This window comes from Caldisericum insulae, assembly GCF_047785965.1.
Classification (GTDB): domain Bacteria; phylum Caldisericota; class Caldisericia; order Caldisericales; family Caldisericaceae; genus Caldisericum; species Caldisericum exile_A.
This window is the reverse complement of record NZ_JBLOBF010000001.1, coordinates 115,344-230,686: the sequence shown is the minus strand read 5'-3', so window position 1 is coordinate 230,686 and position 115,343 is coordinate 115,344. Positions and strand designations below refer to the sequence as shown.

Genomic DNA, 115,343 nt, shown 5'->3' with positions numbered 1-115,343 from the left:
ATAGATTTTATTGACGACAAAGAAATCCGAGAAGTAAGGTCAAAATTCGAAAGGATTTCGGAAATTCCATTTACCTCTGAGAGCAAAAGAATGACTACTATACATAAATTTGGAAACGAATATCTTGTTGTTTCAAAAGGTGCTTCTGAGGTCATTTTAGAACTTTCGAAATTTGCAAAAATAGATTCTAAAATTGTAGAACTTTCGATTGAGAAGAAACAAGAGCTTCTAAAAATAGTTGAAGAAAATGCTGCCAAAGGTCTCAGAATCCTTGCATTTGCAGATAAAATAATTCCAAACCTACATGAAGCAACTGAAGAGAACCTTGTTTTTCTTGGCTTTGTAATGATGAAAGACCCGTTAAGAATGGAAGTAAAAGATGCAATAGATAAATGCAGGAGCGCTGGTATAAGACCGGTAATGATAACTGGTGATCATCCAATAACTGCATATGCAATTGCAAAAGAACTAGACTTTCCAGAAGGAGAAGTTTTGACAAGTTCCGATCTTGAAAATATTTCAGATGATGAGTTAACAAAAATTGTTGAAAACGTAAGTATTTTTGCAAGAATAAATCCACTCGATAAGTTGAGAATAGTTGAGGCCCTTCAAAAAAAGAACGAAGTAGTTGCAATGACAGGAGATGGAGTCAATGATGCCCCGGCGCTGAAAAAAGCAGACATTGGGGTTTCAATGGGACTAACAGGAACTGAAGTTGCAAAAGAGGCATCTGATATGGTTCTTCTTGACGACAATTTCGCAACGCTTGTTTCTGCTGTATTCCAAGGACGTACAATATTTGAAAATATAAGAAAGTTTATTGTATATTTGCTTTCCTGCAATATTGCCGAAGTTATGATTATGTTTTTTGCGCTTCTTTTAGGATACCCACCACCACTACTTCCATTACATCTTCTCTGGCTAAACCTTGTAACTGATAGTTTTCCTGCTCTTGCATTAGGAATGGAAAAAGGAGAAGAAGACTTGATGAAAAAACCTCCTCGTAGGAAAAAAGAACCCATTCTTACACGTTATCACTATGGAATCATAATCACTCAGAGTATTGCAATTACATTGTCAACTCTTCTAGGTTTTATCCTTAGCTACAAAAGAACCGGAAACCTTGATGAAGCAAGAACAATAGCATATATGGTCCTTGTTATTTCAGAACTTTTGAGAGCGTATTCAGGTCGTTCTTTCGAAGGATATCTCTTTAAAATTGGCGTATTCTCAAATATGTTTATGAACTTTTCGTTTGTATTCGGAATTATACTATTGTTAGCAACAATTTATGTACCACAGTTAAGATTTATTTTTAAAAATACGCTTCCCACAGTCTTAGAGAGTTTAGACATACTCCTTCTCGCTTTTATTCCATTTGTAATATCTGAAGTTTCTAAGATAATAAGGAAAGATGAATATGGTAGATAGGAGGTAGGTATGGAAAGAATTATTAAAGCACCGAGAGGAACAACATTAACATGTAAGAGTTGGCAAACAGAAGCACCGTTGCGTATGCTTATGAACAATCTTGATCCAGATGTTGCAAAGGATCCGGCAAATCTTATCGTGTATGGTGGCACAGGCAAGGCAGCAAGAAATTGGGAGTGCTTCGATGCCATTATTGAGACCCTCAAAGAATTAGAAAATGATGAGACACTACTTGTTCAATCTGGAAAACCTGTTGCTGTATTCAAAACAAATGAATGGGCGCCAAGAGTATTGATTTCAAATGCAATGCTTGTGCCAAAATGGGCAACCTGGGAGTATTTCAGAGAACTTGAAGAACGTGGTCTAACAATGTATGGACAGATGACTGCTGGAAGTTGGATTTACATAGGAACTCAGGGAATCCTTCAAGGAACTTATGAGACATTTTATGCAGTTGCAAAAAAATATTTTGGAAATACCTTAAGAGGCAAAATTGTTGTAACCGCAGGATTAGGGGAAATGGGAGGAGCTCAACCACTTGCAGTTACACTTAATGATGGAATAATTATTGCAGTTGAAGTTGATAAGAAAATGATCGATAGACGATTAAAGACCGGTTACCTAGATACCTGGACTGAAAGTTATGAGGAAGCAATTAAAATTGCTTTAGAACACAAGAAAAAAAACGAGCCAATTTCAATAGCTTTACGCGGCAATATTGTTGATGTCTTACCGCGGATGCTAAAGGAGGGATTCATTCCAGATATTTTAACTGATCAAACCGCAGCACACGATCCACTGAATGGTTATGTTCCAAAGGGATTAACTGTTGAAGAAGCAAGTACTATGCGGAAAGAAAAACCAAGCGAATATCTTGAAAGAGTTTATGATTCAATGGTTGAACATGTAAGCACGATGGTTGAAATGCAAAGACATGGCTCAAAGGTGTTTGAATATGGAAATAATTTAAGAAGAAATGCTTTTGACCATGGAGCAAAAGATGCCTTTGAAATTGTTGGTTATGTTCCTGAATATATAAGACCATTGTTTTCTGAAGGAAAAGGACCTTTTAGGTGGGTTGCTCTTTCCGGAGATCCTGAAGATATATATCTAACAGATGAAATTGTTCTAAAGCTTTTCCCTTACGATGAACATCTTAAAAAATGGATTGATCTTGCACATAAGAAAGTTCATTTCCAAGGATTACCAGCAAGAATTTGTTGGTTAGGACAAGGTGAAAGAGAAGCATTTGGCATTGAAATAAATAAATTAGTTAAAAATGGTAAATTAAAGGCACCAATTGTAATAGGAAGAGATCACCACGATACTGGATCTGTTGCATCGCCATATAGAGAAACTGAAAAAATGCTTGATGGATCTGATGCAATTGCGGATTGGCCAATTCTAAATGCGTTACTTAATGCTTCATCTGGTGCAACTTGGGTATCAGTACATCATGGTGGTGGAGTTGGTATTGGATACTCAATACACGCTGGTTTTGTTATAGTTGCAGATGGAACAGACTTAGCTCACGAAAAACTTTCAAGAGTTCTACATAATGATCCAGCAAGTGGTGTTGTAAGACATGCAGATGCCGGGTATGAAATTGCAATAGAAACCGCAAAGAAACACAACATAAAGATGCCAATGCTCAAGAAATAATAATGGCGCGCCCAGCAGGAGTCGAACCCGCAACCGACGGTTCCGTAGACCGTTGCTCTATCCAGTTGAGCTATGGGCGCGTCCTTTCTAATTATATAATCTATCAATAATTTTTGCAATATTCAAAAAATCATTTTGAAAAATAAGTATTTTAATATAAAATACCCTTTGGAAATCAATTTTTTCGGAGGTTTTAAATGGAAAAGATTGCAGTAATAGGACTGGGGTTTGTAGGCTTACCATTATCTCTAACATATTCGCTTCATGGAATAAAGGTTATTGGAATTGATATAAACAAAGATTACATTAACCAACTTAAAAATGGCAAAACACATGTATTTGAAGAATACAATGGAAAACATATCGAACAAATTCTAAAGGAAAGCTTAGAAAACGGACTTTTCGAACCAACAGACTCATACGAGTTGGGCTTAAAAGATGTTCGTAATATTATTGTAACTGTTGGAATTCCAATAGAAAATGGGGTTGTTAATTTAAATGTTTTTGAAAACGCAATGAAATCTATAGGAAAAAATTTAAAAAAGGATGCCCTTGTTCTAATAAGATCAACTGTTCCTCCCCTTACCACAAAAAATATTGCAAAACCATTAATTGAGGAAGTAAGCGGATTAAAAGAAGGTAAAGATTTTTATCTTGCCTATTCATCTGAAAGAATTGCTGAAGGAAAGGCATTTGAGGAATTTCAAACAATGCCTGTTGCAGTCTCTGGTTTAAGTGAGGAAGGAACAAAACGAGCAAAAAAACTTCTCGAACTAATAAATCCAAACATAATCGAGGCAAGTTCACCTGAAGTTGTAGAAATTTCAAAACTTATAGAGAATGCGTCAAGAGACGTTAATATTGCAATTGTAAATGAACTTGCAAATCTAACAAATGCATTAAGTATTGATACAATGGAAGTTATACGAGTTGCAAATACACACAAAAGAGTAAAACTTTTAACTCCAGGGATAGGTGTAGGCGGTCATTGCATTCCTTTTGCTTCAAAATACATTTTCTATCTAACTGATAAGATTGGACTCGAAATGCCGCTCTTACATGCAGCACGCAGTGTCAATGACAGAAGACCTAAAGATATTGCAGATATTATAGAGAAAGCGTTAACAAATCTAGGTAAAAGCCTTGATAATGCAAAGATTGGCTTTCTTGGAATTGCAATGAAAGATAATTCATCTGATGTATCGGAAAGCCCTGCAATAATGCTAAAAGAAATATTAAAAGGAAAAGGAGCAGAGGTAACATTTTTTGACCCTAAGATTAAAGGAAATTTTCCTGAAGCCGAAAAAGACTTTGAAACATTACTTAGAGGAAAAGATGTTATAATTATACCAATCATCCATAACGAGGTAAATTACGATATAAACACGTGGAAAAATTTCCTCAAAAAAGATGCAGTCATTTTCGATGCAAAGGGAATAATAGACAAAATAAAGGCAACTAACTTGGGGTTCCATTATTATACTATATGAGAATTGAGATCTTTGATATACCAGTTGATAATCTTACCAAAAAAGAAGCAGTTCAATACATAGAAAGAATGCTTAATGAAAAATGTCCTCATTTTGCTGTAGCAATCAATCCTGAAAAGGCACTAAAAGCATACCAAGACGAAGATTTACTTAATATCATTAAAAATTCAGACCTAAACTTTATAGACGGAGTTGGAATTATATTTGCTGCCAAAGTATTTAAAGGTATAAAAATAAAAGAGCGTGTTACAGGCATCGATCTTTTCACTGAATTACTGAAAGTGGCTGAAGAAAAAAGTTATAAAGTTTACTTTCTTGGAACAAAAGAAGAAAGCTTAAAAAAGGCAATTGAAAATATCAAAAAGGCTTTTCCAAGCTTACAAATTGCAGGTTTTCATAATGGTTTTTTTAATGAGGAAGATAAGATTATTGAAGATATCGCGAAAAGCAATGCTGATATTCTCTTTGTTGGGATGGGATCTCCAAAACAAGAAAAATTTATCTATAAAAATCTTGAAAAACTGAATGTAAAATTCGCTATGGGAGTTGGTGGAACATTTAATGTCTACGCAAACGAATTTAGAAGGGCACCAAATATAATCCAAAAATTAGGCTTAGAATGGCTATACAGATTTATACTTGATCCAAAAAGACTTCCACGTATTTTGACACTGCCTGTATTTCTTAAAGAAGCCTATAAAAGGAGATTTACTCCCAAAAAAGAAGTTGAATTTTTAGGCATAAAAGTTTCTAATAGATCTTTAATCGAGAACCTTGACATAGTTCAAGGGTTTATAAACAAAAAAGAATTTCACCTTATAGTAACCATAAATGGCGAAATGCTTTCAAGAGCAATAAGCGACAAGGAGTTTTTAAACATACTTAAAGAGGCAGACCTTGTTATTCCAGATGGCATTGGAGTTGTACTTGGTGCAAGAAGATTTGGCGAAAGAATAACACAAAGAATTCCAGGAATTGAATTTGCATGGGAATTATTACGTCTTGCTGAAAAAAAAGGATATAGAGTATTCTTTTTGGGTGCAAAAGAAGAAATACTCCAATCTGCTATAAAAAAGATAAGAGAAAAATTTCCTAATTTAGAAATTGTCGGTTATCATAATGGCTATTTTAAAGATGATAATGAAATAAGAAAGGAAATTATAAATTCGAAGCCAGATATTCTTCTTGTTGGAATGGGCGGAATAAAGCAGGAAAAATGGATTATCAAAAACAAAGATTTAAATGTACCAGCCAATATTGGGGTAGGCGGCTCTTTCGATGTTTGGAGCGGAAAAGTAAAAAGGGCTCCCGCTTGGGTAAGAAAACTTGGAGTAGAATGGCTCTACAGAACAGTTACTCAGCCCGAAAGAATATGGAGACTAAAAAATTTAGTTGTTCTTTCTTTTAAGTTAATTGTAGGGAGGATTGACGATTGAAAGCGGTTATTTCCGGATATTTTGGTTTTGGTAATTTGGGAGACGAATCAATAAAAGCTGTCCTTGAAAGAGAGCTACCGAAGATAAACATTAAACCTGTTTTTCTAACAAAGAGTAAGTCAAAGGAAAATGAAATTATTAGAACAAATATTTTTCAAATAATTAATGAAATAAAAAATTCTGACATACTTATTTCAGGCGGAGGTGGACTTCTCCAAGATAAGACAAGCTCAAGAAGTCTCTATTACTATCTATCACTTCTTAAACTACCTAAAATATTTCGGAAATACAGCACTGTTTTTGCTCAAGGCGTTGGCCCAATTACAAAAAATGTTGACAGGAAAATATTAAAAAGTATTCTCGATACTGTAGATCTAATAACAGTAAGAGACAATGAATCTAAAGAACTCCTCAAAAGCATTGGGGTAAGAAAAGAAATTTTTGTAACGCAGGATCTTGCATTCTTGTATGAGCCAGCAACACAAAAAGAATTTAATTTTGATGAACCATACAACATTCTTCAGATAAAGGGTAACGAAAAAATAGATCTCGAAGAAGTTGCAGATATTGCTCGCTTTATGCACTATAGAACAGAATATGAGACAATTTTAGTGCCATTTTACAAAAATATTGACCTTGATGTTGCAAAACGAATCGAGGAAAAGACGAAATTCAAGGTTGTAGTTCCAGAAGATATTGATGAAGTATTTGCAATATTTAGAGGGGCAAAATTTATTGTGGGAATGCGTTATCACTCTGTTGTGTTCTCTTTACTACTTAAAAAACCAATTTTGCCCATTTTTTACGATGATAAGGTAAGAAACATATCACATTTATTTGAGATAGAAGGCATAGATATAAAAGACCTAAAATTATCATATTTCTCAAGAGCCTTTATTAACTTATTGCAAAAGAATGATTTTGAGACAAAAATTGAGGATAAATTAACGACTGCAAAAAAAGATGCAAAAAGAAATTTTGAACTACTTTTACAACTACTACGTTAAAGAATTTTTTCTAGAGATAGTTTCTCCAGCACATTGTGTTGTTTGCGGAAAAAAATTGTTTGATAGTAATTTCATTTGCGAAAGTTGCAAAAACAAAATCATTTTTAATGAATACCCTCTCATTTCAAGAGAAGAAGTGGTATACTATTATGGAATGACACGTTATACTGGGGTAATGGAAGAACTTATAAAAAAATTTAAGTTTAATGGCTATAAGGCTTTGTCAAAATTTCTCTCTTCTATTATCATTAATTTTATTAAAACAAATAATATAGAATTTGACTTTATAGGCTTTGTTCCAATGTCAAAAATGGAATTTAAAGAACGAGGATATAATCAAACATATCTCCTTGCAAAAGATGTATCGTTTGCTACCCAAAAACCTATTATTAGAAGTATCTATAAGATTAAAGAAACAAAAAAACAAACTAACCTATCTAAAAATGAAAGAATTCAAAATTTAAAAGATGCATTTGTCATTAAAGAAGCAATCATGGGAAATATTTTGATAATTGATGATGTTTATACAACAGGAACCACTGCAAAAGAAATTACGCATGCTTTCAAAAAAGTTTTAAAAAATGGCAACATCTATTTTATTGCATTGTCCCAAACATTTAATTAAGGAGGTAAAAAATGAGGATTAAGGATGCAGACTTTGAATTAGCGCAAGCAATGCAAAATGAGCTTGAACGACAAAGGACAAAACTTGAACTCATTGCATCAGAAAACTACGTAATGGAACCAGTTCTCGAAGCACAAGGTTCTGTATTAACCAACAAATATGCAGAAGGATATCCAAATAGAAGATACTATGGTGGGTGTGAGTTTATTGACATAGTGGAAAGTTTAGCCATAGAAAGAGCAAAAAAACTATTTAAAGCAGAAGGTGCAAATGTTCAACCCCATTCAGGAACACAGGCAAATTTTGCAGTGTATTTTGCAACAATGAATCCAGGAGACACACTTCTTGGTATGGACCTTTCTGCAGGGGGACACTTAAGTCATGGAAGCCCCGTGAGCATAACTGGCAAGTACTTTAACGCAGTCCATTATGGTGTCGAAAAAGAAACAGAACTTATTGATTATAATCAGGTAGAAGATCTTGCAAAGAAGTATAAACCTAAGATTATCATTGCTGGTGCAAGTGCATATCCAAGATTTATTGACTTCGAAAAGTTTGCAATAATTGCTAAAAGTGTTGGAGCGTACCTCATGGTTGATATGGCTCATATTGCAGGTTTAGTAGCTGCGGAAATCCATCCAAGCCCAGTTCCTTACGCTGATTTTGTGACGACAACTACTCACAAAACACTAAGAGGACCAAGAGGTGGAATGATCCTATTCAAAAAAGAACATGAAAAAATAATTAACAAATCAGTTTTCCCTGGAATTCAAGGAGGACCGCTTGAACACGTAATTGCAGCAAAGGCTGTTGCATTAAAATTAGCGGAGACTAATGAGTTTAAGGAATACCAAAAACAAGTAGTAGCAAATGCAAAGGCTCTTGCAAATGCACTAATTAAACGAGGTTTTAGATTAATTACAAACGGTACAGATAACCACCTTATTTCTATTGATTTGAGATCCAAAAATATAACCGGAAAAGAGGCTGAGAAACTTTTAGACTCAGTAAATATCACCACCAATAAAGAGTCAATCCCCTTTGATCCTCTTCCACCAACAGAAACAAGTGGCTTAAGATTAGGAACTCCAGCACTTACTACACGAGGAATGAAAGAAGCCGAAATGGAACTTATAGCAGATCTTATCGACCGAGCAATTAGCTCAAGATATGATGAAAAGAAATTAGAATTAATTAGAAACGAAGTGTTAGAGTTAACTAAGCAATTTCCTATTTACAATAACATATCATACATTTAAAGGAGGGGAAATGGAGAATGTAAACTTAATAAAGCATCCACTTATACAGCACAAACTAACTTATCTAAGAAAAAAAGAAACTAACCCAAAAGAGTTTAGAGAGTTAGTAAAGGAACTCTCTGCCCTTATGGTCTACGAAATATTTAGAGACACAAAACTTAAAGAAGTAGAAATAGAGACCCCCATTGAAAAAACAAAAAGTTATATAATTGACGAAGATATTGCAATAGTTCCAATACTCCGTGCAGGAATTGTAATGGCAGAAGGTATTCTTGATCTCATCCCTCAGGCTCGCGTTGGCTACATTGGTATTTATAGAAATCCACAAACGCTTGAACCTGTTGAATACTACAGCAAACTTCCAATAAATATTGAAAACTCTTCAGTTTTTATTGTTGACCCAATGCTTGCAACAGGTGGATCTGCTTCAAAGGCAATTTCAATTGTTAAGGAAGCAAAAGCAAAAAAAATATATTTTGTATGCCTCATCTCTGCTCCTGAAGGAATCATGAAAATAGAACAAGACCACCCCGACGTAAAGATATACACTATAGCAGTTGACGAAAGGTTGAATTCACACGGATATATAGTGCCCGGATTGGGAGATGCAGGAGACAGGCTTTTTGGAACGAAATGAAAGAAATTATCGCCTTTATTGATGAAAACTTCTTCAATATTTCCTACTATTTTCTTATAGGGTTTTTCCTCTCTTCCTTCTCAACACCTCTTGCTATCTTTCTTGGAGACAAATTTGCAATAATAGATTTACCCAAAACGAATGATAGAAAAAAAATACACAAAGAGCCAGTACCACGTTCAGGAGGAATTTCAATTTATATAACAATTTTAATCCTCTTTTTCATCCTTCAAAAATTCAACAGACAATTTTTAGGAATAATTTTAGGTGCAACTGTTTTATTCTTTGGACTTTTGTTTGATGATAAATATGGACTAACGGTTAGACAAAAGTTTTTAATTCAATTTTTGGGAGCATTTATTGCAATTTGTACAGGAACTCAATTCACACAGATAACAATTCCCTTTACCGATACAGTAATCAAGTTGGGCATTCTTGGTAGTATTTTAACAGTGCTTTGGATTGTTGGTCTAATTAATGCAATAAACATAATAGACGGACTCGATGGGCTTGCTGCTGGAGTTTCTGCTATAGCTTCGTTCTTCCTTGCAATAACTGCCATGTATAAAGGGCACTTAGACCTTGCCTTAATTCTAATTGGCCTTTGTGGAAGCCTTGTTGCATTTCTCATTTATAATTTTCACCCAGCTAGAATCTTTTTAGGTGACTCAGGTGCAGGACTTTTAGGATATATGCTTTCAATAATCTCTATTGTTGGTGCATATAAAACAACAACATTAATTTCAGTTGCTCTCCCGATATTTGTTCTTGGTATACCAATTTTGGAAGTATCAACTTCAATCATAAGAAGAATAATGCAAGGAGGATCTCCATTCAGGTATGATACAGAACACATACATTACAGGCTTTTAAAAAAAGGCTTTTCTCAAAAGAAAATTGCTTTAATATACTATACAATTACTTTAATACTTTCTTTAGCTGGAGTCTTACTTGTATTTGGGGTGAAATAATGAAAAAGAAAGTTTTTCTGATTTTTGGAACAAGACCTGAAGCAATCAAGATGTATCCTGTCTATAAAGCCCTAAATAATTTCAAAGAATTTGAAACAAAAGTAGTTATTACAAGCCAACATCAAGAAATGCTAAGACAAGTAATTGAACTTTTTAATATTAAGGTTGACTATGACCTCAAAGTAATGGAAGAGAAACAAACACTGACAAAGATAACTAACAAGGTCCTAACAGGCTTAAAGGACATATTTGATACTGATCGCCCAGATATTCTTCTTGTGCATGGAGACACAACAACAACTTTTGCCTCAGCCCTTGCTGCATTTTATGAGAAAATTCCTATAGGACACGTTGAAGCTGGTCTTAGAACGCATAATAAATATTCTCCTTTTCCTGAAGAGATGAATCGAAAATTAACCGATACCTTAACTGATTTATACTTTGCACCAACTGAAAAAGCAAAGGAAAATCTACTCAAGGAAGGTGTAGAAGAAAGATCAATCTATGTAACAGGAAATACTGTTGTAGATGCACTAATAGAAATCTTACAAAAAGATATAAAAACTAACTTACCAATTAATGAGGATGAAAAGTATATAGTGGCAACTGCGCATAGAAGAGAAAATTGGGGTAAACCAATGGAAGAAATTTGTTATGCAATTAAATCTATTGCTGAAGAATTCGGAAACCAATATAAAATTGTGTTTTCTGTACATAAAAATCCAATTGTTCGAGAAACAGTAAATAGAATTCTAAAAGACACTAAAAATATCATTCTTGTTGAGCCAATGGATTATCTTACTTTTATTAAACTATTATCAAAAGCTACATTGATCCTTACTGACTCTGGCGGTATTCAAGAAGAAGCACCAACACTTAGAAAACCTGTACTTCTTATGAGGAATACTACAGAAAGACCAGAAGCAATAGAAAGTGGAATTGTAAGACTTGTTGGAACAAACAGAGAAAAAATAATCAGAGAAGTCAAAAAAATTCTTACAAATAAAGAAGAATATGAAAAAATGATTTCAAATAAAAATCCATTTGGTGACGGTAAGGCTGGAATTAGAATAGCTAAAATAGTCTTTGATTTTCTTTCGAACGGAGGAAAAAATGGAATATCTTGAAGTTAACGGTGGAAAAATACTCAAAGGAGAAGTCTTAATCTCTGGTTCTAAAAACGCTGCTTTTCCGGTTCTATCAGCATGTTTGCTTATTGAAGGAAAGTGTCATATTAAAAATATCCCCAATATACTTGATGTGAAAAAATTTCTTTTTCAACTTAAAAAGATTGGAGTAAATGTTTTAGAAGGAGAACATGAAGTTGAAATAGATGCATCGTCTTCGTTTAAACCAGAAATTCCTCCAGAAGAAACGGAAAATATAAGAGGAACTCAGACGCTTTTAGGTGCATTTATTGCACGGCATATGAAAGCTTCTATTGCTGGCTTAGGTGGATGTAATATAGGAAAGCGCCCCATTGATCAACATATAAAAGGCCTCGAAAGCCTTGGAGTGGAGATTAGTTGGGATAAGGGTATCTTAAAGGCACATTCTCCCAAAGGACTTAAAGGAAACAAGATATTTTTAGATATGCCAAGTGTAGGGGCAACGGAAAATATAATCCTTGCTTCGGTATTTGCCGAAGGAGAAACAATAATCGAAAATGCAGCAAGAGAACCAGAAATAAAGGATCTAATAAATTTTCTCAACCTCGCAGGTGCAAATATAGAAGTTAACGGAACTGGAAGCACAATCGTGGTACACGGAGTAAAAAAATTAAAACCTGTCAAATATTCAATAATTCCCGATAGAATCGAGGCTGCTACATATCTTATCCTTGCAGGCTTAACTAAAGGTAAGATTAAGATTAAAAATACCTTACCTTACCATCTTGAGGCGGTCATAATGAAATTAAAAGAAATTGGTCTTGATGTATCAGTCAATGAGAATGAAATTACTGCAAGCTATAAAGGAAAACTGTTACCTACATCAGTAAAAACTCTTCCATACCCAGGCTTTCCAACTGATGTACAATCTCAAATCTTGACACTGCTTACTCTTGCTAATGGATCAAGTGTTGTCACTGAAACAGTTTTTGAAAACAGATTTAGGATTGTAGACGATCTTTTAAAAATGGGCGCAAACATAAGAGTTGAAGGAATTTCTGCATTTATTACAGGTGTTAAAGAATTAAAACCCTCTGTTGTAACTGCTAAAGATTTACGAGGAGGTATGTCACTTCTTTTAGCAACACTATCTGCAAAAGGAACAAGCAAAGTATTAGAACCTGTGCACATCGATAGAGGATATGAAAGTTATATAGAGAAAATAAAAGGGCTTGGTGGAGATGTCGAAAGGAAAAATTCTTAAATTCTATAAATTTGAAGGAGCACTTAATGATTTTATTGTAATTGATGGACGCTTTAATAAGTTAGAAAATCCTGAAGAGTATGCAAAACTTCTTCTTGATAGACATGCTTCAATTGGTGGAGACTCTCTTTTGTATCTCGAAGAAAGTGATGTTGCAGACATTAAAATGAGAGTACTTGAAAAAGATGGCAGTGAATCACAAATGTGTGGCAATGGTGCTCGTTGCATTGGACTTTATTTTGAAAGATTTTATGGAATTGGAAACATAACAATTGAAACTTTGGCAGGAGTTAAAAAGGTAAAAAAGGTTTCTGAGAATAGGTTTGTAGTTTCTATGGGACCAATGCAAAAACTTGGAAATTTTGTTAACGGTCCCAGAAATGAATATGAACTAATTCATGAACTATTTTCTTTTAAAATATTCGTTGTAAATTCTTCCGAACCCCATGCAGTAATTCCCTTAAAGAGCATCAAAAGAATACCAAAAGAAAAGGGTCTTAAAATTTCAAAGAATTTCAAACTATTTCCTTATGGTATTAATGTTGATTTTATTGAAATTTTAAACGAAGAAACTATAAAAATTAGGACTATAGAACGTGGCGTATATGAAGAGACTCTTGCTTGTGGAACTGGAGCCGTTGCATCTGCGTATGTTTTTAACAAATTTTTAGGTGGGAAAGATATTGTCCATGTAAAAGCATTAGGTGGAGAACTCAAGGTTGAACTCGGCAAAAAGGAAAACTACTTAGAAGGAGAAGCACATTATGTTTTTAAGGGAGATATAGAATTATGATTAGTTATGATATACTTGAGTTTCAAGGAAAAATTATAGGTAAATTTGAAAGCAAAGGAAAATTTTATGTTGAACTTGAAAAAACTAATTTTTACCCAGACGGAAAAGGAGGTCAACTTGGCGATAGGGGATTTATTGGAAATGCAAGAGTTCTTAGTGTAAAGGAAGACAATTCAAAAGTATTACACGAGGTTGAAACTTTAGATATTGAAGAAAATCCTACCTGTATTGTCGACAAAGAAAGAAGATTAGAAATTGCAAGAGAACATACGGCACAACACATTTTATCACAATCATTCCAAAAGCTTTACAATATAGAGACTTTAAGTTTCCATATGGGCGAAAATTATTCAACAATTGATTTAAATATAGAAAAACTGGGCGATGAAAAAATTGAAGAAGCTGAACTATTGGCCAACCGTATTGTTCTTGAAAATAGAGAGGTAAAAAAATATTACATTAATGAAGATGAACTCGAAAAGTTAAACTTGAGGAAAAAATTGGAAATCAAAGGTCCTATTAGAATAGTTGAAGTTGAAGGGTTTGACGTTTCAATGTGCGGTGGAACTCATGTTGGAAAAACTGGAGAAATAGGGATAATTAAAATTATAAAGGTAGAAAAAACCAAAAAGGATTTGACAAGAATCTACTTTACATCGGGATTAAGAACCTTAAGAACTTTCCAGGAAAAAACAAAGATAATTGACGAAATTTCAAGAATTTTAACAACAGGAGAATCAGAACTTAAAACAAAAATCAACAAATTGATAATTGAAAATAAGAAGCTTTTAGATCTCAATAAATATTTGGAAGAAAAATTTATAAACGAAGTTATAGTAAAATTATATAGCCAAAGCGAAATTAAGGAAGTTTTTGAAAATATTTCAAGAAAAAGTTTTGAGGTAATTGTTCATAAGACACAAAGTGCAGGTAAAAGTGGTTTCCTCGCATTAATAGACAAAGAAAGTCTTTTGGTTGCAATCATTAACGCTAATATCCACTTACCTTACAAAAGCTTTGATATAAATGGAATTACTTTTTACACTATTGAAATAGTTAAAAAAGATGAAGCATTAAAAAGGCTATTAGAATTAAAAGGAGGTAACTAATGAAAAAATTAAATTTTTTCATTGTCTTGATTCTTATAATACTTCTTGCAACAATTCTTTTAATTGCACAAAATTATAATGAAATAGTTATAAATTTTCTTCTACTTAAGTTTAACACAACAGTTGGTTTATTTGGAATTATAATGTTCTTCGCTGGAGCAGTTATTGTTTGGTTAGTTTCTCTAACTGTCCATTATTTAGAGATTTCAAATTTAAAGCGAAAACTATCAGAGTGTGAGTCAAAGCTAATAAAATCGGACAAATCCCAAGAAGAAACTGAAGTGAAAGAAAAACAAAACTAAAAATAACTACTGATTCATTTTATTTCTATTGTTATATAACTAAAATTTTATTATAATATTTTGTTATATACTTTGTTTTCGAAAGTTTGGATGTGAAACTATGCTAAGAAAAGTTTTCCTCAATAATAAGAATGCAAGATGCTATATTGTTGCAAGTTTTATAATTTCAATCGGAACAGGCATATTTTTCCTTGCTTTAAATCTTTACTTGATAAACTTTGGAATCAAAAAAGAAATTATTGGTTTGCTCAATGGTATATATTTTTTAGGTATTACAATTCTATCTCTATTTTCTGGGTTAATTTCAAACATAGCAGGACATAAAAAAAGTTTCATCGTAGGTGTAATGCTTCAGTTTGTGGGAGAACTCGGATTAATTCTGACTAAAAATATTTTTGCCTTAATTTCTTTTCTATTCCTAATAGGCTTTGGTTCGTCGCTTTTTCTTGTAAATGAAGCACCATTCCTATCAAGGAATAGCACCTCTTATGAACAAACTCATTTATTTGGACTAAGCTTTGGAAGTATCGTTCTTGGTAATTTTGTTGGAGAGATTTTGGGAAGCACTTTGCCAAAAATATTGAATGAAAATCACATGTTTGGTTTAAGAAATGCCTTAATAATTGCGTCAATTCTTACTTTAAGTGGATTTTTATTTATAAATAGAATTGATGAAGAGTGGATTGTAGAAGAAGGTGAAAGTATAATATCCAAAATCAGAGATCCGCTCATAAAAATTTTTAGAGACGGAAAAGGTGTCAAAATTATAAGTATTTTTGTAATAAGTGAATTTCTAATGGGAATTGGTGCAGGTACAATGATCCCTTTTTTCAATCTTTATTTTATTGAGTTTCAAGGCATTAGTTATGAAAAACTTGGAATTGTATTCGGTGCTCAAAGTATTCTTATTGCTATTGCCTCATTAATGGTGCCATTTATAACAAAAAACTCTAAAAAATTCTACACTATAATAGTTCTTCAAAGCCTTTCACTTCCTTTTATATTATTGCTTCTCTTTAAAAACCGAATTTTAGCAATTGTTTCATATCTTCTTAGAGGAATCTTCATCAATGCTTCAATTCCAATATATTCCTCCTATTACATGGAATTAATGGATGACGAGATAAAAGCAATTGCTTCAAGTGTAAAAGAAATATCTTGGAATTTTGCGTGGTTTTTAGGTGCCTCAATATTTGCGGTTCTAAAAGGAAATTATAAATACTCAATACTTTCCTTTTTTATGCACTTGGAACTCTTTCCTTTTATTTTCTGTCAAAGAAAAATGCAAAAATTATGATTCTTTAGAATCGCTCTCTAAAGATTTTAAAATTTGAGACACGTTTCCAAACTTAGGATTTCTTAATTCAACACGCTCAAGATATTCTTGCGCCTTTTTTCTATCACCTTTTTGTAAGTAAGAAATACCTAAGCCATAAACGACGGCAAGTTCATCTTCATTCATAGGAGCATAAGGTGGATCATACAAAGAAAGATACTCAATGGCTTTATCAAAATCTTTACTTTCATAGAATATCGAACCTAATAATCTTACCATCTTTATTGTTAGTTTCTCCTCTTCAATTTCTATAAGTAATCTTTTAGCCTTTTCAAGATCTCCTGCAATGTACTCAAGCATTGACCCAATGAACCTTAAATAAGGCGTATCATGTTTATTTATATTTTTATAAATAATGTTTGCGACTTTTTTAACAGTAACCTTATACTTTGTTTTATTGTAAAATAACTTGTAAAGCTCCTCTTCGTTCTCATAGAGTTTTGCGGATTTAAGGATTTCTTCGTAAGACTTCTCGGGAATATTCTTTTCAATGTACTTAGAGGCAAGCGCAAGATGTCTTGAAGACTGATACTCATTTGTAGTTATAAACACTATATGAAGAATTGCTGCAATTACAAAAGAAATCAAACCAAAAAGTCTTTTCGTTGGATCAAACAGTGAAAAAAACGCAAAAATATAACCAAGAATAATGAAGGAAATAAAAATCTTAGGAACCCTTTTAATCATTTATCCTCCTTAAATACTAACATTGAATAATTTTCTTGCAATATAACCCAAAAGAAATGTAATTATAATAACTCCTATAATGACCAAAAACATTTCTGAAAATGTTCTTTTGAAACTTGTATCCTGAATTACTGAAACATAGAAGGAAAATACAACTACTATTAAAAAGCCAAACACAATTGAAAAAATAAATCCAATTATAAAATTGTTTACAAAGAAAAACGGTAAGACAAGCCCTAACACAACGAGAAAATATGCAATAAAAGTATAAACTGCTGCTTTGAGTGGATTTCTATTTGATAGAACATCAGTCTTTTTCGAAATATATTCAGATGCAGCCATTGATAAAGAAGCAGCAACACCAGTGATAAGTGCAGCAACTCCAATCGTTCGAGAGTTTTGAAGTGCTGATGAAAGACCAGATATTGTGCCTGTAATTTCGACAAGAGCGTCATTCAGACCAAGAACAATAGAACTGACATAATGAACTCTTTCTTCTTCGATTAATTTTATCAACTCATCCTCATGCCTTTCTTCATCCTCTAAAACTGATAAAAACTCTTCATCATCTTTTGATATTTCTCTGTAAATTTCTACTGCATCATCTTCACTTCTTTCCATTAGTTTAATTACAAATATAACCCCAAAAATATAATAAAGAATTTTATAAAAAATAAATTGCAACAAATTTTCTTTAACATCAATATGATTGATTTTCTTCAAAAGAAGATAATGTTTAAACTCATCCTTTGAAATTTCCTTAAGTATCTCTTTGTTTTTTCCTTTTAGTTTTTCAGAAAGAAAATTATATATTTTAGCACCTGTTATTTCGCTTACTTGAGCTTCTACAAGTTTCTTATTCATACTTTAATTATATTTAAAAACTAACACAAGTCAAAAACTTGATTTTTAAACAAAATTTTGTAAAATTCACTATATAGGAGATGGAAATGGAAATTAAAACAGTAAAAGGTTTCAAAGACATATTAGGATTAGATGCGCTGTTGTTTAATGAAATCCAAAGAGTAGGATATGATATAGCAAATTCTTTTGGCTATAAACTTATAGTTCTTCCAACGGTTGAGTATGCAGAACTGTTTGATAGATCTGTTGGAAATACAACAGACATTGTTGAAAAAGAAATGTTCACTTTTGAAGACAAAGGTGGCAGGACATTATCATTGCGTCCCGAAATGACAGCATCTGTTGCGAGGAGTTTTATTGAACATCATATGGAAACAAACCCATTGCCTCTTAAATTTTTCTATTTTGGTCAATGCTTCAGATATGAAAATCCTCAAAAAGGCCGATATAGAGAGTTTTATCAACTTGGAGTCGAGGTTCTGGGTGATATCTCTCCACTGCTTGATATAGAAGTGATTCAAATTGCACTTAAGATAATTGAACAGTTCAATATAAAAAACCTCAAAGTTAAAATTAATAGTATTGGCTGTAGAGTCTGCAGACCAAAATACAAAGAAGCGCTTACCGAGGCTTTAAAACCTCATTATGATGAGCTTTGTCCAGATTGCAAAAGAAGGCTTTATACAAACCCTTTAAGAGTTCTTGATTGCAAAAAAGAAGAAGACTCCCTTAAAGAAATTCTTCCAAGAATAACCAATTACCTTTGCGATGAATGTAGGAAGCACTTTGAAGAAGTCCAGAGATTACTTACTGAACTTAAGATTCCATTTGAAGTAGATAATACACTTGTAAGAGGCCTTGATTACTATACCAAAACGGTTTTTGAAGTTATTTCAGAAGATCTTGGTGCACAAAACGCACTTCTTGGGGGGGGTAGATACGACTATCTCGTTGAGGATCTTGGCGGAAGAAAAACTCCTGGTGTCGGTTTTGCAATGGGTGTCGAAAGGTTTATTGAGATTCTTAAAGGAAATAAATTTAAAACACCTGAGAAGAAAAAATTATACATTACTTACGACAAAAAATTTGGTAGTAATGCATTTGAAATAAGAAATTCTTTAATCCCAGACTTTGTTGTTGAAATTGACCCGAAAGGAGACTCACTAAAAAAACAAATTGAAAGAGCAAGTAAAAGAGGATCAGATTTCATTCTAATTATGGGCGAGAACGAGGTCTTAGAAAATAGCATAAGTATTAAAGATTTAAAAAGTGGTAATCAAATAAAGATAAAAATTGACGAACTAAAAGAAGCGTTAAAGGAGTTGTTAAAAGATGCTTAAAAGAACAATAGGTGCAGGAAATGTAAACGAAAGTATAGTTGGAAACGTTGTTGTAGTAAATGGATGGTTGCACAGAAAAAGAAATCTTGGTGGAATATTGTTTTTAGATATAAGAGATCGATCAGGTATCGTTCAGGTGGTCGTTAATCCTAATGATATCTCAAAGGAAAAATTTGAAAGTATTGAATCTCTTAAGGTTGAGTCAGTTTTAGGTATCAAAGGAATTGTAAAGAAAAGAGAAGCGCCTAATCCCAAATTGAAAACTGGGATGGTTGAAATACAACTAAAAGATTTTGAAGTATTTTCAAAAGCAGAAGATCTCCCATTTAATCCATTTTCACCACAGGATGTTGATGAAATTGTTCGTTTAAAATACAGATATTTAGATTTAAGACGTGAAGAAATGAGAAAAATTTTTGAGCTTAGAGCGCAAATAACTCAGAGTGTAAGAAATTATCTTTCATCCAAAGGCTTTATTGAAGTTGAAACACCATACCTTACGAAAAGTACTCCTGAAGGTGCAAGAGACTTTTTGGTTCCTTCACGACTCAATAAAGGAAAATTTTACGCACTACCCCAGTCACCACAACTTTTTAAACAAATTCTTATGATAAGTGGTTTTGAAAAATATTTTCAAATTGCAAGATGCTTTAGAGATGAGGATCTAAGACTTGATAGACAACCAGAATTTACCCAAATTGACATGGAAATGTCGTTTGTTGAGCAAGATGATATAATTGAACTTGTAGAAGATATGTATAAAAATCTCTTTAAAGAAGTGTTGGGTATAGAAATCTCTACACCATTTCCAAGAATTGACTATAAGGACGCAATAAGATTTTATGGCTCAGACAAACCTGATACACGATTCGAAATGAAAATAATTAATTTTACAGACACTTTCAAAGATACCAAAATAAAAGTCTTTGAAAACAACGGTTCAAAACTAATTTTAGGTCTCACAATAGATGATGCTAATAATATATCAAGAAGCGAAGTTGATAGATTGAAAGATTCAGTTAAACAATTTGGTGTAAATGGTTTTGTAGATTTTAAAATCCAAGGAGGAGAGATTACCTCGCAATTTGCAAAATTTTTAAATGAAAATGAAAGGAAAGAAATTCTAAATTACGCAAAAGATAATTCACTTATTACCATTTTTGTTGTCGACAAAAAGGATGGTTTTGAAAAAGTTGGAAGAATTAGATTATTCTTTGGAGAAAAATTCAACAAAATAGATAAGGATAAATTCAATTTCCTCTGGGTTGTAAATTTTCCATTTTTCTCATATAGCGAAGAAGAGGGTAGATATGTTGCAGAACATCACCCATTCACAATGCCAAATCCTTTAGATCTTGATAAGTTAGAAACTGACAAAGAAAATGTTAGAGCAATTGCATATGACCTTGTCCTTAATGGAAATGAACTTGGAGGAGGAAGTATAAGAATCCATGATCCTGAGCTACAAAAAAGAGTATTTAAGGCAATTGGCTTAAGCGAGGAAGAAATTGAAACAAGATTTGGATTTTTAGTAAGGGCTTTTAGTTTAGGAGCACCGCCTCATGGTGGTATTGCCTTTGGCCTTGATAGACTTGTTTGGATCCTCAGTAAAGCAAATAGCCTTCGTGATGTAATAGCATTTCCTAAAACAACATCTGGTACATGTCCTTTAACAGATGCTCCAAGCGAAGTAGATATAAAACAACTCGATGAATTAGGTATAGACTTAAAAGATGGATAGAATGCCAAAAGAGTATAAGATTGCCGTATATATACTCTTCATAAGTCTTATTTATTTTATGTTTTTTTCTATAAATCTTTTCTTTAGGTTTAAGGTTGTAGAAAGCAGCTTGAGTAAAACTGTCATTATATTGTCTTTAACCGTGCTTTTAATTTATTTAATTCCTTCAATTCTTCTCCTATTAAGAAAAGAAATTTCAAGGAAAATATTGATAGTAATAACAACTTTAAACATGGCATTCGACATTTTCATAATTGAATTAATGCTTAATTTCAAATCTTTTGCCTTTTTTCTAACAAATAAATATAAAATCCGCGCCTTTACTCCTTATATTGTTCTTGGAATTGCAAGACTTACCCCAGAAAAAATAATCTCTATACTTTTAATTCAAATTCCATGGCTTATATATCTTAATTATCTTCTTCTGCATAAAGAAACTAAAGAATTTTTGATTTCAAAAGAATATCCACCTGTCAACACTCAAAGTTATACATTAGGTGTGATTACTTTGCTTTTTTTAAGCATTGCAATTGTGAGCATTATTTTTGGGCTATAAATTCATAGGGATGTTCTAAAAATTCATTTAAAACTACAGACATCGCTCCTATAAGTCCTGTATTTTCCTTTAATGCCGATGACACAACTTCAATGTTTTCCCCAAAACCATAAAACGAACGTTTCTTTAATGTGTCCTTAATCTGTGGAATAATATAATCAGAAATCTTTACAACAGGTCCAGCAATGATAATTCTTTGAGGTGCAAGAATATCTGCAACACTTACAAGTACATTCCCTAACATCCTGCTTCTTTCTTGTATTATGTTAAGCACAAGTTTATCTTTCTTTTTAAGGAGTTCATGGAGTTTTTCCAATGTAAGATTTTCTACTCTAATTTGTTTCTGGACTGCTTTTAGTATTGCGTTTACACTTGCATAAAGTTCAATACAGCCTTTATTCCCGCAATCACATTCAATTCCAAAATCCATATCAACTGATATATGGCCAATTTCTCCTGATACACCAAAATTTCCGTTATAAAGTTTTCTATTTAAAACGATTCCACCACCAATTCCAAAACCAATATGAACAAGTAAGAAGTCGTTAACATTACGCCCATATCCAAAAAACATTTCAGCAAGTGCTTCAGCGTTGGCATCATTCATAACGAAAACAGGCCTATCAATCACTCTTGCTATTTCACCGACTGAGAAATTTGAAAGATTTTTAAGATTTGGAATTCTGATTATTTTTCCTCCTTCTGGATCAACTCGTCCTGGTGCAGAAATTCCTATTGCAAAAATTTTACTTAACTTATCTTCAAATTCCTTAAAATGTTGGAGGATTAGAACGAAAAGTTCTTTATTTGAGATATCTGTGGATGTGTCAACAGTTTCAACATGGTAAATTTTCCCATCCAAATCGATCATTGCAAACTTAACTTGTGTATAGGACATTTCAACTGCAAAAACTTTAAATTTGTCCCCATTAAATTTAAGATAATATGGTTTTCTTCCAACTTTGTTTGATTCTCCAGGAGTTTCAGAAACCACACCTTGATTTAAAAGAAAACTTATGATTCTTGAAACAGTTGGCGGTGTTAGATCGGTTTTTCGTACAACAGATATTCTTGAAATACCTGGGTTGTCTTTAACTAATTTTAGAACTGTCGAGGTATTTTCCTCTTTTAGATCCCTCTGATTTTTACCTTTCAATATTTTGCCTCCTTTAAAAATTACAAGAGTGAAGGAGAACCTCCTTCACTCTAAATCTATGGGAGGTAGTAGAGATTTGCAGTTTTATTTACACTGTCTATATTATACTTAAATTTGAAAGCGTATGCAAGTGCTTTAACGGGGAATTTCAACTCTCCATTCTCTACATAACTCCTCACGTCTGGTTCTTCTGGAACTAATGGAATTGCATAACCATTAAGAAGAGACTTATTTTGGCCTATCCAGTGCTCGTATTTATTATCCATAAACACAAGGGTTAATTTTTTCCCATCAAAATTGTAACTAATGCCAAGAGAGTTGCAAAGGTCTTCTATTGAAGTGGTTACATCTTTTAATTTATCTATATACTCTGTTCTAATATTCCCGTTCTTAAATTGGAATTTTTCGCCATTTCTTAAAAGATAATTCATATTGAAAGGAAGTTCAATTTCTAATTTATATTTTGTGTAAAAGTAAAACTCAAATGTAGAAGTTGTGGAATTTTTGCCTATGGCATCTGCATCAAAACTCAAAATCTCCTTAAAATCTGCTTTATATGCATTTGGCACATTATTTGCCAAAACAAAAATTATCTTTATATTTTCAACACCACCTGACTTAATGCTACCATTAAACGTAATTTCCTTGTAATCTTTGCTACTCTTAAAGGAACTTGCGATGACTTTTTTAACTTGAACAAAATCGGGAATATATAATGAAAGTTCATTGCCTTCAAGATCTTTTTGATCCCCTTTTCCAACATTTTTGACTTCTATATCAAGTGAAAATTCAGAATTTGGAGGAGTAACGTTACCTATATTTAATTTATAAGAAGAAATAAGATTCGGAACTTCTTTGGCTTTTTCGAGTGGAAGCATTGGAATTATAGCAAGTTTTTTATTATTAATGTCATAAGAGGTAAGAAATTCTTTTTGAGTTTTATCTTTTGGTGTAAAAATATCAATTACCTTTGGAAGCACTCCTGCATTCAATGCATTAGGATCTGCCCCACCCAAGGTCCATTCGGTTGCCGTTAGAGTAATTGCTCTAAAATATCCTGCTCCATATCCATCCTGGCTTCCAGAAATAACACAAACATAAGGCTTATAATTAGGATTTATAGATAAATATTTTTTAGGCATAATAACAGTTATTGTGTTTTTTTCATTATCAACAGAAAGCCCAAGTTCGCCCTGTATCACTTCTCCTTTAGCATTTTGTATATAGTTGCCATAGGACCAACCTGCGATTCTAATTGCAACATCCCAAGGATGATTTTCGTCAATCATTACATTAGGACCATTCACATCTATAGGTTCGGTTCTACCCCCATCTTCCAAGTCAAAATACGTTTCAATAATTTGGAATGAAAAACCATTTGGACCATTCCATGGGTTATCTCCAATAGAACCCATTTCATAGACGAGAATATAGTTATCGTTTGCATCATACATCTTAAACGATATTAAATCAAATAAGTGCCCTTTATTTTGAAATACCTCATTAAGAGGATATGTATATGTTCCAGGTCCATTATCATCATTCGCTTGATCGTAAAGTTCGCCAATAAGAACTCCACCTATTTTTACTGGGAATTTTAATTTTATAGGAAGAGTCTCCGCTTTTACATTTCCATTTTTTATACTTACAACGACAACATACATTTTGCTTAAATTTAGGTCATTTAAGTCGATAGAATATAGCTTTTTTTCACCATATATTTCAAAATCAACAGGCATACCTATACTTGCATTTGTATAGGGAAAATTATTTATAAGAAAAGAGGTTGGTTTTATTTGTTCACTTAAAAATGCATTTAAGGACTTCCCATTGTATACAGCAACAATGTAGTTATTTGAGTTGAGCTCTAAGTTAAGGACATTATTTTTTTGATCGTAAATCATATTGCCTATTTTTACGTTTGCAAGGTTATTTATTGAAACTGGCTCAGTGTCTTTCAAAGATAATTCTGTAGATATATATGGCTCTCCATCTGGAAAATAATTTCCAAAAAGATAGTCTGGAATTGGATAGTTGAGTTTCTTATAGATTTCACCTAAGTACAATTTAAAAAGTCTATCAAACGCGGGGTCATTTCCTGAATTTTGATCGCTTCCATACCACCAGAACCAATCTGATCCTTCGGCAATCATTAAGTCTCTTTTAACTTGATTTCGTACATCAAAACTCAGGGAATTTTCTTTTTCCTTGAACTTTTTGTATGCATCGAGGAGCCACATCCATGCTATATTTTCTTGTGGTTCACCTATCCATGTATCCAGTGTCGGATTTATCCAACTTGACTCACCAAAATAACCATCATATTCTCTCTTAGGGAGATTAGAGTATGAGTTTACATTAGAGACGTCTTTATTTGCAAGGTCAAGTGACGTTACTTTGTGAAGAGAAATTTCATGTCCTTTAAATTTAGAAAGATATTCAGATGGAGTTACTACTTTTATAATCCCTTTATTCTCAAGTGCAGAAAGTTTAGAGTAAAAAGCTTTTAAAAAATCGTTTCCATCATTTTCGTAGTATTCCCAAGCATTTTCGCCATCAAGAGCAATCGTATAAACAAGATCGCCTGTAGAGTTAAGTTTTTGCAAATTTGTAAGCGTTGTTTCTACATCAGAGACCGCTTCTTCTACAGATTTTCCCGAATATCTAAAACCAATTCCATCTGATAAATATTTATCTCTGAAAAATACAGTTACTCCATTAATTGTATATGGAAGATGCGCTTTTACAGGATCATTTTTGTCTATACCAAGTTGGGGCAGGTTCTCAATGTCTGAAATAGTCCATTTTAAACCAACATTATTAAATATTCGCAAAACTTCGTCATTCAGAGCGCATTCTGAAGCCCATATACCAGATGGTGTTGATCCAAAGGTTTCTTTAAAAAGTTTATTAGAGGCACTCAACTGATCTTTAAGCTCGTTAGCTAAACCAAAATCCAAAAGAAGTGGTGAAATGGGGTGAGAAAATGGCGTAGTTACAAGCTCAATTAACTTTTCATCCATCAATTTTTTGTATTCAGGTAAAATCATTGACATTATTTCCATCTGTTTTTTCAAAACAAGATTTCTTTCATTAATAGTAAAGTTTTCTTTCTTAAAGGCTTTATCAAAAAGTTGCGAAAGTTCTGGATCATTCTTAATATAGTCTGTATCAAGCCAAAAGAGATTAAACAGAGTTTGAAGATTCAGATAATCTTGACTTGTAAAAGAATTAACTAATTTTTCTTTATCTTCTACTGAATATTTCCTAAAAATTTCCTGTCTTTTATTAAGCAAATCGGTGTAAAGCGGAACTTTTTTTACAATATGATCCCAATTGATATCAAAGAAACCACCGGGAATCGATAGCATAAAAAACTTTTGATCAACGGTAAGTTTGTTCGGATCAACCTGTGAAACAATTTGATATTTATCTACTTTACCATTTAGATAGTCTTTTATTTGGTCAATCAAGCTTCCTGATAAATCATAAGTTATATGGATATCCTTATATTGAGAGGAAAGGAAAGGCATCCTATAATAATCCTTTGCACCATGTAGTCTTACCCAAGGAAGGATATACGTATTTGATTCCGGATCTTTATAAAAAGGCTGGTGGTTGTGAAAAACGATAATAACGTTGAGCGGTTTTACTTTTGGGACACATCCTGCAAAAAAAGGAAGGATTATCGAAAATAATACTACAGTCACCAATATTTTTTTCATACCTAACTCCTTTATTATTTACAATTTATAATAAATTATACAGAAAATCCGGTAATTTCAAATTCAAATTAGACGCTCCTAAAGTTTCAATCTTTATACTTGCTTTTGAATTCTTGATAAAAATCTTTAAAATATCCTTCTTTTATTGATTTTCTAATTTCCTTTATTAACCAATTCATGAAATACAAATTATGAATAGTTGCAAGACGACCTGCAAGATGCTCCTTTGCTTTAAAAAGATGGTTTAAATATGCCTTTGTATAGTGCTTACATGTATAACATCCGCAACTTTCCTCAATAGGTGTAAAGTCTTCTTTGTAAATTGATTTCGTTATTTTTATTGTACCTGTTTTTGTAAAAAGGCTCCGATTCCTTGCAATTCTTGTAGGCAAAACGCAATCAAACATATCAACACCAAGTCGCACATACTCAAGAATGCTTATTGGATCTCCAACCCCCATAAAATATCTCGGCTTATCATTAGGTAAAAGAGAGACTGTATAGTCCACCATTTCCGCCGTAAGTTCTTTCTCTTCACCAATACTCAGACCACCGAGGGTAACCCCAGGAAAACCAAGATCCAAAATCCTTTCGACTGCTTCCTTTCTTAGGTCTTTATAAAATCCTCCCTGAATCACTCCAAAAAGAATCTGATCTTCTCTTTTGTGTACATTTAAACTTCTTTTTGCCCATTCAATTGTTATATCAAGTTCTCTTTTTGTTTCTGAGTGTGGACTTGGATAAGTTCCACATATATCAAGTGGAATTGCAATATCTGAACCAATCTTCTCCTGTGTTTCAATAACAAGTTCAGGTGTAAAAAAATGTTTAGATCCATCAATAAAAGATTTGAATTCTACACCTTCGGATGTAATTTTTCTTAAATCTTTTAACGATAGTACCTGAAATCCACCACTATCTGTAAGAACGGCGCCGTCCCAGTCCATGAATTTATGAATGCCTCCCGCTTTTTCAATTGTTGAGGCACCAGGCTGTAAATACAAATGGTATGTATTTGCAAGAATAATCTTAAAGCCAATTTCTCTAATCTCATCTGATGTAAGAGTCTTAACAGTTGCTTGAGTCCCAACAGGCATAAAAACGGGAGTTTCAATGATACCGTGCGGTGTTTCAAACTGAGTAATGCGAGCTCTTGACCAATTATCCTCTGATAAAATTCTAAATTGAATATCAAACATCTTCTACCTCACAAAATTAGCATTGCGTCTCCAAAACTGTAGAATCTATATCTTTCTTTCACTGCAATATTATAAGCCTTTAAAATTAACTCTGTTGAAGCAAAAGCACCAACCAAAGCAAGAAGCGTCGTCTTTGGAAAATGGAAATTTGTAACCAATGCATCTACTATCTTAAAAGGATAACCAGGTTTAATAAAAAGGCGAGTTGAACCTGAGTAAGGCTTTAAAATATGATTTCTCGTTGAAGCTGTTTCAAGCACTCTTACTACCGTTGTGCCTACAGCAACTATTCTTCCACCAATTGCTCTTGCATCATTAATAACTTTTGCAGCTTCTTCTGAGATAAAAAATTCCTCTTCATGCATTTTGTGCTTATTTAGATCATCTTCTTTTATTGGCTTAAATGTCCCAAGACCAACATGCAAAGTAATGTATGTAATACAAACTCCCATTTCTTCAATTTGTTTTAAGAGTTCTTTAGTAAAATGAAGTCCTGCTGTAGGAGATGCAACAGAACCTAAAAGACTTGCATAGACTGTTTGGTATTCCTCCAAGTTTACTTTTGCCTTTATGTAAGGAGGAAGAGGAACTTCACCATATTTTAAAATCTCCACCATTGGTAATGCACTTTCAAAATCAATTATGTTTTCACCAAATTCACCTTTAGAAATCACTTTAACAACAATTTCAGGATCCTTACTAACTATTATTTCATCTCCAACATGAACTCTATCGTTTGGTGATGTTAAAGCAAGCCATTGTTTATTAGAAAGATATTTAAGAAGGAAAATTTCTCTTTTGCCACCCGTTTTTCTATTTGTTCCCAAAAACCTTGCCTTCAAGACTTTACTATTGTTCAAAACAAGGCAGTCTCCTTTTTTTAAATATTCAACAATGTTATAAAATTTTCTATGTTCAATTTCACCTGTATCTCTGTGAACAACCATAAGGCGAGCATGATCCCTCGGATAAATTGGATGCTGTGCAATAAGCTCTTTGTCAAGATAGTAATCAAGAAAATCCAGATTTCCCATATCACTTAAAATTTGAAATTACGGACACTAAGTAATTCGAAAGAAATTGAAAGTAATGTTCTGAAATATAATAGGTTCTAGAACTTATAAGCATTTTAAAAAAATCATTATTCGAAACATTAAGATATAAAAATACAAATCCTAAAAGATGAATTAAAACAGCAATTATCGTAAATGATAGAGCAGTTCGTAAAACTCCACCAAGTATTACATCGATCCACTTCAAAAACGGACTAACTCTAAATACTTTTCTGACTATCAATGCAAATGCTTTTACAACTAAGATTACAACTATAAATATTACAACATAGGAGATTGCATTTAAAAGGAACTGGGCAAAGCGGAGAGTAATAAAGTCTTTTACCGTCCAAGAAGGATTAATACCATTTGTAATTATGAAATTTTCGAGCACTTTAGGAAGACGCATATCTACGATTGTTTTAGATACATTCTCAATAGTAGCACCAGCGTTCGAAAGACCATTAGGCACATTCACCAAAGGAGCAATTTTATCTGCAATAACTTTATCAAGATGAAAATTATTAGAAAGAAGAAAAGATAATTTAGGTGCAAGTGAATTTGACAAGATAAACGCCAAGGCAAATCCAATTATATCAAAAATCAAAAGAATTGCCCCTTTGTTTATCCCTATAAAAAACTCGGTTAACAAAAAAACAAATACAAAAAGATCTATATAATTTGTGTTCATACAAGGTAATTTTACCAATTTTTATATATTTTTCAAGGAGTCTTTTGAGGAACAATATATTTTTTAAATTTTGCTAAATTTGAATAGTAGCCTTCAACATATAAGATTATACTCTCTTCTGTATCTTTTCGAGATAGTATATTTGCTGAACTGTAAATTTCATCAAGCAGATGAACATCTTGATAAGGCAAAATAATTTTTACTTTAACAATTAGCTCTTTAAACATACTTACAATTTTTTCTTTTAGTTTATCAATGCCTAAACCTTCCTTTGCAGAAATAAAAATTGCATCCTTGTATATCGATTGAAGATAGTCAAGAGATTCTATATCGCTTTTATCGATCTTATTAAAAACGGTAATGATAGGAATATCTTCTACCCCTAATTCTTTAAGTGTTTTAAGGACGATTTCCATTTTTTCTCTAAAAAGCGGATCTGTTATATCTATAAGATGTATGATTATCCAGGAATCAAGAATTTCTTCCAAAGTTGAACGAAACGCATAAATTAACTGTGGTGGCAAATCCCTTATAAAACCAATGGTATCAACGAAGATGGCGGAAATATTTTGCTTTATTTCGCCTAGACGTGAAAGGCTGTCAAGAGTCGCAAAAAGTTTATCTTCAACATAGGCTTCGCTTTTTGTAAGTGCATTTAAAAGTGTCGATTTTCCAGCATTTGTATAACCAACTATCGAAATTATTGGAATATTACTTTTTGTTCTTCGCTTTCTCATCTCAAACCTATGTTTTTTTATTTCTTCAAGCTTTTTCTCAAGAATCTGGATTCTTTTTGCAATATAACGTCTTTTTAATTCAGTTCTTCTTTCACCAGGACCTTTCAAACCAATTTCAGAACCAGTTTGTTGGTCCATATCTACTTCTTCATGAACAATTTCAGGAAGACGCATTTTTAGTTGCGAAAGTTCAACTTGAAGTTTTGCTTCTGTGGTTCTTGCTCGCATAGAAAATATCATAAGAATAAGATGTGGTCGATCGATAACTGGTACTCTAATCTCTCTTGAAAGATTCCTCAACTGCAAAAATGTTAAAGTATTATCAATAAAAACGATTTTAGCTTCTGTAAGTTCTACAAGTTTTTTTATCTCCTCTATTTTTCCAGTGCCGAGGAAAGTAGAGTATCGAGGTTCTCGCAAAGAATATGTGGTTTCAGCAACTATCTCGTAGGAAAGCGTTTCTACAAGGAGTCTAAATTCCTCAAGATATTCTTCTCTTAGTTCTTTATTTTCCTTGTCTATGATATGTACAAGAATTGCGTTTCTTTCAGTTTTTTCCAAAAAGAACCCCTTTCAAAATCACTGAAATTACAGACAAAAGAAGAGAAGCAAAAACCGCATCCCAAAAAGAATAAACATGGAAACCTGGAACGATGAGAGATACAATTTTAAGCATTAGTCCATTTATAATAAAGGTAAAGAGACCTAAAGTAAGAAATATTAAAGGAAGCGATAAAAACATAAAGAATGGTCTTATAATAGAGTTTACGATACCGAAAATAAGACTTGCAGTAAGAATACTCAGAGTATTATCAAACCAAATACCAGGAATAATCAAACTTACAAGATAAAGTGCAACAGCGTTGACAATAAAGCTAACCAAAAATTTATTCTTCACTTTCTTCCTCCTTTATGCTTTTAGAATGCAATTCTTTAAAATATGCTCTTGCAAATCTGTGAGATTCATCTCTTATTTGCTGTAATAACTTTAAGACAGGAGAATCTCTATCAAGTTTTAACGGTTCGTTGCTTTTCTCGGTAAAGATTAACTCTTCTTTTTTTGCAAGCGATATAAAATCAACATCAAGATTGAGAATTTCTTTAACTTTTTTCCCAACTTCAAGCTGACCTAAGCCCCCGTCAATAAGAACAAGATTAGGAAAAGACTTTGAAAAATTAGGATTTACGTGAGTAAATCTTCTTAAGAGCACCTCATAAAGCATAGCATAGTCATTCGGTCCTTCTATAAATTTTATTTTAAATCTCCGATATTCGTCCTTATCTTTTTTTCCAGAAGTAAAAACAACCATTGATCCAACGGCAAATTTCCCTTGCACATTTGAAATATCATAACCTTCAATCCTTACAGGAATATGGCTCAAGCCAAGTGTTTCCTTCATTTGTAGCAAAATCGTTGGGGTATTATTTTCTCTTCTCTTGAGATAATTTTCAAGATGAAGCTTTGCATTATCCTTTGCAAGTTCTAAAACTTTCTTTGGCACAGTCCCCCGAACCCTTAAAATTTGGACTTTATGTCCCGTTTTTTCTGTTAAAAATTTTTCAAGTGAATGCCTACTTTCTATAGAACAATCAACGTAAATTTTATCAGATGTCGCATGCTGAGGGTAGGAAATTAAGAACTGTTCAATAAGGGTGGCCTTGTCTTCCAGAGATTCTAAAATGAATGGATAAAGGCTTACAACTCTTCCATTTCTTATTGTTACTTTTACCAAACAACTCTTATCCTTATCAATTTCACCTGTAATAAGATCAAAATTGATATTCTCCTCAGTTATAACACGCTGCGAGGAAAAAATTGCATTTAAACCATTAATGGCGTCACGATATATAATTGCTCGCTCAAACTGTAATTCCCTTTTCGCTTTTTCCATCTCATTTGCAAGGGTATTAATAATCGATCTATCCTCACTTCTCAAAAACTTTTTAAGATTTTCAACCGTTTTAAAATAGTCAGCTTTAGTTACAAGATGAGCACAGGGGGCAGAACAAAGACCAATTTGGTAAAGCATGCAGGGTTGATATTTCTTATCTTCACTAATTTTCAAATTACACGAACGAATTGGAAAGATCTTGCGCAAAGTCTTAATAGTAGTCTCCACTGCCTTCCCATGGGGAAATGGTCCAAAATAGCTTCCTTTTTCGCCTCTAACTCTATATACTTTTTGAATTTTTGGATATTCCTCATCTGTTATTTTAATGTAAGGATAATTCTCATCATCAACAAGTCTTACATTAAAAGGTGGCTTAAATTTCTTAATGAGATTATTTTCAAGAAGTAATGCCTCATCAGGATTATTAGTTACTATAAATTCAATTGTTTTTACCCTCGATAAAATTGCCTCACCTTTTATATCCTTTGGATTTTTATAAGAACTTAGCCTCTTTTTAAGAGATTTTGCTTTACCTACGTAAATTACTTTATTTGTTTGATCCTTTAAAATATAAACCCCGGATGAGTCTGGCAAGAATTCCAACTCCTCCGGGAATTTGAGACTATTTTGCATACTCTACATAGCGAATTTCTCTCACAACAGTTACCTTAATAATACCAGGATACACTAAAGACTCTTCAATTGTTCTTGCTACATCCTTTGCAATTTTTTGAGAAGTTTCTTCATCAACCTCTTCAGGGTTTACAAGTATTCTTACCTCACGTCCTGCCTGAACAACGAATGCCTTCTTAACACCATGAACAGAACTTGCAATTCTTTCTAACTCTTCCATCCTCTTTATATAATTTTCAAGATCCTCTCTCCTTGCACCTGGTCTTGTTGCTGAAAGTGTGTCAGCAACCTGAACTATAACATCAAGGGCAGTTTCTTGTTTTATATCTCCATGGTGTGATTGAACTGCATGGATAACTGCTTCATTCTCTCCAAACTTTCTTAAAAGTTCACCACCGGTAAGTGCATGAGGCCCTTCACACTCCTGCGAAATAACTTTTCCTATATCATGCAGAAATCCTGCTCTTTTTGCGAGTATAACATTCTCTCCAATTTCTTGTGCTATAATTCCTGCAATTGTTGCAACTTCAAGTGAATGCTTAAGAAGATTTTGACCATAACTTGTTCTATATTTCATTTCCCCTATAATCTTTTTCAATTCATTTGGAAAACCATAAAGTGAGATGCTCATTAAAGCATCTTCTGCATCCTTTATAAGACTCTCTTCGAATTGCACTTCTGCCTCACTCACAAACTCTTCAATTCTTGCAGGATGGATTCTTCCGTCTATTATTAATTTCTCAAGAGCTCTTCGGGCAATTTCTCTTCTGATAGGATCAAAACAAGACAGTGTTACTGCTTCCGGCGTATCATCAATTAGTAAATCAACACCTGTTAAAGTTTCAAAAGTCCTAATATTTCTCCCTTCACGGCCAATTATTCTTCCTTTTAATTCGTCAGAGGGGAGTGGTACTACAGATACAGTAGTTTCTGCAACATAATCAATTGCGCAACTTTCCATTGCCTGTGAAAGTATGACTTTTGCTTTTTCTTTTGCAGTTGCCCTTATTTCTTCTTCAGCCTCAGCAATTTTCCTTGCTATGTCCTTTTTTAAACCTTCTTCAACTTCTCTAAGTATTATCTGTCTTGCTTCTTCTCGTGTTAAAGAAGCAATTTTAAATAGTTCTGTCTCAAGACTTTTAGATTTTTCTTCAATTTGTTTATTTAAAGCTATAAGATCTTCTTCTTTCCTTAAAAGATCTTTTTCTTTCTTATCAAGAAATTGAGCACGTCTATCAACAATCTCTTCTTTCTTTAATAGCCTGTTTTCAATTTCCTGGAGTTCCTTCTGCCTTTCTTTGTACTTACTTTCCAACTCCTGTATTTTCTTTTCTAACTCTTCCTTAGATCTAATTTTTAATTCTCTTTCCTGAACTTCCAATTTTTTTTCATTTTCTTCTTGCTTCTTTTTTAAATATTCATCTACTGAACCTATTTTAGATTTATAAATGTATCCCTGAATCACCCATCCTACAAGTGCACCAATAGCAAACATAAGTATAGTAACAAGGACATATAAAAAGTACGGAACTGACATTAACCTCACCTCCTCTATTATTTTTCGGCGAGGACTTCTTGAACGATATGAGGCCTAAAACCCTTTTGAATTAAATATGCATATAATTTTTCTTTTGGCTTTTTATCTAAGAAATATCTCGCATTATCTCTTTCTAATTCGGCTGTGTATGCATTGGTCAAAATATCTTGAAAATTTTTTAATCCACGTTTTTCAAGTTCCATTTTTATTTTTAAAAAACCATACTTCTTTTTTATATACTTATCTATAAGCCTCAAAGCATATCGTTCATCTGAAAGAAGTCCTCTTTCCTTTAATTTATCTATAATTTCATCAACGCCGCTATCAAAATACATACTAAGTTTTTCTCTCAATTCATACTCTGAATAATCTTTCCTTGAAAGTAAATTTAATGCATAATTCAAAATACTATTGGGCTTCTTCTTTCTTTGTAAAAAGTTTTTCATCGAGTTCTTTTTTTATCTTGCTAAGTAATTCCTCATTCGACTGTAATACTTTTATTGCGTTGTCTCTTCCTTGCCCTAATTTAATATCACCATAGGAGAAGAAAGAGCCGCTTTTCTTGATAATTCCGTTATCCACAGCTACATCAAACAAGTCTCCAAGCCTTGAAATTCCTTCACCAAATATTAGATCTACAACTGCTTCTTTGTAAGGTGGTGCAACTTTATTTTTTACAACTTTTATTCTAATCCTATTGCCACGATCTGCTCCATCACCAGAAATCGATTCAACACGTCTTACATCAAGTCTAACGGAAGCATAAAATTTAAGTGCACGCCCTCCTGGAGTCACCTCTGGGTTACCAAAAACAACACCTATTTTCTCACGCAACTGGTTTATAAAAATCATGCATGTTTTTGATTTGTTAATTGTTCCTGCAAGTTTTCGTAAAGCTTGGGACATTAGCCTTGCTTGGACTCCCATAAAGGAGTCGCCCATGTCTCCTTCTAATTCTGCTTTAGGGACTAAGGCAGCAACTGAATCAAGCACCACAATATCTACAGCACCAGATCTTACAAATATATCAATAATATCGAGTGCTTGCTCTGCATAATCTGGTTGAGAAACTATAAGATCGTCAATATTTACGCCAAGACTTTTCGCATATTCTGGCGAAAAGGCATGCTCTACATCTACAAATAGAGCTTTTCCGCCCATACGCTGAGCATTTGCAATTGCCTCAAGCGCAAGGGTTGTTTTTCCGCTTCCCTCTGGTCCAAAAATTTCAATGATACGACCTCTTGGAAATCCTCCTACTCCTAAGGCAAGATCAAGCGAATAGATCCCAGTAGGAATTGCTTCTATAATTAAATTTGCCTTTTTATCGCCAAGCCGCATTACTGAACCTTTTCCATATTCCTTTTCAACTTGCATCATCGCAAGTTTAAGAGCTTGTTCCTTGTCGTTTTCATTATTTGCCATACGCGTCAACCTCTCTTTCTTATTTATTATACTGATTAATTGTGAAAATTAAAAGTTTCAATTTCCTTATAAATAGGCCCAGTATTCATCAGTATACTTTCATAAACTGTAAGTCCGAAAGCATTTACGATAAAACCAAAATCTCCAAACTTATATTCGTCCAGGTTTATATAGCTTGTCCTGCATCTTCCAAAGGTAATATGAGGGAGATAAGATTCTTCGCGCTTAAAATGATACCTCTCAAAATCCTTGTCAAGTCTTCTCATTATACTTTCAATATTCTTATCAACGTCAACTATGGAAAAAAATAAAACTCTTGCAAAGTCTCTTTTTGGAAAACCAGAGATACCCTTAATTTCAAACGAAAAAGGTTTGCTAAATTTTGAAGTTTCTTCAGTAATTTTAAATACTTCTTTTAGAAACGACTCTTCTATTTCTCCAAGAAACTTTGTTGTAACATGTAGGTTATTCTTTGAAACCCACTTTATATCACCTTTAATTTCCTTTTTGATATCTTCCAAAATTTTAAAAAGTCTCTCTTCATAGGATGTTGTTTTTAGAGCAATAAATACTCTCATTTTATTACCTCAACCAACCATTCATAAGGATTAACCTGTCTAACAATCCCCCTGTAAATTCCACCTTGTTTTAGTTTTCCCTTTACTATCACAACATTGTCAATATCGGGAGCATCATAAATAGAGCGCCCATAAGAATTTTTAGAAGTAGAATCATAATAATCAACGATAAAAGATATCTCTTTACCAATAAATGACTTACTTCTCTTAATAGCAAGTTTATCTTTCAGTTCATTTAATCTTTCAAATCTCTCTTGTTTAATTTCTTCCTCGACTTGTTTCATATTGTAACTTATTGTACCATATTCATTCGAGTATTTAAAAATGCCAATATGGTCAATCTCATATTTTTCAATAAATTTCTCAAGTTCCTTGAAATCATCTTCTGTTTCTGTTGGAAAACCTACAATCACAGAAGTTCTAAAAGCTATGTGAGATGATTTCATACTTTCAACAATTTGTTCAAGGTCTTTTTTAGAGTACATACGCAACATTGCTCTAAGCATCCTATCTGATGCATGCTGAATTGGCATATCAATGTATGGCACAACTTTTTTTGATCTTTTAATGTAGTCAATTACTTTATGCATATAAGGGGAAGGATATGTGTAAAGAAGTCTTATCCATGATACTCCATCTATTTTTTCTAATTCCTCCAAAAGATCAACCAATTTAACTTGTTTATACAAATCAATACCATATTGTGTTGTATCTTGTGCAATCAAAACAAGTTCCTTGACACCATTTTTAGAGAGGGCTTCTGCTTCATGAACAAGAAAATCTATATCAAAACTATGTGTATCACCCTTTATTTTTGGTATAAGGCAAAAGGCACAACGATGAGAACATCCATCAGCAATCTTTAGATAACTGTAATGCGATAAAGTAACCTGAAGTCGGGGCAAATCTGCGTATTCAGGGGTCTTATCAACATAAACTCCACCATTTTCTATCGCCAATAATACATCTTTGATATTATTCGTTCCAACAAAACCATCAACAAAAGGAAATTTCTTTTTAAGATTTCCAACATCTAATGATGGATAACAGCCAATAACAATCAATTTTTCAATTTTCCCTTTTTCCTTCTTTTCTATAAATTCCTTTATTACTTCTTCACTTTCTTCTCTTGATTCCTTAAGAAATGCGCATGTATTAATCAAAACGATATCTGCATTATCAGTACCAAATGTAATTGAATACTTGGAGGAAACTTCACCAAGTACCCTTTCAGAATCAACAAGATTTTTAGGACAGCCTAAACTAATTAAAGAAACTCTTTTCACGGAATTTTTATCTTTTCTACTCCATTTGGAGTGTATTTATATTCAACAACAGTTTCACTACTACTTACAATTCCAAGATCTTTGCCATTATAGATAACACTAACAACTTTTGCATTTCCAAACCGAATTTGTATATAATTGTTTGCATGCAGTTCCAAAGTCTCATTTGCATTTATAAATCTTTGCGTATATTTTCCATCCACAGTAATGCCAAGCCAACACCTTCCATTGCCTTTTAGTGTAATGCTCACAGGATAGACAAGGTTTTCTGTTTGAGAAGTGGTTGGTGTTGAAGGAGCTTTTTGTCCTGGAGAATTAGTTTGTGGAGGAGACTCAGTTTTTTGGGGTAAAGTTTCAGTTTGAGTGATATTTTCTTTCGGAGCAAATGAAGATCCACTGTTTTTACTTTTTTGCACAATAACCAGAACAATTCCAATAATAATTAACAAAACGATTACTAATACAATTAATCCAATATTCTTATTTTTTGTTTTATAAACGATTTCCTTTTTTTTAAAAAGCTCCTTGTACTCGCTTAAAAGAGGTTGAGAATCAATTCCTAAAAAGTCCGCATATTTCTTAATATACGAAAGAATAAAACCATCAAATTCAGAACCAAAGTCGTCATTTTCAATTTTTTCAAGATAATATTCTCTTATAAGGGTCTCCTTAGAGATGTCCTCAAGTGCTAAATTTCTTTTTTCACGTTCTTCTCTAAGTATCTTCCCTATGCTCATTTTCCAGTGCAATATTCAGTGCTTCCTCAACATTATCTATAAAGTAAAATTTTATGTTGGATCGAACTTTTTCGGGAATATCCTCAACATCAATTTCATTTGCTTTAGGCAAAATTATTGTTCTAATATTTGCTCTGTATGCCCCAAGTACTTTTTCCTTTATCCCGCCTACCGGCAACACTCTACCTCTAAGGGTAATTTCGCCAGTCATTGCAACATCTTTATTAACTGGGACTCCTTTCAAAACAGAAACAAGTGCAACAAACATTGTAATTCCCGCAGATGGGCCTTCTTTAGGCACAGCTCCTTCAGGTACGTGGATATGTATATCATACTTATCATAAAAATCTGGTTGAATACCAAGTTTTTCTGCATTAGCCCTAATGTAACTCAATGCGGCTTGGGCAGATTCTTTCATCACATCACCAAGTTGTCCTGTGAGTATTAAACTTCCCTTTCCTGACATTTTTGTTGCTTCAATATAAACGATATCGCCTCCTGCAAGTGTCACAACCATACCACAAGCAACACCCACAAGGCTTTTCTTTTCTTGTAACTCCCTTGAAAACTCTGGTTTACCAAGGTACTTACGCAAGTTTTCTTCCGTAATTCTTCTCCTGATTTTTCCTTTTTCAGCTTTTTCTTTTGCAACTTTTCTTATTATCTTTGTGATAGTTCTTTCCAAATTTCGCAGGCCTGCTTCCCTTGTATATTCATTTATAATTTTAAGAATTGCTTTCTCAGAAATTACTAAGTCCTGAGGTTCAAGACCATGTGCTTCAAGTTGCTTTGGGATAATAAACTTCTTTGCAATTTGAAGTTTTTCTTCATCAATATAGCCAGGCAAAGTTAAAACTTCCATTCTATCAAGAAGCGCTGGAGGTATAGTATCAACTACATTTGCAGTTGTTATAAAAAGCACCTCTGATAGATCAAATGGTAATTCAATATAGTGATCAGAAAAGGCATTATTTTGTTCTGGATCCAATGCCTCAAGAAGTGCTGCAGTTGGATCCCCTCTAAAATCAGCCCCAACTTTATCAATCTCGTCTAAAAGGAAAACTGGGTTTTTCACTCCTGCTTGCTTTATTCCTTGAATAATTCTTCCTGGTAATGCACCAACATAGGTTCTTCTATGTCCCCTTATCTCTGCTTCATCTCTGATACCACCAAGAGAAACTCTTACAAATTTTCTTCCAAGTGCTTCAGCAATAGATTTTCCAAGGGAGGTTTTTCCAACACCTGGTGGACCAACAAAACAGAGAATTGGGCCTTTTACATCGCTTTTTAGTTTCTTGACTGCAATTAATTCAAGAATTCTCTCTTTCACATCTTTTAAGTCATAGTGATTTTTATCAAGAATTTCCTGTGCCTTTTTTATGTCAATTGTATCCGTTGTCGCTTTATCCCATGGAAGTGCAAGAAGCCAATCTATATAATTTTGAATCACACCACTCTCAGGACTCATTGGTGGTATCTTTTTGAGCTTTTCAAGTTCTTCGTTAATCTTATCCACTACATATTTGGGAAGCTTTCTTCCCTTCATCTTATTCTTTATCTCGGATATAGTTCCTGCTCCTTCTCCTTCTTCGCCAAGTTCTCGTTCAATTTCCTTTAGTTTTTCCCTTAAAAAGTATTCTTTTTGGCTTTTTTCAATTCTATTTCGTACCTCTTCGTCAATTTTTCTTGATATTTCAAGAATTGTATTTTCCCTTTCAAGAACTTCATGTAGATAGTTTAACTGTTCCTTTACATCTGTCATTTCAAGGATTTTTTGCTTTTCTTCAACAGGTATAAAGAGGTTTGACACTACTACCATTATAAGCCTATCTGGAGAATCAACATTTGTCAAACTGAGAATTGCATCCTGAGGAACCTTTTTATTAAGTTCTGAATAAAGAGCGAATTTATCGGAAACAAGCCTCATCAAAGCTTCTGTTTCTGTAGACGATTCAAAAGTGCTTTTTAGGGGCTCAACATAGACATGCCAAACTGTTGGAGATAAATCGAATTGGGTTATCTTTACTCTTTCAATTCCTTCAACTATTATCCTGTATGTGCCATCAGGAAGTCTTAAGACCTGAATAATTTCACATCCAACACCAACATCGTATACATCCTTAGGTTCAGGTTCTTCAATAAGTCCATTTTTCTGTGTTGAGACAACAATTAACTTATCGGTTGCAAGTGCTTCTTCGATTGCATTTATTGATTTTGGACGGCCAACTATAAGTGGCACGACCATCCCTGGAAATATCACTATTCCTCTTAGTGGAAAATATGGTGCATAATTTTTTTTCCAATTTCTTTCATTCATAAGTTTACCTCCACTCTACGCTGCCTCTTTAAGAGCGACTCTTTCATTCTTTGCATTCAATAAAATTGGTTCAACATCATCTTCGAGAAAGGCTCTTGTTATAATACACTTTTTGATAGATTTATTTTGAGGTATCTTATACATAAGTTCTATCATTGATTGTTCCATAACTGAACGTAAACCTCGGGCACCAATATTAAGTTCTAATGCTTTATCTGCAATATAATCAAGAGCTTCCTTCTCAAATTCAAGGGAAACTCCATCAATCTCAAACATCTTCTGGTACTGTTTTACAAGTGCATTTTTTGGCTCAATTAAGATCCTAACAAGTTCTTCCTTTGTAAGTTTGTTGAGTTTTGCTATGACTGGGAACCTTCCTACAAATTCAGGAATCATTCCAAATTTTATCAAGTCCTGAGGCAAAATTCTTGAATTTTCGTTATCATCAGTTAAAATTTCTTGTGCAAAACCAATTCTTCTCTTTTTAATCCTTTCTTCAACAATTTTTTCAATACCTTCAAAAGTTCCGCCTCCAATAAAAAGAATATCTTTTGTATTTACCTTAATAAATTCTTGGAGTGGATGCTTTCTTCCTCCTTGTGGAGGAACATTTGCAATTGTACCCTCAAGGATTTTAAGCAAACCCTGTTGAACCCCTTCCCCTGACACATCTCTTGTAATAGAAGGGTTCTCGCCTTTTCTTGCAATTTTATCTATCTCATCAATGTATGCTATTCCTTTCTCTGCTTTTGAAACATTAAAATCAGATGCAATAAGAAGTCTCTGTATGATACTTTCTACATCTTCTCCAACATATCCAGCTTCTGTAATGCTAGTTGCATCAGATATTGCAAGTGGTACATCAAGAATTTTTGATAATACTTTCGCAATAAAAGTTTTTCCAGAACCAGTTGGACCAATTAACAAAATATTACTCTTTTCTATTTCAACTTCTCCTTCATTTTGGAAAATTCTTTTATAGTGATTGTATGCTGCAACGGAAATCACAAGTTTTGCTTCTTCTTGACCAATTATATACTCGTCAAGAAATGACTTTATTTCACTTGGAAGAGGTATATGTTTTTTTGACTGTTTCTTCTTTCCTTCATGCACAAGTAGATTGTATGCCTTTACAACACACTCATCGCAAATATATACACCATCAGGACCAGTGATTAGCTTATCAACCTCACTATAAGATTTTCCGCAAAAAGAACATCTTGGTTCTTCCATACCTTATCCTATGGCTCTCTTATAGATATAATTTGGTCTATAATCCCATACTCTTTAGCTTCTTCAGGAGACATAAAGTAGTCTCTTTCAGTATCTTTTTGGATTTTTTCAACCGGTTGTCCCGTATGTTTTGAAAGTATCTCATTTATCATGCGTTTTATCCTAATAAGTTCTTTTGCCTGTATTTCAATATCAGTAGCTTGACCTTGCGCACCACCCCAGGGTTGATGGATAAGTATTCTTGAATGTGGAAGAGCGTATCGCTTTCCTTTCCTTCCTGAAGCAAGAATAACCGCAGCAAGAGACGCAGCCTGCCCTAAACAAATTGTTGCAACAGGCGCCTTTATATACTGCATAGTATCATATATGGCCATTCCAGGAATGACTTCTCCACCAGGGCTGTTAATGTAAAGATATATATCCTGAGTTGAATCAAGAGATTCAAGATAGAGAAGTTCAGCAACAATTAAATCTGCATGAATTGTTTCAATCTCTCCTGTCAAGAAAACAATTCTATCTTTTAATAGCCTTGAGTAAATATCAAAGCTTACTTCACCTCTTCCTGTTGTTTCAACTACACTTGGAATAATTGGCAAATCACTCACCTCCAAACAATATTATAGTATTTTCCTTCAATATTGAAATAGCTTTGTTTTTTAAAATCTCATTCTTTATATATCTTACAATTTCATCATTCAGTTTTGCTGTACCTTTCTCAATATGTTCCTCCATAAGAATTCTTTCAAACTCCTCTTCAATTTCTTCCTTAGATACAGTGAGCCCTTTCTTTCTTATGATTTCCCTCAATATAAGAGTTTCCAATAATTCCTGAATAATATTTTTCTTAATTTCTTCCTTGAATTGAAGAACGGTTTTTCCTTCTTTTTCAAGGAGAGATTCGAGCTTCAAACCATGCTTCAGATACTCAGTTTCATACTCTTTATAACGAGATTCAACCTCTTCTTCAATGTACTTTTGGGGTAGCTCAACGTTTAACTCTAATGCAAGATCATGTAATGCTTCTCTTCCCCTATTCTCTTCTAATTGGAGTTTCTTATTCTCAAGAAGTTCAGATTTTATTTTCTCCTTTAGTGCATCTAAGGAATCTGAGCCAATTTCCTTAGCAAAATCATCGTTTATTTCGGGGATTTTCTTTGTTTTTATAGAAACAACTCTAAATTTTATGACCGTATTTTGTGTTTGAACTTCAAATTCATCATCCACAACTTTCCCTAAAACTAATTCATTAAAATTTCCAACTACCTTATCTTTTCCAACTTCGACTGTTATGGTTTGTTCCTCTTTGTCCCCAATTTTATATGCAACTTCAATTATATCTCCATTTTCTACAGGGGAATTCTTAGGTTCAAGTTCTGTAAAAGTTTCTTGAAGTTCCTTTAATTTTTCTTCAATTTCACTTTCACTAATTTCAATTGTTCTTTTTATCTCTATTTTTCTATCAGGATCAAATTCAATTTGTGGAAGAAATTCAACTGTAACCTCATAAACAATTCTATCGTTTGAAAATTCCTTTACATCGACAGAAGGCTTTGTAAAAGGATCAATATTTTCCTTTTCAAGAAATTCAGGTATAGATTTATCAAGGAGTAGTTCAAAAGCTTCTTCAAGCAAGCGCTCAGGGCCAATGTAAGCAGAGCCTACCTCATATGGAGCTTTTCCTAAACGAAAACCTGGAATTTTTATTTTTTTTGAAAGATTAAGATAAGCTTCTTTTTTTGCATTCTCAATTTCATCCTTACTGTGAGTAATTTCTCCAACAATTTTTGACTGAGTTTTTTCTTTTACTATGTAATCCATTTTTCACCTCTCCATAAAATAGTCCAACATATTTTAATAAAAACTGTAAAAATAAAAAATGGTGCGAAGGGCGGGAGTTGAACCCGCATGAGTTTCCTCACTGGATCCTAAGTCCAGCGCGTCTGCCAGTTCCGCCACCCTCGCACTCTTATTGTCCTTGAAATAAAAATGGTGGGTTCTGCGGGGCTCGAACCCGCAACCTACGGATTAAGAGTCCGTTGCTCTACCAGTTGAGCTAAGAACCCACATATATATAAAATGGCGCGCCTAGCAGGAGTCGAACCCGCAACCAACGGATCCGAAGTCCGTTGCTCTATCCAGTTGAGCTATAGGCGCACATGGTGCGCCCAACAGGATTCGAACCTGTGGCCTGCGGATTAGGAATCCACCGCTCTATCCTTCTGAGCTATGGGCGCCTTGGGGTGGGTGAGGAGACTCGAACTCCCAACGGCCGGATCCACAGTCCGGTACTCTAACCAGTTGAGCTACACCCACCATAAATGGCGCGCCCAGCCGGACTTGAACCAGCGACCGACGGATTAGAAATCCGTTGCTCTATCCTGCTGAGCTATGGGCGCACCTAATGGTCGGGGCGGAAGGATTTGAACCTTCGACCTTTTGGTCCCAAACCAAACGCTCTAGCCAAACTGAGCCACGCCCCGATCAGGCAAGTATATTGTATTTAGTTTATAAAAAAAATCAAGAGGTTTTGCATAATATTTCACCGCTCTCATAAAAAAGAGGGAAGACAGATTCGTCTTCCCTCAAACATAAGCCCTAAAGCACTATCTTACACCAATTCCTCTTTCTTTTTCCGTTCCTGGAATAATATTATCAAGAATTCCTGCGGTAATTCCACCGACAGCCATGCTTGTGTGCAATATTCCATTAAGTATATTTGCAAGCCATGTTGCACCCGGAATTGTTATTGGATGTTGAGATATGACAGGTGGTAGTCCAAGACCAAAAAGGAATGCAAACCCAAGGATCATAAGATTCCTTGTTGAAGTTACATCAGCACGTGCAAAAACCTGGACTCCAAGAGCACCAATAAGGCCAAAAAGTGAAAGGTATGCTGCTCCAATTATAGGAGTCGGCAAGGTACCGATTATAGTTCCTACTTTCCAAAGGAAACCAAAGACAATAAGAATAACCGCACCTGTTCTAATAACTCTTCTTGATGCAATTCCTGTAAGAGCAATAACTCCAATATTCTCCGTATAAGATGTCGTTCCAACACCACCAAGGATACCAGAGATAATGCATCCAAGGCCCTCGGAACCAATTCCTTTTGAAATCATTTCAGGCGTTGGATCTGGAAGACCTGATGCATAAGAAACACTATGATAGTCTCCAAACGATTCTATCATTGAAGAAGTATAGGCAGCAAGAATTGCAGCAAATCCAAATGAATCGAATTTAAAAACATTACCATACCTTAATGGTTTTGGCCACACAATCCAAGGAGCTTCTGCAATTGCTTTTAAATTCACAAACATAGGATGCCCTTCAGGAAATCGCTTTACTAAAGTACCAATAAGTGCATAAAGATAAAGGATCGCAACTGCAATAAATACAGGAAATGAATTAATTTTGCTATTCTTTACAATTAAAGCGAAGGTAAAAATTAAAATGACTCCGGCAATAGAGACTGGACAGAAGCTTGATGCTGTACTAACTGCAACTGATGCAAGACTAAAACCTATTAGCATAATTGTAGGTCCTATTACAACAGGAGTAATAACCTTCTTCAACAAACCAATTAAACCCGAATAACCAACAATTAACTCATAAATACCACCATAAACTAAAGCACTTCCAAGGGCTGTCATCATCTCATTTACACCACCGCCACCTTTTTTAACATTATCAAAAATTGCAGTAGCAGCAGGAATAAAGGAGAATGATGATCCCTGAACAATCGGAAGTCCAGATCCAATTCTTGAATCACACTGTAAAAGTGTTCCAATTCCTGTTACCATGTAAACAGTAGCAATAAAAATACCTAGTTGCTGAGGATTCATTCCCATCGCCTGACCAAAAAGAATGGGAACCAGTGTTGTTGCCCCAAAAAGTGTTAGAATGTGCTGCAAGCCAGCTACAATAGAAAATCCCCATGGCGGATAGGAATCCACTGGCCATGGTACAATTCTTGTTGCCTTGAATTGTTCTTCTGCCATTTTAAACCTCCTTTTTAAAATTTTTTTGTTTTTAGCTTTTTCAGAACTTCTAAATTTTAAGCATTTTTCGATATTTTCTTACCTCTATCACCTCCTCCTAACTTAAGTGGGTGCCTAACACGACACCCACATTTTTGACATTTATACTTCAAAACTAAGAGGATTTTTCATTAAGACCATTTATAATTTTCTCAGCAGTTATTGGTGGGTTCTTTATTCTTATATTTAGCGCATTTTCAACAGCGTTTGCAATAGCGGGCATTACAGGGATCATTGTATGTTCAGCAATCCCTCTTGCTCCAAATGGACCATCTGGTTGAGGCACTTCAACTATAATCGGATGCATTTCTCTCGGCACGTCAAGTGCAGTTGGAATCTTATAGTCTGTAAAGTTAGGATTGAGAATTCTTCCATCATCTGAAAACTTGACTTCTTCCCAGAGTGCAGTTCCTAAACCTTGCACAAAACCGCCTTCTATCTGTTGCTTCACAATATCTGGGTTTATTGCCTTTCCTGCATCAAAAGCCTCAGCCATTCTTAAAACCCTAATTCTTCCAGTCTCAGTATCAATCTCAATCTCGACGGCACCTGCACCAGTTGTATAGTGAACATTAGGATGACCACCCTGGCCTGTTTCAGGATTCACCTTCGCCGAGGTAAACTCTGGCATAAACGATCCTCTACCAAGAATTGGACCTCCACGATAAGTCCCATCATGCATCTGTACTCCATCAATTACAAAACTCTCAAATGGAACCTCGAAATCAGGTTTTGTATAACACTTAACCTTCCCGTCTTCAAGATAAAGATTTGCTTTTTCTATATGGTAAGCCCTCGAAATTACGTCAAGAATTTGCTCTTTTGCATCAATTGCCGCACGCCTTACAGCATTTCCACAAGACCAGGTCACATGTGAAGCAACAGTTTGCCACTCATATGGGTTTCTATCGGTATCTGGAAGTTCAACTCTAATTTTTTCGAGAGGAAGCGAAAGTTCTTCTGCTGCAATTTTGGCCATTGCAGTTAAGAACCCTTGCCCAAGCTCCATTCCTGACACAAGCACATTAATGCTCCCATCTTCAGAAAACTTAATAAAAGCAGCAGACGACTCATTTGCGGGCATTGCTGGTGCTTTCCAAACTGCCGCAAACCCTTTTGCCCTAACTTTGTGAGGTTCAGATGGTTTTTGAGATGGCTTATCCCACTCTATTGCCTTTGCAACCTCATCAATACACCGAAGTATTCCAGTTGGTCCCATTTCAACACCATAGGCAACCGTGTCACCTTCTTGTATTGCATTCTTCTTCCTAAATTCAACAGGATCCATACCAATAGCTTTTGCAACTCTATCCATGTGGCTTTCAAGTCCGAAGTGAAATTCTGAATATCCAAAGCCTCTATACGCTCCACAGGGAGGTCTATTGGTATAAATTGCAAATGAGTCTATCCAAACATTTGGAATTCTATAAGGTCCGATGGCTGAAAATCCTGTTGCATTGACTACGTTTGAACCATACTCAGCAGATGCTCCAACATCCCAATAGAGTTGATGCTTTAATGCAACAATTGTCCCATCTTTCTTCACACCCATCTTAATATACGCATGAAGTTCTTGACGCATCGAGGTATCATAGAACTCTTCTTTCCTTGTATACCTTATTTTCACAGGATGCCCAGGAACTTTCAATGCACAAGCTGCAGCAACAACTTCCATATTTACACCTGCTTTTCCTCCGAATCCACCACCAACATAAGGAGCGATAACTCTAATATCTTTATGCTTCATTTTAAACGAACGAGCAATTATATTTCGCTGGGTATGTGGTGATTGTGAAGAGTTCCACATTGTCAATCTGCCATCAGGAGTATATAATGCTGCAGATACATGCGTTTCAATAGGTGCATGAACTACATGGGGCACAACATACCAATCTTCCAAAATAAAATCTGCTTCTTTGAATGCTTCTTCAATATTACCTTTTCGAATTTTTCTTACGTGGGCTATATTAGTACCTGGTTGAGGATAAAGCCAGGGAACAACTTCGTAATTTCCAAGATCCGGATGAACTAAAGGTGCATCTTCCTTAATTGCAACAAGGGGATCCTGAATTACAGGAAGTGGTTCATATTCTATTTCTATAAGTTTAACTGCTTCATCTGCAATTTCTTGAGTTGCAGCAATTACCGCTGCAACATGTTGTCCAACGTAACGAACTCTATCAAGAGGAAAAACATAATTATCTTTAAGATAAAGACCGTACCTATATGGGAAATCTTTTCCTGTAACTACCGCATAAACGCCATCAAGTGCTTCAGCTTTAGATGTGTCAATTCTCTTAATTATAGCATGTGCATATGGACTTCTCAAAATTGAAACATAAAGGGTTGCAGGACCTAGGTCGATATCATCTACGTATTTGGCTGCTCCAGTAATTTTTTCGAGCCCATCAAGCCTGGTTGCTTCATGCCCGACGTATTTAAGCTCTAATTCTTTCATAACTCCCTCCTATCCCTTTTTTGCTACATCCAAAATTGCTTCAACAATAGAATTGTATCCTGTACATCTGCAGAGATTTCCTGCAATGTATTCTCTAATTTCTTCTTCATCTGGATGAGGGTTTTCATTTAAGAGTTCTGTTGCTTGAATTATCATGCCTGGCGCACAAAAACCACACTGAAAAGAATTATGTGAAAGAAATGATTTTTGGAGTGGCGTAAGACCATTTGCTTGAAGACCCTCAAGAGTTGTTATTTCATGACCATCAACTTCAATTGCATAAACTATGCATGACCTAATTGCTTTACCGTCAAGCAAAACGGAGCAAGCTCCACATTCACCTCTCCCACAACCGTATTTAGGGCTCTTAACTCCAAGTTTATCTCGTAAAACTTCAAGGAATTTTTCGTATGGTTTTACTTCAACCCACACCTTTTTACCATTTAATATAAAATTTATCTCTTTTTTCTGCATGTTACCCTCCTAAACTAAATTCGTCCCATAAATAGGACCATTTCCATGGAGCCTTTCATATGAAGCTTTTAGAGATCTCTTGAATAGAACACCACTTACATGCAATCTATATTCCTTGCTTGCTCTAACATCTGAAATTGGCGATATAGATTTAAGCGCAATGGGAATAGCCTCTTGTATAAGCGAATCACTTAATTCTTTTCCTTTTAAGAATTCTTCAACTTCAAAGGCTCTAACTGGTGTTGGAGCAACAGCGCCGAATGATACACGATATTCGAGATCCTCAGAGATAAATGTTGAAACGCCAACCTGTGCAAGATCTTCGCCATCATAACGACCAAGTTTGATATAGTTTGCACCATACTTTCTTGGTTCAAGAGGAATTCTAATTCCTGTAGCAATTTCGGTAACTTGAAGAACAGTCTTTCTTGGACCTGTAAAAAACTCTACTATAGGAATAAGTCTATCACTGTCTCCTTTAACCTCAACAAGGGTATTAAGAATAAGAAGTGTTGGCGCTGAATCAGCAGAGGGAACTGCAGAACAGATATTACCCAAAAGTGTTGCCCTATTTCTTACACCAACCGAGGCAACAGTTTTTGAAGCTTCAAAAAGCACTGGAAAGTACTTCTTAACCAAATCAGAGTGAATTATTTCAGAAAAAGTTGTTAGTGCTCCAATCCAAAGATAGTTATTCTCCCTAACTTCAATTCCTTTTAGGATATCAAGTCCTTTTAGATCAATGATATAATCTGGAGAAAGCATCCCATCATCAACCATAACTGCAACATCAGTACCACCCGCAAGCAGTTTTGCCTTTCCACCAAATTCCTTTAATAACCGCAGCGCTTCCCCAATTGTTCTCGGTTTAAAGTACTCAAAGATCTTCATATAAACCTCCTACTATGGAGCCCACGCAACTATACGTGTCCAGGCTGACTCCATTTCAATTCCCTTAACGTTAAAAGCTCCGACATAAACTCTTTTGTTGCTGAGTTTATCAATGTCTCCACCAAGATTTTCTGCATGAACTAATCCCCTTGGGAAGAGTTTGAGATGCATAATTTGGTAGAATTCTTCAGGTGGGAACATTTCATCCCAGGATTTACCATACTTTTCTTTTAATTTTTTCTCAGCTTCAAGGAACAATTTTGGATGCCAATTCCTTAGTATTGTATTCATTGGGTGATCTGCACTTCCACAGTCAACACCAATCCATTTGAATTGCATCTTCAATGCCCAATCAGGAAAATCAGGACTTGGTCCAGGGTGCTTTACCATATATCGCACTTCGTCTGCTTCTTTTTCATACCATGCATATCTATGGTACCCAGTATTAATAATAAGAATATCTCCTGGTCTTATATCAGCTTTCCTCATAAGCATTTCTGGAGTATATAGATCGTAATCCCCCACTTCATCAGAAATATCTACAACAACCCCAGCACCTACCCATTCTTCAAGTGGTACAGCACCAATGGCTCTACCTGCCCCATAAAAATGAATTTCTCCATCCATGTGAGTGCCAACATGATTGCTCGACGTGATAATCTGTCCGTTTGCACCTTGACCTCTATCGGCACCAGCAATACGTTTGAAATATTGAATCCCAAGTGGCATATAACTCGGCCAAGGTGGTGTGTGTACACTAAGAGGTTGAGTTAAATCATACATTTTGACTTCTTCAGTCATTAACTTAATAAATTCTTCTGTTGTCATGATATTTTGCCTCCCTTATTATGAATATTTTTTTACAAAAGCAATTAATGCCTTTTTAAATACTTCAATTGGTGCATCAACAAGCCCTGCGCCTACTTGTCCGATGCCCGGCATTTTATGAGCAATACCTGTGTCGATAAAAGGCGGAATTCCTTTTTCAACAACAGTCTTTATATCTATACCAGTCGGTGTACCTCTGAAATTCAAGTAAGGAATTTGATAAGTTGTATTTTCACCAATGGTTATCTCATACATCATTTTCGTCTTATTAACCGCTTCTTGAGGTGTGCCACCAGTGAATTGAACAATTGCAGGTGCAGCAGCAATTGCAAAGCCACCCCATCCTGCAGTTTCTGTTATTGAGCTATCACCAATATCTGGATTTGCATCTTCTTTGGTAAATCCGGGGAAGTAAAGTGCATTAGGAGGAACTTCTGCTGGTGCTGTAAACCATTCGTCACCTAAACCAGAAACCTGAATTCCAAAATCTGTTCCATTTCTTGCCATTACAACAACCATTGTAGAACCTTCAATATTTCTTGCAGCATCTAGACTTGCTTTTGCAGTTACCATTGAAAGATTAAGGAAGAAATGATCATTACCATCAATAAATTTAAGAACACGTTCTACAACATCTGGATCATTAGTGGTTTTTACAATCGCAGGAGCAAGTTGTCTAAACAAAAGGGATGTTGCAGCCCTGTTTCTGTTATGCCCTTCGTCTCCCATATGAAGAGCCTGTGCAAGAATGTTTTTGAGATCAATTCCACCAAGATATTCAATTGCCCTTGAAATAGTTGGGTAGAGAACCTTCTCCATCCACTTTAGTCTTTCAATTACCTCTTTTGAATATGCACCCATTCTAAGAACTTTTCCTAGTCCTTCGTTCATATTAGTGTAAGCCTTATTACCATATGTCTCATTAACAACCTCAAAAACTGGCATTGAAGGAGAGACAACACCTGCCATAGGTCCTACTGCCTGATGTTGGTGACACGGAGAGAATTCAATTTTTCCTGATTGTGCAAGTTTTTCGGCTTCTTCAAGAGTTTCAGCCCATCCTTCATAAATTATCGCACCAAGAACTGCCCCCTTCATTGGACCACACATTCTGTCCCAAGTCACTGGGGGACCAGCATGTAGCAGCATATTCTTCTTCATACCGGGTATAAGGTCGATTGCCTTTCCCATACGCACAAGTTTTGGTCTTGCAGAAACAAGTCTCTTAAAGGCCTCTTCATTAGCTTTTTCTACATCTACTTTCTTGGATACTACTATTTCATTAAATTTATCAAGTGCTTCCCTAACATCTTCTCCAAAAAGAGGCGGAGACCACTCTACATGAACAACTTTATAACCAGTCATCTGTAGGCTTTCAGCAAAAGCAGATAATCCAATATTAATAACATTTAACTCGCTTTTGAACAGCTCGTTTACCTTGCCCATTATTAACCTCCTATTTCCTTTATGACGTAGCCTGCTACCTTAGATGAATAAGCATTCCTCTCGTAAACATGTGCAGATGCATTCTTCAATGCAGAAATAAGTGCTCTTTTGTTCTGCGGGTCTTTGTCTGTTCCTGTAACATTAACAATAACAAGTGCATCGCTTATCTTTTTAACTTCCTCAATCACAGGCACAAGATCTTCAATAGGATGCATATTGGTTCCATATCCAATAACCACATCAAGATAAATTATTGCAACTTCTTTATCTTTTGTTTCTTCAAGAATTCTCTTGTTTCTTAACTGGAAATCAATTTGAGGATGAGGTCTACCAACTGTAAACTCATCTTCTCCAAGATCAACTATTGTGTGTTTTTCACTCTTCCAGGAATCCTTGAGTTTAAATTCCGGTTTAAGGGGAACATTCGAATATACTTCTCCTATCATATTCGTTAGTATTAATTCTGTTTCATAAGCAAGTGTACCACCCTGGAAAAGTCCTCTAAAATACTTCTGACCAGGTTTGAGTTGTTTTGCAAGTTCATACGCTTCTTTCTTAATCAGTTCTTCTCTTTCTTCTATCTCTTTTTTAAAAGTGTCGAAGGATGTTCCTTTCGAAAGACTCACCGCAAGAAGCGCTGCATCCTCAAGTGTTGAAACAGGATATACACCAAGACTTTCAACTAATTCTTTCGATGCACCAAGGAAACATCCTACTACAGGTTTCTTGTTATTTTTTAGAACTTCCTTAAGTTTCTGAAGAATACTTTCATGAGGAGGTTTCGAGATTAGAACAATTACTTTAGTCTCATCGTCCTCAATTAATGCCTTAAGACCGGTAAGAAATGATAATCCTCCATAATACTCTTTCATGTCTATTCCGCCTGTTCCAATTGCTTGCGATATTCCACCGTGAGCATTTGAAATAATTGAAGAGACTTCCTGAAGACCAGTCCCCGCCGCAGACACAATGCCTATATCACCTCTCTCGACAGCATTTGCAAAACCAAGAGGTGCACCATTTATTATTGCAGTTCCACAATCTGGTCCCATAACAAGAAGACCCTTTTCGTAACCGATCTTCTTTGCAAGCAATGCTTTTTCCTTAGGAACATTATCTGAGAAAATCATAACATGCAAATCTTTAGATAATGCTTTAATTGCTTCATCTCCCGCGTATTTACCTGCAACAGAAATAAGTACTAAGTTTGCATCTCTCATTAATTTTAAAGCACCATCCAAACTCTTTGGTACATAATCCTGAGACTCCTCAGATTTTGATCTGCTCTTTTTTAGTAGCTTTTCGATTTCCACTAAAGCTTTTGTTAAAGTTTCATCATCTTTACCTTTGACAACTATTAAAAGATCCGAATCGTTTGCATTTTTAAATTCGTCAATCAACATTCCTGAGTTATCGAGAATTGATTTATTTTGCAAAGTCCCCATAACAACAGCTGCATCTTCAACTCCTGGAATATTCAAGGCATCCTTTTGAACCAACATCAATGTAACCGAGTCATAGTATTCACCCTTTTTTAATATACCCTTTACTGCCATAATTGATTACCTCCTTCTAAAAGTTTTCCAAAACCCTTAATGAAACCTGTAAGAATATCAGAACCAGAAGTCTCACCAAAGGATAACATCTTTAAAACATGTATCTCCAAATTACGCCCAGTAAAAATTGATTCAAGTACGTTTTTAAATCTCTCATAGAAAAATCCTTGAGATGTAAAATTGAGGAATGTATTGGAAACTTCATTTTGAGTTTTTGCCAAAATACGAATGTAATTCCTAATTTGAGAAAGATCAATTTCGAATAATTTCTCATACACGTATAATGCGGCCAAAAACCCCTCAATTAAGTCATCACCCTGAGGAGTAAAACCATAGCCCAAACCCTTAAGTAACAAAATCGAATTAAAATCAAAATTTATCAAACGATTAAAATTCTCTTCTAATTCATTTGCAAGATTCAAATTGAATTTTCCCTCAAAAAATACCTTTCTTGACGGATTGATTATAAAAGCGGAACTTAAAGGATGCGAATGTTGTATTAAAAGATTTTTAACCTTTTCGACATTCCTAACTATTAAATCAACATCTTTGTGCGGCAATGAGAAAGATGAATCATATATAAAGGGTTTATCCTTAGACAGCGCTTCCCTTAATTCACCAAGAGAAAAATTCATAACCAAATCACTTTGTAAAACAATTGAATTAGGTCCTCCACCAACATCTTTTGAAACTAAAAATACAATTCCGCTATTAGTATATAGATTAACAGCTCGTGCAAATGAAGAATGGACACCCAAAATTTCAATTCTTAAATCTATCTTATCTCCCACCGAAATTACCTTCATTTCTACCTTTTTGTAAAAAGAAATAATTCCCCCAAGAATCCTCTTGGGGGAAACTGAATTAATATCTTATTCCTCTAAGGTTTCTGGAACTTCGAATTTTTCCGCAGCCCTGAGAAGATCTTCTGGAACTGGTGCCTTTAATTGTGCGCCAATCATATCTTCAAGATATTTCTTAACTGTTGTTTGCCAGTATTCCTTTGTAATGTAGTAAACTCTTGCTCCACCTAATTCATGCTGGACATCTGGCCAAGGATACGAAGGTTGCGCCATGCCAACACCCCATCTCTTCCATCCATTGTAACTTTCATATGTTGCCCAGAACTCTTTTTGCCCAAGAATTTCAAAAGTATAATATGCTTTTGCATAGTACATTACCGCACCAGCCTTCATTCCACGCATAAATGCCATTGTATGTAAACTTATATTAATATCTCTGTTCATTATTCTTCCGTTACAAAATGCTGCAAGTTTACCATCAACAATTCCAACCATCTGATAAGGATCTTTTAACCTATTTCTAAGCCATCCAAGTAGTTCAGCATAAACTCTTACACCAACAATGTCATAGAAGTCGTGATCAGTGTCAATTAACTTCTTCAAAAGTGGAAAAAGAAGTGGTGCTTCTTCTTTTCTCATTTCCCTTATAACCATTGTTTTTCCGTTAGGAAGTGTGACATACATAGGCTCCCAACGTGGAAGATCAATTGCAGGTCCGCTTAAAAGTGGTTCTAACTCTTCAACTTTAAAAACTACTTCATTTTGTGATACCTTTTCTGGTACCTCTTTTTTCATCTCACTACCTCCCTTTTGTAAAAATTTTTTAAAAAAAGATGTTCAATTTTAATACAAACACTTCCACTTGTCAAGAGGGTATAACATTATTTAAGAAAACAAAAGCAATCACTGAACGTTAAAAAAGTCACTATTTTAACAACTTTTCTTAAATTTGCCAAAATACACAAAATATTCTTGCAAATTTTTCTATGGAGATTAAAATGATAACGTGAAAAAAGATATAAAAAATTTGACTTTAAGGGAACTTGAAGGCTTCTTTGCCTCATTAAATGAGAAAAAATACAGGGCAAAAGAAGTATTTAATGCAATTTATAAAGAAAGAAAAGAAAGTTTCTTAACGATCACAACACTAAGTAAAGAACTTCGTGAAACTTTGGATAACATTTTTTATATTACGATATTCAAAGAAATATCTCGCAAAACATCAAAAGATGATGCCACAAAATTTGTTTTTGAATTATCTGATAAAAGACTTATAGAAAGCGTATTAATCAAAAACACAAATAAAATTGGACGAACTTGGTTTACAGCGTGTCTATCTACGCAAGTCGGATGCCCACTTGGTTGTCAATTCTGCGCCACAGGAAAGATGGGGATTATTCGAAATCTTGAAACCGGCGAAATTGTTGAACAATTTTTAAGACTGGAGAGAGAAAATCCAATATCAAATATCGTTTTTATGGGTTTGGGAGAACCACTTCTTAACTATGAAAACGTAAAAAAGGCAATCCAAATTTTAACCGACGAAAATGGAAGAAATCTTGGAAAACGACACATAACAATTTCAACTTCTGGTATAACACCAATGATTTATAAACTTGCAGATGAAATTCAGTCGGTTAAACTTGCAGTATCATTACATTCTGCAATTCAGATAAAAAGAGATAGCCTAATGCCTGGGCTCAAAAATTATCCCCTTAATAAATTAAAGGAAGCATTAGTATACTACAATAAAAAAACTGGAAATACTGTTACTTTGGAATATCTTCTTATAGACGGAATTAATGATTCAAGATCTGATGCAGAAGCACTAGTAAAATTTTCAAGAGATCTAAGATTTGTTAAAGTGAATCTCATTCACTATAACGAAATCCCAATAAATAATTTTAAACCTTCATCAAAGGAAATTGAGTTTCAAAAATTCCTTCTTACAAATGGGTTACGAGCAACGCTCAGGCTCTCGAAAGGGACGGATGTTTCTGCTGCTTGTGGACAGCTTGCAACAAACTCAAAAGAAAACATCCAGTTTAAGATTTAAATTATCCTTTCTTTTTTCTTTCTCCAAAAACAAGAGTCCCAATTCTAACTAGATTTGCGCCCTCTTCAATTGCAATTCTAAATGTGCTTGACATACCCATTGAAAGAATTGGTTCATCAACATCAAAAAGACCTTCATTTTTTAATTGCAGAAAAAGCTCATGTGTTAAGCGAAAATATGGTCTGAGATCCTCAGGGTTTGGAAGATTTGGACCCATAGTCATTAGACCAGCAAATTTAATGTTTTTAAATTTTTTAATTGCTTTCGCAACATCAACTACATCTTCTGGCATTACACCGCTTTTTTGGGGCTCCTTGCCAGAGTTTACCTCAATTAAAACAGACATCACTTTACCGTATTTTTTACAAAACTCGTCGACAATTTGTGCAATCTCAATTGAATCAACGCTCTCAATTACATCAAAGAGCTCAACAATATTCTTTATCTTTCTTCTTTGAATAGAGCCTATAAAGTGCCATTCTACTGAATGACCAATTTGTTCAATTTTCCCTTTTGCCTCTTGTAAGTAATTTTCTCCAAAAATTCTTGCACCAGCCTCAATTGCTTCTTGAATCTCTTGAACTGTTCTTTCTTTTGTTGCTAACAGCAATTTTGCCTTACCTTCAAGTTCATGAAGTAATGATCTAACTTTCTCATAAATCATTCCCATTTATCAACCTCCGTAAAGTCTGTAAATTCCTCTTGTACCCTTCAATGTCTCCAGGGATTTCAAGAATACCCGATAAATCTTTAATAAGTTTATTGTTTACAAGAAATCTAAATGCCTCAAGTCCAATTTTTCCAAGACCAATTTCTTCATGACGATCAACTCTTGCACCTAAATCCCTTTTTGAATCATTTAAATGGAATAATTTAAGATGTTTAAGTCCAATAACTTCATCAAAAACTTCTAAAACTTTACTAAAACTTTCTTCTGTTCTTATATCGTATCCCGCCTGGAATACATGGCATGTATCAAAGCATACGCCAAGACGATCTATGTATTCGCCTGTCATCTCAAAGATATCTCGTATATGTTCAAACCGATAGCAAAGATGAGTTCCTTCTCCTGCAGTCGTCTCAATAAGAAGAATACTATTTCTGGATTTTGAAATTTTAAAAACCTCTTTTATTGATTCTGCAATACTTTTAAGTCCTTTTGCTTCTCCACTTCCAAGGTGTGCTCCAGGATGAAACACCACATATTTAACATTAAGTAAATCCGCTCTTTCTAATTCACGCGCAAGGTCATCTATTGATCTCTTTCTTATGTTCTCATCCGGACTTGCAAGATTGAGAAGATATGAAGCATGGATTGATACGGTTTCAATATTTTTAGACTTAGAATTTTCAAGAAATTTTTCAGTAACAAATTCACTTATAGGAGGTAAAGCCCACTGCATCTGATTTTTTGAAAATATCTGGATAACTTCACAGGTTGCCTTTTCCCCATAAAGAGGTGCCTTATCAATTCCTCCACTTATCGAAACATGTGCACCTAATTTCATCCTTTTACCACAATAAGAGGCTTAGAACGAGCAACAAGACTTGCAAGCCCTTCCTTTACAATGGGCTCAACTACAAGATCTATACTCTTGTAGGCATCGGGGGCTTCTTCTCTTGCAACGACTTTATCATTTGCATAAAGTAAAATACCTTCCTTTTGAAGTTCCATTTGAACATCTTCAAAAGTTATTTGCTTTACAGCTTGGTGTCTACTTAAAATTCTTCCCGCACCATGCGCTACGCTTCCAAAAGTCTCTTTAATAGATTTTTCACTACCCACAAGGATGTATGAACCCCTTTTCATATCACCTGGGAGTAAAACTGGTTGTCCTGTCTCCTTAAATTTTCCTTTTAACTTTGGATGCCCCTTTGGAAATGAACGCGTTGCCCCTTTTCTATGCACAAGCAAGGTTTCTAATTTTCCGTTTATTTCATATTGCTCCTGTTTTGCAATATTGTGTGCAACATCGTAAAGGATTCCCATACCGAGTTTTTTATAGTCCATTCCAAAAACTTTACTGAAGGCTTTTCTAACAAAATATGTAAGAACTTGTCTATTTACCCAAGCGAAATTCGCTGCACTACCCATTGCCAAAAGATACCTCTGAGATAGATCTTCCTGAATAGGAAAATAAACTGAATCCTTATCAACCAATTTAAATTTGAATTTCTCCATCTTAGGTCGCATCATATCAAGATAATCCGTTGCAATTTGATGACCAAGACCACGAGAACCAGTGTGTATCCAAATAACTATTTGTCCTTCAAATAATCCCCAAACATTGGCAAGTTCTTTATCATAAATTTCAACAACTTTATCAACTTCAAGAAAATGGTTTCCTGCACCAAGTGTTCCAAATTCTTCACAACCTCGTTCTATTGCACGTTTACTTACGCAATCTGGATCTCCTTCGAGCCTTCCATTATCTTCAACATTTTCAATATCCTCTTTATCTCCAAAACCTTTCTCAATTGCCCAATCAAGTCCTAACTTCATTGCTCTTTTTGATTCCTCTATACTAAAAGTATAATCTGAAGTAGACCCAAGACCTGCAGGAATCATCTTAAATAAGGTTTTTCCAAGTTCTTCAAGTGAATCTTTTATATCACTGTATTTCAAATTTGTTTTTATAACTCTAACGCCACAATTTATATCGAAACCAACCCCACCTGGAGAAACAACTCCACCATCGTATAAAAATGCCCCAACACCCCCTATAGGAAACGCATATCCCTGATGAATATCAGGCATACCAATAGAATATTTTACAATACCTGGCAAAGTTGCAACCCAGATTAATTGTTCAAGAGCCTTATCCTTTTCTATATACTGAATTAACTCATGGGAAGAGATAAGAAGCGCATCAACTCTCATATCTCCATGCTTTTCAATAAGAAACTTGTAAGGGCTCAACCTTTTAAATTCCATTTTGCTCACCCCTAATATTATTATAAGCCTTTTCCATAATTCATGATAAAAGATTTAATTTAGAAGATGAAATTTAAAATGATCAAATAAAAGGATATTTACAAATCAAATGTAAAATAGAATGGCAAACTTTACCTTATTGTGTCTTACGATATTTTTAATTTTCCATTTTAATTTGTATAATAAAACTGGAAAAAATAAGAATGGAGGATAAAATGATAAAAATTGTGATAGATTCGACAGCATACCCGACGGATGAAGAAATTAAGGAAATGGACTTAACAATTGTTCCTCTTTATGTAACTTCAAATAAAGGTATCTACAGAGAAAGAGTTGACATATCTGACGAAGAATTCTACAAAAGGTTGAAAGATGGTGAAGAGTTTTCACGATCACAACCATCAACAAACGATTTTGTTGAGGCATACAAACCACTTATAGAGCAAGGGCACGAGATTGTCTCAATTCATATTTCATCAATTTTATCAGGAACAGTAAACGCAGCAAATGCGGCAAAAGAAATTCTTGGAACAGATAAAATTACAGTTATTGATTCAAAATCAACTTCGGTAAATTTATTATACAAGGTTATAAAGGCGTTTGAGCTTATAAAAAATGGTGCAACCAGAGAAAAAATTAAAGATGAAATTGAAAAAATGTATCCAAAGGTACACGGCTTTTTTCTTCCGATGAATGTAGATCTTCTTATAAAAGGAGGTCGTATATCACACTTGCAAGGAAAAATTACAACAGCATTAAAACTTTATTTTTTACTTTATCTAAACGAAGGGCGAATTGACCTTTACAAATTTGGACGTACAAGAAATGGATCAAAAGAAGAACTTATAAAAATCGCCAAGGATATATCACAAAAACGTAGAGGAATAGAACGAATTGATACGATATTCAGTGCTAATGATGAAGAAGGAGAAGAATTTAGAAAAAGAGTTGAAGATGAATTCGGCTTACCTGTTAAAAAATACAGGATTGGACCAGTGCTTGGTACACATTTAGGCCTTGAGTCCATTGGCATATCATTCACTACTAAGGAGTAGCCATGGTAAAAATTGCAGTCGATGGCATGGGTGGTGACTTTGCACCTCATGAAATTGTTGAAGGTATAAAACTTGCAGTAAATGATTTTAAGGACTTATCAATTCTTCTTGTAGGAAGAAGCGAAGAGTTAAAAAGGGAACTCCAGGGCTTTTCAAAAAATATAGAGATTGTAAATGCGGATGAAGTAATTACAATGAACGATAAACCAAGAGAAGCACTTCTAAGAAAGAAGAACTCTTCAATGCATAAAGCGGTTGAACTTGTAAAAGATAGGATTGCAGATGGCTTTGTTACCGCAGGAAACACCGGTGCTTACATGGCAATATCGCTATTTACGCTTGGAAGATTAAAAGATGTAAATCGACCCGGAATTGGTGTCGTTATTCCATTCAAAGATAACAATTTTGGAGTAATAATTGACGTAGGTGCAAGCGTAGATATCACTCCACGAGATTATCTAATTCTTGCAATACTTGGAAGAACTTTTCTTTATACTATCACAAAAAATAAAAACTTAACTATCGGATTGCTCAATATAGGAGAAGAAGAGGAAAAGGGGACAAAACTTACAAAAGAGGCTTATAAAATTCTAAAAGAAAATTTAAAAGAATTTAAAGGAAATGTTGAACCCCATGAAATTTTATATCATAAGGTTGATGTAATTGTAACTGACGGTTTTACTGGAAATATATTAGAAAAATCATATGAAGGAGCACTTGAATTCACAGTTGATGTACTCAAAGAAGAGATAAATAAATCGCTTGTTTACAAAATTGGCGCAGCCCTTTTAAAACCCGCACTTAAAAATGCTTTCAATAAACTGAATTACGAAAATTTCGGCGGATCCCCTCTTCTTGGTGTTGATGGCATTTCAGTAAAGGCACATGGAAGGTCAAAACGAAATGCAATAAGAAATGCGATTAAAGTTGCGTACGAACTTGCAAACAACAATCTTATTGAGAATTTTAAACAAGAATTGGAAAAAATTACCCAATGAAAAATAAAATTGTTGTAATAGTTTTTGTAATTTCAAGCATCGTCTCGCTTGTTTATTTAGCAACCCTTCAACAAAGTAAAGTCCATAATCTGAATGAGGTTGAGATAACTGAATATAAAGGAGAAAAATTAACACCACTTAATGAGACTCCGGCTCTTGGAATTAAGGGAAAGCCAAGTGTAGATATTAAAACCTATAAACTAAGTGTTCATGGTTTAGTTAGTAATCCTCTGAATCTCACATATGATGATGTTTTATCAAAATATAAGCACTATGAGAAAGTTGTAAAACTTCAATGTGTTGAAGGATGGAGTTCAAAATTGCTTTTTGAAGGAGTTTTAATTGATGATATTTTAAAAGATGCAGGGGTAAAAAACAACGCAAACACAGTTATTTTTCATTGTGTTGATGGCTATTCAACATCTCTACCATTAGATTACATCAAGAACGAAAAAATCTTATTAGTATACAAGGTTAATGGAATCATACTTCCAAGAGATTACGGATTCCCCTTTAGAGTAGTTGCAGAATCAAAATATGGATATAAATGGGCAAAATGGGTTGTTGGAATTGAAGTTTCGAATGACCCAAATTATAGAGGTTATTGGGAATCGCGAGGATTTTCAAATGAGGCAGACATTGAACATCCATAGAATATGGAAGATAATATTAAGTTTTGTTAATTTTCTAATTGCTATATAATATATTGGCATGAATAAGAAAGGAGGTCAAAACCCTTAAAATGTGGGAAGAAAAATTTTCAGCAAGAAGTAAAACAATGAAGGCTTCTGCAATTAGGGAATTACTTAAGCTTGTTGAATCGCCAGACATTATCTCTTTTGCTGGGGGTATGCCTGATCCCAATCTTTTTCCGAAAGAAACTTTAGGTGAGATTGCAAAGGAAGTATTCGTAAATCATGGTGGAAAGGCACTTCAGTATGGTCCAACGGAAGGCGTAAAGCCTCTCCGTGAAACAATTGTAAAAATGATGCAGGAAGAAGGTATTAAAAATGTAGGACTTGAAAATGTCCTTGTCACAACTGCCTCGCAACAGGCGCTTGATTTAATTGGAAAAGTTTTTGTTGATCCGGGCGATACTGTAATTGTTGAAGCGCCATCGTATGTCGGTGGACTTCAAGCACTGCAAGCATTTCAGGCGAACTTTGTAACAGTTCCTCTTGATGAAAACGGAATTAAGACTGACATTTTAGAGGAAAAAGTAAAGGAATTACAGGGGAAAGGCATTAATATCAAACTTATCTATGTTATTCCAAATTTCCAAAACCCTGCAGGCGTAACAATGAGTCTTGAACGAAGAAAGGAACTATTGAGAATCTCTCATACCTATGGAATCCCAATAATTGAAGATGATCCATATGGTGAAATTATATTCGAAGGGGAGAAACTGCCGTCGCTTCTTGAACTTGACCAAATTGGAAATGTCATTGGGTTAAGAACATTTAGTAAGATTTTAGCGCCAGGTTTTAGATTAGGTTGGGTGATAGCAGATACTGTTGCAATTTCTAAACTTGCACTTGCAAAGCAAGCAGCGGATCTCTGCTCACCATCTTCAACGCAGTATATTGCAGACAAATTTATAAGAGATGGATATATGAATGAATATCTTGATAAGGTGCGTAAGGTCTATAAAGAGAAAAAAGATGCAATGTTAAGTGCAATGGAGAGGTATTTCCCAAAAGAAGTTACATGGACCAAGCCTCATGGTGGTATGTTTGTATGGGCGGAAACACCAGAATATATAGACACTGATGCGCTTTTTGTCGAAGCCGTAAAAGAGAAAAAAGTTGCATACGTTATAGGAAGTGCTTTTTATCCATACGGCGAAGATAAAAGACATATGAGGCTTAATTTTACATTATCAACTCTGGAACAGATTGAAGAAGGTATCAAAAGATTAGGAGAGCTGCTTAAAACTAAAATTAAATAAAAATACCTTCGGGGGGCTTCAAGCCCCCTATTTTAATTCACTTAGCTTTTTCTTAATTTCAGGAAGTTTTTTAAGTGCTTCTTTTACTCCCCTTTCGATCACTTCCGCAGGTTTCCAAAAATAATCCCAACCAATATCTTGAACATCGGGCGTTAGTATAACATCTGCATACTTACAGTTCTCTTTTGCTAAATTGTATTGGAGTATATCAATTGAATCTGAAAAAATCTTATAAAAATTCATGGAACTAATTTTTCTATAAGGAGTCTCTGAAAGTTTCCCATAAAGATTTACAGCAATTACAAAATCTGCACCTTTTTCTTTAGCAGTCAGGACTGGAACTTGCTGCGATAAGCCTCCATCCATAAGCAAAAGACCATTAAGTCTTACAGGCTCGAAAAAGATTGGAATAGAAATACTTGCACGAATACCAGTTATAAGACTTCCCTCTTCAAAAACATAAGATTCACCGGTATTAAAATTTGTTGCAACAGGATAAAACTTTGGAACAAGAGTAGAAATCTCAGCATCGCCAATATTCGATTCCAAAAAATTTACAACTTTCCTTCCCCTCACAAGACCCATTTTTAAAGTGGGATCAAATAGCACAGTGAGGACAGTTTTCATATCCGAAGATATAGCTATCCTTTCAACCTCGTCAATACTCCCAAGTTTTGCAAAAGCTCCACCCATTAATGCACCTATGCTTGAACCAGTTATAATTGAAGGCATGATCCCTTCATTTAGTAAAACTTTAATAATGCCAATATGGGCAAGACCTTTTGGACCTCCACTTCCAAGTACAAAAGCAATTTTCACTTTTTCCTCCTTAAATTTGGGTAAATTTTCTTGTATTCCTCAATTAATTTGTTTATCTTGTCTCTAATCTTTATTGCTTCTTCAAAATCAAGGACCTCAGCCTTTAGATGCATCTCTTCTTCCAACTCTGTAATAAGCGCCATAAATTCCTCATAGGAGAGATTTTCGACTTTAATGACTTCTTGAAGTTCACTTTCTTTCCTCCATGGAAGATCAATAAGATCTGTAATTGCCTTCCTTATTGTTTGCGGAGTTATTCCGTGTTCCTTGTTATATTTAAGCTGTTTTTCACGCCTTCTATTTGTTTCCTGTATTGCCTTTTTCATTGCATCTGAAACTTCATCAGCATACATAATTACTTTACCGGAAACATTTCGTGCAGCACGACCCATAAGCTGTATAAGAGAAGTTTCGCTTCTTAGAAATCCTTCTTTATCTGCATCGAGAATGGCAACAAGGGATACTTCTGGAAGATCAAGTCCCTCTCGAAGAAGGTTAACCCCAACAATACAGTCAAATTCACCAGATCTAAGTCCTTTCAGAATTTCAACTCTTTCGAGAGTTTTGATGTCAGAGTGAAGATATTTTGCCTTAATACCCTTTTCAATAAGATAATTGGTCAAATCTTCAGAAAACTTTTTAGTTAGTGTATTTACAATAACTCGTTCTCCCTTTTCTGCTCTAATTCTCACTTCCTTAATGAGATCCTCGATTTGATTTTTTTGCGGCCGTACCTCAACTTCTGGGTCAACAAGACCAGTGGGTCTTATCAACTGTTCAACAACCTGATCGCTTACTGAAAGTTCATAATCTGAGGGTGTTGCCGAAACAAAAATACACTGATTTACATGTCCCAAGAATTCCTCAAACCTTAAGGGCCTATTATCCAAAGCAGAAGGCAACCTAAAACCATACTTCACAAGAGTAAGTTTCCTATCGTGGTCTCCACGATACATACCTCTTAATTGAGGTACCGTTATATGAGATTCATCAATAATCAATAGATAATCCTCAGGGAAGAAATTTAAAAGTGTATAAGGCTCTTCGCCAGGTTTTCTGTGAGAAAAATATCGAGAATAGTTTTCAATGCCTGTGCAATAACCTGTGTTAAGAAGCATTTCAATGTCATATTTTGTCCGTTCTTCAAGGCGTTGCGCTTCAACAAACTTCCCACGTGATTTAAAAAATTCTACACGCATTTCAAGTTCTTTAATTATTTCGTCTACGTATTTTTTAATTCTCTCCTGTGTAGTTATGAATTGAGCAGCAGGGAAGAATGTAAAAGAGGAATACTTCCTTATAAGCTCATTAGTTAGAGGATCGAATTCAACAATGGAATCAACTTCATCTCCAAAAAGTTCTATCCTTATAGCTGTCTCTGATTCTTTAGGAAATACATCAATTATATCACCGCGCACTCTAAAGACACCATTTTTGAAATTTATATCATTTCTTTCATATTGAAGTCTTGCAAGGTTCATTGCAATAGAAAGTCGGTTAATTTTTTCATTAACTCTTATAGTAAAAAGTTGCTCTTTATATTCTTCTGGAGAATCCCAACCATATATACAAGAGACAGATGCAACAACAATTACATCGCGCCTTTCAAGAAGAGCTCTCACTGTTGCATGTCTCAAACGAGCAATATCCTCATTTATATCAGCGTTTTTCGCAATATAGAGATCAATTTGGGGAACGTATGCTTCGGGTTGATAGAAGTCATAATAACTTACAAAGTAGTGAACTGCGTTTTCGGGAAAGAATCTTCTAAACTCCGAATAGAGTTGTGCTGCAAGCGTCTTATTGTGAGAAATAACAAGTGTTGGTTTCTGAACCTTTGCTATAACATTTGCCATAGTAAAGGTTTTTCCTGAACCAGTTACACCAAGAAGAGTTTGGAATCTGTATCCCTTTTTAATGCCTTGGACAAGTTTATCTATTGCCTCTGGTTGATCACCAGTAGGTTTAAAATCTGATACAAGCTTAAATTCTTCCATACTAAGAAAATCCTTTTTCTACATAATGCGACGCAAATTCATTTGCGAACTCAAGAGATTCTTTTAAACTATTGTTATTAACGATTGATTTTACAAAAGCCGCATTGAAAACATCACCTGCACCTACGACGTTTAATGTTTTAAATTCTCTTCCTTTTACCTCTAATTCCTTTGAATTTGTTATCAACTTAGCACCACTTTTTCCTCTCTTCTCAACTAAAACACCACCACTCTCAAGAAAATCTTCAATTAAGCCTTTATTAAATGCGGTAATTTCCTTTTCATTAGCAAGAATAAAATCGGAATAACTAAAAATTTCCTCGCATGTTTTTACAAAATTTGGAATATTTTTACCAATCCGAACTTGTGGATCAAAGAACATTTTATAACCCATATGCTTGATATGCTTAACGATTTTTAAAGTTTCCTCTTGAGGGTTTTCTTCTGTTAGCAAACCGCCTGAAACATAAACGAAGTCATAATGAAGATTTGCATTCAAAAAAATATCGAAACTAATATCAACATAAGAAGTACCTTTAATGCTTGCTATTGTTATTCTTGTATTCTCTGAGATGATACTTACAACAACAGGAGTTGGCTTGTTAGAACTATAATCAAAAAAACTTATATTATTTTGTTCTAAGAATTGCCGAATACTTCTACCAAAGGCATCTAAAGATATGGGAGTAAAATAGACAGGTGTCTCAGAGAGAATCTTCAACGCATATGAAAAATTTACTCCAGTTCCACCAAAACTTATCGAAGTTTCTTCTGGAATGTGATTTTCATCGTCGGTTAGAACAAGACTTTCAAGCCTTAACTTAACGTCAATTGCATTTTCTCCTAAAACAAGGATTCTTCTCATTCTTCTTTTATGAACTCTTCAAATTCCTTTAAACTCTTTGTGTTAATTATATCACTTTTTCTAAGCCATGCCCTTCTTGCAACACCAACGCCAAAACGCATATTGTTCATTGATTCAGTGGAATGAGCGTCAGTTCCTATTGCAATTTTTAATCCATATTCATAAACTGCTTTTCTTGCATTAACGTCGTTTAAATCAAGGCGTTCAAAAGAAGCGTTGATTTCGAATATTTTGTTATACTTCTTCGCTTCATTAAAGATTTCATCAATATTTACACTATACTCTGAACGTCCATTTATAATTCTCCCTGTGGGATGTACTATAATTCTAACCTTTGGGATTCTTAATACCTTCTTTATTCTTTCCGTTATAGCAAATTCACTTTGGTTCATTCCAGTATGGATTCCTGCAAGACAAAGATCAAATATATCAAGGTCTTTTTCATCGAAATCAATTGAACCATCAGAGAGGATATTCAGTTCAACACCAAGAAATATTTTAAAAGGATGTAGTTTTTTATTTAGCTTTTCTATCTCTTCCTTTTCCTTTTTAAAGTCGTCTATTGAAAGACCGCCTGCAACACCAAGTGCTTTTGCATGTTCTGTAATAACAATGTACTCATAACCAAGGGAAATAGCTTTTCTTGCCATTTCCTCGATTGTATTAGCACCATCTGAATATTTCGTATGCATATGCAGGTCACCTTTTATATCTTTATAATCAACAATAGCAGGAAGTTTGTGCTGCATAGCAAGTTCGACTTCGCCTGTATCCTCACGCATCTCAGGAGGTATCCAGTCAAGTCCAAGAGCTTCATAAACATCAGTTTCCTCAACGCCTGCAATTTTTACATTATCGTCAAGCCTAAAAACTCCATATTCATTTAGTTTAAGATTCTTTTTTATTGCAATTTCCCTTAACCTTACGTTATGGTTCTTAGATCCCGTAAAATACTGAACTGCAGCTCCAAATGATTCATTTTCAACTACTCTTAAGTCAACCTGAATTCCCTCTTGCGTTATAATCGAAGATTTTGTATCCCCTTTTGCGAGAATCTCTTTCACAAAAGGAATTTTAACAAAATAATCCATCACAACAGACTGATTTTTGGAGGTACCAAGAATATCAATATCACCTATGGTATCTTTCATTCGTCTTAAACTACCACAAATCATATGCTTGTCAACTGGTGTATTTTCCTTAAGAAGATTTATAATTGATTCTGCAATAGGAAGAGCAATACCAATCAAAAACCTATCAGTTCTTTTATCCCTCAAAGATTTTATACCTTCTAGTATTTTCTGTTCTGTTTTTTCACCAAATCCTTCAAGATTTCTTATTTTGTGTTCTTTTGCGGCTCTTTCAAGGTCTTCAAGATTCTTGACTCCAAGTTTTTCGTATAATACCTTCACTCTCTTTGCACCCAATCCTGGCACCTTCTCAAGTTCAAGAAGACCGACAGGTACTAACTTTTTTAGTTCTTCAAGTTTGGTAATTTTTCCCGTTTCAAGATATTCTTTTATTTTTTCTGCTATACTTTTACCAACTCCTTTTATCTCATCAAGTTTATTTTCTTTTGCAAGTTCTTCAATTGGAATTGTTAGATTTTCAATTACGCGCGCAGCTTCAAGATAAGCTTTAACTTTAAACGGGTTTTCTCCTGCAAGTTCTGCAACCTCTGCAAGCTCGTAAAACTTTTCTGCAACCTCCTTATTTCTCATAATTCCCCTCTCACCTCTAACTTCAATCTCTCAAAGAATTCTTCCATAAATTTTAATCTACCTTCAGCAACTTTTTTGGCATAATCAGTATAGAGTCTGTCTATAATATGCCTTAATTTAACAAGGTATTCAATGTTGGGAGAATGGTCTTTAAAGTTATTAATCCTTTCAGCCTTTTCAAAATTTCTTTCATCGACTTCGATATACAATCTTTCACCATACTCGCCTGCAATCATAAAAGATCTTCCAATACCAATTGCTCCAATTGCATCAAGCTTATCTGCATCAGAAAGTATCTTTGCTTCAAGAGTTTGAGGTAATACGCTACCTCTATACCTGTGAGATCTTATTGCATGTGATACAGCTTCTATAAAAGCATCTTCATAGCCCAAAGCCTTTAAAATTTCTTTACTCATTTGAGCACCAAGCTCAGCGTGATCAATCGTATGAGTAGGGTCTGTATCTTCACGCACTCTTGCAATATCGTGAAGAATAGCGCTAACCTTTATTACCTCAATATTAGCTTCAGGATAATGTTCAGCAACTTTTAAAGCGAGATTTAAAACTCTCAAGGTATGATCAAAGTCATGAGAAGACGAATTTAACTCTTTTTTAACAATATCTATCAATTTTTCCATAATTATATTATATAAATTAAACAAAAATGGGGAAAGTATCCCTTTCCCCACAATCTAAAAGAAGGAGATATTCTTTATTCGTGTTCTCCCACAATTAAACTTTCTTCGACAGTTAACTCTTCTGGCTTTATAATCGGAACCTTCCACTTTCCAAAAGTAAAGAAAACATACAAAACTAATGCTGCAATAACATTGCTCAAAGTCATTCCCCACCATATACCTGTTGAACCAAAATATCTACTTAGAATATAAGACAACGGAAGTCTTAATCCCCAAAGCCTTAGCAAATCTCCAACCATAGGTTCAACATTATGCCCCGATCCTCTAAAAACTCCAGAAATAGCAGAAAAAAGCCCAAAAAACGGCAAACCTAAAATAAATATAGTAAGAAACTTGCTTCCTTCCTGAATCACTGCAATATTTCCAGGAATAAAAATTATAAATATCGCATTTCTTATCGCAAATATCAATGCGCTTTCAATGAGAGTAATTACAAATTCAAGTTTTATACCTGCTTTTGCAATTTCTTCTGCTCTATCGATCAACCCTGCACCTAAATTTTGTCCAATCATTGTAACAATTGCCGCACCAATTCCCTCCACAACAACAAAGATTATATGAATTGCCCTATCGCCTATCCCGTAAGCTGAGAGCGCAATTTCCGCATTTGGAAGTCTTCCGATTAATGCTGTTAACACTACAAATCCAAGTGAAGTTCCTGAATTTCCCACAGCTGCTGGAAATCCAATTTTAAAAATGCGAGAAAACCATTGTAGGTCTATTTTTAAGTCACTTAATGAAATTTTCACTCCCTTAGTTCCTTTCAATAGAAAGTAAATAGCAATTATTGCAGCAATAGCTTCAGTGAAAACTGTTGCAATTGCTGCTCCAACAACTGTAAGCCTTGGGAAAATCCACCATCCAAAAATTAGGAATGGATCAAGAATAATATTCAGTGTATTTGTTATTAAAGATACTTCCATAGGTGTAACATTGTCGCCTTTCGCTGAAAGAATATTTTGAAAAGCAGCGCTAATAAAAAGAAAAGGAACACCAATAACATAAACTCTCATGTATTTAATCGCCGTATCTGATACATTTCGTGCATTTGTTATAAAGCGAGCAACAGCTGGCATAATGAAAAAACCAATTACTGAAACAACAATTCCTGCAAGTGTTAAAAATGCAAGCACTTGTGAAGCTGCACGATTAGCATTTTTTTGATCGTTTGCGCCAGTATACTGAGAAACCAAAGCGATGCCTGCAAATCCAAAGCCAAGAGTAAATGAGATTAAGAACCAAATTATAGGAAAAGCAACTTGCAATCCTGCAACAGCACTTCCTGACTCAGTAGGTGGTAAGTGCCCAAGCCAAAAGGTATCAGCCATATTGTAAAAAGTAAAAAGAATCTGAGTAATCATTATAGGTAATCCAAGTTGGAACATAATTCTTATAGGATTTCCTGTTAAAATTTCTTCTCTTAATACTTTTCGCATTATTCACCTCATAAATTTTTAGATCACTTCAATCGTTACTTTTACATGTTTACCGCTTTCTTTGTCGTCTGTATCCACATTTACCAACGTTCCCTTAAAGTCAGGATCATTTAAGACTTTTTCCAATTCATCGATGTCAATTGGGATTTTTTCTCCTTCTACTTCAATGTAATCTTTGTGCAATAATTTCGCTGTCTTTGAAAAGAATTTTAGAAGACTTAGAGGAACATTTACTGAGACAATTCTTTCTCCATTTTCCATTACCTCGATTTTAACTTGTCTTGACTTGTGTTGATTGTCACTTTCTTTCGGCTCAAAAAGAGCATTAATTAACTTGACCGCTTCTTCTTTTCCAATGCGTCCTTCTTTAAACAAATCAAGGATTTTTCCTAATTCGTTCATATAAGTACCTCCTTTGTTTCATAATTTTGTGCTAAATCTTCCACATTCATTACCTGTGGATTTTTTACAGCCCATATAAATACAAAAATCGATAGAACCCCCGATAAAAAAGCGAGAAAACCAATTGATGGACCTTTACCAACACCAAAGATCATAGTAAGATAATTTTTATTACTAAAATATCTTACTAAGAAATTATCAACGAGTGGTCCAGAAACAAGCATTGGTATTAAAGATGCGAATTGTGCAATAAAAAGTCTTGCAGAGAATACTCTTCCCTGAAGATTGACGGGAACTATACTCTGCCATATCGACTGAGAGGAAGCATTTGCAAAAATGTTAGCAATTCCCATTAGTAGCCCCGAAATAGAAATTGTTATAACAGAATAGGATAACCCAATAAAAATTTGAGACAACGCAATAACAAAAATCCCAAGAAGTAAAGTTTTAATCTTTTTCTTGGTTCCACCCCAAATACTCATTATTATTCCACCCAAAATCCCTCCAATACCAAAGATTGCTTCAACTATTCCTAAAATAACACTACTTCCATTAAATTTACCCAAAATCATTGGAGTAGAAAGAGTACTCCAAAATCCACCGAAGAAATTTGTAAGTAGAAACACCATAAGAAGATACAAAAGTGACCTTTTCTCAAAAATATACTTGAAACCAAAAATAGCATCCTCTAAAATACTCTCATGCTTCTCTTCAATTTGGAGTTTTGGAATCTCTACAAGCAAAACCATCACAATTGCAAAAATAAAGGTAATTATATCTATAAGCATTATTCCTTTAAGGCCAATAACGGAGTATAGAAATCCTGCTAAAAGTGGAGCAATAAGTGCAGGTGCGCTTGATGTTAGGGAAAATAAGCCATTTGCTCGACCATATTCTTCCTTCGAAAGCATTGAACTTATAGTAACAGAGTAGGCAGGCCATTGAAATGCATTAAATGCACCAGAAATGAATGATGCAATGTAAAGAAATGGTAAGGTTAACTTATCCGATACAAAAAGAATAAGTGTAATAATTGTGACAATACCAGCTGATAAATCTGGCAAAATCAAGGAGATCTTTCTCGGTAATCGATCGACTAAAGCTCCTGCAATGGTAGAAAATATCATATTTGGGACAAAAAACGCAAAAGTAATAATACTAAAGGGAGCTGCATTTCCGGTTATTTTCCAAATCCAGATACCAAGTCCAAATTGAGTCATAGCAGATCCAATTAAACTTACAATTTGTCCTATCGTAAGAAGCGTAAATCCTTTAAAACCTTCTCTCTTCATGTTTCCTTTCCTTCTATTTCAATATCGCCAAATTTAGTATCTATACTTAATTCATTACTTGTTTCTTGAAAACTTGCATGATATTTGTTTGATACATTCCCCATGGACGAAGAGGCATTTATTAAAACTTCTCCAATAACTTCAATTGAGACATCCCCAAAATAGGTGTTAATGGAATTCTTATTCAAAAAAAGGGCATCTTTTAAAGTTATATCGCCATTAAAGGTATTAAAACGCGAATCGTTAAATTCGGTATCATTTGCAACAATATCTCCAGAGTAAGTTTTGAGAACTGCACTAACCTTACTTTTGTTGATTTTAATATCACCCGATTTTGTTGTAATATTCAGTTTGCCATGTAAATTTGTTGTTTCAACGTCTCCAGATATAAGTGATATAATAATTCTATCAGAAACATCACTTATTTGAACATCAGAACTCACAGATTGAATTTGCAAAAACCCAAGCACTGATACAACACTTATGTCTGAGCTTACAGATTTAATTAATATATTACTGTTAAATGGAACTAGAATCCTGACAACACTATTAAAATTAAGGCCGTCTTCTAAACGCAAAATATTGCCATCCCTTATAATTTTTAAAGAGCCTTGCTCAAATTTAGGATAATGTATATCTTCTCTGCCAACAATTTCAAGGTCACATAACTTTACGTTTATTTGAATCTGGGAAATTGAATTGGTAGTTTCTTCTTTATTGTCTAAAGCCTTCAGAAGTGCTTCTTTCTCATCTTTAGTTATACGTCCCAAAAGATACAATTCCTCTATCTTTTTGTAAAGGTTCTCACTCATCCTTGGCCTCCTTTAGGAGTTCTATTGCTTCTTCGGCTGTTATCTCTCCCTTTTCCAATTTTGAGAGTACTTCACTCTTAGTTAATGTTTCTTCATGTGTTTCTTCGAAAAGATTGAGATTTTTAAGCAATTTATCAAGTCTTGCCTTAGCAGTAGGATAAGAAATATCAAGTCGTGCCTGAACTTCTTTGATATTTCCGCGCGATCGTAAAAATTCTATAAGAAATTCCCTGTCTTCGTCATCAAGAAGCATAAACCTATCAAATTCAAAATTTCCCTGGATTATAGTCCCACAATTCTTGCATTTCAATTCAGTTATTGTAAGTGGATTACCACAGACAGGACAGATGCTTACAATTTTTTTCCTCATTTAAAATCACCTCTAAATAATTTTAATATAATTTTTAATTTTGTCAAGATTTATATTAATAAAATTAATAAAATTTATAAAAAATAAAAGGCTACCTTACGGTAGCCCTAAAACCACTCATGTTAAGATTGAAACTACACTACATCAACTTTTATAAGATTCGTCGTACCAGAAACTCCTGTATGGGTTCCACAAACAATTATGTATCGATCCCCTGTGGATAGCAATCCAAGAGTCGTTGCAATCGACGGTGCTTCGTTTAAAATTTCATCAACGGTCTCATAATTACAAACTTTATAGGCAAAAACACCCCATTTCAGACTTAAAAATCTTAATGTCTCTTCTTTTGGCGTCAAAGCAAGAATTGGTACTTGAGGTTTATATTTTGAGACAAGCATTGCAGTTTTCCCACTTTCGGTTGCAACAATAATTAATTTAATATTAAGAAGTTCTGAAATATCTTTTATTGATTTTGAAAGTACTTCTGGCACATTAATTTCAATAATTTTTGAATTTAAGACTCTTAAATTGTCTTTAAAAATACTGCTTTGTTCTATTTCATTTATAATATTTCGCATCATCTTTAAAGAAAGCGTCGGATACTTACCTGCTGCGGTCTCGTTTGAGAGCATCAATGCATCACTTCCGTCAAAAATTGCATTTGCAACATCTGTAACTTCTGCCCTTGTGGGAAATTGCTCTTCTACCATCGAACCAAGCATCTGAGTTGCTGTTATTACAGGTTTTCCCAAATTATTTGCAATTCTTATAATTTCTTTCTGGATTAACGGAACTTTTTCAATTGGAAGTTCAACACCAAGATCTCCTCTTGCAACCATAACCCCTTGCGATGCGTCAATAATTGAATCAAGATTTTGTACCGCTTCCCATTTCTCAATTTTTGAAACTATAGGCACAACTCTACCAAATTTTTCCATGTATGATTTGAGTTTGAAAACATCATCTTTTGTTTTTACAAACGACAGAGCAACCATATCAACACCATATTCAAGACCAAAACGAAGATCATTAATATCCTTATCTGTAAGTGGGTCTATTGAGAGTTGAGTTGTGGGAAAATTTACACCTTTATGATCAGAAACGGGTCCCCCTTGTATTACTTCAGTTTCAGCTTCATCATCACTTTTTCTTTTAACTTTTAACTTTATTAACCCATCGTTTACATATATGAAATCTCCAACTTTTACCTCATCTATTATTTCTTTGTAAGTTATAGTTGCACTATGTTCATCACCTACAATATCCTGTTTTTTAATGATAAATGAATCGCCTTCTTTCAAATTAACTTCCCCATTTTTAAAAGTCCCCAAGCGAATTTTTGGTCCTTGTAAATCTTGAAGTATAGCAACATGATATGCAAATTCACTTTCTAATTCTCGTATCAACTTGATTCTTCGTAAATGATCATCGTGTGTACCATGAGAAAAATTGAGTCTAAAAACATCTACACCTAAAGTAAAAAATTCTCTTAAAACCTCGGGGCTTTCGCTTGAAGGACCAATTGTTACTACGACCTTAGTTTTACCCTTTTCTATTCTTTGCTTCATTGATTTCCCTCAATTTCTCATAATAGAACGCTTCTTCACTTGTAAGTGTTATAGGAATATCAACAACTATTTTAACAATATAATCATATGGCCTTCTTACGCCAAACTTTCTTCTTAACTTTATCTCTGTTCCATACTGGGTTCCAGGTGGAATTTTAACAACCTCTTCTCCACCTTCAATAAGAGGAACTTTGATTTCTGTTCCAAGGACTGCTTCCGGAGGAGATATATGTGCTAAATAATATATTTTATTACCTTCTTTAATAAACCGAGGATCTTTTTCTACTTTTACTCTTACGTATAAATCACCTGCAATACCACCACGAGGTGCGGCATTTCCTTCACCTCTTACTCTTATAACCGTTCCATCTTCAACTCCAGGAGGAATGGTAACCTTAACTGTTGAAATCTTTTCGACAACGCCTGTTCCTCCACAATTATGGCACTTTTCTTTAATAACCTTGCCTGTTCCATGACATGTAGGACATGTTGTTTGAACCACAAATTCCCCAAAAGGTGTTCTCTGTCGTTTTGTTACAAATCCCGTACCATTACATGTTGGACATGTAGTTGAGCCTGTTCCGGGTTCAGCCCCAGTTCCATGACAAACTGGGCATTTTTCCTTTTTTCTTATCGTAACTTCCTTTTCGGTTCCAAGTACAGCATCTCTAAAAGGAATAGAAACTTCAACCTCTATGTCTTCACCATGCTCAACTCTTTCACGTGTACCTGTACCAAAACCAAATCCCCCAAAACCAAAATCTCTTAGGATTTCACCTAAGTCAGAAAAAATATCTCCCGAAAAATCATAGGAGGGACCGTAGCCTCCCTGTTCGAAACCTCCAACATTTGGACCTACGGTCCCGAATTTATCGTATTGCGCTCTTTTTTCTGGATCGCTTAAAACTTCATATGCTTCATTTATTTCTGCCATTTTTTTGGCTGCCTCGGGGTCATCCTTGTGTAAATCAGGATGATACTTCATTACAAGCTCTCTGTATTTCTTCTTAATTTCCTCTTGAGTTGCGTTTTTTGGAACCCCAAGTATTTCGTAGTAATCTTTATTTGCCATAGCTAATTATACCACATTAACTTGGATTTTGTCCTCCGGTTGTTCCTCCACCTTGTTTATACATATCTTGTCCGATTTTGGACATTAATTGATTAACAGATTCTATCTTTGCCTTTATCATCTCAACATTTCCTTCTTTAACATATTTTTCGAGTTCATTAAGTTCGTTTTCGAGAGCAGTTTTATCACTTGGATTGATCTTATCACCATATTCTCTTAAGAATTTCCTTCCTGAATAAACAAGTGCATCTCCATCGTTCTTAATCTGAATCTCCTCTGCACGCTTCCTGTCTGCTTCGGCGTACATTTCAGCCTCTTTCTTCATTCGTTCTATCTCTTCCTTGGATAGCTTATTAGAGTTAGTTACAGTAACCTTTTGCTCTTTTCCGGTTGCAAGATCTTTTGCGGTTACATGCAATATGCCATTTTCATCAACTGCATAAGTAACCTCAATTTGAGGAACTCCACGTGGCGCAGGTGGAATACCATCTAAAATAAACCTACCTAAAGAAAGGTTATCCTTTGCAAGAGGTCGCTCACCTTGCAAGATATGTATTTCAACGCTTGTCTGATTATCTGCTGCGGTTGTAAATATCTGCGTTTTTGAAGTTGGAATAGGAGTATTTCTCTCAATCATTTTAGTGAAGATCCCACCAAGAGTTTCTATGCCTAAAGATATCGGCACAACATCTACAAGAACAACATTTTTGACTTCTCCTTCAATTATTCCTGCTTGAATCGCTGCACCCATTGCAACACATTCCATAGGGTCAATTCCTCTTTCGGGCTGTCTTCCAATGTAATCTGCAACAAACTTTTGAACAATAGGCATCTTAGTTGGACCACCTACCAGAATAATTCTATCAATTTGCTGTGGAGTAAGTCCTGCGTCCTTTATAGCCTGTTCAAGAGGCCCAGCGCATCTCTTTACAATTGGCTCAACAAGAGATTCAAGTTTTGCTCTTGTAATATTCATTACAAGATGTTTTGGTCCCGTTGCATCAGCAGTAATAAAAGGCAAGTTAATCTGAGTTTCAAGGACAGAAGAAAGCTCAATTTTTGCTTTTTCTGCTGCTTCACGAATCCTAACCATTGCCATCTTATCGTTTCTGAGATCAATTCCAGTATCTCTCTTGAATTCTTCGAGAATGTAATTTACAAGGGCCTCATCCATATCACGACCACCAAGCTGAGTATCACCCGCAGTCGCTTTAACTTGGAATACACCTCCACCAAAATCCATTATCGTAACATCAAGTGTACCACCACCAAAATCGAAAACAAGTATCTTTAACTCCTTATCAGATCTATCAAGGCCATAAGCAAATGCAGCAGCAGTTGGTTCATTTACAAGACGTACAACTTCAAGCCCAGCAATTTCTCCAGCGTTCTTCGTTGCCTGTCTCTGGTCATCATTAAAGTAAGCTGGAACAGTAATAACTGCCTTTTCAACCTTTTCCCCTAAGAATGCTTCTGCATCCTTCTTAATTTTCTGCAATATAAATGCAGCAATCTGTTCGGGAGTATATTCTTTATCGAATACTTTTATCTTTTCCTTTGTCCCCATTTTTCTTTTGATACCCGTAATGGTACCTTCAGGGTTGATTGTAGCCTGTCTCCTTGCAGGTTCACCTACAAGAATTTGCCCATCCTTTGTAAAGGCAACAACAGATGGGACTGTTTTACCTGCAACACTTGGTCCTTCTGCAGCAGGGATTATAGTTGGTTTACCACCAATCATTACTGCTGCAGCAGAATTACTTGTTCCAAGGTCAATACCAATAATTCTTCCCATAATTTCACCTCCTATTAATTATTTTGATTTGGAGAGTTTTCGCTTTGTTCTTTTGAAACGGCAACAACTGCCGTTCTTAAAACATCATCTCCAATATAGTAACCTTTTCGAAGAATCTTCACTACTGTATTTGGCTTATAGTCTTTTGTTTCGACCACTTCGCCAATCTCAGCAATATTAGGATCGTATGGTTTATTCAATAAATCCATTTCTTTAACTCCGTAGGAAGAGAGAAACTTCATAAGCTGATCTTTTATAAGCATAATTCCTTTTGAATGAACTGAATCATCATTTATGCTTTCAAGGGCTCGTTCAATATTATCTAACACCTCAAGGAACTCCTTAAAAATTTCTATTCTATCCTTGAGGAGTTTCCTTCTTAGTTCTTTTTCGTAAACATCTGAGGCCTGCCTCAAATTTTCCTTCAACTTTATATTTTCAACTTTCAAGTCAAAAATCTCAGACTCCTTCTTTTTTAATTCTTCTTCCATCTCTTTAAGCTTATCTTCCAAAAACCTTTCTTTATTTTCAGAAGTCCCCTCCGAGTTATTCAAATTCTCATTGGGCTCCGAAGTATTTTTCTTTTCTTCCTCATTATTAGCCACTGTTTACCTCCTAATTAGCAATTAAATCGTTCATCTGCTAATAATTTACCAAAAATTTAATTTTTGTCAAGATTTTCGAATTATAAAAATTGAACATTTTCATAAAATTTTTTCATAAAGCACATACGATATATTTGATAAGAGATCTCTTTTAGCAGTTACTACAAACGAATTTTCAGAAATTTTATAAATACCTTCTCTAATTTTCTGTGGGTTAACTTTATAAAGGTTTGTAAGATTATCAATTATGTTTCTCTTTATAGAGAGCGTCGTATCCAAAGCAAAAATAAAGATGTCAGGAGAAACACTTCTAAAACGCTCAAAAGTTAACTTTAACTCTGTAAGTGAAACATTATTCGGTGGACTTTCCTTTAATTCAATCATGATGAGCTCAAGTTTCCATTTCCCGAGGATATCAATATCACCACCCTTGGAGAGTTCTTTTAGTTTAACATTGAGGATTGAATCGATTCCAAATTTCTTATTCAAAAGAAATGCAATAAGAGACTCGACAATAAAAGAGAAGTCTCGAATATCAGGATTTCTAAAAAATTTGTCATTTTCCACAAGAACAATTCTTGAATCTAATAAGTCTTGGACAGTGGAATTCTTTATTTTCCACTTTGTCATTAATTGATTAAGATCTTCTTTTCTGACATTCTCAAACATAAAAAAGTCAGCTAAAAATCGCCTTACATAGTATTTTGAAAGTAGATTAAATAATTTTGAGCCGTCAATCTTCGACGGCTCAAAATAAGAAAAGTACTTAAAACCACGAACTAAAAGTAAATCAGAAAAACTCACTTCATCATTCAAGATACGTTCAAGAAGCTTAAATTTCCTTTCAAGATTTATAATTTTAGATGTAATATAAGTATCGCCTTTTTCTTCCTGCATGTTTTCCTATAAGCAAAGCATAAAACAGACCAAAAATGAAGCCACCAATATGAGCAAAAAATGCAATATCTGACGCAACACCAAAATTAGAAAGCCCTTCAAAAAGCTGAGATAAGAACCATATTAAAAGATACACAGGTGCGGGAATTTCAATAATAGTTATAAAGAAGAAAATAAAGACAAGAGTTCGAATTCTTGATCTTGGGAACAATAAAAAATACGCCCCCATAGTTCCTGCTATTGCACCACTTGCCCCGATAACTGGAACAGAACTTTTACCCATTGTTAGAATTTGAATTAATGAAGCAAAAATACCTGAAAGTAAGTAAAATATTAAAAAATGGAAATGCCCAAGATAATCTTCAACGTTATTTCCGAAGATCCACAAGAATAGCATGTTAAAAATAAGGTGTGACCAACTTCCATGAAGAAAAATTGAGGTTATAAAAGTTAAATATCCTAAACCAAAAGGGTGTGAACTCAATACCCTTGTTGGCACCAAACCGTATTTAAGATAAATACTTGCAAGATATTGATCCGGGTTAGGAGTTGAAATAGCAGTAAAATACACATAAGCAAAAATAAAGCTATTTATAACAATAAGGGAAATCGTTATAAAGGGAAATGTTTCAATTTCTTCTGTATCTCGAAGGGGAAGCATTTAATTATTCTCCAACACGTGCATCTTTTAAAGCTTCACCGCACTTACAATGCCTTTCAACTGGAGTATGTTCGATAATGTATTTTAAAACTTCTTTTAGAGTCCCAATATTTTCATTGAATTTCTTAAATACCATTTCCTGAGTTACAGGTTCAACATTACCCTCCGCAACAATACCCACATCGTAATCGGTGACAACTGAAATATTTACATAACACATTTCAAGTTCTCTTGCAAGGACAACTTCTGGATATTGAGTCATATTAATAATATGAAAACCCATTCTCGTAAAAAATAAACTCTCTGCCTTGGTTGAGAAACGTGGTCCCTGTATAACAACAACTGTCCCAGTTCTGTGAAATCTTACTTTGAGATTTTCCAGAGCTTCTATAGCAATACTTCTTAGTTCTGGGCAATAGGGCTCTGCCATACTAATATGGGTTGTTATTGGACCTTCGTAAAAGGTGCACTCTCTTCCGCTTGTAAAGTCAACAAATTGGTCGGTTACAACAAAATCTCCAACTTTATACTCGGGTTGAAGACTCCCCACGGCAGTTGGCGCAATAATACGCTTTACACCAAGCTCCTTAAAGGCCCAAAGATTTGCTCTATATGGTATCCTATGCGGGGGATACTGATGTAATTTTCCATGCCTTGGCAAGAAGGCAACACTTCTTCCCTTATATTCACCAATTGCAATTAAGTCAGAAGGTGGCCCATAAGGTGTCTCAACTTTAATCTCTTTTACATTTTCAAGAAAAGAATAAAAGCCAGAACCACCAAAAACACCAAACTCAGCACTAAATTTTACCATTTTACCTCCTTATAAAAGAACTTTGTTCTACTAATTATTATATAGCTTAGATTAAAAGAAAAAAGCCCCCTAAATTGGGGGCATATTAAAAAATTTAGAAATTAAAGTTGCACTCCAGATTCCTCAAGCTTCAAAAGTCTTTCCCATTCCTCGTCAACCATCTTCTGCATCTCTTCAACTATATGTTTATTTTCGGGCCTAAATAGATGTCTAAATCTTCCTTGTCCTTTCAAGAACTCTTCAATTGGTTTTCTTTCTTTTGGCTTATAGTTAATTTTTACCCTTCCGTTCTCAATCTCATAAAGAGGCCAGAAGTTTGTTTCCGCTGCGAGTTTTGAATACTGGATTGTAAGTGAAGGATCGTAGTGCCAGTTAGTAGTACATGGCTGAAATACTGCAAGGAATGAAGGTCCATCTGCTTCAAAACCTTTTTTCGCTTTATTATAAAGATCAATTAAGTTATGTAAAGCTGCTTGTGCTGCATAAGGAACTCTATGTGCTGCAACTATTTCAACAATATTCTTTCTCCACTGTGGTTTACCAATACTTACCTTACCTGCAGGAACAGTTGTTGTGCTTGCACCAAATGGAGTTGCTCCGCTTCTCTGGTTTCCAGTATTCATATACCCCTGGTTATCATAAACTACGTACATAAATTTATGTCTTCTTTCAAGTGCTCCAGATAGTGCCTGAAAACCAATATCATAAGTTCCACCATCGCCGCCTATTGCAATTATATTAACATCACTATCAACTTTGCCTTTCTTTCTAAAAGCACGCAATGCTGTTTCAATACCAGCTGCAACTGCCGCAGCATTTTCAAATGTTAAATGAATCCACGGAACATTCCAAGCAGTAAAAGGATAAATTGTTGATGTCACCTCAAGACAACCAGTTGCATTAGCAATAATTACAGGCTTATCCGATGCTGCTACTATTGTGTTTACAATAGGTGGTATGCCACAACCAGCACACATTCTATGCCCTGAAACCAAGGGCTTTTCTTTAGATACAATCTCTTGAATAGTTGCCATATTTACCCCCTTATTCCCTTAAACCAATATATTTCTGGGTTTGAGAATCAACATTTCCACTTAGTAATTCCTCAAATACTTTCTTGATATCGCTCTTAAATATGTCTCTTCCACCAAGCCCATAAACGTAACTCTGAATTTTAGGTTTTTTATCTGATTCGTACAATGAATTTCTAATCTCAGTATATAGAGGTGCATAGGCACCGAACGCAATTGCCCTATCAAATACACCTACAACCTCAAATTTTTCTAATGCATTCCTCATCTCTTTGTATGGGAATGGTCTTAAAAGTTTCGGTTTTATTAAACCAACTTTATACCCCTGTTCTCTTAATTCATCTACTGCTTCCTTTGCTGTTCCTGCCGTAGACGATAAGGCAATTATTACAGCTTTGGCGTCTTCGGTTTTATATTCTTCAAAAAATGGATACTTGTTCCCTGTAATTTTGGAAAGTTCCTCACCCACTTCAAGGTAAACATCTTTTGCATTCCAAATTGCTTCTTCCTGCTGTCTCTTTATTTCAAAATAATAGTCAGGAAGAGCAAGTGGTCCTACTGTGTAAGGATTTTTCACATTAAGTAGGTATCTGTCAGGCTTTCTTTCTCCAATAAACTTCCTTACTTCATCATCATCAAGAACTTTCACAACCTCAACCCCATGGCTTGTAATGAATCCATCTTGCATAACCATAACTGGAAGAAGGACTTTTGGGTGTTCTGCAATTCTTAATGCAAGCAATGTGTTTTCATATGCTTCTTGGGCGTTTTCTGAATAAATCTGCACCCAACCAAGAGTTAAAGTGCCCATAGTATCCGAGTGATCACAATGAATGTTAATGGGAGTTGAAAGCGCTCTATTTACTACAGGCATAACAATCGGAAGTCTTAATCCTGGAGCCGCCGCAACAATCTCCCACATAAGCGCAAGTCCTTGAGAAGATGTTGCACACATCGCCCTTGCACCTGCAGCAGAAGCACCAACTACCGCAGAAAGCGCAGAATGCTCTGATTCAATTGGAACCATTTCAGTGTCAACAACTCCGTCAGCAACAAATTGAGCAAAAAACTCAACTATGGGTGTTTGTGGTGTTATTGGATAAGCAACTACTACATCTGGGTTTATTTGGCGCATTGCCTCAGCTGTTGCCTGTGCCCCTGTTAAAGCTTTAAGTTTTGCCATAGTCTCCTCCCTACTCTTCTCTTACCATAGTAATACACTTGGTAGGACATTCCACAGCACAAATACCACAACCTTTGCAATAATCAAAGTTCGTTTCAAGTCTTACTGTTCCCTTATAAACTCTACCATTTTTGCCTACAACTCCCTCATCGCTTTTAACAATCGGAATTGCCATGTCTGGACAATATGACACACATATCATACAGTGTATACAATTTGAAGGATCCCACACAGGACGAAGACTTCTCCATGATCCAGTTTTGTATTCAGTTGCAGTTGCAGGAGGTAGGTCTCCTCCACGCATTAATTCCTTCCAACCTTTTTTATCAGCCATTTTTTGCCTCCTCAAAACCTCTTTTTAGACCTTGGATGTTCTTTTGAACTTTTTCTTCACCGATTTTGTCAAGGAATTCCTCTCTTATTACTTCCTCAAGTGTCTCTAACTTAACTATACCTGTTGCCTTGACTAATGTGCCAAGCATTGGTACATTAGGTGCATCGATCTTAAGTAATTCAAGTGAAATGCCCGTTGCATCGACAGTATAAATTTTTCCTTTAAAACCGGTAATTTGCCTTATCTCTTCTGGAGTTTTTGTTGTGTTCACAATAAGGACTCCTGTTTCCTCATCAAGTCCTGATGTAACCGGAATGTTTTTTGCAAGACCAAAATCAAATACAAGAACAGCATCTGGATTTACAATTGGTTCATGAGTACGGATCTCTTTATCGGAAATTCTCGTATAGGCAACTGTTGGAGCACCACGACGCTCTGAACCATATTCAGGAAATGCCTGTATAGATTTACCTTCTTTAAAAGCAGCAAGGGCAAGCATCTGAGAGCCAGACTTTGCACCCTGTCCTGCTCTTCCATGAAATCTTACCTCATAAACACTTTTCTTTGTTTGAACAGCCATTTTTACCTCCTTAATAATTGTTGGGGTGGCTTTTAGCCACCCTTACCTTAACCTACCTCCTCAACGGTGATGCTCTGAGTTGGGCAATTTTCAGCAGCATCTTTGTTGCAATCTGCATCGGAAATTTCAGAGATGAAATTTGCCTTGCCATCATCTTCCATCTTCCAATTTTCAGGACAAATGGAAGCACAAACGCCACAGCCAATACAGGTGTCTTTGTTAATAGCAACTTTAAATTTTGCCATGTTTCACCTCCACAAATCAATTATAACATCCTTTGGAAAAAATAAATATATTTTTGCAAGAGTTTTAGCAAATTTAAGAAAATTTAAAAAAGTTTAAATACAAAAAAATCTTTATATAATATAGATAATGAATAAGAAAATAAATCTATTAAAAATTGCAATACTAATTCTTACAGTCTATTTTTTTGTGGAGTCTGTTTTGAATGCTTTCTATCTTGCAAATAACTTTGCAACTTTAGAAAGGAAGAAACAAGAATTAAAAAACTTAAAACAAGAACAGCAAGAACTTTTAAAAAAGATTGAATACGCTAAAACTGATGAATTCGTGGAAAAGTATGCGCGTGAAAATCTTGGCCTTGGAAAGCCCAATGAAACGATTATCTATTTCAAGCTTAGCGAAAACACCAAATACTCAAACCAAAATTTTTCTAAAAATTTTTTTGAAAACCTCTTGAATCTTTTTAAAAATTAGATATTATATAAGCGTATGGGGAACACGGAATTAACTGGCAAGGTTATAAAAGTGATGCCCTATGGTGCTTTTGTAAAACTTGATGAAGGGAAAGTTGGTTTAATCCATGTTTCTCAACTTACAGATGTAGATGGAGTTGCACTGGCGGACCCGATAAAAGAGGGTGACAGGGTGCTTGTAAAAGTAAATGGAAAAGATAAAAGCGGCAAGTTAAATTTAGTTTTTATAAGAAAGGTCAATGAACAGCCTAAAAAAGAGGAACAAAAAAAGACAGATTTTGAGCAGTTGCTGAAGAAGTTCCTTAAAGAGTCTCAAGAATCGCTTGTCGCTCAGAAGAGACGTATTAAGAGGCATAGAGGAGAGGCGGCGTAGCCCAGTGGTTAGAGCATCCGGCTCATACCCGGAGTGTCGAGGGTTCGAATCCCCCCGCCGCCACCAACTTTAAGATCATTTATCACCAAAAGCTTGAAATGGGCTTCAATTCTATCACGGTAGACGATTATTTTATTGATATATGTTGGTAAAATTTGTTTAATTTTAATGAGGGTCACCCGCTTCCAAAACTTCTTTGTCTTTTAAAAGATACTGTCTTATTCTTTCTTCTGTAATAAAGGAAGTATCGGGTAGGCTGTTCATTTCTTTTATTCTCACTTCTATTTCTGCTTTCTGCTATTCTAATTCTGTTAATTTTTCATGGAGGCTTGGATGGAAGTAGCCTTTTGCTATTACATCTACGATTGAACTTATGCTTTTTTGATTTCTTCATACCGTTTTGAAAGCTTTTTCTTTTCTTCGTCTCTTTCTGAGACAAGCTTTTTATTTTCTTCATTTAACCTTTCAACCAGCTTTGGTAATGCGTTTTCAGAAAAGACTTTTTGAAGAAGTTCATCTATGAGGTACTACTCTATCATCTCTTTATTTATGTCTTCGTTATCACAAGCCTTTTTTCTGCTTTTATTGTTGCAGCAATAGTATGTATATTTGCCTTTGCTGAGTGTACCTACCATGCTTGAATCACACACTCCGCATTCTATAAGCCCTGAAAGAAGGTAGATTCTCTAAGCTGTGTAGCTGGTCTGCTGCCTTTTGTTTTCCTCCATTTTCTTCTGCACTTCTCTAAATAAGTCTTCGTCAATAATCGCTGGTATAGCATTGTCTATAACGATTATGTCTTCCTTTACCATCCTGTGGTTTTTCTTTGTGCCTTTATTGAATATGTATTTGCCAGTATACTTTTCATTTTTCAAAATTTCGTAAATGCTGTTTTTGCTGAATGGCTTTCCTTTCTTAGTTCTGTAGCCTCTTAAATTTAATTCATCAATTATGTGTCAATATCCATACCCTTGGGCGTACAGGTCAAAAATCAGCCTTACTGTTTTAGTCTCTTTCTCATTTATTATATATTTTCCGTCTACAATGTGTCGTACCCTAAGGGTGGTATGCCTCCGTTAAATTTAGCCTGATAAGCATTTTCTTGCAATCCCTTCATTACCTCCCTTGCGAGATTTTTGGAGTAGTACTCAACCATCCCTTCTAAAACACTTTCTAAAATAATGCTTTCAGGTGAATCGTCCAGCTGCTCAAGTACTGAAATAAGCTTTACGCCGTTCTTTTTTAACTGTCTTCTGTAGAAAGCGCTGTCATATCTATTGCAGGTTATCCTCCCAAAGTTAACGCAGCATGGCTTTAAAGAATCGCAGGAAAACCGGGTATGGTGTGCTCCATGCATTTAGAACCTACTGACCCCACGGATTTGATAGTGAGTTTAAATAAAGCTATTGGTGAATATGCAGGAAGGCTTGAGATGGGAGGAAATGCACTCACAATGCAGAGAACAGAGTAGGCTTTGAAAGACGCAGGAGAGCTTATGAGAAAAACAGACCAAGAACAGCAGCAGGTGTTTTACGTTACAGTCGTATTAATGGTTTTAGCTTCCAACCAGCAGAAGCTTGACAGAAGAACACGTCAGGTTGAAGCTTCTTTAGCTGCTTCAGGTATGAGGGGAAGAGCCCTTATATTCCTCCAAGAAGAAGGATTAAAAGCAGCAGCCCTTTCTGCACACTGGCAGATGAGGTGATTGATGCAGGAACAAGAAATATACCTGCTGAAACTGTTGCTGCGTCTTTCCTTTCACTGCTTCAAGAATAAACGATGGAAGTGGTGTTGTCTTGGGAAAAGATAAAGATGGTGGGCTAGTTTTAGTTGATATATGGAAAAGAGGAGGAGACAGGACAAACTCAAACATTACTATTCTTGCAAAGCCCGGCGCAGGAAAGAGCTTCACTGCTAAAATGCTCCTTTTACGAGAGTACATGCAGGGAAGCAGAATCATAATCATAGACCCTTAAAGAGAGTACAAAGACATGTGTAATAAGCTTGGAGGAGTGTGGATTTACTGCACGGGCGGAGAAGGAAAGATAAATCCACTTCAGGTAAGGTTGAGACCTGTTGAAAAGGAAGATGAGGAAAATAGTAGTTTTCAAAGCCCATTAGCTTTACACATACAGACTTTAAGAACCTTCTTCAGCTTATACCTTAGAGACCTTACAGACACAGAAAAAGCAGCATTAGAGGATGCATCAGTAGAAGTGTATAAGGCAGCAGGAATTACATGGGATACAGACCCGAAAGATATTCCAAATAAAAAGTGGTCTACTGTGAAGGAATTGTATAAACATCTTGTTAAAAAAGCTGAAGAAAATCCTGAAGCCTATGGAAGGCTTGCAGTGCTTTTAAAAAGAGCAGCAGAAGGAGCAGATTCATACCTTTGGGCAGGGCCAACTGCTGTAAATGCCGACTCTGATTTTATTGTTTTTTGATGTTCATGATCTGCAGAATGCAGAATACCAAGTTAAAAGAGCACAATATTTTAATGTGCTCTCTTTTGCATGGAACATCCTTGAAAGGGATAGAAGAGAGAAAACTGTTTTGGTTGTAGATGAAGCATGGATGCTTGGTGACCCTCAGACACCTCAGGCAATTGCATTTTTGAGAGACACATCAAAGAGGATAAGGAAGTACAACGGAAGCTTAATTGTCATAAGCCAGAATGTTATAGACTTTTTAGCACCAGAAGTGCAGAGGTATAGGCAAGCTCTTTTAGATAACCCGAGATACAAGCTTCTCCTTGCCCAAGGAGAAAAAGACTTAGAGGCAATAACAGCTCTTATGAACCTTTCTGGAGCAGAGCATGACCTTCTCGCAAACGCAAAAAGATGAGAAGGTCTTTTTGTCGCAGGTACACAGAAAATCCATATAAAGATTGAAGCAGCACCTTATGAGCTTCAGTACCTCACTGGAGGCGGAAGTTGATGAATGTTTTAGGGAAAGCGCTTCTGGCTTTTCTGCCAGATGATTTGGAGAGCATTTTTAAGTTTGCTCTTCTTTTTGTTGTTGTACCTGTTTTAATGCTTACACTTGTTTTTGCAGGACCTATTACTGCTGTTGAGAAAATACCTCTTATCAGTTATGAGCAGGTTCAAATGTATATTAATACTGCAAAAAAAGTGAGTGAAATTACTAAAAATCCCTACAGTAATGGTGTAGAGGTTGACTGGAAAGCTCTTGTCACTATAGATGCTGTAAGATTCAGACAGGACTTTAATAAAGCGAATTCTCCGGAAGCTGGAGAGCTTGCAAAGATGTTTATAGAGAAAATAGATGAGGTAGAATGATATCCTATGTACAGGCTTAGAAGTCTTGATAAAGTTTTAGATATTTTGTGCTTTTCAAAAGAAGAAAAAGAGAAAGTTAAGGAGTTTTTAAGTATTGATTTTTCTTTTTTATTGACTTCTGCTGTTCCTGAAGGATGGATGCCTATTGAAAAAGACCTTAAGTGGTCTGCTGCGGGAGTATATAATATCACCTCAGGTTATGGACCGAGAATTGACCCAGTATACGGAGTAGAAGGATTTCACTTTGGTGTAGATATAGAAGCACCAGCAGAAATACCTGTTAGAGCTGCAGCTGACGGTGAAGTTGCCTATGCAGGATGGAATGATGGCTACGGCTTAGTCGTTTTTATATGGCACAGCAGCAATTTAGAGACAAGATATGCTCACTTATCTTCCATAGCAGTAAAGCAGAGACAGGTTGTAAGAGCTGGTGATGTGATTGGATATGTAGGCTCTACAGGAAAGAGCACGGGTCCTCACCCTCACTTTGAGGTAAGAATTGGGGGAAGAGCTGTAAATCCACTTGACTTTTTTAAGTAAGAAAGGACGTTTAAGCTTGCTTGTTTCACTTATTTCTGGAAAGCAGATGGCAGAGCAGATAAAAGAAGCTTTGGCTGATGCAGGAGATGTAGTTTTTGAACATAATGGTAAATTAGATTCTGAGAGTGTTAAAGAAGCATTTTTTCTGCTTCTCGGGTCTCTGCAAATGTACTTATTGTAGATCTCGATATTTTTTCAGGGAAGGATATTATTTCTGCTCTTCAAAGTTTCAGAATATCAAGACCTAATACAAGAATAATTATAATCGCACCTGATAGGAAACCGGGTGATGAAATAATTTCTTCCATAGTCGGCTTGGGCATATATGACATAGCAGCAGAAGGGAAAGAGTCTAATTGGAATGAAATAATAAAAAATATTTTGATTTCGCCTTCAGCCACATATGCTCAGACTGCAAGGTGGCATACAGGTCAGCTTTTGAATGCTTCTATACAGACAATGGAAAGAGTTATTATAGAAGAAAGGCCTGCTGGCATTGTTACAATAGCGGTATCTGCCACTGCCCACGGCATAGGATGTACTCACACAGCTCTTTCTATGGCTTCATTTCTTCCACGTTTAGGACATTCTGCAGCAGTTATAGAGACAGACAGAGACCTGTATTTTCTTTTTTATGCAGTGTCTTAAAAGCAAAAGAAGGGAAAGTAGATGGTTCTTATGTGGTTCATGGAATTGATATTTTTCCAATATACGAAAGCAAAGATAATGGTTGGAATTATGAAATGCTTCTTAAAAAGATTAAGACTAGGCAGTATGAATATGTCGTTAGAGACCTTGGAGTTTTGGATTCAGCAAGAAGAAGAGAAATGTACTGAGCAGATATAGCTTTTGTCGTGGCTTCTGCTGCAAGATGGCGGTGGCATGAGGTTATTGACAGGATTGATTCAGACTTTGATGTTATTTATCCTTTAGCCTTGGAGAGCGATGTTGAAGAAATTTCTTTTCATGCAGGAGTTAAAGGAACAGCTATACCTTACTGTCTGAATCCTTTTGGTAGAGATAATGATTCTGTTTTTTAAAACTGCTTGCTCCTGTACTGCCAAGTAAAAAGAAAAAGAAGTCTCTTTTAAGGATTTCATTGTTTTAAGTGCTGTCCTAATAATCAGAACGGATTTTTCATTTTGCTCCACTCAAATCAAAAATCCGGTTAAAAAAGCACCTCTGCTTCCGCAGACGTGCTTTTTTGTTTGCCCCCGCAGGAAAGATTATACGCCTGCTCGCCTTTTGGTCAAGAGGCAAGCCTACGGTCGGTGAGCATATCCTCCCCGACCCCTTGACCTTCGGCTTGCAGGTTGTTTTGTTTTAGCTGCAGGGGGCAAACAAGAAGCAAACAAAAAAATGAGGAGGCGTAAGCACATGGCGTAAGAAAGCAGGGTAGACCGTGAGGCTGTCAAATACGAGCGAGCAAAAAATTTAGGGGAGGGAATTAAAGAATGACTGCTAGAGAAATTGCTGAAGAAATAAGAAAAAATCTAAAAAAGCATGGGATAACATCAAAGCAGGTAAGCGTAATGGCTAAAACTCACTCTTTAGATAAGTTAATTGAGGTTAGAATTAAAGACTTGAAGGTCTCTAAAGAGCTTGTAGAAGCTGCTGCTAAAAAGTATGAGGATATAAGATGGGATGACTACACTAATGAAATACTTACTGGATGCAATACTTACGTTGATGTTGATTTTGATTATAAAGTCTTAAGAGAAAAAGCTGAAGAATTTAGAGAAACAGCCAGAAAAATATTGGAAGAGAAAAACAAATACAACAAGGATGAGCTTATGAAATTAGCAGAAAAAGGAGATTTAGTGGTACTATATCAGCCTCACCACAGCGGCACTTATCCTCATGTTGTGGTATACCGAAAGAATACCGGAAGTTGTGTTTTAGACAGCATTGAAAGATACTATGCAGTTGATGAATATTCACTGAGTGAGGCTCTAGCAATTTTAGCATATCAATATGGTTTTGATTTTTAGTGAGGTATATTATAATTAATGTGAAGAGAAATTTCCAAGATATGTGGGAAAAGGCATTCTCCTTACATGGGACATTTCGGGAAATCTCACATAAGAAAAGGGGGAATGCCAATGTGGAGAAAAACATAATCAATCTGCTAACTGTAGTAGCAGCAGTTGTAGGACTGTACATTGTAGTTAATGCACCCAAATCCATAACAATTAAAGTAGAAATTGCAAACTTTAAATGGAAATAAACACAAAAAAAGAATAGGTAGATAGAACTACCTACTCCCACATATCCGTAATACCCAAAGTGTCCCTTTTATATATTATTATATCAATTTTTAGAAATTAAAAGGGGGAAATAAAAATATTGACTGTCTTTTTAAGTACTATAATTGCGTTATTAGTATTTATTGCTTTTTGTGTGCTCTTTGATATTAACTTTGATTACAAAGGTAAGTTTTTAAAAATTTCTATAAAAACAGAAAAGGATTCTTGATGATAATGTATAAATTAAGAGTACGTTCAAAGTTGAGAACGGTTCGCCGCCACCAACTTTAAGATCATTTATCACCAAAAACCCAAACTTCTGAAGGAATAAAATTCTTGAATCCGTAAAAATAGAGAGGTTTTATAGGGTCGTTAGAATTTTTAAATTCGATTTTTCCTGTAATTCCATCATATGTGAGATTCTCTAAAGCATCTTTAATTTTTACTTTATCAAAAGAGTTTGCCTTTTCTATTGCCGTTGCGAGAATCCCCATTGCATCATATGCAAGATAGGCTTCTACATCTGGATCCATTTTAAAAGTCTCTTTGTAAGTCTCTGAGAATTTTATTAATTTTTCAGAATCTCTCAAATAATGGCTTACATAATAAACATTAAGGGGCTTTCTAATTCTTGCTAAGAGCTGTGGTGCATCAACTCCATCACCAAAAATAACTGGTCCTGTAAAGTTTTGTTTTCTTAACTCAGTATAAACCATAGATGCATCCACATATAAATCGGGATTGAATACAAATTGCACTTTCTTCTCGAGCATCTTTTGGATCGGAAATTCAACTGTGACTGGTTTATGAGGATGTGGATAGAAAGCGACAATATGTCCACCCAAATTTTCAAATTCACTTCTAAACTTCTCTGCAAGATATACAGAATATGTATCATCAATATCATAAAATACGCCACCAACTCTTAAACCAAGATACTCATAAACAAAATGAGCCAAAGCAACTCCTTGAAGGTCATCAGTAAAACACGCTCTAAATGAAAACTCTTTGCCTTTGGTAACAAGAGGATTTGTTGCAACGGAAGTGACAAATGGAATTTTCAAATCTTCACAAACTTCACTTACTGGGATTGCAATTCTACTAAAAGGTGCGCCAACTATACCGACAAAATTATTTTTAGAAAGTACATCTCTAATGCTTTGAGTAGCCGAATCTGGATCTCCCTTGTCATCTACCACGTATACTTTGATTCGTTTGCCAATTATACCACCACTTTTATTTAGTTCATCGACTTTTAATCTGATTCCATTAACTGTACTTTCACCAAATTCCTTAGTATCAGAACTAAGAGGGGCAACAACTAAAACTTTAACATACCCAATGCAGGAAGTTAAATAGAAGATAATAACTGCGAATAGCAGTGAAATTAAAAAAATTTGTAAAAATTTCTTTACTTTTTCAAGCACCACAAATTCTCCTTTTTTCACTATAATTATTATATCACAAATGAAGGAGGTTAAAAATGTTAAAACTAAAGAATGTAAAAGATTGTTTTTATCCAAGGACACTTGAAGAATTAATTCAAATTTTAAAAGAAAAAGGAGATAAAGCAAAGGTTGTTGGAGGTGGATTACATCTTGCAGTTTTTCCTAATCCACAAGTCGAGTCATTTATATTTCTAAACAAATTATCTTTAAACTACATTAAAGAGGAGGGTGAATTCATTTCGATTGGAGCAACAACTACAATAAATGAGGCTGCAAATTCAGAAGAGGTTAAGAAACTTTTTGAAGGTAAATTATCAAAATCACTTTCTTCGATTGCCTCTGAACTTTTAAGGAATCAAATCACCTTTGGAGGATCAGTTGCGCAGCGTGAACCATATTCAGATATCGCAACAATTCTTCTTGCACTCAATTCAGATGTTGTTTATTTTGATGGAAGCAAACACGTAGAAAAGCTAAATGATTTCTACAAAGGAGATTTTAGATCAAAACTCAAACAAGGCATTATAACTGAGATTAGAATTAAAAAATTTGATTCCTCTTACAAGTTTGGTATGGAAAGACATGTAAGAAATGCAACAGACATTGCCCTTTTAAACATGGCAATGCTTGCAAGAGTAGAAGATAATGTAATTAATGAAATATTTGTGAGTTATGGTTCAAGACCTATGCCAGCAGAAAGGTTTACAGCCATGGAAGATTTTTTGAGAGGTCAAGACTTAAATGAAGTTATTGGAAAAGTTTACAACTTTGCAAAAGAGCATGCAGATGTGAAAGGTGATATTCGGAGGGACGAGGAATATCGAAGAGAATTAACAGGTGTTTTTGCAAAAAGATTATTAGAGTCATTCGGGAGGTAAGAATGAAGGTTAATTACAAAATTAACGGTAAAGACTACGAATTTGAAATTCATCCAGGACAAGTACTACTTGACGTCTTAAGAGAAAATGGTTTTACTGAAGTTAAAGGAAACTGCTACATGGGAACTTGTGGTGCATGCACAGTCTTAATAAATGGCACACCAAAGACAAGTTGCACTATTATTGCTGCACAAATTGACGGAGCTGAAATCACCACAATTAAGGGGATAGGAGATATTTTAAACCCTCATCCGCTACAAAAATCATTTGTTGAGAAGGGAGCAGTGCAATGTGGTTATTGTACACCAGGAACAATTCTTTCGGCATATGCACTTTTAAAGCAAAATCCAAATCCGACTGACGAAGACATAAAGAAAGCAATAGATGGTAACCTTTGTAGATGTACAGGCTATGTACAGCAGATCGAAGCGATTAAGTATGCAATTGCACTTTTAAAGGAGGGTAAATAATGGAAAAACAAGTTATCGGGAAAAACATTGAAAAAATTGATGCCCTTGCGCTTGCAACAGGACAGCCAGTTTTTACTGATGATATTAAACTACCAAATACACTTCACATAAAGTTTCTTTATTCACCTCATGCAAATGCAATTATTGAAGATATTGATACAAGTGAAGCTGAGAAATTACCTGGAGTTCAAATGGTTTTAACCTATAAAAATACCCCCGAAGTTTACCATACAACAGCAGGACAAGGATGGCCTGAACCGTCCCCATATGATACTTGCATGTTTAATAAACATGTAAGATTTGTTGGTGACAGAGTTGCAGCAGTTGCAGCAGATTCTGAAGAGATGGCATCAGAAGCCTTGAAGCTTATCAAAGTTAAATACAACATACTTCCTCACGTTTTTGACCCAGAAGAAGCAATAAAAGAAGGAGCACCAATTCTTCACGAAGAAAACCCAAAAGGTGTATATGATTACGAAAGAAATCTTGTTGCTCACATCGAAGTAAAAGCAGGTGATGTTGAAAAAGGATTTAAAGATGCAGATGTTGTTGTTGAACATACTTTTGAAACACAATTTGCACAACATTGCCCAATTGAGACACACGCAACAATTTCATACCTTGACGAAAATGGCAGAATTGTTATTAAATCATCAACGCAGGTTCCGTTCCATGTAAGAAGAATAGTTGCACAGGTCTTGGGAATCCCCGTATCTCAAATAAGGGTAATAAAGCCAAGAATTGGCGGTGGATTTGGAAGCAAGCAAGAAATCATCCTTGAAGAGGTCTGTGCATTAGTAACAATGAAGACAGGGCGTCCCGCAAGGGCAGTTTATACAAGAGAAGAAGAATTCATCTCTTCAAGAACACGACACCCAATGAAAATTACTGTTAAAATTGGTGCCAAAAAAGATGGAAGATTTACTGCGATAAGAATGTATGCACTAAGTAATACAGGAGCATACGGAACGCATGGACTAACAGTTGCATCAAATACTGGATCTAAAACACTTCCTCTGTATAACAAGGCTCCGAATGTAGAGTTTATTGCCGATGTTGTTTATACTAACCTTCCTGTGCCAGGTGCATATCGTGGATATGGTGCAACACAAGGTTATGCTTGCCTTGAGCAAGCAGTCGATATGGTTGCAGAAAAACTTGGCTTAGACCCAATTGCAATAAGAAAGATTAATCATATAAGAAAGGGAGAAACATCTCCAATATTTGAGGCACTTGGAGAGGGAAGAGAAGGTGTCGTCCAATACATAGAAAGTGAAGCAATTGATAAACTCCTTGAGTTAGGTGCAAAAGAAATTGGCTTCTATGAAAAGTGGGGTAAAAAAATAAGAAACGGCTCAAAAGTACGTGGAGTTGGAATGTCACTTCATATGCAGGGGTCAGGTATACCAAAAATTGATATGGGCTCCGCAACAATGAAGTTAAATGAGGATGGATCAATTAATGTTCTCTATGGGGGGACCGATATTGGAACTGGACTTGATACAGTAGTTGCCCAAATTGTTGGTGAAGTTCTCGGAATTGACCCCAAAAAGGTAATTGTTTATCCATCAGATACCGACATAACACCATTTGATAAAGGCGCTTACGCATCTTCGGGAACATATATTTCAGGAGGTGCAGTATATAACACAGCTTTGAAACTTCGAGATCAAATTCTTGAAGTAGCAAAAGAGATGTTTGGCGAACAAGATAGTAAGGACTACATTTTGAAGGATGGATTTGTAATTTCACCAAGAAGCGGTAGGCGGGTAAGTCTCTCAGAAATTGCATATGATACCTTATATGTTAAAAAGCAAAGACAGATAATGGCAGTTGGTTCGTTTGTTTCTGAATCTTCACCCCCTCCATTTGCAGCACACTTTGTAGAAGTTGAGGTTGATGAAGAGACAGGTGTTGTTACACCCATAAAGTATGTAGCTGCCGTTGATTGCGGTATTGTAATAAACCCTGAACTTACTAAAGGACAAATCATTGGTGCAATTGCTAATGGTATAGGCTATGCTCTCACTGAAGAATATAAATTCGGAGAAAATGGCAAAGTATTAAATCCAAACTTCATGGAATATAGAATCCCTTCCTCACGTGATATCCCGGAAATTGTGCCGATCCTTGTTGAAACATATGAGCCGACAGGTCCTCTTGGTGCAAAATCAGTCTCTGAAATTAACATAAATGGACCAATTCCTGCAATAGGGAATGCAATTTATGATGCAGTTGGAATAAGACTTAATAGTTCTCCATACACTCCAGAGAAGGTTTTGAAGGCATTAAAAGAAAAGAAAAAGTAAATAAATAGGGGGGCTTTGGCCCCCTTTAACTTTTTATTAATTTTATATTTTCTTAAATGTTTCCATTATCCACTGTTCAATTTCATCACGTAATTTTCGGACTTTCTCCATAATTTCTTCATCAGATCCAGTGAAAGTTGACGGATCTTCGAATCCTTTGTGAATGTATTGAAGCGCCCCAGGAAAATAAGGACATTCTTCCCTTGCTTGATCGCAAACAGTTACAACATAGTCAAACCTTTTTCCCTTAAAATCCATAACTGATTTTGTCTTGTTATTTGATATATCAATTCCAATTTCTTTCATTGCCTTAACTACATATGAATTTAATGTGCCTGGATGAGTACCTGCAGAATATGCTTCAAATCGCTCGCCATAAAGTGCATTCAAAAATGCCTCTGCCATTTGTGATCTTGCGGAATTGTGCGTACAAACAAAAAGTACTTTAAGTTTCATTTGCTAATCTTCCTTAGAATATTTTAATGTAAATGGAACAAAATTCAAATATACATTATCTAATATTTATAATAAAGTAATATAATATAAACGGAGGAGGCTAAAATGAAAAAAGCCATAGTATTTGTAATTATCATTACATTGGTTATAACAAGTGTTGGAATTTCTCTTTACCTTGCACTGCAAGCAAATAAACAAGGCATATCAAATAATAATAAGGAAAATCAAAGTAGAGAAAACACCCAACAAAAAATCGAGTTTGTGATGGCAAAATCCTTTGAAACAAATGCTTCACCTGTTGAATTCACAATAAATGCAGAGGCAAAACAATACGAACTTCCTCTTAACTTAAATAAAGTTCAAAACCTAAAAACTGTTGAGAGTAAAATTACAATACCGAAAAATGCTTTAACGCTTCTTAAAAAGAATGGCTTTGTTGTAATAGAAACACCGAAAGAAATTTCAGGTATAAAATTATCAACAAGGTATATACCGTATCCTGAAACAATTACCCCTAAAGAAGATTTCTTCTCATACTATCTTGCGCTTGAAACAAAAGAGCTTCCTAAATACATTACAACAGATTCAATCCTTCACTTTTACCATATATTCTTCGAAAAAACCCTTATAGACTTTGAAAAAAATATATTTACAAAATACATCAAAGATCTTACCGACTATTTTTACAATGAAAACTTAAAAAGATACAGTAGCATTTCCGATCCAACAATTAAGGAAACTGCAAAAAGAAATCTTGCGTTTTTTGGTGTTGCAGAACTTCTGCAAGATGAGAATTTCAAAGTTGATGAAAGCGTAAAAGATATAGTTTCGCAAGAATTAGACCTCATTAACGCTCACGAAGGCTTTAATTACTCAAAAATTTTCTTTTATAAAGAGGATTATTCTCAATATGTGCCAAGAGGACATTATACAGAATCGGAAGCCCTTAAATCATATTTTAAGACACTTATGTGGTATGGAAGGATAACCTTCCTTTTGAATGGCTCAAAGCTTATACCAGAAGGAAAATCTGATTGCGGATATTCTCAAGGAATTATTTCTGAATATGATTCGAAAATTCAAACACTTCAAGGATTGTTAATTGCCTATGATTTTCTTAGATCAGTTGATGCACAGAACAAATGGTCAGTTATGTATGAGATTACATCATTTCTTGTAGGATTTTCAGATGATATTACCCCTTATGAATATGCAAGTGTTTTAAACAAATTTCTTACCGATAATTCTAAAGAAAGCGATATTTTATCGAAATTTAACGAAATAAAGGAAGCTCTTCAAACACTAAAAGACCCAACAATTTATAGTGGTCTTGGTGATTGTAAAATGCCCATGCCTTATCCTCCTTTAAGCAGGGAAGATATTGAAAGATTAAAGGAAACAAATCTAAAACTTCTTAAAAAGACTAAGGGAATGAGATTTCTTGGACAGAGATTTACCCTTGATTCATATCTATTTTCAAGAATTGTATCGCCCTTTTCAGGGGAATATACAGGTCCAAAAACAGCACTTCCAACAAATGAACTTCCTTTTACTTACACTTGGTTCAATAAGTATACAACAGAAAATCGCCCGTTTACATGGGCAAAAACCATTATGAAAAGAGAAGTGAGAGCATTCCCGAGAGGACTTGACCTTATGGCACTTTTGGGCTCTGACAGAGCTTATGAAATTTTAAAAAATGAAGGAGATACAAATTATTCAGATTATGATAATGTATTTAATGAACTAAAAAATTACATCGAAAGTTTGCCGCAAGATGAATGGAGTAAGACTCTTTATAACAAGTGGCTTTCAGTTCTTACAACTCTTTTCTTAAAAAAGACGCAAGGGCTTCCAACTTTTATGAAAACAAGCGCCTATTCTGATAAACTTCTTCAAACCGCCCTATCCTCTTGGACAGAGTTAAGGCATGATACAGTCCTCTATGTAAAGCAAAGTTATACAATGTCAGAGAAAGGAGAAGGTGGCCCAGAAGAAAAACCATATCCAGGATACGTTGAGCCTGTACCTGAATTTTACATAAAACTTCTTGAATTAACTCGCCTTACAAAAGATGGACTCACAAAAATTCAAGATGAAACTTCCAATTCAGACTTAAAAAATATGATAGAACAAAAAATTTACTCGCTTGATAGCCTTGAGACTCTTCTCAAAAAACTTTTATCAATTGTGAAGAAAGAACTCGAAAACACACCTCTCGATGACTCTGATTACTATACAATTAAAGGTATTGGGACATACTTTGATTCAGCTACTCAAATGCTTTTCTCAGGAGAAACGAACTTAGACCTTATAAAGCCAACACTTGTAGTAGATGTACACACAGATGGAAATACAAAACTTGTAGTTGAAGAAGGGCTTGGATATGTTAATACAATCCTTGTTGTGTGTCCTGACGATAAAGGCAATTTAAACCTTGCAATTGGTCCTGTATTTTCATATTACGAATTTAAGTATCCTATTGAGAAGAGGCTTACTGACGAAGAGTGGAGAGATATGCTTGAAAAAGGAAGCGCTCCTCCAAAACCAAAATGGGTAAGCAACTTTTCAAATTAATTCTCCCAATAATAATTTTTACAGTTATTCTTGTTTCAGTAAATCCAAATTTGACAATTGCACCGGAAGTTCAAGAACCTACTATCATTGGGGGAGTTGTTCCACATCATCTTGTTGCAAAAGATGTAATAAAAGATTTCTACGAAAATATTTCAAAGAAGGTAAAACCCGACGTAATAGTTTTGCTTTCGCCTGATCACTTCGGAAAATGTGTCTCGATTGGCGCCTCTTTTATCACTGGGAACTCACAATTCCATGAATTAAGCATTGCAACCGACGAAATTAACAAAATAAAGAGCCGTTTCAATATTATTGAAGACAATGCTTCAGTTTACCTTGATCATGGAATCGCAAATCACGTACCTTTTTTAAACAATTATTTTAAAGAAAGCTTAGTTATACCTATTCTCGTAAGCCCCACTGTGTCTTTGAGTATTGCAAAAGAATTTGCAGACACTTTAAATAATATTCTTCCCTTAAACTCATTAATTATTGCAAGTGTTGATTTTTCTCATTATCTACCAAAGTCAATTGAGGAAGTGCACGATAAGAAAAGTTTAAGGGTGTTTCTCAATTTCGAAGAAAATGAATTCCCAAAAATCGATGTTGATTCTTGGCAAAGCCTCTACATTTTAAGAAGTATTTCGATAAAAAGAGGGTATGAAAAATATGAGATTATTGCACATAAAAATGCACAGGACTATACAAGAGAATACCTTTCAAGTTCCACTTCCTATGTAAGTTGTATCTTTGAAAAAGGTAAAATTAACACTCAAGATTTTAGACCTATAACACTATCTTTTGTAGGCGATATTATGCTTGATAGAGGAGTATATAAGAAGATTCTATTAAATTCATACTTTTACCCCTTTTATAACATTGAGCAGGCATTCAGAGGGTTAGATTATGTTGTAGGAAATCTTGAAGGACCGATTACTTACAAAAAGGTAAATTTCCCAAGAGATTCTCTTAGATTTTGTTTTGACAAGGATTCAACAAAAACTCTTCAATATGGACATTTTAACATTGTGTCTCTTGCAAATAACCACACAGACAACATGGGAGTAACGGGCATTAAAGAAACAAAAGAAATACTTAAAAATGGAAATATAGAATTTTTTGGGGAACCATGGGATTTTACAAACTCTAACATTATAGAGAAAGACGGTATTGTTTTAGTTGGATTTAATGCAACTTTCCCTTTTAAACTTAATGAAGTTAAAGCATGGATTAAACACATTAAAGAATCACATAAAAATGACTTTTTAATTCTTTTTATGCATTTTGGAGAGGAGTATATCGACAAAAGTACTTCTTATGACTCATACCTTGCGCATACACTTATTGATGAGGGAGCAGATCTTATTATAGGAAGTCACCCACATGTTGTAAAAGATATTGAACTTTATGCATCAAAAAAACGGGGATTAAAAACCCTTATATTTTATTCTCTTGGCAATTTTGTTTTTGACCAATACTTTTCAAAAGAGACGCAAGAAGGACTAATAGTTTTTATTGTAAAAAACGCCAAAAATTTTGAGTTTGTAATTGAGCCAGTATCACTTTATCAATCACAACCAAAATTGATGGAAGAAAATGAAAGAGAAAAATTTTTGATGAATCTTGCAAATAGATCGGATATGTCTTTAAGAGAATCAATTAAAAAAGGCATGATTAACTTAACGATTGACTATCAAGCACACTAAATTTAGGGGGGCTTTCACCCCCCTTTTTTTAATCTTACACTATTTCAAACTTGTAAGGCTGAATGTAGTCACCAAACTTAGATTGCGCTTCTTTTAGTCTTTTTTCCTCTTCATCGTAAAGTTCAAAGAGTCGTTTAGGAACAAATTTTAAACCCGAATAAATTTTTCTAAGTCTTTCTATCTTAGAAAGATTTTCATTTACTCTTAGTGTAAATTGCTTTATATATTCTTCTTCTTTATAATCCTTGCCAAGATATTGTTTAAAAAGCACTTTTAAATCATCGTAAAGCGGCATGAAACCCACAGGAGTTTTAAGCGCATGAACTTCATTGTGTACTCTTTTTTCCATCCATTTGAGCCATACCTTTTTGTCATTTTTATCATTTAGAAACCGTCCATTTTCATCCTTCAAAAAGTAATTTACTCCAAAAATCTTAGGAACCTTTTTAAGCTTCTTCCCAAATTCAAGGTTAATTTCAATGTATTTACCGATTGGAATTGAAAGAAAATCGAGATTTGACATAGGATTAAATTCTCTTACACCAACTTTTCCCAGTGTTGCGGCAGTTGTTTCAGATTCAATAGAAGCACCTTTAAGCACAATTCCATGCTCCCAATTGAAGGCTTCACAAACAGGATTCCAGGTGTCGGAGTCTCTTCCACCATAAATAATTCCAGATACCTCAACGCCATTTGGATTATGCAAATTTTCATCCACATTTTCGAGGATCTCAAGGTGAAGGGTAAACCTTGCATTTGGGTGTGAAGGTGGAATTTCATTGCCCTTTTCATCTTTCTTTCCCTTGAACCATTCGCCCGAGTGGTTTATCCCTCTTTCAGGAATAGGACCATCATGTCCTACCCAATAAACTGAGCCATCGTCATATACTAAAACATTCGAGAAAATTATTTCATTTGGTGAATGAAGCGCTTTCCACTGAATTGGGTCATCTTTTGAATTGATACCCTGAATTATCCCAAAAATTCCCTTTTCAACATTAACCGCTTTTGCAACTCCTTCAATCTCTTTTATGTAAGAAATGTCATCCCCAACAATTCGTTCACTTTCAAGCATCGCTGTTGAAGTTTTGCCACACATGGATGGAAATGCACCAGTAAAATATGAAACCCTTCCGTTTGGACCATTTACTCCCATAAGTAGCATATGTTCTGTAAGCCAACCTTCAACTGAAGCCCTTTTAATTGCAAGTCGCATTGCTAACTTCTTAAGACCAATTGTATTTCCTCCATACTGAGTATTACAAGAATAGACAATCTCGTCCTTAAGATCAATGTAAACTCTTCTTTTATCAAGATTCTTTGAGGTTTTTCGTTCATCAAGTTCTCCTTCTGAATGCACAAATTTAAAAAACCGAGTTAAGGATCTTCCTTGTCTTACGAATTCACTATAGCCTTGCCTATAAAGAATGTTTTCCGAGTGCGCTACATAAGGAGAATCTGTGATTTGAACTGCTGGAATTGTAAATGGTGAATTCTCTGGCCCCAGGACATAAAAAAGAACATACATAGTCCGACCATTCATAATGTCTTTTAAAATTTCATGCACTTCTTGAGTTAAAGAATCCCTTAATCCAGTTTCAATAACTGGATCAAGATACTCCCCTTCATCAAGTAAAATTTTCGTATTTTTCTTGTCTCTTCCTTGATCGTAGTAAGAATCAAAATGAACCGTTTGTCCTTTGATCTTTAAAGGCATCTCTTCCCCATCTTCGAGTGCCTTTTTCCTTATAAAATCAATGTCTTCAGGACTTCCATCTGAAACAAAAACATTTTTTGGATTGCACAGGGCAACGTACTTTGAAATGAATTCAAGAACAGTTTGATTATCAATTGCTTCTAACTTCTTAAAGCCCAATTCGTCTAACTTTACTTTTAAAATGTTTTCCATTCTACCTCCTTCCAGCATATTCTAACACAAACATATCAAATTAAAAACTTAAAAATTTAAAATAAGTTTAAATGAGTTAGTTTAAATGCTACTTTCAAGAGCATAACACTGTATTTATTCGTAGACAAACAAATTTTTGTTCTATAGTAGTTTAACTCATTTTGGGAAAACTTTAACGCTCTAAATCGATTTAAATGAATGATAAAAATAAAGTTTTAGTGCGGTCTGATCGGTACTTCCTTATGTCCTTTGCTCTGAATTTTTATAAGACCTCTACATAAACAAAGGGTTATTTAAGTTGTCTTATTTTAAACAAAAACCAACTCTGCCAATTAAACTAATTCAAATATATAAGAATTTGCGCACTTTTCATTAATTTGTATAATGGAAATATGAAACTTATAATTGCATCAAATAGATTGCCTGTTTATGCAGTAAAAGATGCTCAAAATTTAACTTTCAAGCAAAGCCCAGGTGGGCTTGTTCAAGGACTTTCTGCTTCAATTGGTACCATTCTTGAGATTACAGAAAGCAAAGACTATTTTTGGGTTGGTTGGCCAGGAGAAACGATTGAAGAGGTTAACCAAGAAAATGTCTACGAGTACCTCCTTAAAAATCTTAATGCTATACCTGTATTCCTTTCAAAGGAAGAAATGGAAAAGTTTTACCTTGGATTCTGTAATAGCACTTTATGGCCCATTTTCCACTCATTCCCCAACTTTGCAAAATTTAAAGAAGACGAATTTGAAAAATATGTAGAAATTAATAAAAAATTTGCAGAAACAACCTTAAAGATTCTTGAAGATGATGATTTACTTTGGGTACACGATTACCATTTGATGCTTCTTCCATCATTCATTAAAAAGGAAAAGCCCAATGTTTTAATTGGCTTCTTCTTACATATACCCTTTCCACCATATGAAATATTCAAACTCATACCAAAATATATGAGAGAAGCAATCCTTAAAGGGGTATTAAACGCAGATCTCATAGGATTTCACACATATCAATATCAGCAAAACTTCATAAAAACAGTCCGAAGCACATATTCCATAGAACATGATATTAAAAATATCTATATAGAGGGAAGGCGTGTACAAACTGATACTTTTCCGATAAGTATTGACTTTAATAAGTACAACAAGGCAGAGGAACTTCCCGAAATAAAGAAAAAAGTTAAAGAACTTAAGGAACTTTCACACGGTTCAAAGATTGTTCTTTCAATTGATAGACTTGATTATTCAAAAGGTATAATAAATAGGTTACTTGCAATTGAACGATTTCTTGAAAAATATCCGGAATTTCATAAGAATGTTTTATTTATAGTTGTTATAGTTCCATCACGAATCGGCGTTGAAAAATATGATGAGACAAAAGAATATATAGATTCACTTATAGGAAAAATTAACGGAAGATTCAGCACAATTGACTGGTCACCAATTCAATACCTATTTAAAAACCTTCCTTTTGAAGAATTAGTCCCCCTATACATTGTAGGTGATGCACTCCTTGTAACATCCCTTGCAGATGGAATGAATTTGGTATCAAAAGAATATATTGCAGCAAATCCTAAAGGAGCACTTATCTTAAGCGAATTGACTGGTGCATCAGAAGATTTGAGAACCGCATTTATTATAAATCCGAACGACTATGACGCCATTGCAGATACTCTAAAAGAGGCTCTTTCTTTAAGTAAGGACGAACTTTACGAAAGAAATAAAATTATGATTGAGTATCTCAAGAAAAATGATATAAAGAAATGGACAACAGATTTTCTTGAAGAACTATCAGAATATAAGCCTCAAAAAAAGCCAATCTATCTTGATTATAAAAACATTGAGGAATTAAAAAGTCAATTTACAAATTCAAAAAGGAAAGCAATTATCCTCGACTACGATGGTACACTTGTCCCGTTTAGTATAGACAGATCGAAGACATTTCCATCAAAAGAAGTTTTAGATATCTTAAATGAGCTCACTGAGAATGGCGTATTTGTTGCGGTGTCAAGCGGAAGGACAAAAACAGACCTTGAAAGATTTTTTAATAAGGTAAACTTCACTCTCATAGCAGAGCACGGTGCATTCATAAAAGCACCTCACAAAGATTGGGAAAAGACCTTTGATTGGGTTGATACATCTTTCAAAAAAGATATCCAAAAAGTATTAGCACTTTACAAAGATAGGATTCCCAATTCATCAATTGAAGAAAAAGAATTCTCTCTTGTCTTTCATGTAAGAGCAACTCCTACAAATGTTGGAGAAAGCGCACTAAGAGAAATGTTCGATATACTAATCCAACTTACTGCCCAAACAAACGCCTATGTAACAAAGATAAACAAAGGCATTGAAATAAAGGCTCAAGAATTAAACAAGGGAATCTTTATTTCTAAGATAGCAAAAGAAGGTTATGACTTTGCACTTATTGCAGGCGACGATTATGTAGATGAAGAGGCTTTTAAAGTCGGAAACAAATACGGATATATTACTGTAAAAGTGGGAAATGCAACTTATACCAATGCAAACTATTTCGTAAATTCTTCAGATGAACTATTGAATGTCCTCACATTACTTTTAAAAACATTCACAGTAAAACCAAAAGAAAAGAAATACAACGTAATTGATTACATAAGAAATTTATTTAAGAGATAATTAATTTTTGCAATATTTCGTAAATTCGGCCTTTAAAATCCTAAACTCCTATTTCAATATTTATACAGCCTCTTAACCCTTTTAACTAAAAAATTTTTATTAAATTTTCTTAAAGATTTGATTTTGTAATTGCAATTTCAAAAAGAATGTGTATAATTATACCAAATTATGAAAAATATGAATAATGTTGCATCAAGAATCAAAATAATAAAAGAAATTTTATTGAAAAAAAGGATTCATAACCAAAAAGAATTGCAAGAAGAGTTAAAAAGACTTGGAATAAAAGTTACTCAAGCAACTATTGCACGAGACTTTAAAAAACTCAACGTATTAAAAATTAGAAAAAATGGTGAATCGTTTTATGCTCTGGGAAATCAAAAAGAACAAAATTCCCAAGAAAACCTTAGAGTCGCATTTAAAAACTTTGCAAGAGGAATCGACTTTGAGGGAAATTTAGTGCTTGTTTTTACATCCCCAGGAAATGCAAGTGGCCTAGCAAGTCTTATCGACACAATGAAAATAGAAGGTATAGTCGGAACAGTAGCAGGAGATGACACAATCCTTATAGTAACAAGAAAAGAATATACAGAAAAAATAGTGGAATTTTTAAAAAGACTTTTATAGGAGGTAAAAGTGGAAAAAGTTGTTCTTGCCTACAGTGGGGGACTCGATACTTCTGTTATTTTAAAATGGCTCATAATGAAGGGTTATGAGGTAATTGCATTTGTAGCTGATGTAGGACAGAATGAAAATTTCGAAGAAATCAAAGAAAAGGCTATTAAAACAGGAGCTTCAAAAGTTTACGTAGAGGATTTAAAAAGAAGGTTTGTAACAGAATTCATTTTCCCTGCACTTATGGGCAATGCAATTTATGAAGGAAGATATCTCTTAGGAACAGCTCTTGCGCGTCCGCTCATTGCACAAAAACAAATCGAGATTGCAGAGATTGAAAATGCAAATTTTGTAGCACATGGTGCAACGGGAAAAGGTAACGACCAAGTAAGATTTGAGCTAACATATTATGCATTAAACCCCACAATTAAAGTAATTTCACCTTGGAAGGACAAAGAATTTCTAAATGAGTTTAAAGGAAGAAGTGATTTAATTAATTTTGCAAAAAAACATGGTATACCCATAAAAGCAACCCAAGAAAAACCATTTTCGGAGGATGAGAATCTAATGCATATTAGCCACGAGGCAGGTATCATTGAAGATCCACTACATATTGCAGAAGAAGATATATTTTCTAAAACTCTTCCACCAAAAAAAGCGAAAGACGTTGAAACATTGCTTAAAATTCATTTCAAAAATGGGATCCCAACAAAAGTTGAGAATTTAAATGATGGCACCACAAAGGAAGATCCTCTTGAGCTATTTTCTTATTTAAATTCTATTGGAAGCGAGAATGGAATAGGAAGATTGGATATGGTTGAAAACAGATTTATAGGTATCAAATCAAGAGGTATATACGAAACACCCGGAGCTACAATTCTTTGGATTGCACATCGTGATCTTGAAGGAATTGCGATGGACAAAGAAGTAATGCACCTAAGAGACATGCTATCGGTAAAATTTTCGGAACTTATCTATAATGGTTTTTGGTTTTCACCTGAAATGGACTTTATTTTTGCCAGTATAGAAAAGTCACAAGAAAATATTGATGGATACGTAATAGTATCCATTTATAAGGGAAACGTTATCCCAATAGCAAGATGGTCTCCAACATCTCTATACGATGAAGAGTTAGCAAGCATGGATTCAATAAGCAATTTTAGTCCGGAAGATTCCAAGGGTTTTATTAATATCCATGCAACACGTCTCAAGGTGCATTCGATTGTACTTAGGGAAAAAAATCCTTATAAATGGAGAAAAAGACTATATGGGAAGACTGTGGGATATTTCAAATAAAATAGACAAGGAAATTTTAAGTTTTACCGTTTACAAAGATAATAAAATAGATGAAAAGCTTATCAATTATGATATACTTGCCTCCATTACTCATGCAAAAATGCTTGCAAAAATCGGAATTATAAGTGAAGAGGAGAAAGAAAAGATTTTAGACATATTGAATGAACTTTTAAAAAAGGCAGAAAATAACCAAATTAAAATTGAAATTGAAGAAGAAGACATGCACACAAAAATTGAGAATTATCTTACTCAAAAACTGGGGGAACTTGGAGAAAAAATACACACTGCACGGTCAAGAAATGATCAAGTAATGGTTGCGCTTAGATTATTTTATAAAGATAAATTAAAAGAGGTAGAAAAAGCAACAAAAAAATTCATTAAAGTCCTAAAGAAATTCGAAGAAAAATTTGGATCAATAACTATTCCTGGTTTAACTCATACAAGAAAGGCAATACCTACAACTGTAAACATTTGGATCGGAAGCTTTGTTGAAAGTCTACGGGATGATCTTAAACTATTAAGGACTGTAAAAAATTTTGTTGACCAAAATCCCCTTGGAAGTGGTGCTGGCTTTGGAATCCCTGCTATCGAAGTAGATAGAGAATATACAACAAAACTACTTAATTTTAGCAGAACTCAAAATAATCCCCTTTATGTACAAAATAGTCGTGGAAAATTTGAAAGTCTAATTGCACATGCAATTTCAATGATAATGTATGATATAAATAAATTATCAACTGACTTAATTTTATTTTCTTTTGATGAGATAGGTTTTGTAAAGTTGCCAAAAGAAATTTTAACAGGCTCTTCAATGATGCCAAACAAAGAAAATCCAGATATTTTTGAAATCGCAAGAGGAAGTTATAGTAAAATCATAATACTTGAAGAATGGCTAAATATTTTGCCAATGAATCTTATATCAGGATACCATAGAGATTTGCAATTCACGAAAGAAGCAATTTTTGAAGTTTTTGAGACGGCAATAAAAACAATAAATATAATGGCAAAGACCTTTTCTGAAATTCAAATTGATGAAGAAAAAGCAAAAAAACTTATTACAAAAGAAATGTATGCAACGGAAAATGTTAATAAACTTGTTTTAAATGGATTGCCCTTTAGAGAAGCTTACAAGATAGTTAAAAGGAATTTATCAAAACCAAAAGATTAAAAGTAAGTAAAGAAGACGGAAATATAAAAGAAGATGGAAATATATCTACTTAGATTATAGTAAATTCTACACAAATAAAAGATCTGTAAGATTAGAGAAAAAAATCCTTAAGACAAAAGATAACAATAACCTTATAACTCAACTACCTCACCTTCAGTTAGGAGTGAAAGGAAGGTAAGCATATAATCTTTTAGATGTCTTGTGATAAGGAAATTATTCCTAATGTGTTCTCTTCCGTTTCTTCCGAGATTGTAAGCAAACTCTGGAGCTTGAATCAATTGTTTTATCCAATAAGCAGTGCCTTCGATTGTTAAGGTTAAGATGCCTGAATACTTGTGAGTTATTTGAAGAGGGATTCCGCCCACAGCGGAAGCAATAACGGGTTTTGCCTTCCAAAGTGCCTCCGCAACTGTAAGACCAAAACCTTCTTTTAATGATTTTTGTAAAACGACCGTTGATCCCCTTTGAAGTGCATTTATCTCAACATCTGAACCCGGCGGAAGGAGAAGTACATGAATATCAGGATCAGACGAGGCTCTGTCCATTACTTCATTTAGAACCTTTTCACCTTCTGGATCATCAGTTGCACCACCTCCTGCAAGTACTAACTGGCAATCAAGATGCTTTTTAACAAGCTTATATGCTTCAATTACACCAATTGGGTCTTTCAAATAATCAAATCGAGAAATTTGTGTTATTATAGGCCTACTACGATCAATTTTAAAACGCTCAAAAACCTCATTAATCTCATTTCCTGTTAATTCTCTATTTTTATCGCTCAAAGGATCAATTGAAGGAGAAATTAATACCTGTGGTATTGAAAGCTCACGTGCAAAGGCTGGAGCTGAAAACACTGCGGCATCATAAGTTTCAATAAAATTTTTAAGGAACTGCCAAACTTTTTCTTTTGGATTTGAAAAGTCGATGTGGCATCTCCAAAGCCACTTGCTTTTAAGTTCCTTCTTTTTTTCCACAAGCGCAACAGGTTGCGGATCATGTACAAATATAATATCAGCATCGCTATTCAAAATTGAAAAATTTTCTCTGTTAACTTCAAGAAAATAATTGAATTCTTCTTCAGTTATTTCTAAATCCACTCCGTGGAGAGCATTATGCATCTTCTTTGTTATTGTAAAGAATCTATCTGTGCCTTTAATAACATCCCAATGAGCGTCAATACCTAATTCTTTTAAAAGCGGAATCATTCTTGTAAGAATCTCTGCAACACCACCTCCAACAGCTGTTGAATTGATATTTTGAATTACCTTTCCTTGAAGATGCTTTGAAATTGAATATATTTCATCTATAGCTTCGTCTGAAACTATACCTCTATAATCATCAATTTTAGCCATGATTGTACTCCAAAATTAATCTAATTAACTTATTCCTTAATCCTTCTAGCGTATAGGTATAAGGATCAATTCGTGAAATTTCATTAGCAAGCTTATCCTCCCCCAAAGATTCTTTTATCCATATAGAAAAATCATTTTCACCTCTTCCAAGCATTAGACGTGACTGAAACATATGATAATAAACTGATCTTAGAGGAATCACCCTTAGAATTTCAACAAATTCTTTGAGATTCGAGGCTCTTTTACCTGTATCTATGACAAAGATATGAGAATACATAAAATGGAATTCCATACCCTGAGGACAGGTTCTTGGGCTTTTCGTTTCCACATTTTCTTCTAATACTTTAATTATCCTGTTCCTAATTTCTGGAATAGTTTTAAATTCTATAAGGTCAATGGCTGCAAGTTTTTCACCTACAAGTCTTTCAAGAAGAATATTCGAAACCCAATAAGCAAAATCATTTGGAGGTTCAGGCGAAATGTATTGATGTTGAATAAGGAATCGATGTGTATGATAAAAAATTGTTGAATCGCTTGATACCTTTACGCCTTCACGAAGCTCCGAAAGATTTTTAGCCATTCTTCCGGTTAGAAATACAAGTTCACTGCTTGTAAAAAATTTAAAATCTTTTTCTCCCATCGCCTTCGTTACCTTGCATAATTATAACCAAAATAATATTTTTATCAAAGATTCTCAATTAGCCCTTAAGGGCACCAGCATTAAGTTCTTGAACAATGTATTTTAAGAGAATCTTAGTCATAATGACCAATAGAACTTCTAAAGTTTACGAGGTTGCCTTTATGAGATGCAATTTAACTTACAAGACGGATTCCTTCATAAGAGATGAGGTATAAAATATATAATAAACTTATTTATTTTAGAAATCGTCTTTAACCAAGAACAACTATAATGCATAATCAGAAACCTAATTTGTTGAATATTATAAAAAGGCAAAACAAAAATACTATCATTAATTTCAAAAGGAAAAGAGCACAAAAATCATAATAATTGAAACCTATTCCACAAAAAGCTAAGGAATTTAGGAAAACCGAGAATTAAAAGAATAAGTTTTTTATGAAAAGCAATAATTATAGATTTTTAATTTTCAATGATATAATATTAGGGTGAGAGATAGTATTGTTGCATAGACCTAAAAAGGTAAAATTTAAGTAAGGATAGATATTAAATTATTAAAAATGGGAGGATCTTATATGTTGAAAGAAGACTTCCATTTTTCACTCTTTGATTTTGCCTTGAGTGTATCAAGCATAATAGACGCAATTAGCCCAACCTTGGTGAATCATCAAAAGAGGGTCGCCTATATAGCTTGGAATATTGGCAAAGAATTAGGATTAGGCATAGAGCAAAGAAGAAAGCTGTTTTTGGCGAGTCTATTACATGACATCGGAGGTCTTTCTTTAAAAGAAAGATTAGACGTTTTAAATTTTGATGAGGATTCATCTTATAACAAGCACGCAGAATTGGGATATTTAATTCTCAAAGATTTTAAAGAACTTACGGATGAAGCATACATAATACGATATCACCATGTTCCATGGGATTATGGAGCAGGAAGAGAAAAAAATGGCGAAAGTATACCTATCGAAAGTCATATATTACACCTTGCAGACCGCATTTCGGCACTTATTGACTACAACCACGAAGTTTTAGGTCAAGTTGGAGGTATAGTAGAGAGAATAAAAGGTCTTTCAGGTAAAGTATTTAGTCCTGAGCTTGTTAACGAATTTGTAAAGATATCTAACAGAGAATACCTCTGGCTGGATGTTGTATCTCCTAACCTTGATGATGAGTTGAATAAGATACACAATTTACCGCTTGCTTTTTTTGATATTGAATCAATTCGCAATTTTGCAAAAGTTCTTATGCACATTGTTGACTTTAGAAGTAGGTTTACAGCTATCCATTCAAGCAGCGTTTCAACATGTGCTGTAGAGCTTGCAAAATTGGCAGGTTTTTCGGAAAAGGAATGTACTACAATGGAAATCGCAGGTTATTTACATGATTTAGGAAAACTTGCAGTTCCTAAAGAAATTTTAGAAAAACCTGATAAATTATCAACAGAGGAATTTAACGTGGTAAAAAGTCATACTTATTACACATATAGAATACTTTCCTGTATTCCAAACTTCGAAACAATAAATCGTTGGGCATCTTTTCATCATGAAAGACTTGATGGCTCTGGTTATCCATTTCGCCTAAGCGCCTTTGATCTTCCATTAGGTTCAAGGATCATGGGTGTTGCAGATGTATTTACAGCTCTTACAGAAGACCGCCCTTACCGAGCAGGAATGGATGTAGACAAAGCATTAAAAATTATAGAGAACATGTCCCAAAACAATATTTTAGATGTATACACTGTTCAGCTTTTAAAGAAAAATATCGCTAAAGTAAATGAGGCACGCATATATTCTCAAACTGAAGCCTTAAGAGAATATGAAAAATTTTCACAATCAGGTGTTTTATATTGATCTTTTTAAAAAATTTATAGATACGTAAGGCTAAAAACTTATGGCATTGAATGTAAAAATGGTGCCGAGGGACGGAATTGAACCGCCGACACGTGGATTTTCAGTCCACTGCTCTACCGACTGAGCTACCTCGGCACATGGTGGGCGAAAGAGGATTTGAACCTCTAACTTCTTGCGTGTAAGGCAAGCGTTCTACCGTTGAACTATCCGCCCACATGGTGCTGGGAGTGGGAGTCGAACCCACACGGGAGTGCCCACACGCCCCTCAAACGTGCGCGTCTGCCAATTCCGCCATCCCAGCACAAAAAGCCTAAAAGACTTTAAATACGTTTAAAAATATTGTAGTAAGGACGAATAGTATGCCAAAAACGGTAGCCAAACGCTCTAACAAAATATCCTTTGCAGTCTTATTATGGAAAATCGTTGCGCCACCTGAAATAGCACCAAGTCCAGCACCTTTTGGATCCATTAAAAGGATCGACAAAGTAGTGCCTAATGCAAAAACTAAATCTAAAACTATCAACACAATCGCAAATGTACTCATATTCATTCCTTTCTTCTAATGTATTATATAGATTTCAAAAGAAATTTCAAGAGGTTTAAGGACAAAATTCAACAAATCTGTAAAAAATAAAAGCCTACCCTCTCGGGGTAGGCTTAAAAAACCTATAAAAGCTATTCCTTGTCGTTTAATGCATCAACTGCAGGAAGTACTTTTCCTTCAAGGAACTCAAGGAATGCGCCGCCACCAGTAGACAAGTGCGTAATTTTATCTTGAAGGTTAAATTTTCTGAATGCCGCAACTGTTTCTCCACCGCCTGCTACCGTTGTAACTCCATCAAGTCCACCTATAAACTTTGCAATTTCAAATGTTCCCTGAGCAAATTTCTCAATTTCAAAAACTCCAAGCGGGCCGTTCCAAACAATCGTTTTTGCCTTAGCAAGTTCATTTTCAAAGAGTTTAATTGTCTTTGGACCAATATCAACTCCTATAAGATCGTTTTTCATATCCTCAATATCAAACACTCCTGCATAACCATCTTCTTTAACCTCATGTGCAGTAACTATATCAACAGGTAAAACAATCTTAACTCCCTTTAATTTTGCTTCCTCTAAAAGATTTTTTGCAACATCAAGTTTATCATCTTCACAAAGAGATCTTCCAATATTGTAACCTTGGACTTTAAGGAAGGTAAAACACATTCCACCGCCAATTAGTATTTCGTCAACTTTGTTAAGAAGATTTTTAATAAGACCAATCTTATCAGAAACTTTTGCCCCTCCTAAAACAGCAATATAAGGGTGCTCAGGTGATTCTAATAATTTAGAGAGAGTAGCAATTTCTTTTTCCATAAGAGTTCCTGCAACAGCTGGCAGATACTGTGTAATACCAACAGTAGATGCAGCAACTCTATGGGCAGTTGCGAACGCATCATTTACAAAAATATCACCTAAACTTGCAAGTGCCTTTGCAAATTCAGGATCATTATCTTCTTCACCTTTGTAGAATCTGAGATTTTCAAGGAGGACAACTTCTCCGGGCTTGAGATTCTCATCAATAAATTTTTTAACTTCATCTCCAATACAATCATCAAGCTTATAGACTTTGAACCCAGCTAACTCCTCAAGGGCTTTTGCTACAGGGTCCATCTTGAGTGATTCATCTCTTCCTTTTGGTCGTCCAAGATGGCTCATTAAAATCACTTTAGCGTTTTTTTCCCTCAGATAATTAATAGTGGGAAGGACACTCAAAATTCTAAAATCATCAAGAACTTTTCCATCTTTTGTAATAGGAACATTAAAATCAACCCTTACAAGGACCCTTTTGTTTGCAACATCTACATCCCTTAAGGTTTTTTTATTCATCACAGCCTCCTAAATTAATATCCTGCTTTTTCTACTATCAATTTTGTAAGATCAGCAACTCGGCAAGAATAACCCCACTCATTATCATACCAACTTACAACATTCAAAAGATTGCCGTCGATTACCTTTGTAGAAAGTGCATCCACAACCCCAGAGAAGGTTGTTCCTTTAAAATCTGAGGAAACAAGAGGTTCCTCGGTGTATCCAAGTATTCCTTTCATGTAAGTTTCAGAAGCTTCTTTAAGGAAAGCATTTACCTCTTGAGCAGTTGCATTTCTCTTTAAAACTGCTTCAAAAACAGATATGGAGACAGTTGGTGTTGGAACTCTCAAAGACATGGCATCCAATTTTCCTTTAAGTTCTGGTATCGTTAGTGCAACTGCTTTTGCTGCTCCAGTAGTTGTTGGAATAATGTTTGTTGCAGCAGATCTTGCTCTTCTTGGATCTTTATGAGGTGAATCAAGAAGCCTCTGGTCTTGAGTATAAGAATGAGTTGTTGTTAGGAATCCTTTTTCAATACCGATCTTATCATGAATTACTTTTACAACTGGTGCAATACTGTTTGTGGTGCAAGAAGCATTTGAAATAATGACATGTTTCTCCATATCAAGTAGTTTTTCGTTTACGCCAAGAACAACTGTGATGTCTTCTCCTTCGGCAGGTGCCGTAATAATGACCTTCTTTGCTCCGGCTTGCACATGAAGCATTGCCTTTTCTCTCTTAGTAA

At 34.8% G+C, this 115,343-nt stretch carries 102 protein-coding genes, 12 tRNA genes and 3 pseudogenes (2 of these 117 cut by a window edge); 43 read left to right on the top strand and 74 right to left on the bottom strand.

The features are described from left to right. Both ACMV0E_RS01170 and hutU read left to right on the top strand, forming a co-directional pair. Positions 1–1,431: the 3' portion of a cation-translocating P-type ATPase gene (locus ACMV0E_RS01170; RefSeq protein ID WP_416084538.1), read on the top strand. It extends 1,098 nt beyond the left edge of the window; only the last 1,431 of its 2,529 coding nucleotides appear in the window; its start codon lies beyond the left edge, outside the window; the stop codon is at positions 1,429–1,431. Between the two features lie 9 nt (positions 1,432–1,440). Then, positions 1,441–3,093 carry a urocanate hydratase gene (hutU, locus tag ACMV0E_RS01165; protein ID WP_416084537.1) on the top strand — a complete coding sequence of 551 codons (1,653 nt, stop codon included), beginning with the start codon at positions 1,441–1,443 and terminating at the stop codon, positions 3,091–3,093. 3 nt (positions 3,094–3,096) lie between these two features. Here hutU and ACMV0E_RS01160 read toward each other — a convergent pair. Beyond that, positions 3,097–3,173 (bottom strand) — tRNA-Arg (locus ACMV0E_RS01160). A 117-nt stretch (positions 3,174–3,290) separates the two neighbouring features. Here ACMV0E_RS01160 and ACMV0E_RS01155 point away from each other — a divergent pair. The 13 genes from ACMV0E_RS01155 to ACMV0E_RS01095 all read left to right on the top strand — a co-directional run bounded on the left by ACMV0E_RS01155 (position 3,291) and on the right by ACMV0E_RS01095 (position 16,392). Further along, entirely contained in the window at positions 3,291–4,583 is a 1,293-nt protein-coding gene (locus ACMV0E_RS01155; protein ID WP_416084536.1) for a nucleotide sugar dehydrogenase, read from the top strand. After that, positions 4,580–6,019: a WecB/TagA/CpsF family glycosyltransferase gene (locus ACMV0E_RS01150; protein ID WP_416084535.1), complete on the top strand. Its 1,440-nt coding sequence runs from the start codon at positions 4,580–4,582 to the stop codon at positions 6,017–6,019. Before ACMV0E_RS01155 ends, ACMV0E_RS01150 begins: the two co-directional genes overlap by 4 nt. Further along, entirely contained in the window at positions 6,016–7,026 is a 1,011-nt protein-coding gene (gene csaB, locus ACMV0E_RS01145) for a polysaccharide pyruvyl transferase CsaB (RefSeq protein WP_416084534.1), read from the top strand. Before ACMV0E_RS01150 ends, csaB begins: the two co-directional genes overlap by 4 nt. Continuing rightward, the gene (locus ACMV0E_RS01140; protein WP_416084676.1) at positions 6,983–7,651 is read left to right on the top strand and encodes a ComF family protein; all 669 of its coding nucleotides are present in this window, start codon (positions 6,983–6,985) and stop codon (positions 7,649–7,651) included. The genes csaB and ACMV0E_RS01140 overlap by 44 nt, the downstream gene beginning before the upstream one ends. A gap of 11 nt (positions 7,652–7,662) precedes the next feature. Continuing rightward, positions 7,663–8,910, top strand: coding sequence for a serine hydroxymethyltransferase (glyA, locus tag ACMV0E_RS01135; protein WP_416084533.1), 1,248 nt, complete (start codon positions 7,663–7,665; stop codon positions 8,908–8,910). A 10-nt stretch (positions 8,911–8,920) separates the two neighbouring features. After that, complete coding sequence (gene upp / locus ACMV0E_RS01130) at positions 8,921–9,547, top strand: uracil phosphoribosyltransferase (RefSeq protein WP_416084532.1); 627 nt, start codon at positions 8,921–8,923, stop codon at positions 9,545–9,547. Continuing rightward, the gene (locus ACMV0E_RS01125; RefSeq protein ID WP_416084531.1) at positions 9,544–10,518 is read left to right on the top strand and encodes a glycosyltransferase family 4 protein; all 975 of its coding nucleotides are present in this window, start codon (positions 9,544–9,546) and stop codon (positions 10,516–10,518) included. The genes upp and ACMV0E_RS01125 overlap by 4 nt, the downstream gene beginning before the upstream one ends. Next, positions 10,518–11,645 (top strand): non-hydrolyzing UDP-N-acetylglucosamine 2-epimerase, encoded by a 1,128-nt coding sequence (wecB, locus tag ACMV0E_RS01120; protein ID WP_416084530.1) that lies wholly within the window; start codon positions 10,518–10,520, stop codon positions 11,643–11,645. Before ACMV0E_RS01125 ends, wecB begins: the two co-directional genes overlap by 1 nt. Next, complete coding sequence (gene murA, locus ACMV0E_RS01115; protein ID WP_416084529.1) at positions 11,632–12,891, top strand: UDP-N-acetylglucosamine 1-carboxyvinyltransferase; 1,260 nt, start codon at positions 11,632–11,634, stop codon at positions 12,889–12,891. Before wecB ends, murA begins: the two co-directional genes overlap by 14 nt. Continuing rightward, a complete protein-coding gene (gene dapF / locus ACMV0E_RS01110; RefSeq protein ID WP_416084528.1) occupies positions 12,869–13,684 on the top strand; it encodes a diaminopimelate epimerase in 816 nt (271 codons plus the stop codon). Before murA ends, dapF begins: the two co-directional genes overlap by 23 nt. Beyond that, positions 13,681–14,793: an alanyl-tRNA editing protein gene (locus ACMV0E_RS01105; RefSeq protein WP_416084527.1), complete on the top strand. Its 1,113-nt coding sequence runs from the start codon at positions 13,681–13,683 to the stop codon at positions 14,791–14,793. The genes dapF and ACMV0E_RS01105 overlap by 4 nt, the downstream gene beginning before the upstream one ends. Beyond that, complete coding sequence (locus ACMV0E_RS01100; RefSeq protein WP_416084526.1) at positions 14,793–15,095, top strand: LapA family protein; 303 nt, start codon at positions 14,793–14,795, stop codon at positions 15,093–15,095. The genes ACMV0E_RS01105 and ACMV0E_RS01100 overlap by 1 nt, the downstream gene beginning before the upstream one ends. Before the next feature lie 100 nt (positions 15,096–15,195). After that, positions 15,196–16,392, top strand: coding sequence for an MFS transporter (locus ACMV0E_RS01095; RefSeq protein WP_416084525.1), 1,197 nt, complete (start codon positions 15,196–15,198; stop codon positions 16,390–16,392). On the opposite strand, the gene ACMV0E_RS01090 is transcribed toward ACMV0E_RS01095, so the two are convergent. After that, positions 16,387–17,118: a tetratricopeptide repeat protein gene (locus tag ACMV0E_RS01090; protein WP_416084524.1), complete on the bottom strand. Its 732-nt coding sequence runs from the start codon at positions 17,116–17,118 to the stop codon at positions 16,387–16,389. The genes ACMV0E_RS01095 and ACMV0E_RS01090 overlap by 6 nt on opposite strands. A gap of 9 nt (positions 17,119–17,127) precedes the next feature. Then, positions 17,128–17,982: a VIT1/CCC1 transporter family protein gene (locus ACMV0E_RS01085; RefSeq protein WP_416084523.1), complete on the bottom strand. Its 855-nt coding sequence runs from the start codon at positions 17,980–17,982 to the stop codon at positions 17,128–17,130. A gap of 86 nt (positions 17,983–18,068) precedes the next feature. Here ACMV0E_RS01085 and hisS point away from each other — a divergent pair, with 86 nt between their 5' ends. The 3 genes from hisS to ACMV0E_RS01070 are packed head-to-tail and all read left to right on the top strand — an operon-like array spanning position 18,069 to position 21,619. Further along, a complete protein-coding gene (hisS, locus tag ACMV0E_RS01080; RefSeq protein ID WP_416084522.1) occupies positions 18,069–19,322 on the top strand; it encodes a histidine--tRNA ligase in 1,254 nt (417 codons plus the stop codon). Then, on the top strand, positions 19,315–21,063 hold the full coding sequence (gene aspS, locus ACMV0E_RS01075; protein ID WP_416084521.1) for an aspartate--tRNA ligase: 1,749 nt from the start codon (positions 19,315–19,317) through the stop codon (positions 21,061–21,063). Before hisS ends, aspS begins: the two co-directional genes overlap by 8 nt. After that, positions 21,056–21,619, top strand: a complete 564-nt coding sequence (locus ACMV0E_RS01070) for a hypothetical protein (RefSeq protein WP_416084520.1) — start codon at positions 21,056–21,058, stop codon at positions 21,617–21,619. The genes aspS and ACMV0E_RS01070 overlap by 8 nt, the downstream gene beginning before the upstream one ends. Here ACMV0E_RS01070 and ACMV0E_RS01065 read toward each other — a convergent pair. From ACMV0E_RS01065 to ACMV0E_RS00900, 34 genes are all read right to left on the bottom strand, one after another. Continuing rightward, positions 21,603–22,775: an ROK family transcriptional regulator gene (locus tag ACMV0E_RS01065; protein WP_416084519.1), complete on the bottom strand. Its 1,173-nt coding sequence runs from the start codon at positions 22,773–22,775 to the stop codon at positions 21,603–21,605. The two genes, ACMV0E_RS01070 and ACMV0E_RS01065, sit on opposite strands and share 17 nt — an antisense overlap. Positions 22,776–22,831: 56 nt before the next feature. Further along, complete coding sequence (locus tag ACMV0E_RS01060; RefSeq protein WP_416084518.1) at positions 22,832–26,500, bottom strand: glucodextranase DOMON-like domain-containing protein; 3,669 nt, start codon at positions 26,498–26,500, stop codon at positions 22,832–22,834. A gap of 86 nt (positions 26,501–26,586) precedes the next feature. Continuing rightward, a complete protein-coding gene (tgt, locus tag ACMV0E_RS01055; RefSeq protein WP_416084517.1) occupies positions 26,587–27,699 on the bottom strand; it encodes a tRNA guanosine(34) transglycosylase Tgt in 1,113 nt (370 codons plus the stop codon). An 8-nt stretch (positions 27,700–27,707) separates the two neighbouring features. Then, a complete protein-coding gene (gene queA, locus ACMV0E_RS01050) occupies positions 27,708–28,733 on the bottom strand; it encodes a tRNA preQ1(34) S-adenosylmethionine ribosyltransferase-isomerase QueA (RefSeq protein ID WP_416084516.1) in 1,026 nt (341 codons plus the stop codon). Between the two features lies 1 nt (position 28,734). Continuing rightward, positions 28,735–29,442, bottom strand: a complete 708-nt coding sequence (locus ACMV0E_RS01045) for a hypothetical protein (RefSeq protein ID WP_416084515.1) — start codon at positions 29,440–29,442, stop codon at positions 28,735–28,737. A gap of 32 nt (positions 29,443–29,474) precedes the next feature. After that, a complete protein-coding gene (hflX, locus tag ACMV0E_RS01040) occupies positions 29,475–30,740 on the bottom strand; it encodes a GTPase HflX (protein ID WP_416084514.1) in 1,266 nt (421 codons plus the stop codon). After that, entirely contained in the window at positions 30,727–31,077 is a 351-nt protein-coding gene (locus tag ACMV0E_RS01035; RefSeq protein WP_416084513.1) for a phage holin family protein, read from the bottom strand. Before ACMV0E_RS01035 ends, hflX begins: the two co-directional genes overlap by 14 nt. Further along, entirely contained in the window at positions 31,067–32,674 is a 1,608-nt protein-coding gene (gene uvrC / locus ACMV0E_RS01030; protein ID WP_416084512.1) for an excinuclease ABC subunit UvrC, read from the bottom strand. Before uvrC ends, ACMV0E_RS01035 begins: the two co-directional genes overlap by 11 nt. 19 nt (positions 32,675–32,693) lie before the next feature. Continuing rightward, complete coding sequence (rny, locus tag ACMV0E_RS01025; protein WP_416084511.1) at positions 32,694–34,241, bottom strand: ribonuclease Y; 1,548 nt, start codon at positions 34,239–34,241, stop codon at positions 32,694–32,696. A 17-nt stretch (positions 34,242–34,258) separates the two neighbouring features. Further along, on the bottom strand, positions 34,259–34,687 hold the full coding sequence (locus ACMV0E_RS01020; RefSeq protein WP_416084510.1) for a regulatory protein RecX: 429 nt from the start codon (positions 34,685–34,687) through the stop codon (positions 34,259–34,261). Then, positions 34,650–35,666, bottom strand: coding sequence for a recombinase RecA (gene recA / locus ACMV0E_RS01015; protein WP_416084509.1), 1,017 nt, complete (start codon positions 35,664–35,666; stop codon positions 34,650–34,652). Before recA ends, ACMV0E_RS01020 begins: the two co-directional genes overlap by 38 nt. Positions 35,667–35,701: 35 nt before the next feature. Next, on the bottom strand, positions 35,702–36,244 hold the full coding sequence (thpR, locus tag ACMV0E_RS01010; RefSeq protein ID WP_416084508.1) for an RNA 2',3'-cyclic phosphodiesterase: 543 nt from the start codon (positions 36,242–36,244) through the stop codon (positions 35,702–35,704). Beyond that, entirely contained in the window at positions 36,241–37,530 is a 1,290-nt protein-coding gene (rimO, locus tag ACMV0E_RS01005; RefSeq protein ID WP_416084507.1) for a 30S ribosomal protein S12 methylthiotransferase RimO, read from the bottom strand. Before rimO ends, thpR begins: the two co-directional genes overlap by 4 nt. Next, on the bottom strand, positions 37,527–38,279 hold the full coding sequence (locus tag ACMV0E_RS01000) for a helix-turn-helix domain-containing protein (protein ID WP_416084506.1): 753 nt from the start codon (positions 38,277–38,279) through the stop codon (positions 37,527–37,529). Before ACMV0E_RS01000 ends, rimO begins: the two co-directional genes overlap by 4 nt. After that, positions 38,245–40,584 (bottom strand): endopeptidase La, encoded by a 2,340-nt coding sequence (lon, locus tag ACMV0E_RS00995; protein ID WP_416084505.1) that lies wholly within the window; start codon positions 40,582–40,584, stop codon positions 38,245–38,247. Before lon ends, ACMV0E_RS01000 begins: the two co-directional genes overlap by 35 nt. Before the next feature lie 15 nt (positions 40,585–40,599). Continuing rightward, positions 40,600–41,817, bottom strand: a complete 1,218-nt coding sequence (gene clpX / locus ACMV0E_RS00990; RefSeq protein WP_416084504.1) for an ATP-dependent Clp protease ATP-binding subunit ClpX — start codon at positions 41,815–41,817, stop codon at positions 40,600–40,602. An 8-nt stretch (positions 41,818–41,825) separates the two neighbouring features. Continuing rightward, positions 41,826–42,413: an ATP-dependent Clp protease proteolytic subunit gene (locus tag ACMV0E_RS00985; RefSeq protein ID WP_416084503.1), complete on the bottom strand. Its 588-nt coding sequence runs from the start codon at positions 42,411–42,413 to the stop codon at positions 41,826–41,828. 1 nt (position 42,414) lies between these two features. Further along, entirely contained in the window at positions 42,415–43,635 is a 1,221-nt protein-coding gene (gene tig, locus ACMV0E_RS00980) for a trigger factor (protein WP_416084502.1), read from the bottom strand. 59 nt (positions 43,636–43,694) lie between these two features. Then, positions 43,695–43,779: transfer RNA gene (locus ACMV0E_RS00975), tRNA-Leu, on the bottom strand. Positions 43,780–43,804: 25 nt separating this feature from the next. Continuing rightward, positions 43,805–43,880, bottom strand: a tRNA-Lys gene (locus tag ACMV0E_RS00970). A 14-nt stretch (positions 43,881–43,894) separates the two neighbouring features. Beyond that, positions 43,895–43,971, bottom strand: a tRNA-Arg gene (locus ACMV0E_RS00965). A gap of 3 nt (positions 43,972–43,974) precedes the next feature. Beyond that, positions 43,975–44,051 (bottom strand) — tRNA-Arg (locus ACMV0E_RS00960). Between the two features lie 2 nt (positions 44,052–44,053). Then, positions 44,054–44,130, bottom strand: a tRNA-His gene (locus ACMV0E_RS00955). Positions 44,131–44,136: 6 nt separating this feature from the next. After that, positions 44,137–44,213, bottom strand: a tRNA-Arg gene (locus tag ACMV0E_RS00950). A 6-nt stretch (positions 44,214–44,219) separates the two neighbouring features. Next, a tRNA-Pro gene (locus ACMV0E_RS00945) sits at positions 44,220–44,297 on the bottom strand. A 123-nt stretch (positions 44,298–44,420) separates the two neighbouring features. After that, positions 44,421–45,815, bottom strand: a complete 1,395-nt coding sequence (locus ACMV0E_RS00940; RefSeq protein ID WP_416084501.1) for a uracil-xanthine permease family protein — start codon at positions 45,813–45,815, stop codon at positions 44,421–44,423. A gap of 154 nt (positions 45,816–45,969) precedes the next feature. Then, entirely contained in the window at positions 45,970–48,312 is a 2,343-nt protein-coding gene (locus tag ACMV0E_RS00935; protein WP_416084500.1) for a xanthine dehydrogenase family protein molybdopterin-binding subunit, read from the bottom strand. 9 nt (positions 48,313–48,321) lie between these two features. Then, positions 48,322–48,786 (bottom strand): (2Fe-2S)-binding protein, encoded by a 465-nt coding sequence (locus ACMV0E_RS00930; RefSeq protein ID WP_416084499.1) that lies wholly within the window; start codon positions 48,784–48,786, stop codon positions 48,322–48,324. Positions 48,787–48,795: 9 nt separating this feature from the next. Further along, on the bottom strand, positions 48,796–49,677 hold the full coding sequence (locus ACMV0E_RS00925) for an FAD binding domain-containing protein (RefSeq protein WP_416084498.1): 882 nt from the start codon (positions 49,675–49,677) through the stop codon (positions 48,796–48,798). A gap of 12 nt (positions 49,678–49,689) precedes the next feature. Continuing rightward, positions 49,690–50,505, bottom strand: coding sequence for a cyclase family protein (locus ACMV0E_RS00920; RefSeq protein WP_416084497.1), 816 nt, complete (start codon positions 50,503–50,505; stop codon positions 49,690–49,692). 18 nt (positions 50,506–50,523) lie between these two features. Then, complete coding sequence (locus ACMV0E_RS00915) at positions 50,524–51,951, bottom strand: YlbE family protein (protein WP_416084496.1); 1,428 nt, start codon at positions 51,949–51,951, stop codon at positions 50,524–50,526. A gap of 2 nt (positions 51,952–51,953) precedes the next feature. Next, a complete protein-coding gene (gene fdrA / locus ACMV0E_RS00910) occupies positions 51,954–53,507 on the bottom strand; it encodes an acyl-CoA synthetase FdrA (protein ID WP_416084495.1) in 1,554 nt (517 codons plus the stop codon). Beyond that, positions 53,498–54,313, bottom strand: a complete 816-nt coding sequence (locus ACMV0E_RS00905; RefSeq protein WP_416084494.1) for an oxamate carbamoyltransferase subunit AllH family protein — start codon at positions 54,311–54,313, stop codon at positions 53,498–53,500. The genes fdrA and ACMV0E_RS00905 overlap by 10 nt, the downstream gene beginning before the upstream one ends. A gap of 66 nt (positions 54,314–54,379) precedes the next feature. Then, a complete protein-coding gene (locus tag ACMV0E_RS00900) occupies positions 54,380–55,105 on the bottom strand; it encodes an N-acetyltransferase (protein WP_416084493.1) in 726 nt (241 codons plus the stop codon). A gap of 211 nt (positions 55,106–55,316) precedes the next feature. Here ACMV0E_RS00900 and rlmN point away from each other — a divergent pair, with 211 nt between their 5' ends. Continuing rightward, positions 55,317–56,366, top strand: a complete 1,050-nt coding sequence (gene rlmN / locus ACMV0E_RS00895) for a dual-specificity RNA methyltransferase RlmN (protein WP_416084492.1) — start codon at positions 55,317–55,319, stop codon at positions 56,364–56,366. 1 nt (position 56,367) lies between these two features. Here the strand turns inward: rlmN and ACMV0E_RS00890 are convergent, their stop codons facing one another. From ACMV0E_RS00890 to ACMV0E_RS00880, 3 genes are read right to left on the bottom strand one after another with little or no spacing between them, the layout of a single operon-like run. Next, the gene (locus ACMV0E_RS00890) at positions 56,368–57,036 is read right to left on the bottom strand and encodes a YggS family pyridoxal phosphate-dependent enzyme (RefSeq protein ID WP_416084491.1); all 669 of its coding nucleotides are present in this window, start codon (positions 57,034–57,036) and stop codon (positions 56,368–56,370) included. Further along, positions 57,020–57,874, bottom strand: a complete 855-nt coding sequence (locus tag ACMV0E_RS00885; protein WP_416084490.1) for a deoxyribonuclease IV — start codon at positions 57,872–57,874, stop codon at positions 57,020–57,022. The genes ACMV0E_RS00890 and ACMV0E_RS00885 overlap by 17 nt, the downstream gene beginning before the upstream one ends. Further along, positions 57,871–59,301: an RtcB family protein gene (locus ACMV0E_RS00880; protein ID WP_416084489.1), complete on the bottom strand. Its 1,431-nt coding sequence runs from the start codon at positions 59,299–59,301 to the stop codon at positions 57,871–57,873. The genes ACMV0E_RS00885 and ACMV0E_RS00880 overlap by 4 nt, the downstream gene beginning before the upstream one ends. A 215-nt stretch (positions 59,302–59,516) precedes the next feature. On the opposite strand from ACMV0E_RS00880, the gene ACMV0E_RS00875 reads away from it, so the two are divergent. The 4 genes from ACMV0E_RS00875 to ACMV0E_RS00860 all read left to right on the top strand — a co-directional run bounded on the left by ACMV0E_RS00875 (position 59,517) and on the right by ACMV0E_RS00860 (position 63,302). Then, on the top strand, positions 59,517–60,356 hold the full coding sequence (locus tag ACMV0E_RS00875) for a DegV family protein (RefSeq protein ID WP_416084488.1): 840 nt from the start codon (positions 59,517–59,519) through the stop codon (positions 60,354–60,356). A gap of 2 nt (positions 60,357–60,358) precedes the next feature. Next, positions 60,359–61,354 (top strand): phosphate acyltransferase PlsX, encoded by a 996-nt coding sequence (plsX, locus tag ACMV0E_RS00870; RefSeq protein ID WP_416084487.1) that lies wholly within the window; start codon positions 60,359–60,361, stop codon positions 61,352–61,354. Beyond that, positions 61,351–62,007: a molybdopterin-dependent oxidoreductase gene (locus ACMV0E_RS00865; protein WP_416084486.1), complete on the top strand. Its 657-nt coding sequence runs from the start codon at positions 61,351–61,353 to the stop codon at positions 62,005–62,007. Before plsX ends, ACMV0E_RS00865 begins: the two co-directional genes overlap by 4 nt. 89 nt (positions 62,008–62,096) lie before the next feature. Then, positions 62,097–63,302, top strand: a complete 1,206-nt coding sequence (locus tag ACMV0E_RS00860) for an aminotransferase-like domain-containing protein (RefSeq protein ID WP_416084485.1) — start codon at positions 62,097–62,099, stop codon at positions 63,300–63,302. A gap of 27 nt (positions 63,303–63,329) precedes the next feature. Here ACMV0E_RS00860 and ACMV0E_RS00855 read toward each other — a convergent pair whose 3' ends face one another. From ACMV0E_RS00855 to ACMV0E_RS00750, 22 genes are all read right to left on the bottom strand, one after another. Further along, the gene (locus ACMV0E_RS00855; RefSeq protein WP_416084484.1) at positions 63,330–64,121 is read right to left on the bottom strand and encodes a patatin-like phospholipase family protein; all 792 of its coding nucleotides are present in this window, start codon (positions 64,119–64,121) and stop codon (positions 63,330–63,332) included. After that, positions 64,118–66,118 carry an excinuclease ABC subunit UvrB gene (gene uvrB / locus ACMV0E_RS00850; protein WP_416084483.1) on the bottom strand — a complete coding sequence of 667 codons (2,001 nt, stop codon included), beginning with the start codon at positions 66,116–66,118 and terminating at the stop codon, positions 64,118–64,120. Before uvrB ends, ACMV0E_RS00855 begins: the two co-directional genes overlap by 4 nt. Position 66,119: 1 nt before the next feature. Further along, complete coding sequence (locus ACMV0E_RS00845; RefSeq protein WP_416084482.1) at positions 66,120–66,983, bottom strand: carbohydrate kinase family protein; 864 nt, start codon at positions 66,981–66,983, stop codon at positions 66,120–66,122. Beyond that, complete coding sequence (gene polX, locus ACMV0E_RS00840; protein WP_416084481.1) at positions 66,980–68,704, bottom strand: DNA polymerase/3'-5' exonuclease PolX; 1,725 nt, start codon at positions 68,702–68,704, stop codon at positions 66,980–66,982. Before polX ends, ACMV0E_RS00845 begins: the two co-directional genes overlap by 4 nt. Beyond that, entirely contained in the window at positions 68,701–69,342 is a 642-nt protein-coding gene (locus ACMV0E_RS00835) for an HD domain-containing protein (protein WP_416084480.1), read from the bottom strand. Before ACMV0E_RS00835 ends, polX begins: the two co-directional genes overlap by 4 nt. Positions 69,343–69,416: 74 nt before the next feature. Continuing rightward, the gene (locus ACMV0E_RS00830; protein WP_416084479.1) at positions 69,417–70,838 is read right to left on the bottom strand and encodes an MATE family efflux transporter; all 1,422 of its coding nucleotides are present in this window, start codon (positions 70,836–70,838) and stop codon (positions 69,417–69,419) included. A gap of 18 nt (positions 70,839–70,856) precedes the next feature. Next, a complete protein-coding gene (locus ACMV0E_RS00825) occupies positions 70,857–71,240 on the bottom strand; it encodes a hypothetical protein (protein ID WP_416084478.1) in 384 nt (127 codons plus the stop codon). Further along, a complete protein-coding gene (locus tag ACMV0E_RS00820) occupies positions 71,237–72,532 on the bottom strand; it encodes an MFS transporter (protein WP_416084477.1) in 1,296 nt (431 codons plus the stop codon). Before ACMV0E_RS00820 ends, ACMV0E_RS00825 begins: the two co-directional genes overlap by 4 nt. After that, on the bottom strand, positions 72,529–73,344 hold the full coding sequence (locus tag ACMV0E_RS00815; protein ID WP_416084476.1) for a DUF4097 family beta strand repeat-containing protein: 816 nt from the start codon (positions 73,342–73,344) through the stop codon (positions 72,529–72,531). Before ACMV0E_RS00815 ends, ACMV0E_RS00820 begins: the two co-directional genes overlap by 4 nt. After that, positions 73,337–73,714 (bottom strand): DUF2089 domain-containing protein, encoded by a 378-nt coding sequence (locus ACMV0E_RS00810; protein WP_416084475.1) that lies wholly within the window; start codon positions 73,712–73,714, stop codon positions 73,337–73,339. Before ACMV0E_RS00810 ends, ACMV0E_RS00815 begins: the two co-directional genes overlap by 8 nt. Before the next feature lie 134 nt (positions 73,715–73,848). Then, on the bottom strand, positions 73,849–75,282 hold the full coding sequence (pyk, locus tag ACMV0E_RS00805) for a pyruvate kinase (RefSeq protein ID WP_416084474.1): 1,434 nt from the start codon (positions 75,280–75,282) through the stop codon (positions 73,849–73,851). Continuing rightward, positions 75,257–76,354, bottom strand: a complete 1,098-nt coding sequence (dnaJ, locus tag ACMV0E_RS00800; protein ID WP_416084473.1) for a molecular chaperone DnaJ — start codon at positions 76,352–76,354, stop codon at positions 75,257–75,259. Before dnaJ ends, pyk begins: the two co-directional genes overlap by 26 nt. Before the next feature lie 16 nt (positions 76,355–76,370). Further along, entirely contained in the window at positions 76,371–78,149 is a 1,779-nt protein-coding gene (dnaK, locus tag ACMV0E_RS00795) for a molecular chaperone DnaK (RefSeq protein WP_416084472.1), read from the bottom strand. 14 nt (positions 78,150–78,163) lie between these two features. Further along, positions 78,164–78,754 (bottom strand): nucleotide exchange factor GrpE, encoded by a 591-nt coding sequence (locus tag ACMV0E_RS00790; protein WP_416084471.1) that lies wholly within the window; start codon positions 78,752–78,754, stop codon positions 78,164–78,166. Positions 78,755–78,853: 99 nt separating this feature from the next. After that, entirely contained in the window at positions 78,854–79,651 is a 798-nt protein-coding gene (locus tag ACMV0E_RS00785) for a hypothetical protein (protein ID WP_416084470.1), read from the bottom strand. Beyond that, positions 79,614–80,312: a rhomboid family intramembrane serine protease gene (locus tag ACMV0E_RS00780; RefSeq protein WP_416084469.1), complete on the bottom strand. Its 699-nt coding sequence runs from the start codon at positions 80,310–80,312 to the stop codon at positions 79,614–79,616. The genes ACMV0E_RS00785 and ACMV0E_RS00780 overlap by 38 nt, the downstream gene beginning before the upstream one ends. 4 nt (positions 80,313–80,316) lie before the next feature. Next, positions 80,317–81,126: an S-methyl-5'-thioadenosine phosphorylase gene (locus ACMV0E_RS00775; protein WP_416084468.1), complete on the bottom strand. Its 810-nt coding sequence runs from the start codon at positions 81,124–81,126 to the stop codon at positions 80,317–80,319. A 101-nt stretch (positions 81,127–81,227) separates the two neighbouring features. Next, positions 81,228–82,160, bottom strand: coding sequence for a thiamine pyrophosphate-dependent enzyme (locus ACMV0E_RS00770; protein WP_416084467.1), 933 nt, complete (start codon positions 82,158–82,160; stop codon positions 81,228–81,230). Positions 82,161–82,170: 10 nt separating this feature from the next. Further along, positions 82,171–83,340: a pyruvate ferredoxin oxidoreductase gene (porA, locus tag ACMV0E_RS00765; protein WP_416084466.1), complete on the bottom strand. Its 1,170-nt coding sequence runs from the start codon at positions 83,338–83,340 to the stop codon at positions 82,171–82,173. Positions 83,341–83,350: 10 nt separating this feature from the next. Beyond that, on the bottom strand, positions 83,351–83,674 hold the full coding sequence (locus tag ACMV0E_RS00760) for a 4Fe-4S binding protein (protein WP_416084465.1): 324 nt from the start codon (positions 83,672–83,674) through the stop codon (positions 83,351–83,353). Next, a complete protein-coding gene (locus tag ACMV0E_RS00755) occupies positions 83,667–84,254 on the bottom strand; it encodes a 2-oxoacid:acceptor oxidoreductase family protein (protein WP_416084464.1) in 588 nt (195 codons plus the stop codon). Before ACMV0E_RS00755 ends, ACMV0E_RS00760 begins: the two co-directional genes overlap by 8 nt. 47 nt (positions 84,255–84,301) lie before the next feature. Further along, positions 84,302–84,499, bottom strand: a complete 198-nt coding sequence (locus ACMV0E_RS00750) for a ferredoxin (RefSeq protein WP_416084463.1) — start codon at positions 84,497–84,499, stop codon at positions 84,302–84,304. Positions 84,500–84,626: 127 nt separating this feature from the next. Between ACMV0E_RS00750 and ACMV0E_RS00745 the strand changes: the two genes are divergently transcribed. The 3 genes from ACMV0E_RS00745 (at position 84,627) to ACMV0E_RS00735 (ending at position 85,409) form a co-directional block, all read left to right on the top strand. After that, positions 84,627–84,971, top strand: coding sequence for an FtsB family cell division protein (locus ACMV0E_RS00745; protein ID WP_416084462.1), 345 nt, complete (start codon positions 84,627–84,629; stop codon positions 84,969–84,971). A 15-nt stretch (positions 84,972–84,986) separates the two neighbouring features. Beyond that, on the top strand, positions 84,987–85,343 hold the full coding sequence (locus tag ACMV0E_RS00740) for a S1 RNA-binding domain-containing protein (protein ID WP_416084461.1): 357 nt from the start codon (positions 84,987–84,989) through the stop codon (positions 85,341–85,343). After that, a tRNA-Met gene (locus tag ACMV0E_RS00735) sits at positions 85,334–85,409 on the top strand. The genes ACMV0E_RS00740 and ACMV0E_RS00735 overlap by 10 nt, the downstream gene beginning before the upstream one ends. Here ACMV0E_RS00735 and ACMV0E_RS08100 read toward each other — a convergent pair. After that, positions 85,366–86,634: pseudogene (locus ACMV0E_RS08100) on the bottom strand (recombinase family protein); the annotation flags it as partial. The gene ACMV0E_RS00735 and the pseudogene ACMV0E_RS08100 sit on opposite strands and share 44 nt — an antisense overlap. Here ACMV0E_RS08100 and ACMV0E_RS00715 point away from each other — a divergent pair. The 7 genes and pseudogenes from ACMV0E_RS00715 to ACMV0E_RS00685 form a co-directional block, all read left to right on the top strand. Then, positions 86,611–88,283: pseudogene (locus ACMV0E_RS00715) on the top strand (VirB4 family type IV secretion system protein); the annotation flags it as partial. The pseudogenes ACMV0E_RS08100 and ACMV0E_RS00715 sit on opposite strands and share 24 nt — an antisense overlap. Next, positions 88,283–89,185, top strand: a pseudogene (locus ACMV0E_RS00710) (M23 family metallopeptidase). The pseudogenes ACMV0E_RS00715 and ACMV0E_RS00710, both read left to right, overlap by 1 nt. Before the next feature lie 16 nt (positions 89,186–89,201). Then, positions 89,202–89,366, top strand: coding sequence for a hypothetical protein (locus ACMV0E_RS00705; RefSeq protein ID WP_416084459.1), 165 nt, complete (start codon positions 89,202–89,204; stop codon positions 89,364–89,366). A gap of 134 nt (positions 89,367–89,500) precedes the next feature. Then, complete coding sequence (locus ACMV0E_RS00700; protein WP_416084458.1) at positions 89,501–89,833, top strand: hypothetical protein; 333 nt, start codon at positions 89,501–89,503, stop codon at positions 89,831–89,833. Positions 89,834–89,865: 32 nt separating this feature from the next. Further along, a complete protein-coding gene (locus ACMV0E_RS00695; RefSeq protein WP_416084457.1) occupies positions 89,866–90,021 on the top strand; it encodes a hypothetical protein in 156 nt (51 codons plus the stop codon). 18 nt (positions 90,022–90,039) lie between these two features. Continuing rightward, positions 90,040–90,225, top strand: coding sequence for a hypothetical protein (locus ACMV0E_RS00690; RefSeq protein WP_416084456.1), 186 nt, complete (start codon positions 90,040–90,042; stop codon positions 90,223–90,225). A gap of 414 nt (positions 90,226–90,639) precedes the next feature. Then, positions 90,640–91,176 carry a hypothetical protein gene (locus ACMV0E_RS00685; protein ID WP_416084455.1) on the top strand — a complete coding sequence of 179 codons (537 nt, stop codon included), beginning with the start codon at positions 90,640–90,642 and terminating at the stop codon, positions 91,174–91,176. Positions 91,177–91,724: 548 nt separating this feature from the next. Here ACMV0E_RS00685 and ACMV0E_RS00680 read toward each other — a convergent pair. Further along, positions 91,725–92,879, bottom strand: coding sequence for an ABC transporter substrate-binding protein (locus ACMV0E_RS00680; protein ID WP_416084454.1), 1,155 nt, complete (start codon positions 92,877–92,879; stop codon positions 91,725–91,727). 35 nt (positions 92,880–92,914) lie between these two features. Between ACMV0E_RS00680 and ACMV0E_RS00675 the strand changes: the two genes are divergently transcribed. The 3 genes from ACMV0E_RS00675 to ACMV0E_RS00665 are packed head-to-tail and all read left to right on the top strand — an operon-like array spanning position 92,915 to position 96,536. Continuing rightward, a complete protein-coding gene (locus ACMV0E_RS00675) occupies positions 92,915–93,757 on the top strand; it encodes an FAD binding domain-containing protein (protein WP_416084453.1) in 843 nt (280 codons plus the stop codon). A 2-nt stretch (positions 93,758–93,759) separates the two neighbouring features. Further along, entirely contained in the window at positions 93,760–94,227 is a 468-nt protein-coding gene (locus ACMV0E_RS00670) for a (2Fe-2S)-binding protein (RefSeq protein WP_416084452.1), read from the top strand. Then, positions 94,227–96,536 carry a xanthine dehydrogenase family protein molybdopterin-binding subunit gene (locus ACMV0E_RS00665; RefSeq protein ID WP_416084451.1) on the top strand — a complete coding sequence of 770 codons (2,310 nt, stop codon included), beginning with the start codon at positions 94,227–94,229 and terminating at the stop codon, positions 96,534–96,536. The genes ACMV0E_RS00670 and ACMV0E_RS00665 overlap by 1 nt, the downstream gene beginning before the upstream one ends. A gap of 42 nt (positions 96,537–96,578) precedes the next feature. Here the strand turns inward: ACMV0E_RS00665 and ACMV0E_RS00660 are convergent, their stop codons facing one another. Beyond that, entirely contained in the window at positions 96,579–96,992 is a 414-nt protein-coding gene (locus ACMV0E_RS00660; RefSeq protein ID WP_416084450.1) for an arsenate reductase ArsC, read from the bottom strand. A gap of 105 nt (positions 96,993–97,097) precedes the next feature. Here ACMV0E_RS00660 and ACMV0E_RS00655 point away from each other — a divergent pair, with 105 nt between their 5' ends. Together ACMV0E_RS00655 and amrB are read left to right on the top strand one after the other, a co-directional pair. Further along, positions 97,098–99,569 carry a DUF3160 domain-containing protein gene (locus ACMV0E_RS00655; RefSeq protein WP_416084449.1) on the top strand — a complete coding sequence of 824 codons (2,472 nt, stop codon included), beginning with the start codon at positions 97,098–97,100 and terminating at the stop codon, positions 99,567–99,569. Next, entirely contained in the window at positions 99,545–101,275 is a 1,731-nt protein-coding gene (gene amrB, locus ACMV0E_RS00650; protein WP_416084448.1) for an AmmeMemoRadiSam system protein B, read from the top strand. The genes ACMV0E_RS00655 and amrB overlap by 25 nt, the downstream gene beginning before the upstream one ends. A gap of 34 nt (positions 101,276–101,309) precedes the next feature. Here amrB and ACMV0E_RS00645 read toward each other — a convergent pair whose 3' ends face one another. Continuing rightward, positions 101,310–103,184: a phosphoenolpyruvate carboxykinase (GTP) gene (locus tag ACMV0E_RS00645; protein WP_416084447.1), complete on the bottom strand. Its 1,875-nt coding sequence runs from the start codon at positions 103,182–103,184 to the stop codon at positions 101,310–101,312. 392 nt (positions 103,185–103,576) lie between these two features. Here ACMV0E_RS00645 and ACMV0E_RS00640 point away from each other — a divergent pair, with 392 nt between their 5' ends. The 4 genes from ACMV0E_RS00640 (at position 103,577) to argH (ending at position 108,908) form a co-directional block, all read left to right on the top strand. After that, positions 103,577–105,832, top strand: coding sequence for a bifunctional alpha,alpha-trehalose-phosphate synthase (UDP-forming)/trehalose-phosphatase (locus ACMV0E_RS00640; protein WP_416084446.1), 2,256 nt, complete (start codon positions 103,577–103,579; stop codon positions 105,830–105,832). 168 nt (positions 105,833–106,000) lie between these two features. Then, positions 106,001–106,456 carry an arginine repressor gene (gene argR / locus ACMV0E_RS00635; RefSeq protein WP_416084445.1) on the top strand — a complete coding sequence of 152 codons (456 nt, stop codon included), beginning with the start codon at positions 106,001–106,003 and terminating at the stop codon, positions 106,454–106,456. A 9-nt stretch (positions 106,457–106,465) separates the two neighbouring features. Then, a complete protein-coding gene (locus ACMV0E_RS00630) occupies positions 106,466–107,740 on the top strand; it encodes an argininosuccinate synthase (protein WP_416084444.1) in 1,275 nt (424 codons plus the stop codon). After that, a complete protein-coding gene (gene argH, locus ACMV0E_RS00625) occupies positions 107,712–108,908 on the top strand; it encodes an argininosuccinate lyase (protein WP_416084443.1) in 1,197 nt (398 codons plus the stop codon). Before ACMV0E_RS00630 ends, argH begins: the two co-directional genes overlap by 29 nt. 131 nt (positions 108,909–109,039) lie before the next feature. Here argH and ACMV0E_RS00620 read toward each other — a convergent pair whose 3' ends face one another. Further along, positions 109,040–110,260, bottom strand: coding sequence for a glycosyltransferase (locus ACMV0E_RS00620; protein WP_416084442.1), 1,221 nt, complete (start codon positions 110,258–110,260; stop codon positions 109,040–109,042). After that, entirely contained in the window at positions 110,253–110,900 is a 648-nt protein-coding gene (locus ACMV0E_RS00615; protein WP_416084441.1) for a DUF5752 family protein, read from the bottom strand. The genes ACMV0E_RS00620 and ACMV0E_RS00615 overlap by 8 nt, the downstream gene beginning before the upstream one ends. 572 nt (positions 110,901–111,472) lie before the next feature. Between ACMV0E_RS00615 and ACMV0E_RS00610 the strand changes: the two genes are divergently transcribed. After that, complete coding sequence (locus tag ACMV0E_RS00610) at positions 111,473–112,750, top strand: HD-GYP domain-containing protein (RefSeq protein WP_416084440.1); 1,278 nt, start codon at positions 111,473–111,475, stop codon at positions 112,748–112,750. Between the two features lie 59 nt (positions 112,751–112,809). Here the strand turns inward: ACMV0E_RS00610 and ACMV0E_RS00605 are convergent. The 6 genes from ACMV0E_RS00605 to gap all read right to left on the bottom strand — a co-directional run. Beyond that, a tRNA-Phe gene (locus tag ACMV0E_RS00605) sits at positions 112,810–112,885 on the bottom strand. A 3-nt stretch (positions 112,886–112,888) separates the two neighbouring features. Then, a tRNA-Val gene (locus ACMV0E_RS00600) sits at positions 112,889–112,963 on the bottom strand. Positions 112,964–112,966: 3 nt separating this feature from the next. Continuing rightward, positions 112,967–113,051, bottom strand: a tRNA-Leu gene (locus ACMV0E_RS00595). A gap of 9 nt (positions 113,052–113,060) precedes the next feature. Continuing rightward, complete coding sequence (gene secG, locus ACMV0E_RS00590; protein WP_416084439.1) at positions 113,061–113,294, bottom strand: preprotein translocase subunit SecG; 234 nt, start codon at positions 113,292–113,294, stop codon at positions 113,061–113,063. Between the two features lie 131 nt (positions 113,295–113,425). Then, positions 113,426–114,616, bottom strand: a complete 1,191-nt coding sequence (locus tag ACMV0E_RS00585) for a phosphoglycerate kinase (RefSeq protein ID WP_416084438.1) — start codon at positions 114,614–114,616, stop codon at positions 113,426–113,428. A 14-nt stretch (positions 114,617–114,630) separates the two neighbouring features. Next, positions 114,631–115,343, bottom strand: the 3' portion of a protein-coding gene (gene gap / locus ACMV0E_RS00580) for a type I glyceraldehyde-3-phosphate dehydrogenase (RefSeq protein WP_416084437.1). It continues 298 nt past the right edge of the window; only the last 713 of its 1,011 coding nucleotides appear in the window; the start codon falls outside the window, past its right edge; it ends in the stop codon at positions 114,631–114,633.

Bases quoted from the DNA above. Each gene is read 5' to 3' on its own strand.
- hutU (WP_416084537.1), top strand. From the start codon at position 1,441: ATGGAAAGAATTATTAAAGCACCGAGAGGAACAACATTAACATGTAAG.
- ACMV0E_RS01155 (WP_416084536.1), top strand. From the start codon at position 3,291: ATGGAAAAGATTGCAGTAATAGGACTGGGGTTTGTAGGCTTACCATTA.
- ACMV0E_RS01150 (WP_416084535.1), top strand. From the start codon at position 4,580: ATGAGAATTGAGATCTTTGATATACCAGTTGATAATCTTACCAAAAAA.
- ACMV0E_RS01140 (WP_416084676.1), top strand. From the start codon at position 6,983: ATGCAAAAAGAAATTTTGAACTACTTTTACAACTACTACGTTAAAGAA.
- glyA (WP_416084533.1), top strand. From the start codon at position 7,663: ATGAGGATTAAGGATGCAGACTTTGAATTAGCGCAAGCAATGCAAAAT.
- upp (WP_416084532.1), top strand. From the start codon at position 8,921: ATGGAGAATGTAAACTTAATAAAGCATCCACTTATACAGCACAAACTA.
- ACMV0E_RS01125 (WP_416084531.1), top strand. From the start codon at position 9,544: ATGAAAGAAATTATCGCCTTTATTGATGAAAACTTCTTCAATATTTCC.
- wecB (WP_416084530.1), top strand. From the start codon at position 10,518: ATGAAAAAGAAAGTTTTTCTGATTTTTGGAACAAGACCTGAAGCAATC.
- murA (WP_416084529.1), top strand. From the start codon at position 11,632: ATGGAATATCTTGAAGTTAACGGTGGAAAAATACTCAAAGGAGAAGTC.
- dapF (WP_416084528.1), top strand. From the start codon at position 12,869: ATGTCGAAAGGAAAAATTCTTAAATTCTATAAATTTGAAGGAGCACTT.
- ACMV0E_RS01105 (WP_416084527.1), top strand. From the start codon at position 13,681: ATGATTAGTTATGATATACTTGAGTTTCAAGGAAAAATTATAGGTAAA.
- ACMV0E_RS01100 (WP_416084526.1), top strand. From the start codon at position 14,793: ATGAAAAAATTAAATTTTTTCATTGTCTTGATTCTTATAATACTTCTT.
- ACMV0E_RS01095 (WP_416084525.1), top strand. From the start codon at position 15,196: ATGCTAAGAAAAGTTTTCCTCAATAATAAGAATGCAAGATGCTATATT.
- ACMV0E_RS01090 (WP_416084524.1), bottom strand. From the start codon at position 17,118: ATGATTAAAAGGGTTCCTAAGATTTTTATTTCCTTCATTATTCTTGGT.
- ACMV0E_RS01085 (WP_416084523.1), bottom strand. From the start codon at position 17,982: ATGAATAAGAAACTTGTAGAAGCTCAAGTAAGCGAAATAACAGGTGCT.
- hisS (WP_416084522.1), top strand. From the start codon at position 18,069: ATGGAAATTAAAACAGTAAAAGGTTTCAAAGACATATTAGGATTAGAT.
- aspS (WP_416084521.1), top strand. From the start codon at position 19,315: ATGCTTAAAAGAACAATAGGTGCAGGAAATGTAAACGAAAGTATAGTT.
- ACMV0E_RS01070 (WP_416084520.1), top strand. From the start codon at position 21,056: ATGGATAGAATGCCAAAAGAGTATAAGATTGCCGTATATATACTCTTC.
- ACMV0E_RS01060 (WP_416084518.1), bottom strand. From the start codon at position 26,500: ATGAAAAAAATATTGGTGACTGTAGTATTATTTTCGATAATCCTTCCT.
- tgt (WP_416084517.1), bottom strand. From the start codon at position 27,699: ATGTTTGATATTCAATTTAGAATTTTATCAGAGGATAATTGGTCAAGA.
- queA (WP_416084516.1), bottom strand. From the start codon at position 28,733: ATGGGAAATCTGGATTTTCTTGATTACTATCTTGACAAAGAGCTTATT.
- ACMV0E_RS01045 (WP_416084515.1), bottom strand. From the start codon at position 29,442: ATGAACACAAATTATATAGATCTTTTTGTATTTGTTTTTTTGTTAACC.
- rny (WP_416084511.1), bottom strand. From the start codon at position 34,241: ATGTCAGTTCCGTACTTTTTATATGTCCTTGTTACTATACTTATGTTT.
- ACMV0E_RS01020 (WP_416084510.1), bottom strand. From the start codon at position 34,687: ATGAAAAACTTTTTACAAAGAAAGAAGAAGCCCAATAGTATTTTGAAT.
- recA (WP_416084509.1), bottom strand. From the start codon at position 35,666: ATGGCAAATAATGAAAACGACAAGGAACAAGCTCTTAAACTTGCGATG.
- thpR (WP_416084508.1), bottom strand. From the start codon at position 36,244: ATGAGAGTATTTATTGCTCTAAAAACAACATCCTATGAAGAGAGACTT.
- lon (WP_416084505.1), bottom strand. From the start codon at position 40,584: ATGAATGAAAGAAATTGGAAAAAAAATTATGCACCATATTTTCCACTA.
- clpX (WP_416084504.1), bottom strand. From the start codon at position 41,817: ATGGAAGAACCAAGATGTTCTTTTTGCGGAAAATCTTATAGTGAGGTT.
- tig (WP_416084502.1), bottom strand. From the start codon at position 43,635: ATGGATTACATAGTAAAAGAAAAAACTCAGTCAAAAATTGTTGGAGAA.
- ACMV0E_RS00940 (WP_416084501.1), bottom strand. From the start codon at position 45,815: ATGGCAGAAGAACAATTCAAGGCAACAAGAATTGTACCATGGCCAGTG.
- ACMV0E_RS00935 (WP_416084500.1), bottom strand. From the start codon at position 48,312: ATGAAAGAATTAGAGCTTAAATACGTCGGGCATGAAGCAACCAGGCTT.
- ACMV0E_RS00930 (WP_416084499.1), bottom strand. From the start codon at position 48,786: ATGCAGAAAAAAGAGATAAATTTTATATTAAATGGTAAAAAGGTGTGG.
- ACMV0E_RS00925 (WP_416084498.1), bottom strand. From the start codon at position 49,677: ATGAAGATCTTTGAGTACTTTAAACCGAGAACAATTGGGGAAGCGCTG.
- ACMV0E_RS00920 (WP_416084497.1), bottom strand. From the start codon at position 50,505: ATGACAACAGAAGAATTTATTAAGTTAATGACTGAAGAAGTCAAAATG.
- ACMV0E_RS00915 (WP_416084496.1), bottom strand. From the start codon at position 51,951: ATGGGCAAGGTAAACGAGCTGTTCAAAAGCGAGTTAAATGTTATTAAT.
- fdrA (WP_416084495.1), bottom strand. From the start codon at position 53,507: ATGGCAGTAAAGGGTATATTAAAAAAGGGTGAATACTATGACTCGGTT.
- ACMV0E_RS00905 (WP_416084494.1), bottom strand. From the start codon at position 54,313: ATGAAGGTAATTTCGGTGGGAGATAAGATAGATTTAAGAATTGAAATT.
- ACMV0E_RS00900 (WP_416084493.1), bottom strand. From the start codon at position 55,105: ATGAAAAAAGAGGTACCAGAAAAGGTATCACAAAATGAAGTAGTTTTT.
- ACMV0E_RS00890 (WP_416084491.1), bottom strand. From the start codon at position 57,036: ATGGGAATGATTTATGAGAAAGTTAGATCATTACTTCATGAACTTGAA.
- ACMV0E_RS00885 (WP_416084490.1), bottom strand. From the start codon at position 57,874: ATGAAATTAGGTGCACATGTTTCGATAAGTGGAGGAATTGATAAGGCA.
- ACMV0E_RS00880 (WP_416084489.1), bottom strand. From the start codon at position 59,301: ATGGAATTTAAAAGGTTGAGCCCTTACAAGTTTCTTATTGAAAAGCAT.
- ACMV0E_RS00875 (WP_416084488.1), top strand. From the start codon at position 59,517: ATGATAAAAATTGTGATAGATTCGACAGCATACCCGACGGATGAAGAA.
- plsX (WP_416084487.1), top strand. From the start codon at position 60,359: ATGGTAAAAATTGCAGTCGATGGCATGGGTGGTGACTTTGCACCTCAT.
- ACMV0E_RS00865 (WP_416084486.1), top strand. From the start codon at position 61,351: ATGAAAAATAAAATTGTTGTAATAGTTTTTGTAATTTCAAGCATCGTC.
- ACMV0E_RS00860 (WP_416084485.1), top strand. From the start codon at position 62,097: ATGTGGGAAGAAAAATTTTCAGCAAGAAGTAAAACAATGAAGGCTTCT.
- uvrB (WP_416084483.1), bottom strand. From the start codon at position 66,118: ATGGAAGAATTTAAGCTTGTATCAGATTTTAAACCTACTGGTGATCAA.
- ACMV0E_RS00845 (WP_416084482.1), bottom strand. From the start codon at position 66,983: ATGAGAAGAATCCTTGTTTTAGGAGAAAATGCAATTGACGTTAAGTTA.
- polX (WP_416084481.1), bottom strand. From the start codon at position 68,704: ATGAGAAATAAGGAGGTTGCAGAAAAGTTTTACGAGCTTGCAGAGGTT.
- ACMV0E_RS00835 (WP_416084480.1), bottom strand. From the start codon at position 69,342: ATGGAAAAATTGATAGATATTGTTAAAAAAGAGTTAAATTCGTCTTCT.
- ACMV0E_RS00830 (WP_416084479.1), bottom strand. From the start codon at position 70,838: ATGCGAAAAGTATTAAGAGAAGAAATTTTAACAGGAAATCCTATAAGA.
- ACMV0E_RS00825 (WP_416084478.1), bottom strand. From the start codon at position 71,240: ATGAACGAATTAGGAAAAATCCTTGATTTGTTTAAAGAAGGACGCATT.
- ACMV0E_RS00820 (WP_416084477.1), bottom strand. From the start codon at position 72,532: ATGAAGAGAGAAGGTTTTAAAGGATTTACGCTTCTTACGATAGGACAA.
- ACMV0E_RS00815 (WP_416084476.1), bottom strand. From the start codon at position 73,344: ATGAGTGAGAACCTTTACAAAAAGATAGAGGAATTGTATCTTTTGGGA.
- ACMV0E_RS00810 (WP_416084475.1), bottom strand. From the start codon at position 73,714: ATGAGGAAAAAAATTGTAAGCATCTGTCCTGTCTGTGGTAATCCACTT.
- pyk (WP_416084474.1), bottom strand. From the start codon at position 75,282: ATGAAGCAAAGAATAGAAAAGGGTAAAACTAAGGTCGTAGTAACAATT.
- dnaJ (WP_416084473.1), bottom strand. From the start codon at position 76,354: ATGGCAAATAAAGATTACTACGAAATACTTGGGGTTCCAAAAAACGCA.
- dnaK (WP_416084472.1), bottom strand. From the start codon at position 78,149: ATGGGAAGAATTATTGGTATTGACCTTGGAACAAGTAATTCTGCTGCA.
- ACMV0E_RS00785 (WP_416084470.1), bottom strand. From the start codon at position 79,651: ATGCAGGAAGAAAAAGGCGATACTTATATTACATCTAAAATTATAAAT.
- ACMV0E_RS00780 (WP_416084469.1), bottom strand. From the start codon at position 80,312: ATGCTTCCCCTTCGAGATACAGAAGAAATTGAAACATTTCCCTTTATA.
- ACMV0E_RS00775 (WP_416084468.1), bottom strand. From the start codon at position 81,126: ATGGTAAAATTTAGTGCTGAGTTTGGTGTTTTTGGTGGTTCTGGCTTT.
- ACMV0E_RS00770 (WP_416084467.1), bottom strand. From the start codon at position 82,160: ATGGCAACTATTCAAGAGATTGTATCTAAAGAAAAGCCCTTGGTTTCA.
- porA (WP_416084466.1), bottom strand. From the start codon at position 83,340: ATGGCAAAACTTAAAGCTTTAACAGGGGCACAGGCAACAGCTGAGGCA.
- ACMV0E_RS00760 (WP_416084465.1), bottom strand. From the start codon at position 83,674: ATGGCTGATAAAAAAGGTTGGAAGGAATTAATGCGTGGAGGAGACCTA.
- ACMV0E_RS00755 (WP_416084464.1), bottom strand. From the start codon at position 84,254: ATGGCTGTTCAAACAAAGAAAAGTGTTTATGAGGTAAGATTTCATGGA.
- ACMV0E_RS00750 (WP_416084463.1), bottom strand. From the start codon at position 84,499: ATGGCAAAATTTAAAGTTGCTATTAACAAAGACACCTGTATTGGCTGT.
- ACMV0E_RS00745 (WP_416084462.1), top strand. From the start codon at position 84,627: ATGAATAAGAAAATAAATCTATTAAAAATTGCAATACTAATTCTTACA.
- ACMV0E_RS00740 (WP_416084461.1), top strand. From the start codon at position 84,987: ATGGGGAACACGGAATTAACTGGCAAGGTTATAAAAGTGATGCCCTAT.
- ACMV0E_RS00685 (WP_416084455.1), top strand. From the start codon at position 90,640: ATGACTGCTAGAGAAATTGCTGAAGAAATAAGAAAAAATCTAAAAAAG.
- ACMV0E_RS00675 (WP_416084453.1), top strand. From the start codon at position 92,915: ATGTTAAAACTAAAGAATGTAAAAGATTGTTTTTATCCAAGGACACTT.
- ACMV0E_RS00670 (WP_416084452.1), top strand. From the start codon at position 93,760: ATGAAGGTTAATTACAAAATTAACGGTAAAGACTACGAATTTGAAATT.
- ACMV0E_RS00665 (WP_416084451.1), top strand. From the start codon at position 94,227: ATGGAAAAACAAGTTATCGGGAAAAACATTGAAAAAATTGATGCCCTT.
- ACMV0E_RS00660 (WP_416084450.1), bottom strand. From the start codon at position 96,992: ATGAAACTTAAAGTACTTTTTGTTTGTACGCACAATTCCGCAAGATCA.
- ACMV0E_RS00655 (WP_416084449.1), top strand. From the start codon at position 97,098: ATGAAAAAAGCCATAGTATTTGTAATTATCATTACATTGGTTATAACA.
- amrB (WP_416084448.1), top strand. From the start codon at position 99,545: ATGGGTAAGCAACTTTTCAAATTAATTCTCCCAATAATAATTTTTACA.
- ACMV0E_RS00645 (WP_416084447.1), bottom strand. From the start codon at position 103,184: ATGGAAAACATTTTAAAAGTAAAGTTAGACGAATTGGGCTTTAAGAAG.
- ACMV0E_RS00640 (WP_416084446.1), top strand. From the start codon at position 103,577: ATGAAACTTATAATTGCATCAAATAGATTGCCTGTTTATGCAGTAAAA.
- argR (WP_416084445.1), top strand. From the start codon at position 106,001: ATGAAAAATATGAATAATGTTGCATCAAGAATCAAAATAATAAAAGAA.
- argH (WP_416084443.1), top strand. From the start codon at position 107,712: ATGGGAAGACTGTGGGATATTTCAAATAAAATAGACAAGGAAATTTTA.
- ACMV0E_RS00620 (WP_416084442.1), bottom strand. From the start codon at position 110,260: ATGGCTAAAATTGATGATTATAGAGGTATAGTTTCAGACGAAGCTATA.
- ACMV0E_RS00615 (WP_416084441.1), bottom strand. From the start codon at position 110,900: ATGGGAGAAAAAGATTTTAAATTTTTTACAAGCAGTGAACTTGTATTT.
- ACMV0E_RS00610 (WP_416084440.1), top strand. From the start codon at position 111,473: ATGTTGAAAGAAGACTTCCATTTTTCACTCTTTGATTTTGCCTTGAGT.
- secG (WP_416084439.1), bottom strand. From the start codon at position 113,294: ATGAGTACATTTGCGATTGTGTTGATAGTTTTAGATTTAGTTTTTGCA.
- ACMV0E_RS00585 (WP_416084438.1), bottom strand. From the start codon at position 114,616: ATGAATAAAAAAACCTTAAGGGATGTAGATGTTGCAAACAAAAGGGTC.